General features: G+C 62.6%; 95 protein-coding genes (1 of these 95 running past the window's edge). 38 read left to right on the forward strand and 57 right to left on the reverse strand.

The window, feature by feature from the left end; all coding sequences use genetic code 11:
• Nucleotides 1–226: 226 nt before the first annotated feature.
• The gene (locus P3T20_RS32515; protein ID WP_074268434.1) at nucleotides 227–2,374 is read left to right on the forward strand and encodes a tetratricopeptide repeat protein; all 2,148 of its coding nucleotides are present in this window, start codon (nucleotides 227–229) and stop codon (nucleotides 2,372–2,374) included.
• A gap of 17 nt (nucleotides 2,375–2,391) precedes the next feature.
• Here P3T20_RS32515 and P3T20_RS32520 read toward each other — a convergent pair whose 3' ends face one another.
• The 9 genes from P3T20_RS32520 to P3T20_RS32560 all read right to left on the reverse strand — a co-directional run bounded on the left by P3T20_RS32520 (nucleotide 2,392) and on the right by P3T20_RS32560 (nucleotide 17,202).
• Nucleotides 2,392–4,125, reverse strand: coding sequence for a hydantoinase B/oxoprolinase family protein (locus P3T20_RS32520; protein WP_429288969.1), 1,734 nt, complete (start codon nucleotides 4,123–4,125; stop codon nucleotides 2,392–2,394).
• Entirely contained in the window at nucleotides 4,125–6,269 is a 2,145-nt protein-coding gene (locus P3T20_RS32525; RefSeq protein WP_429288970.1) for a hydantoinase/oxoprolinase family protein, read from the reverse strand. Before P3T20_RS32525 ends, P3T20_RS32520 begins: the two co-directional genes overlap by 1 nt.
• Nucleotides 6,270–6,350: 81 nt before the next feature.
• Nucleotides 6,351–7,586: a branched-chain amino acid ABC transporter substrate-binding protein gene (locus P3T20_RS32530; RefSeq protein WP_429288971.1), complete on the reverse strand. Its 1,236-nt coding sequence runs from the start codon at nucleotides 7,584–7,586 to the stop codon at nucleotides 6,351–6,353.
• A 128-nt stretch (nucleotides 7,587–7,714) separates the two neighbouring features.
• Entirely contained in the window at nucleotides 7,715–9,955 is a 2,241-nt protein-coding gene (locus P3T20_RS32535; protein ID WP_429289114.1) for a TOMM precursor leader peptide-binding protein, read from the reverse strand.
• Nucleotides 9,956–10,049: 94 nt separating this feature from the next.
• Entirely contained in the window at nucleotides 10,050–10,403 is a 354-nt protein-coding gene (locus P3T20_RS32540; RefSeq protein ID WP_074268436.1) for a BMA_0021/BMA_0022 family TOMM bacteriocin, read from the reverse strand.
• 17 nt (nucleotides 10,404–10,420) lie between these two features.
• Nucleotides 10,421–10,780 carry a BMA_0021/BMA_0022 family TOMM bacteriocin gene (locus tag P3T20_RS32545; protein WP_429288972.1) on the reverse strand — a complete coding sequence of 120 codons (360 nt, stop codon included), beginning with the start codon at nucleotides 10,778–10,780 and terminating at the stop codon, nucleotides 10,421–10,423.
• Nucleotides 10,773–14,876 carry a TOMM system kinase/cyclase fusion protein gene (locus P3T20_RS32550; RefSeq protein WP_429288973.1) on the reverse strand — a complete coding sequence of 1,368 codons (4,104 nt, stop codon included), beginning with the start codon at nucleotides 14,874–14,876 and terminating at the stop codon, nucleotides 10,773–10,775. Before P3T20_RS32550 ends, P3T20_RS32545 begins: the two co-directional genes overlap by 8 nt.
• Before the next feature lie 7 nt (nucleotides 14,877–14,883).
• Nucleotides 14,884–15,894 (reverse strand): FHA domain-containing protein, encoded by a 1,011-nt coding sequence (locus P3T20_RS32555; protein ID WP_074268439.1) that lies wholly within the window; start codon nucleotides 15,892–15,894, stop codon nucleotides 14,884–14,886.
• Between the two features lie 585 nt (nucleotides 15,895–16,479).
• The gene (locus tag P3T20_RS32560) at nucleotides 16,480–17,202 is read right to left on the reverse strand and encodes a GntR family transcriptional regulator (RefSeq protein WP_429288974.1); all 723 of its coding nucleotides are present in this window, start codon (nucleotides 17,200–17,202) and stop codon (nucleotides 16,480–16,482) included.
• A gap of 223 nt (nucleotides 17,203–17,425) precedes the next feature.
• Here P3T20_RS32560 and P3T20_RS32565 point away from each other — a divergent pair, with 223 nt between their 5' ends.
• Genes P3T20_RS32565 through P3T20_RS32575 form a run of 3 tightly spaced genes read left to right on the forward strand, consistent with a single transcriptional unit; the run spans nucleotide 17,426 to nucleotide 20,923 of the window.
• Complete coding sequence (locus P3T20_RS32565; protein ID WP_429288975.1) at nucleotides 17,426–18,844, forward strand: MFS transporter; 1,419 nt, start codon at nucleotides 17,426–17,428, stop codon at nucleotides 18,842–18,844.
• Entirely contained in the window at nucleotides 18,841–20,184 is a 1,344-nt protein-coding gene (locus P3T20_RS32570) for an MmgE/PrpD family protein (protein ID WP_429288976.1), read from the forward strand. The genes P3T20_RS32565 and P3T20_RS32570 overlap by 4 nt, the downstream gene beginning before the upstream one ends.
• Nucleotides 20,185–20,188: 4 nt before the next feature.
• Complete coding sequence (locus tag P3T20_RS32575) at nucleotides 20,189–20,923, forward strand: MmgE/PrpD family protein (RefSeq protein ID WP_429288977.1); 735 nt, start codon at nucleotides 20,189–20,191, stop codon at nucleotides 20,921–20,923.
• A gap of 106 nt (nucleotides 20,924–21,029) precedes the next feature.
• Here the strand turns inward: P3T20_RS32575 and P3T20_RS32580 are convergent, their stop codons facing one another.
• The 3 genes from P3T20_RS32580 to P3T20_RS32590 form a co-directional block, all read right to left on the reverse strand.
• The gene (locus P3T20_RS32580; RefSeq protein WP_429288978.1) at nucleotides 21,030–22,724 is read right to left on the reverse strand and encodes a carboxylesterase/lipase family protein; all 1,695 of its coding nucleotides are present in this window, start codon (nucleotides 22,722–22,724) and stop codon (nucleotides 21,030–21,032) included.
• Nucleotides 22,725–22,873: 149 nt separating this feature from the next.
• The gene (locus tag P3T20_RS32585; protein WP_429288979.1) at nucleotides 22,874–23,473 is read right to left on the reverse strand and encodes an NUDIX hydrolase; all 600 of its coding nucleotides are present in this window, start codon (nucleotides 23,471–23,473) and stop codon (nucleotides 22,874–22,876) included.
• Between the two features lie 105 nt (nucleotides 23,474–23,578).
• Nucleotides 23,579–24,088: an Lrp/AsnC family transcriptional regulator gene (locus P3T20_RS32590; RefSeq protein ID WP_429288980.1), complete on the reverse strand. Its 510-nt coding sequence runs from the start codon at nucleotides 24,086–24,088 to the stop codon at nucleotides 23,579–23,581.
• 159 nt (nucleotides 24,089–24,247) lie between these two features.
• Here P3T20_RS32590 and P3T20_RS32595 point away from each other — a divergent pair, with 159 nt between their 5' ends.
• The 3 genes from P3T20_RS32595 to P3T20_RS32605 all read left to right on the forward strand — a co-directional run bounded on the left by P3T20_RS32595 (nucleotide 24,248) and on the right by P3T20_RS32605 (nucleotide 27,417).
• The gene (locus P3T20_RS32595; protein WP_429288981.1) at nucleotides 24,248–25,264 is read left to right on the forward strand and encodes a 1-aminocyclopropane-1-carboxylate deaminase; all 1,017 of its coding nucleotides are present in this window, start codon (nucleotides 24,248–24,250) and stop codon (nucleotides 25,262–25,264) included.
• A gap of 113 nt (nucleotides 25,265–25,377) precedes the next feature.
• Nucleotides 25,378–25,845, forward strand: a complete 468-nt coding sequence (locus P3T20_RS32600) for a 1-aminocyclopropane-1-carboxylate deaminase (protein WP_429288982.1) — start codon at nucleotides 25,378–25,380, stop codon at nucleotides 25,843–25,845.
• A 369-nt stretch (nucleotides 25,846–26,214) separates the two neighbouring features.
• Nucleotides 26,215–27,417, forward strand: coding sequence for an EAL and HDOD domain-containing protein (locus P3T20_RS32605; protein WP_074269443.1), 1,203 nt, complete (start codon nucleotides 26,215–26,217; stop codon nucleotides 27,415–27,417).
• Nucleotides 27,418–27,470: 53 nt separating this feature from the next.
• On the opposite strand, the gene P3T20_RS32610 is transcribed toward P3T20_RS32605, so the two are convergent.
• The gene (locus tag P3T20_RS32610; RefSeq protein ID WP_429288983.1) at nucleotides 27,471–28,976 is read right to left on the reverse strand and encodes an MFS transporter; all 1,506 of its coding nucleotides are present in this window, start codon (nucleotides 28,974–28,976) and stop codon (nucleotides 27,471–27,473) included.
• A 258-nt stretch (nucleotides 28,977–29,234) separates the two neighbouring features.
• Between P3T20_RS32610 and P3T20_RS32615 the strand changes: the two genes are divergently transcribed.
• The gene (locus P3T20_RS32615; RefSeq protein WP_074268448.1) at nucleotides 29,235–29,834 is read left to right on the forward strand and encodes a nitroreductase family protein; all 600 of its coding nucleotides are present in this window, start codon (nucleotides 29,235–29,237) and stop codon (nucleotides 29,832–29,834) included.
• Between the two features lie 104 nt (nucleotides 29,835–29,938).
• Here P3T20_RS32615 and P3T20_RS32620 read toward each other — a convergent pair whose 3' ends face one another.
• The 4 genes from P3T20_RS32620 to P3T20_RS32635 form a co-directional block, all read right to left on the reverse strand.
• Nucleotides 29,939–31,309, reverse strand: coding sequence for an LLM class flavin-dependent oxidoreductase (locus P3T20_RS32620; protein ID WP_429288984.1), 1,371 nt, complete (start codon nucleotides 31,307–31,309; stop codon nucleotides 29,939–29,941).
• Nucleotides 31,309–32,577: an SfnB family sulfur acquisition oxidoreductase gene (locus P3T20_RS32625; protein WP_429288985.1), complete on the reverse strand. Its 1,269-nt coding sequence runs from the start codon at nucleotides 32,575–32,577 to the stop codon at nucleotides 31,309–31,311. The genes P3T20_RS32620 and P3T20_RS32625 overlap by 1 nt, the downstream gene beginning before the upstream one ends.
• Before the next feature lie 2 nt (nucleotides 32,578–32,579).
• The gene (locus tag P3T20_RS32630; RefSeq protein ID WP_429288986.1) at nucleotides 32,580–33,833 is read right to left on the reverse strand and encodes an SfnB family sulfur acquisition oxidoreductase; all 1,254 of its coding nucleotides are present in this window, start codon (nucleotides 33,831–33,833) and stop codon (nucleotides 32,580–32,582) included.
• Between the two features lie 229 nt (nucleotides 33,834–34,062).
• A complete protein-coding gene (locus P3T20_RS32635) occupies nucleotides 34,063–35,019 on the reverse strand; it encodes a sulfonate ABC transporter substrate-binding protein (RefSeq protein WP_429288987.1) in 957 nt (318 codons plus the stop codon).
• 300 nt (nucleotides 35,020–35,319) lie between these two features.
• Here P3T20_RS32635 and P3T20_RS32640 point away from each other — a divergent pair, with 300 nt between their 5' ends.
• The 8 genes from P3T20_RS32640 to P3T20_RS32675 all read left to right on the forward strand — a co-directional run bounded on the left by P3T20_RS32640 (nucleotide 35,320) and on the right by P3T20_RS32675 (nucleotide 45,609).
• Nucleotides 35,320–36,144 (forward strand): MetQ/NlpA family lipoprotein, encoded by an 825-nt coding sequence (locus P3T20_RS32640; protein WP_074268453.1) that lies wholly within the window; start codon nucleotides 35,320–35,322, stop codon nucleotides 36,142–36,144.
• A 366-nt stretch (nucleotides 36,145–36,510) separates the two neighbouring features.
• Nucleotides 36,511–38,187 (forward strand): methyl-accepting chemotaxis protein, encoded by a 1,677-nt coding sequence (locus P3T20_RS32645; protein ID WP_429288988.1) that lies wholly within the window; start codon nucleotides 36,511–36,513, stop codon nucleotides 38,185–38,187.
• Between the two features lie 32 nt (nucleotides 38,188–38,219).
• On the forward strand, nucleotides 38,220–38,732 hold the full coding sequence (locus P3T20_RS32650) for a chemotaxis protein CheW (protein ID WP_429288989.1): 513 nt from the start codon (nucleotides 38,220–38,222) through the stop codon (nucleotides 38,730–38,732).
• A gap of 50 nt (nucleotides 38,733–38,782) precedes the next feature.
• Nucleotides 38,783–40,261 (forward strand): CheR family methyltransferase, encoded by a 1,479-nt coding sequence (locus P3T20_RS32655; RefSeq protein ID WP_429288990.1) that lies wholly within the window; start codon nucleotides 38,783–38,785, stop codon nucleotides 40,259–40,261.
• A complete protein-coding gene (locus tag P3T20_RS32660; protein WP_429288991.1) occupies nucleotides 40,242–40,979 on the forward strand; it encodes a chemotaxis protein CheW in 738 nt (245 codons plus the stop codon). The genes P3T20_RS32655 and P3T20_RS32660 overlap by 20 nt, the downstream gene beginning before the upstream one ends.
• Nucleotides 40,976–43,432: a hybrid sensor histidine kinase/response regulator gene (locus P3T20_RS32665; protein ID WP_074268458.1), complete on the forward strand. Its 2,457-nt coding sequence runs from the start codon at nucleotides 40,976–40,978 to the stop codon at nucleotides 43,430–43,432. Before P3T20_RS32660 ends, P3T20_RS32665 begins: the two co-directional genes overlap by 4 nt.
• Nucleotides 43,429–44,433, forward strand: a complete 1,005-nt coding sequence (locus P3T20_RS32670; protein WP_074268459.1) for a chemotaxis response regulator protein-glutamate methylesterase — start codon at nucleotides 43,429–43,431, stop codon at nucleotides 44,431–44,433. The genes P3T20_RS32665 and P3T20_RS32670 overlap by 4 nt, the downstream gene beginning before the upstream one ends.
• 87 nt (nucleotides 44,434–44,520) lie before the next feature.
• Nucleotides 44,521–45,609: a diguanylate cyclase domain-containing protein gene (locus tag P3T20_RS32675; RefSeq protein WP_074269444.1), complete on the forward strand. Its 1,089-nt coding sequence runs from the start codon at nucleotides 44,521–44,523 to the stop codon at nucleotides 45,607–45,609.
• Between the two features lie 37 nt (nucleotides 45,610–45,646).
• Here P3T20_RS32675 and P3T20_RS32680 read toward each other — a convergent pair whose 3' ends face one another.
• Complete coding sequence (locus tag P3T20_RS32680; RefSeq protein WP_074269445.1) at nucleotides 45,647–45,961, reverse strand: antibiotic biosynthesis monooxygenase family protein; 315 nt, start codon at nucleotides 45,959–45,961, stop codon at nucleotides 45,647–45,649.
• A gap of 184 nt (nucleotides 45,962–46,145) precedes the next feature.
• Nucleotides 46,146–46,424, reverse strand: a complete 279-nt coding sequence (locus P3T20_RS32685) for an HU family DNA-binding protein (RefSeq protein ID WP_074268460.1) — start codon at nucleotides 46,422–46,424, stop codon at nucleotides 46,146–46,148.
• A 467-nt stretch (nucleotides 46,425–46,891) separates the two neighbouring features.
• Between P3T20_RS32685 and P3T20_RS32690 the strand changes: the two genes are divergently transcribed.
• Nucleotides 46,892–49,258 carry a DNA polymerase II gene (locus P3T20_RS32690; RefSeq protein ID WP_429288992.1) on the forward strand — a complete coding sequence of 789 codons (2,367 nt, stop codon included), beginning with the start codon at nucleotides 46,892–46,894 and terminating at the stop codon, nucleotides 49,256–49,258.
• 54 nt (nucleotides 49,259–49,312) lie between these two features.
• On the opposite strand, the gene P3T20_RS32695 is transcribed toward P3T20_RS32690, so the two are convergent.
• The 9 genes from P3T20_RS32695 to P3T20_RS32735 all read right to left on the reverse strand — a co-directional run bounded on the left by P3T20_RS32695 (nucleotide 49,313) and on the right by P3T20_RS32735 (nucleotide 58,984).
• A complete protein-coding gene (locus tag P3T20_RS32695; protein WP_429288993.1) occupies nucleotides 49,313–49,966 on the reverse strand; it encodes an HAD family hydrolase in 654 nt (217 codons plus the stop codon).
• A 24-nt stretch (nucleotides 49,967–49,990) separates the two neighbouring features.
• Nucleotides 49,991–51,523 (reverse strand): sodium:solute symporter family protein, encoded by a 1,533-nt coding sequence (locus tag P3T20_RS32700; protein ID WP_429288994.1) that lies wholly within the window; start codon nucleotides 51,521–51,523, stop codon nucleotides 49,991–49,993.
• Complete coding sequence (locus P3T20_RS32705) at nucleotides 51,516–51,776, reverse strand: hypothetical protein (protein ID WP_074268464.1); 261 nt, start codon at nucleotides 51,774–51,776, stop codon at nucleotides 51,516–51,518. Before P3T20_RS32705 ends, P3T20_RS32700 begins: the two co-directional genes overlap by 8 nt.
• Nucleotides 51,777–52,051: 275 nt before the next feature.
• Nucleotides 52,052–52,987, reverse strand: coding sequence for a phosphotransferase (locus tag P3T20_RS32710; protein WP_429288995.1), 936 nt, complete (start codon nucleotides 52,985–52,987; stop codon nucleotides 52,052–52,054).
• Nucleotides 52,984–53,940 (reverse strand): phosphotransferase, encoded by a 957-nt coding sequence (locus P3T20_RS32715; RefSeq protein WP_429288996.1) that lies wholly within the window; start codon nucleotides 53,938–53,940, stop codon nucleotides 52,984–52,986. Before P3T20_RS32715 ends, P3T20_RS32710 begins: the two co-directional genes overlap by 4 nt.
• A gap of 9 nt (nucleotides 53,941–53,949) precedes the next feature.
• Nucleotides 53,950–55,230, reverse strand: coding sequence for a Zn-dependent hydrolase (locus tag P3T20_RS32720; RefSeq protein WP_429288997.1), 1,281 nt, complete (start codon nucleotides 55,228–55,230; stop codon nucleotides 53,950–53,952).
• Entirely contained in the window at nucleotides 55,208–55,966 is a 759-nt protein-coding gene (locus tag P3T20_RS32725) for a DeoR/GlpR family DNA-binding transcription regulator (protein WP_074268468.1), read from the reverse strand. Before P3T20_RS32725 ends, P3T20_RS32720 begins: the two co-directional genes overlap by 23 nt.
• An 89-nt stretch (nucleotides 55,967–56,055) precedes the next feature.
• Nucleotides 56,056–57,489: an amidase gene (locus P3T20_RS32730; RefSeq protein ID WP_429288998.1), complete on the reverse strand. Its 1,434-nt coding sequence runs from the start codon at nucleotides 57,487–57,489 to the stop codon at nucleotides 56,056–56,058.
• 253 nt (nucleotides 57,490–57,742) lie between these two features.
• Nucleotides 57,743–58,984, reverse strand: a complete 1,242-nt coding sequence (locus P3T20_RS32735) for an ammonium transporter (protein ID WP_429288999.1) — start codon at nucleotides 58,982–58,984, stop codon at nucleotides 57,743–57,745.
• A 357-nt stretch (nucleotides 58,985–59,341) separates the two neighbouring features.
• Here P3T20_RS32735 and P3T20_RS32740 point away from each other — a divergent pair, with 357 nt between their 5' ends.
• Complete coding sequence (locus P3T20_RS32740; RefSeq protein ID WP_429289000.1) at nucleotides 59,342–59,911, forward strand: DUF4865 family protein; 570 nt, start codon at nucleotides 59,342–59,344, stop codon at nucleotides 59,909–59,911.
• Here P3T20_RS32740 and P3T20_RS32745 read toward each other — a convergent pair.
• The gene (locus P3T20_RS32745; RefSeq protein ID WP_429289001.1) at nucleotides 59,892–60,476 is read right to left on the reverse strand and encodes a TetR/AcrR family transcriptional regulator; all 585 of its coding nucleotides are present in this window, start codon (nucleotides 60,474–60,476) and stop codon (nucleotides 59,892–59,894) included. The two genes, P3T20_RS32740 and P3T20_RS32745, sit on opposite strands and share 20 nt — an antisense overlap.
• 114 nt (nucleotides 60,477–60,590) lie before the next feature.
• Here P3T20_RS32745 and P3T20_RS32750 point away from each other — a divergent pair, with 114 nt between their 5' ends.
• Both P3T20_RS32750 and P3T20_RS32755 read left to right on the forward strand, forming a co-directional pair.
• Nucleotides 60,591–61,127, forward strand: a complete 537-nt coding sequence (locus P3T20_RS32750) for a tautomerase family protein (protein WP_429289002.1) — start codon at nucleotides 60,591–60,593, stop codon at nucleotides 61,125–61,127.
• 87 nt (nucleotides 61,128–61,214) lie between these two features.
• The gene (locus P3T20_RS32755) at nucleotides 61,215–61,475 is read left to right on the forward strand and encodes a heme-binding protein (protein WP_429289003.1); all 261 of its coding nucleotides are present in this window, start codon (nucleotides 61,215–61,217) and stop codon (nucleotides 61,473–61,475) included.
• Nucleotides 61,476–61,485: 10 nt separating this feature from the next.
• On the opposite strand, the gene P3T20_RS32760 is transcribed toward P3T20_RS32755, so the two are convergent.
• Complete coding sequence (locus P3T20_RS32760) at nucleotides 61,486–62,280, reverse strand: hypothetical protein (RefSeq protein ID WP_429289004.1); 795 nt, start codon at nucleotides 62,278–62,280, stop codon at nucleotides 61,486–61,488.
• A 150-nt stretch (nucleotides 62,281–62,430) separates the two neighbouring features.
• On the opposite strand from P3T20_RS32760, the gene P3T20_RS32765 reads away from it, so the two are divergent.
• The gene (locus P3T20_RS32765) at nucleotides 62,431–65,034 is read left to right on the forward strand and encodes an alpha/beta hydrolase family protein (RefSeq protein ID WP_429289005.1); all 2,604 of its coding nucleotides are present in this window, start codon (nucleotides 62,431–62,433) and stop codon (nucleotides 65,032–65,034) included.
• A gap of 92 nt (nucleotides 65,035–65,126) precedes the next feature.
• On the opposite strand, the gene P3T20_RS32770 is transcribed toward P3T20_RS32765, so the two are convergent.
• Genes P3T20_RS32770 through P3T20_RS32780 form a run of 3 tightly spaced genes read right to left on the reverse strand, consistent with a single transcriptional unit; the run spans nucleotide 65,127 to nucleotide 69,854 of the window.
• Nucleotides 65,127–66,086, reverse strand: a complete 960-nt coding sequence (locus tag P3T20_RS32770; protein WP_429289006.1) for a dimethyl sulfoxide reductase anchor subunit family protein — start codon at nucleotides 66,084–66,086, stop codon at nucleotides 65,127–65,129.
• Nucleotides 66,083–66,919 (reverse strand): 4Fe-4S dicluster domain-containing protein, encoded by an 837-nt coding sequence (locus tag P3T20_RS32775; protein WP_429289007.1) that lies wholly within the window; start codon nucleotides 66,917–66,919, stop codon nucleotides 66,083–66,085. The genes P3T20_RS32770 and P3T20_RS32775 overlap by 4 nt, the downstream gene beginning before the upstream one ends.
• Nucleotides 66,920–66,932: 13 nt before the next feature.
• The gene (locus tag P3T20_RS32780) at nucleotides 66,933–69,854 is read right to left on the reverse strand and encodes a molybdopterin oxidoreductase family protein (RefSeq protein WP_429289008.1); all 2,922 of its coding nucleotides are present in this window, start codon (nucleotides 69,852–69,854) and stop codon (nucleotides 66,933–66,935) included.
• A 215-nt stretch (nucleotides 69,855–70,069) separates the two neighbouring features.
• Between P3T20_RS32780 and P3T20_RS32785 the strand changes: the two genes are divergently transcribed.
• Both P3T20_RS32785 and P3T20_RS32790 read left to right on the forward strand, forming a co-directional pair.
• Nucleotides 70,070–70,987, forward strand: coding sequence for an NAD(P)-dependent oxidoreductase (locus tag P3T20_RS32785; RefSeq protein ID WP_429289009.1), 918 nt, complete (start codon nucleotides 70,070–70,072; stop codon nucleotides 70,985–70,987).
• Between the two features lie 158 nt (nucleotides 70,988–71,145).
• Nucleotides 71,146–72,444, forward strand: coding sequence for a tetratricopeptide repeat protein (locus P3T20_RS32790; protein WP_429289010.1), 1,299 nt, complete (start codon nucleotides 71,146–71,148; stop codon nucleotides 72,442–72,444).
• A 37-nt stretch (nucleotides 72,445–72,481) separates the two neighbouring features.
• On the opposite strand, the gene P3T20_RS32795 is transcribed toward P3T20_RS32790, so the two are convergent.
• Nucleotides 72,482–72,928: a hypothetical protein gene (locus tag P3T20_RS32795; protein WP_074268482.1), complete on the reverse strand. Its 447-nt coding sequence runs from the start codon at nucleotides 72,926–72,928 to the stop codon at nucleotides 72,482–72,484.
• Between the two features lie 286 nt (nucleotides 72,929–73,214).
• Between P3T20_RS32795 and P3T20_RS32800 the strand changes: the two genes are divergently transcribed.
• The 3 genes from P3T20_RS32800 to P3T20_RS32810 all read left to right on the forward strand — a co-directional run bounded on the left by P3T20_RS32800 (nucleotide 73,215) and on the right by P3T20_RS32810 (nucleotide 75,905).
• Nucleotides 73,215–73,748 carry a DUF6622 family protein gene (locus tag P3T20_RS32800; RefSeq protein WP_429289115.1) on the forward strand — a complete coding sequence of 178 codons (534 nt, stop codon included), beginning with the start codon at nucleotides 73,215–73,217 and terminating at the stop codon, nucleotides 73,746–73,748.
• A 148-nt stretch (nucleotides 73,749–73,896) separates the two neighbouring features.
• A complete protein-coding gene (locus tag P3T20_RS32805; protein ID WP_429289011.1) occupies nucleotides 73,897–74,997 on the forward strand; it encodes a sensor histidine kinase in 1,101 nt (366 codons plus the stop codon).
• Between the two features lie 41 nt (nucleotides 74,998–75,038).
• Nucleotides 75,039–75,905, forward strand: coding sequence for a LytR/AlgR family response regulator transcription factor (locus P3T20_RS32810; protein ID WP_429289012.1), 867 nt, complete (start codon nucleotides 75,039–75,041; stop codon nucleotides 75,903–75,905).
• 69 nt (nucleotides 75,906–75,974) lie between these two features.
• Here the strand turns inward: P3T20_RS32810 and P3T20_RS32815 are convergent, their stop codons facing one another.
• The 7 genes from P3T20_RS32815 to katE form a co-directional block, all read right to left on the reverse strand.
• A complete protein-coding gene (locus tag P3T20_RS32815; protein ID WP_074268484.1) occupies nucleotides 75,975–77,003 on the reverse strand; it encodes a sulfonate ABC transporter substrate-binding protein in 1,029 nt (342 codons plus the stop codon).
• Between the two features lie 175 nt (nucleotides 77,004–77,178).
• Nucleotides 77,179–77,715, reverse strand: coding sequence for a carboxymuconolactone decarboxylase family protein (locus P3T20_RS32820; RefSeq protein WP_429289013.1), 537 nt, complete (start codon nucleotides 77,713–77,715; stop codon nucleotides 77,179–77,181).
• A gap of 154 nt (nucleotides 77,716–77,869) precedes the next feature.
• Nucleotides 77,870–78,997 carry a hybrid sensor histidine kinase/response regulator gene (locus P3T20_RS32825; protein WP_429289014.1) on the reverse strand — a complete coding sequence of 376 codons (1,128 nt, stop codon included), beginning with the start codon at nucleotides 78,995–78,997 and terminating at the stop codon, nucleotides 77,870–77,872.
• Nucleotides 78,998–79,006: 9 nt separating this feature from the next.
• Complete coding sequence (locus P3T20_RS32830) at nucleotides 79,007–79,639, reverse strand: chemotaxis protein CheB (RefSeq protein WP_429289015.1); 633 nt, start codon at nucleotides 79,637–79,639, stop codon at nucleotides 79,007–79,009.
• 48 nt (nucleotides 79,640–79,687) lie between these two features.
• Nucleotides 79,688–80,542 carry a CheR family methyltransferase gene (locus tag P3T20_RS32835; protein WP_074269450.1) on the reverse strand — a complete coding sequence of 285 codons (855 nt, stop codon included), beginning with the start codon at nucleotides 80,540–80,542 and terminating at the stop codon, nucleotides 79,688–79,690.
• Nucleotides 80,543–80,559: 17 nt separating this feature from the next.
• A complete protein-coding gene (locus P3T20_RS32840) occupies nucleotides 80,560–84,144 on the reverse strand; it encodes a response regulator (RefSeq protein WP_429289016.1) in 3,585 nt (1,194 codons plus the stop codon).
• 371 nt (nucleotides 84,145–84,515) lie between these two features.
• Nucleotides 84,516–86,630 (reverse strand): catalase HPII, encoded by a 2,115-nt coding sequence (katE, locus tag P3T20_RS32845; RefSeq protein WP_429289017.1) that lies wholly within the window; start codon nucleotides 86,628–86,630, stop codon nucleotides 84,516–84,518.
• Between the two features lie 276 nt (nucleotides 86,631–86,906).
• Here katE and P3T20_RS32850 point away from each other — a divergent pair, with 276 nt between their 5' ends.
• Nucleotides 86,907–87,293, forward strand: a complete 387-nt coding sequence (locus tag P3T20_RS32850) for a hypothetical protein (protein WP_429289018.1) — start codon at nucleotides 86,907–86,909, stop codon at nucleotides 87,291–87,293.
• 26 nt (nucleotides 87,294–87,319) lie between these two features.
• Complete coding sequence (locus P3T20_RS32855) at nucleotides 87,320–87,520, forward strand: hypothetical protein (protein ID WP_429289019.1); 201 nt, start codon at nucleotides 87,320–87,322, stop codon at nucleotides 87,518–87,520.
• Nucleotides 87,521–87,547: 27 nt separating this feature from the next.
• Here P3T20_RS32855 and P3T20_RS32860 read toward each other — a convergent pair whose 3' ends face one another.
• The gene (locus P3T20_RS32860) at nucleotides 87,548–87,817 is read right to left on the reverse strand and encodes a hypothetical protein (RefSeq protein ID WP_074268489.1); all 270 of its coding nucleotides are present in this window, start codon (nucleotides 87,815–87,817) and stop codon (nucleotides 87,548–87,550) included.
• 490 nt (nucleotides 87,818–88,307) lie between these two features.
• Nucleotides 88,308–88,508 carry a CsbD family protein gene (locus P3T20_RS32865; protein ID WP_074269454.1) on the reverse strand — a complete coding sequence of 67 codons (201 nt, stop codon included), beginning with the start codon at nucleotides 88,506–88,508 and terminating at the stop codon, nucleotides 88,308–88,310.
• A gap of 908 nt (nucleotides 88,509–89,416) precedes the next feature.
• Here P3T20_RS32865 and P3T20_RS32870 point away from each other — a divergent pair.
• On the forward strand, nucleotides 89,417–89,899 hold the full coding sequence (locus P3T20_RS32870; protein ID WP_429289020.1) for a hypothetical protein: 483 nt from the start codon (nucleotides 89,417–89,419) through the stop codon (nucleotides 89,897–89,899).
• 109 nt (nucleotides 89,900–90,008) lie between these two features.
• Here P3T20_RS32870 and P3T20_RS32875 read toward each other — a convergent pair whose 3' ends face one another.
• Both P3T20_RS32875 and P3T20_RS32880 read right to left on the reverse strand, forming a co-directional pair.
• A complete protein-coding gene (locus P3T20_RS32875) occupies nucleotides 90,009–90,812 on the reverse strand; it encodes a MipA/OmpV family protein (protein WP_074269455.1) in 804 nt (267 codons plus the stop codon).
• 375 nt (nucleotides 90,813–91,187) lie between these two features.
• Nucleotides 91,188–92,078 carry a LysR family transcriptional regulator gene (locus P3T20_RS32880; RefSeq protein WP_429289021.1) on the reverse strand — a complete coding sequence of 297 codons (891 nt, stop codon included), beginning with the start codon at nucleotides 92,076–92,078 and terminating at the stop codon, nucleotides 91,188–91,190.
• Nucleotides 92,079–92,262: 184 nt separating this feature from the next.
• Between P3T20_RS32880 and P3T20_RS32885 the strand changes: the two genes are divergently transcribed.
• Complete coding sequence (locus P3T20_RS32885; protein ID WP_429289022.1) at nucleotides 92,263–92,988, forward strand: pirin family protein; 726 nt, start codon at nucleotides 92,263–92,265, stop codon at nucleotides 92,986–92,988.
• A gap of 217 nt (nucleotides 92,989–93,205) precedes the next feature.
• Entirely contained in the window at nucleotides 93,206–93,385 is a 180-nt protein-coding gene (locus P3T20_RS32890) for a hypothetical protein (protein WP_367946975.1), read from the forward strand.
• Between the two features lie 48 nt (nucleotides 93,386–93,433).
• On the opposite strand, the gene motB is transcribed toward P3T20_RS32890, so the two are convergent.
• From motB to ahpC, 5 genes are all read right to left on the reverse strand, one after another.
• Nucleotides 93,434–94,411, reverse strand: a complete 978-nt coding sequence (motB, locus tag P3T20_RS32895) for a flagellar motor protein MotB (RefSeq protein ID WP_429289023.1) — start codon at nucleotides 94,409–94,411, stop codon at nucleotides 93,434–93,436.
• Between the two features lie 21 nt (nucleotides 94,412–94,432).
• Nucleotides 94,433–95,302, reverse strand: a complete 870-nt coding sequence (gene motA / locus P3T20_RS32900) for a flagellar motor stator protein MotA (protein ID WP_074268495.1) — start codon at nucleotides 95,300–95,302, stop codon at nucleotides 94,433–94,435.
• Nucleotides 95,303–95,701: 399 nt separating this feature from the next.
• A complete protein-coding gene (locus P3T20_RS32905) occupies nucleotides 95,702–96,868 on the reverse strand; it encodes an alkane 1-monooxygenase (RefSeq protein WP_429289024.1) in 1,167 nt (388 codons plus the stop codon).
• Between the two features lie 370 nt (nucleotides 96,869–97,238).
• Nucleotides 97,239–98,834 carry an alkyl hydroperoxide reductase subunit F gene (gene ahpF, locus P3T20_RS32910; protein WP_429289025.1) on the reverse strand — a complete coding sequence of 532 codons (1,596 nt, stop codon included), beginning with the start codon at nucleotides 98,832–98,834 and terminating at the stop codon, nucleotides 97,239–97,241.
• 171 nt (nucleotides 98,835–99,005) lie between these two features.
• Nucleotides 99,006–99,569 (reverse strand): alkyl hydroperoxide reductase subunit C, encoded by a 564-nt coding sequence (gene ahpC, locus P3T20_RS32915; protein WP_074268498.1) that lies wholly within the window; start codon nucleotides 99,567–99,569, stop codon nucleotides 99,006–99,008.
• A 204-nt stretch (nucleotides 99,570–99,773) separates the two neighbouring features.
• Between ahpC and P3T20_RS32920 the strand changes: the two genes are divergently transcribed.
• From P3T20_RS32920 to leuA, 3 genes are all read left to right on the forward strand, one after another.
• Entirely contained in the window at nucleotides 99,774–101,204 is a 1,431-nt protein-coding gene (locus P3T20_RS32920; protein ID WP_429289026.1) for an MFS transporter, read from the forward strand.
• A gap of 186 nt (nucleotides 101,205–101,390) precedes the next feature.
• On the forward strand, nucleotides 101,391–102,008 hold the full coding sequence (locus P3T20_RS32925; RefSeq protein WP_429289027.1) for a cation diffusion facilitator family transporter: 618 nt from the start codon (nucleotides 101,391–101,393) through the stop codon (nucleotides 102,006–102,008).
• 296 nt (nucleotides 102,009–102,304) lie between these two features.
• Nucleotides 102,305–104,041: a 2-isopropylmalate synthase gene (gene leuA, locus P3T20_RS32930; RefSeq protein WP_429289028.1), complete on the forward strand. Its 1,737-nt coding sequence runs from the start codon at nucleotides 102,305–102,307 to the stop codon at nucleotides 104,039–104,041.
• A gap of 36 nt (nucleotides 104,042–104,077) precedes the next feature.
• Here leuA and P3T20_RS32935 read toward each other — a convergent pair whose 3' ends face one another.
• The 3 genes from P3T20_RS32935 to P3T20_RS32945 all read right to left on the reverse strand — a co-directional run bounded on the left by P3T20_RS32935 (nucleotide 104,078) and on the right by P3T20_RS32945 (nucleotide 107,520).
• On the reverse strand, nucleotides 104,078–105,067 hold the full coding sequence (locus P3T20_RS32935) for a 2OG-Fe(II) oxygenase (protein ID WP_429289029.1): 990 nt from the start codon (nucleotides 105,065–105,067) through the stop codon (nucleotides 104,078–104,080).
• A gap of 174 nt (nucleotides 105,068–105,241) precedes the next feature.
• On the reverse strand, nucleotides 105,242–105,721 hold the full coding sequence (locus P3T20_RS32940) for a nuclear transport factor 2 family protein (RefSeq protein ID WP_429289030.1): 480 nt from the start codon (nucleotides 105,719–105,721) through the stop codon (nucleotides 105,242–105,244).
• Between the two features lie 173 nt (nucleotides 105,722–105,894).
• A complete protein-coding gene (locus tag P3T20_RS32945) occupies nucleotides 105,895–107,520 on the reverse strand; it encodes an MFS transporter (RefSeq protein WP_429289031.1) in 1,626 nt (541 codons plus the stop codon).
• A 255-nt stretch (nucleotides 107,521–107,775) separates the two neighbouring features.
• On the opposite strand from P3T20_RS32945, the gene P3T20_RS32950 reads away from it, so the two are divergent.
• Both P3T20_RS32950 and P3T20_RS32955 read left to right on the forward strand, forming a co-directional pair.
• Nucleotides 107,776–108,369 carry a hypothetical protein gene (locus P3T20_RS32950; RefSeq protein ID WP_429289032.1) on the forward strand — a complete coding sequence of 198 codons (594 nt, stop codon included), beginning with the start codon at nucleotides 107,776–107,778 and terminating at the stop codon, nucleotides 108,367–108,369.
• A gap of 145 nt (nucleotides 108,370–108,514) precedes the next feature.
• Nucleotides 108,515–109,870: a DUF2325 domain-containing protein gene (locus tag P3T20_RS32955; protein ID WP_429289033.1), complete on the forward strand. Its 1,356-nt coding sequence runs from the start codon at nucleotides 108,515–108,517 to the stop codon at nucleotides 109,868–109,870.
• A 63-nt stretch (nucleotides 109,871–109,933) separates the two neighbouring features.
• On the opposite strand, the gene P3T20_RS32960 is transcribed toward P3T20_RS32955, so the two are convergent.
• The 3 genes from P3T20_RS32960 to P3T20_RS32970 all read right to left on the reverse strand — a co-directional run bounded on the left by P3T20_RS32960 (nucleotide 109,934) and on the right by P3T20_RS32970 (nucleotide 111,618).
• Nucleotides 109,934–110,257, reverse strand: coding sequence for a winged helix-turn-helix domain-containing protein (locus tag P3T20_RS32960; protein WP_074269460.1), 324 nt, complete (start codon nucleotides 110,255–110,257; stop codon nucleotides 109,934–109,936).
• A 261-nt stretch (nucleotides 110,258–110,518) separates the two neighbouring features.
• Nucleotides 110,519–111,103 carry a nitrogen fixation protein NifQ gene (locus P3T20_RS32965; protein ID WP_254369100.1) on the reverse strand — a complete coding sequence of 195 codons (585 nt, stop codon included), beginning with the start codon at nucleotides 111,101–111,103 and terminating at the stop codon, nucleotides 110,519–110,521.
• Between the two features lie 20 nt (nucleotides 111,104–111,123).
• Nucleotides 111,124–111,618: a molybdopterin-dependent oxidoreductase gene (locus tag P3T20_RS32970; RefSeq protein ID WP_143787694.1), complete on the reverse strand. Its 495-nt coding sequence runs from the start codon at nucleotides 111,616–111,618 to the stop codon at nucleotides 111,124–111,126.
• A 259-nt stretch (nucleotides 111,619–111,877) separates the two neighbouring features.
• Here P3T20_RS32970 and P3T20_RS32975 point away from each other — a divergent pair, with 259 nt between their 5' ends.
• Nucleotides 111,878–112,753, forward strand: coding sequence for an extracellular solute-binding protein (locus tag P3T20_RS32975; RefSeq protein ID WP_074268504.1), 876 nt, complete (start codon nucleotides 111,878–111,880; stop codon nucleotides 112,751–112,753).
• A 7-nt stretch (nucleotides 112,754–112,760) separates the two neighbouring features.
• On the forward strand, nucleotides 112,761–114,581 hold the full coding sequence (locus P3T20_RS32980) for an ATP-binding cassette domain-containing protein (RefSeq protein WP_074268505.1): 1,821 nt from the start codon (nucleotides 112,761–112,763) through the stop codon (nucleotides 114,579–114,581).
• Nucleotides 114,582–114,683: 102 nt separating this feature from the next.
• Here P3T20_RS32980 and P3T20_RS32985 read toward each other — a convergent pair whose 3' ends face one another.
• Nucleotides 114,684–115,343 carry the 3' portion of a YncE family protein gene (locus P3T20_RS32985; RefSeq protein ID WP_429289034.1) on the reverse strand. 528 nt of this gene lie beyond the right edge of the window, so only the last 660 of its 1,188 coding nucleotides appear in the window; its start codon lies beyond the right edge, outside the window — the gene reads right to left on this strand; the stop codon is at nucleotides 114,684–114,686.

The raw sequence follows: 115,343 nt of genomic DNA on the forward strand, positions 1-115,343 counted from the left end.
CTCAAAAGCCCTCTAACATAGATATTTCTGAACCTTAAAACCGGACATTTCTAAAAAGTCCCAACCCCGACATCTGAAAGAAGCCTCGACATTGTCTGTAGCAGCAATATGAGAATGTCGTGTTTCAGCCAAATAGAAATGCCCGGTCCCGCCACCGGGCCATCGTGAATTGACTCTCGACGAGAATACTATCGCGAAGGTGTTTCCAGACTCGTAGAATTGCGCGATGTGCCCCGAAAACCCCACCAACGAAAAACGGCCAGCCCCGGTTGCCCCAAAGCTCGAGGCCGACGAGCCAACAACCGCCCAATTACTCGCAGACGCCGTCCAGGCCCATCGGCGAAACAATCTCACTGCAGCCCAAGCCTTATACGAAGCTGTGCTGCGCACACAACCCCAGCACCCCGACGCACTTCATTTGCTCGGCGTCACCGCATACCAGTCCCAGAGACCTGATCTCGCCGTAGACCTGATCCGACAAGCACTAGATGTCTACGAGGAAAACGCCGCAGCCCATGTCAATCTCGGGCTCGCCTTGCAATCGCTTGATCAAAACGAAGAGGCACGTGCAAGCTTTGAACGAGCCACAACGATCGATCCCAGCAACGTCGGTGCCTGGCTGGGCCTGGGCAACGTTTTAACCCGACTTGCCCGGAATGATCCGGCAAGACGCAACGACGCAATAGCGAGCTTCGAACGCGTCATTGCACTTCAACCGGATCACACCTTCGCCCTGCATCAATTGGGTGTCCTGCACCTGGAGCGCGGTGACGTCGAGGACGCCTTACGCAGCTTCGACGCAGCATTGCAAGTCAAGCCCGACCTGGCAGAAGCATGGAACAACCGCGGCAACGCCCTCGTGACGCTCGGCCGTCGCGAGGAAGCCATCGCAAGTTTTAACCAGACCCTCGCGATCCAGCCCGATCTGCACTTCGCTCTTCAAAACCGCGGCATCTTACGCGCATACCTCGGCGACGCGCACGGCGCGCTGCAAGATTTTGACGCTGCGTTGGACCAACAAAATATGACCGCACAGGGATACTGCGGTCGCGGCTCCGCCCTGCTGCAACTTCAGCGCTTCACCGACGCACTGAGCAGTTTCCAGCAAGCGTTATCTGATGAACCAGAGAACGTCGAGGCGCGTCTCGGACAAGCGCGTTCCCTGAGCTCCCTGAAGCGCTATTCAGAGGCGCTGGAAGTGCTCGAATGCGCCGTGCTGATTGCACCGAGGAATAGCGAGGTGCTGACCGATCGAGCCTTTGTACTGCTCCATCAGCAGCGGTATGACGAAGCGCTGACCGCCGCGAACCACGCCCTTTCCCTCTACCCTGCTCAGGTCGAAGCCCTGAATATCCGGGGCATGGCCTTGCAGGCACTGGGAAAACCCGAAGCAGCAATGTCAAGCTACGAGCACGCGCTATCAATCGATCCCGACCACGCCGAGGCAAGTTTCAACGCAAGTCTGCTGCATCTGCAAAGAGGCGAATACCTGAAGGGATGGGCAGGATTCGAATCGCGCTGGCGCTGTGCCCGACCCAACGTCCGCCGGCATGCCGACGTTCCAGTATGGTCAGGCTTAGAAAACATCACGGCCAAGCGCCTGCTGATCTGGGCCGACGAAGGCTTCGGGGACACCATCCAGTTTTGCCGCTACGCATCTGCACTGAGAGCGCGCGGCGTTGACATCGTGCTTGAGGTTCAACCCCCGCTAAAGGCGTTAGTCACTGAAAATTTTCGCAACATTCAGGTCATTGCCAGAGGTGAGACGCCTCCCGCCTGCGACTTCGCGATCGCCTTGCTTAGCCTTCCTGACGCATTGAAGATAGAGTCCTCGTTGATCCCGTACGTCTCCGGATACCTCCGTGCGGATCCGCAAGCCACTGAGACGTGGCGCCGTCGACTACAACCTGCTCGAGCGCATACCACTTGTCTCGGCATCGCGGTGTCGGGAAATCCGGAGCATGGTAACGACCGCAACCGTTCCGCATCTCTCGCGTCCTTCACCCCGCTTCTCGCCAAGGCAGACGTATTCGTCATTCAAAAGGGTCTGCACGCGCAGGACGCAGCGTACCTCGCGAGCACGCCATCATTTCAATACCTCGGTGACGAGATCAACGACTTCTCCGACCTTGCGGCCATCATCGCGAACCTCGACCTCGTAATCAGCGTCGACACGGCGACGGCTCATCTCGCCGCGGCCATGGGCAAGCCGACGTGGCTGCTATTGCCGGTCAATTGCGACTGGCGATGGCAACTTGAGCGTGATGACAGTCCGTGGTACCCATCGGTTCGTCTGTTCCGTCAACGCACGATCGGAGACTGGCCGGATGTTATCAAGCGCGTGTGCGCAGCGCTAAGTGACATGACTGCCTAAGGCACAGTTCATTGGCATCACTCATCAAAAGCCCCCGGATACTGAACCTTGGCCAAATCCTCACTCAGATACCCCGCAGCAACATCCGCCCTGACCTGAGCCACATTACGCTGCTCGGCAGAACCATATCCACCGCCACCAGGCAGCGAAAGCACCAGACGCCGCTCAGGCGGAATAGCCTGGTTGCCCTTGGAGCGCAAATATGTCCCGTCGTCCAGCGCAACAATGCCCGCTGCGCCGTCCCCTCCCCCTTCGCGCCCCCTCGCCGGATTCAGGACGCGGTCGAACATGGCATTAAGGCTGAAACGATAGCCGTCCTGCGCGCTGATCTCGATGCATTGCCCCAGACCCCCGCGCCATTTGCCCGCGCCTCCAGAATCGGGGCGCAATTCCTTGCGCCAGATGACGACCGGCCCCACGCTTTCGGTGACCTCGACGGACATCGTCTGAACGCCGCTCGGAAACGCGGTTGCACTGAGTCCGTCGCTATGAGGCCGCGCGCCGGTGCCGCCGCTGTTAAATGTCAGCATCTGATGACGGTTCGCAAGCGTATCTTCACGCGTGCCTTCGAACGCCATCTGCAGGTTCCAGAGCGCGCTCGCACCCTCGGCAGGCACAATATCCGCACAAAGGGGTTGCAGCGCGCCCAGCACCACGTCCGGAAGCAGGTGTCCGAGAACATGGCGTACTGCTACCGCGCACGGGCGCGGTGCGTTGAGAATGCAGCCATCTGGCGCGGTCACGACGAAAGGACGCAGCGACGCCCAGTTGTTCGGAATGGTTGGCGCAATCGCGCACTTCAACGCATAGCAGGCGTAAGCCTTCGTATACGTCAGCGGCACGTTGATGCCGTATGCACTTGGGCCAGACGTACCGGTGAAATCGGCATACATCGTATCGCCCTGCGCATGAACCTTTACGGCAAGGTCGATCTCATGATCGTACCCGTCGACGGTCATCCGGTAGCTGTGTTCGCCTCTCGGCAACGCTGCGATCTTCTCGCGTGTCGCACGCTCGCTGTGCTCGAAAATGAATGACGCCAGGTTCTCTAACGTGTCGAGACCGAACTCGTCCATCATCTGCATGAGGCGTCGGCGACCGGTGTCGTTACAGACTGCAAGCGAATGGAAGTCCCCAATGACCTGGTCCTGCTCGCGCACGTTGCTGCGCAGGATTGCAATGAGATCCTCGTTCAATTCTCCGCGCCGATACAGCTTCATCGGCGGCAAACAGATCCCCTCTTCGTACACCTCTCTTGCATCCGGGCCGAAGCCACGTCCGCCGATATCGACAACGTGTGCCGTGGAAGCGAAAAAACCGATCAACCGAGGCGCCACTCCCGCGTCGTGCGGTTGTGCACTCTCGCGAAACACAGGTGTAACTGCCGTGATGTCGTGCAGATGTCCCGTACCCAACCACGGATCGTTTGTCACGAGAACGTCGCCAGGAAAGAGCTGCTCCGGACCAAAGCGCTCAATGAAATGACCAACCGCCTCAGCCATTGAATTCACGTGTCCGGGCGTTCCCGTCACCGCCTGCGCGATCATCCTCCCCTGCCCGTCAAAAACGCCGGCGGAAAGATCACCTGCTTCCCGCACACTCGTACAGAACGCTGTACGGATCAGCGTCACCGCCTGTTCTTCGACCACCGAAATAAGGCGATTCCACATGATCTGCTCGCGGACCTTGAAGTCCGTGGCGGATTCCTGCGGCGCGGCTGCCGCAGTCTGCTCTGTCTCGTGATGATCCATCACGCCACTCCTTCGTTTCGGTCAACCAGCAGGCAACCGTCGTGCTGCAGGATAACGCTGAAGCGCGGCGGCACCAGCGTCGAGGTTTCCCGCTCGGCGATGATCGCGGGACCCGCAAGGCGCTCTCCAACCCGCAGACTTTCTCGATCGTAGATCGCACAGTCATGAAATCGACCGCTTTGCGCATCGAATACCAGGCGCCGTTCAACAGGTTGACTCTCACGCGAGAGGCCCGACGGGTTACCCTTGGCGATATTCATGCGCTCCGGTTCCGCTACATCCGTACGCAGTTGCAGTGCCCAACTGACGACCTCTGCATCCAGTCCTGCAACCGTGTGACCGAACAAGGTAAGGTAGGCCTTCTCGAAGGACTCGCGCAGCGCCGGAACGTCCTCACCAACGAAGCGTTCCACAGACACATCGACAGGAATCTCCCATCCCTGCCCTGCGTAACGCATATAAGCTCGCAGTGTTCGATGAGCAGGGCCCTCGTAGCCCGTCTCGCGCACGAACGCAGTGACTTCTGCCGCCATGTCCTCGATCAGTGCATTGACCGCATCCGCGTCGAATCTGTCGAGTCGCATAACATTGCTGCGCAGCGATTCGTAGCCGAAAGGAGCACGCAGAAATCCGATCGCCGATCCGACGCCCGCACCCGGTGGCACTAAAAACTGCCGGATTCCGAGCTTTTCGCAGATGCGGCCGGCGTGCAAAGGAGCGGCACCGCCATAAGCGATCATCGTATAGGTATCGAGTTCGCAGCCGTTTTCGACTGCATGAACGCGGGCCGCATTAGCCATATTTTCGTCGACCACTTCGGCAACAGCGAATGCTGCATCTACGATGCGGTTTTCCGGAGTATGGCTGCTTGCCTCCTCACCAGCGGTGTCTGCCGTTAAATGGTGTGACATCCTTACGATATGGTCGTCGACCGCGACTCGCGCCGCATCGGCAAACAGTCGCATGCTGCCGCCAGCAAAGCGCGCTGGATCGAGCTTGCCCAATAGAAGATCCGCGTCGGTCACAGTCGGCCGCTCGCCTCCGCGGCCGTAACAGGCGGCCCCTGGCTCTGACCCGGCACTTTCCGGACCGACACGCACCTGGCGTAACTCATCCACATGAGCGATTGAACCGCCCCCAGCCCCGATCTCGACCATTTCGATGACGGGGATTGAAATCGGCATTCCGCTGCCTTTCTTGAAACGATACGTCCGTGCCACTTCGAAGGTGCGAGCTGTCTTTGGACGTTGCTGCTCGATGAGACAGATCTTCGCGGTCGTACCGCCCATATCGAACGACAGCACTCGACCCAGGCCAAAGCGGGCAGCGACGTGGCTTGCATAGATCGCTCCGCCCGCCGGCCCTGATTCCAGCAGTCGCACCGGCAACGCGGCAGCGCTCCGCAGCGACATGAGTCCGCCGCCGGAGTGAATCATGTAGATGGGGCAGTCGACCCCGGCCTCACGCAGTGACCCAGCCAGCCGGTTCAGATAGGATGACATCAGGGGCAGCACAAACGCGTTCGCACAGACCGTGTTGAAGCGCTCGTACTCGCGGATTTGCGGTGACACCTCGCACGAAAGCGATACCGCAAGCGACGGCATGGCCTCGAGCAGGCGCTCGCGAACTCGCCGTTCGTGGGCCGGATTGATGTAGCTATGCATCAGTCCTACCGCCACGCTCTCATAGCCCGCGTGGCGAATGTGCCCGATGATTCCGTCCAGTTGTTTCTCATCGAGCGGCACAAGCTCTGCTCCGCTAGCACTCATACGTCCACGCAGCGTGAGTCGATCCTGACGCGGCACCAGGGGTTTGGGCAGCGTAATGCCCAGATCGTACTGGTCGAAGCGGCTTTCGGTCCGCATCTCGATCACGTCGCGGAAACCGTCGCTAGTGATGAATGCCGTGTACGCCCCCCGCCGCTCGATCAACGCGTTGGTGGCGAGCGTCGTGCCGTGGACAATCGCCTGAACCTGGTTCATGGCGATACCGGCCTGCGCCGTAGCGCGCCGCATGGCTTCGACAATCGCCCGTTCGGGCTGAGCGTAATCGGTCAAAACCTTGGCCGAATACAGCGTTGTGCCGCACTCAAGCGCGACATCGGTGAAAGTGCCGCCGATGTCCACACCGGCACGTATCGTCACGGATCCTTCATTCGCAGTCACTGCGCTTCGAGAAGACATCTGATCTTTCCCGGGGGTTGTCATATCGTCGGGTCGGATGTGTTATTTGGCGCTAACCGTAGCTACGGCGCCCCATGAATTCGTGCCTGCTTTGTAGAGGGTGACTTTCGCATCGTTGAGGTCGCCATTCTTGTCGAACGAAATCGGACCCAGGATGCCATCGAAAGAAAGTTTGCTGATCGCGAGCCCAAACACTGCCGGGTCGATCGAATTCGCCTGTTTCATTCCGTTGACGACGACCAGCGTTGCGTTATACGCATAGCCTGCGAAGCCGATCGGGTCCGTTCCGTACTTGTCGTGAAACTTCTTCAGGAAAGCGCGGCCACTATCGAGCTGGGCCAATGGCGCGCCTTGTTCAATCCCGATCATTCCTTGGGCCGCGTCCCCCGTCAGTTGCAGGAAGTGTTGATTGGCAAAGGTGGGACCTGCCATCAGTTGTCCGTCGAATGCGAGCTGGCGGGCCTGCTTGACGAACAACGAGCCCTGATTGCTTAGACCTCCAAAGAAGACAAGATCTGCGCGATCGCTTTTGATTGAAGTCAGAATGGCCCGGAAGTCGACTGCGGTATCCGTCGTGTACTCGTGTGTCACTATGGTGCCGCCCGCAGCCCGCACACCCTTTTCGAATTCGTCCGCGATGCCCTGGCCAAAGGTGGTGCGATCATCGACGACAGCAATCCGTTTGGCCTTCAAGGTTTCCACGGCGTAATGGGCTGCGCTCTCCGCGACCGTGAAATCGGTACCGTATGGCCGGTACAGCAAATCGAAGCCCTGATGGGTAATGGTCGGATTCGAGGAGCACGGAACGATCAGGGGGATACCCGCGCGCTTGTAGACCGGAATGGCGGCAAGCGTGTTGCCGGAATTGAAGTGCCCGATGACTGCGGCCACTTTTTCATCCGCCAGGTGTTGCGCCGCCTGCACCGCAATTCGCGGATCCGACTGGTCGTCCTGCACCTGGAGTTCGAATTTCACCGGCTTTCCAGCGATGACGACTTGCCCGGCATTGACTTCGTCAAGGGCCAACTGAACACCCATCTGCATGTCTTTGCCGAAGTTGGCGGAGTTGCCGGAAAGGGGCGCGGCAAAACCGATCTCGACTGTCGTTGCCTGGGCATGGGCGGCACCACTGAAGATTCCTGCCGCGAGGGTTACTGCGACCGGTACCACGCCGAGGCGGCCAAACGTGCACTGCGCGCCCACCGCACCTGCTTCGATAGCGGTGAACAAGCCATCTAGACAGCGTGTTAGCAATCCCGGATACAGTGACAGTCGCATGTTTTCTCCGTTATGAAGCGGGTTCAATACGAGAAAATTCTTGCACAACAAAAACGTCGAAAAATATCAGGTAGTGCCTATTTATGACGAACTGGCGGAGCGATGCGCGCGCCTTGATCGAATCCGGCTCAAAGAAACAGCAACGCCTGATTCAATTCCTCTTCGCTATGGGCGCGACCGAGCCAGCCTAGCTTAACCGGTACCGAATAAAGCCGCATAGCGCCAAAACGCGGCCAGAAATGGCACAAGCCCGGCACGATGACCTGGACCACGGGCAGTCCGAGATCGGGCCGGGTCTTGTCCACGACGAGCACCTGCATGCCTGCCGCATAGAGCCTGCTCACGCACTGCTCGATGGCATCCTTCAGTTCACGCGCGTCGATTGACGCGTGCACGGTTGCATCGACGGATGTCTGGTCAGTGGCAGGATACAGAAACTGCTTCGAGGACAGTTTTGCCGCGTCCCATGGAGGCGGTGCATCGGCTGTCGCGTCGAGCAGCTGATTGACCTCGGTCAGCGCCCTCTGCAAAGCGATACGACTGTCGAGATGGCAGCCGAAGCCGATCGAAAAGCGTCCCGTCGCGGGGTTTTCGGCCAACGCGACGATAACGGGGATGCCGAGATCGTGCGTGATGTCGAGCGCCCACAGACGCCAGCCCATTGACTCATATTCACGCAAGAGCGCATCGAAATAAGGATCACGAAAGTTCGCGATATCCACAGCGGGCCGTTGCACCTGGTTGTACCACCAGATTGCCGTCGCATCGCGCTCGACCAGTTCAAGCAAGCCCTGCAAGATGGCTTCCTCAAGGCACGAGCCCGCCGCGCTACCGTTCGGATTATGGACGCAGAACGTCAGACCTTCGGCCGAGTCCGGCGTGTCGGCGAAACAGTACGAGAGCGGCACCCAATGGCGCATTCCCGTGTTCAATGACCATGCGGGCGTCCAGTCGATGACGTCGTCGCCGGAAAAGCGCTGCGGCACCTGCTTGCGCACATCTTCGGTCAGGGCATTGATGGCATCGCGGCGCGCGAACTGGCTTTCGCTGAATTGCTGAAGTTCGTTGACAGCAACCGGAGCGCTCCCACCGTGAGCGTCGCCGCGTTGCAATTCCAGCATGCTGGCCCGCACCGTCATTTCATCGCCTTGATACACGCCGCTAAAGCGCTCTATGGCTTCGCAAAGCGCGCTGACCCTGGCGTGCTCGTCGGTGCGGCCTTTGCCGGAACAGACGCGGTCGAAGCGGTTCGTGCGCGGAATGCCGGGTGGACAAACCAGATAGCCAGCCACATAGACATGGCGAAGGCCCGCATGCCGGCCCGGCATCGGATGCAGGTAGGCAATCGCACCGCTGACCGGCGAGACGAGATGGCCGTAGCGCTTGAGGACGCCCTGCGGTTCGATGCTTCTAAAGCCGCCCTCCCGTGAGGCGAGCACGTCTGCCCCCTTGAGGATCGGCGCGCGCGTGGCCTGTTCCTGCATCCAGTGAGGATTGCCGCAATGAGGACACTGCGGGCGCCGCACCACACGATGTGACGCCGTGCCCGACGTGTCGATGCGATACGAAAGAATATGCCGGCGAGCGTGCTCGCGCCGCGCTTCGCTCACCGCGATCTGTTGGATCAGCGCTGCAGCGAAAGCGCTGACCGCGGCGACGCTGGCAAGCGTATGCGCCGGCGCAAGACTCAACGCCACATCGCCGTGATGACGCGCGAGTAAGGTCTGCACAGGCTGGTTAAGCGAGGTCCAGTAACGCAGGCACGCAATGCAAGGCGCGTCCGGCGCATTGTCTTCGGGGCCCAGCAGCGGCCCGATGAGCGGTTGTATGCCGTAGGGCATCGCGACGAGCACCGAGCCGCCTCGTGCCAACACGCGTTCGGTTACCTCGGCGAGTTCGCGCCGCGCATATGAATCGACGAGTGCGATCACGAAAGGCGCCTCGCGGTCCACCTCGATACCGCACGCCGCGAGAGCCCGCTCCTGGGGTGCCGGGTCGACACCAAATGCTTCGACCGCGACGCGCAGTTGCGCGAGTTGCTCGCAAGCGCGGTCGCCGTCAAGCCCGGCGCGTTCGAAGAAACCTCGTGCGGCATCGAGCTCGTCGGGCGCGTCGCTTCGAAGATAGGCCTGGTGCTCAAGATGATCGAGCGCCGCCAGAATTTGCCAATCCGAGAAACGCGTGGAGAGTGTCGCGATCGTTTGAGCAATCGTCATGCTCTCACGCAAACACGCGGCAATGCTCACATAGACCGCACCACGCAGAACCGAGCGCCGGGTCTCGTCAACGATGAAAAGCGTATCGGGCCCCGCGTCGAGTACCGACAAATGCGCCTTGAAGCGCAGCACGCGGGAAAAGTCATCGAGCATGGACACAGGGCGAACGAGGGCGGCAGGTATATCACCGCCGGCATGCGGTGGAATATCGACGCGCCGCATTCGCACGCAGCACGTCAGTCCAATCTCAGCAACAGGTGAATAGGTAGCACGGCCCTGCATCGTTGTAGGCTGCCAGCGCAATCGATTCCTCGTCCGACAGCTTCGGACGCACCGGCACACCGAACGTCATCGCGTTAGCTGGCAAAGACCAGCTCTGCTTCGCCGCGTCCCATCCCGAACCGGCTGGGGCTTCGCTGATCTTCAGGTTGATGATCCACGGGCACAGATAGTCGAAGTAACGAGCCAGCGCATCGTTAGGATTCTTCAACAAGGCGTCTTTAAAAGCTGCGTCCTTCCATGAAAGTGCGATTGCGCGCAGATACACGTCCTGGAACTCCAGCATCGATTCCTGAGTAGGAACCGCGTTATTCATTCCCATGATCGGTCTTCCCCGGTTTATTGTTTAGCGTCTTCAATGACGCTGATATGTTTTGCGTTATAAGCGGCAAGCGCGATGACGTGTTGCTCCGGGTCGGCCGGCGCGGGCGGCAGCACGAGTTCCAGCACATTGTTCTCGAGCGTGGTCCAGCCGCCGTTGGTCGCCGGTGTCCACTCCGAGGTGTCGAGCTGCGCCTTCAGCGCGAGGCTGAACGGATAGCGGTAGCCAAAGCGGTCGGCCAGCGCCTTTTGCGGGTCGTCTACCAGCTTGACCCGAAAGGCGTCGTCGTGCCATGCGACGGCAATCGCCTGAACGATGACGGCGCGATATTCGAGAAACTGCTGGTAGGTTGGAAAACTGCTTTCGAGGTTACTCACTGACGCTCTCCATGGGTGGGTGTGGCCTGATCGGTAACTGTTCTGGGAACGTTTTCGACTGCAGGCGCTCCAGCATGTCTTGCGCTCTCGCAGCGGTGCGCGTCATACCGGCCTTGCGTGCGATAGCAAGCGCCTGGCGACACGTTTCTCCCGCGGCCTCACCCGGTTCACGCGAGCCCGCGTTGAACAGATAAGTCGCCTTCTTAAGCAGCAGCTCGGCCTCGTAGTAGCGTTCGTTCATTGTTTCGCACAGTGCGAGGCATGCATCGATTTCACGCAGCGCCGATTGCCAGTCGCCGCGGGCCGCATCCATCTCCGGGATCAATGAGGCGTAGTAGGTCAGGCCGAGCAGGCATCCCGAGCGGCGCAATGCCTCGATGTGCCCCACAACGGCGTCGCGGTCCCCCTCGGACCACGCGTGGATGGCGGCGGCATAGCGCTCGACCGCGTTCAGTCCGTAAGTGCGCGACAGGCTCAGGATGAGCGCCGACGTGTCACGCGCGCCTTCGCGATCGCCGCTGCATTGCTGCATCCGCGCGCAATACATCAGCGTGACGCCGATCGTCGGCAGATGGTCCACACAGGTCGCCGAATGCACGGCGGTGCGCCCCATCTCCAGCGCGGCATCCGGACCCTCGTCCATGTGCCACATGAGGCTCGCCAGCGAAGCCATTGTCCATGCCCGCGTATCGAGACCGAACAGGCGCCGGTGTCCCGCGTCGCGAGCCACGATGTGGCCCGACAGTGCCGCATCGAACGCCGAGCGCGCCTCGGCATAGTGACCATCGATCCATAGACTCATGCCGTGCATCGCATCGGCGGCCACACGGATCGACGGATCGTTTTCGCTCACGGACAGTTCGATCAGCTGCGCGGCGATGCGCTGCACGGCCGCGCGGTCGCTGGCAACATGGTAGTAAGTCGCAAGCGTCCACAATGCACTCGCGGCAAGCTGTGGATCCTCGAGGCCGCCGACCTCGTCCAGCAGACGCTCGGTATGTCCCTTCACTTGCGGATCGGCCCAGCCAAAGCGTGCCATCATCGCGTGCACGAGCGAGAGATCGGCACGTGCCGCGTCGTGTGCACGCCCGGCGTAATCGCATTGGGTCAGCCATTCGCGCACCGTTTGTGCATACCGGATCGCATCGTCGTGCAAGGCGCGTTCGAGCGCACGCTGTGCGGCGCGAATGCCGTGCGGCACGGCTTCTTCGAAGGCCCGTGCATGCACGAAATGCTGCGCTATGTTGACGTCCTGCATGCCATTGCCGCGTTCTGGCCGCTTGCCAAGCGCCCGTGCCACGCGAGAATGATTGTCGCGCCGCAGCGCCGCCGGCATCGATTCGTAGGCTGCATCGCGAATCAGCGCATGCCGGAACGCATACGAGATGCCGCCGAGCCGGTGCTGCGCATAGATGATGCGCGCCTCGAGCAGTCGTTTCAGGTCGTCGTTGAGGACGTCGGCCGCGTGCGGCGAAACGTCGGCGAGCAATTGCGCATCGACTTCGAGGCCGATCGTGGCCGCCAGCTGCGCGGTGTCGCGCGCGCCGTCGATACGATCGAACGCGAGTTCGAGCATGTCGCGCAAACTGGCCGGCAACGGCTGATGATCCGGTGCGCCGATATCGGCCTGCGCCACGCCAGCATCCGGCATCGCACCGCTGATCACGAATTCGCGCGCAATTTCCTCGACGAACAGCGGAATGCCGGCCGTGCGCTGCGTGATCGAGTCGAGCGTGGCAGCATCGAAATCGGCCTTGCCCAGCAGCGTCGCGATCAGCTCACGTGTGTCGTTGCGCGACAGGCGTCGCAGCATCAGACGCTCGGTGCTGGTGCGCCACCGGTCGAGCACTTCGGGACGCGACGTCATCACGACGAGAACCGAGCGGCATACCGGCGAGAGACGCAGTGACTCGAGGAAGTCGAAGCTCATGCGATCGAGCCACTGCACGTCTTCGATGACGAACAGCACGGGTCCGCCCTGTCCTGACGAAGCGATCAGTTGGCGCAGGACATCGAAAAGCGCTTGCTGCTGCCGCGCAGTCGACCAGCGCAGGTTGGCTGGCCCCGCTGCAATCCCAAGCCACGCAGAGAGCGTGGCGCGCGCTGCGGCATGATCGCAGGCAAGCGGGGCGATCAGGCGGTCGAGTACGGCGAGCGCGCTAGCCGGGTCGCCTTCGAGATCGAGCTGCCAATGCGCCGCCACGAAGCGCAGGATCGGAAACAGTGCGTGATTCATGCGCTCCGGCAGGCATGCGCCGTAGGCAACCGTCTCGCCTGAGTTGCGTACCGTTTCGCACAGCTCATAGACGAGTCGCGATTTGCCGATGCCCGGATCACCAACGACCAGTCTCGCAAGACGCGGTGCGCCCTCGCCGGCTTGTGCCTCGGATGCAGCGGAGGCTACCACGCCGCGCCAGGCTTGCAGCAACGCTTCGCGCTCGCGCTCGCGGCCAATCAGCGGCGTCGCCGCGTTGCGGTCGAGCGAATCGAACGGCGCATGCTCGTGGCGTTCGCCAAGCAACGCATAGACGTTGCGCGACGGATGACCAGCACGCGCAAAATGCAAGCCGGTGGGCGCGTAGTCGGCATACCGGTCGAGCGACTCGCGTGCTTCTTCGCTAAGCAGAATCTGGCCCGGCGCGGCAAGCCGCAGCAGCTTCGCAGCTGTAGCCGCCGTAGCGCCCTCGCCCATGAGTGGCACACGGATGGCAATAGGGCCGACATGCAACGCCGCCGCTATCTCCACGCGCCAGCCGTTCGGCGTTTGCGTGTCGTCGAGGTTCGCGCGGCCCGACTGCCGCGCCATTTCGAGCGCAGCACGCGCGGCGCGCCGTGCCGGCCGATCGATCCCGACCTGAGCGCCGAAGTAAAACAGCAACGTATCGCCGAGCTTGCCGCATGCTTCGCCGCCGTACCCGACTGCGATGTCCGTACAGCGCGTCAGCCATTGTTGCTGGTTCGCCTCGAGCGCTTCCAGCGAGGCGGGATCGGCCGTCAGCGGCGTGCTGTCTTCAACGATGCCCACACTGCAGCACAGCGCCGTCACCTGCCGGGATGCGCTTGCGCCATCCGGCGCCTTCGTCGAAAGCGTGGCAACTTTCGCCTCGGCAGTTCGGGACTTGCGTGATCCGCGCGGGTAATTGAATTCGCCGACGAGCGCCTGGAAATGCAGTGCGCGGAACTGTTCCGCGAGCTCATCCGCGGAGCCGGCACGCACCTGCGGATTCTTGTTCAACGCCAGCCGCAATACCGTGCCGAGCGGGTGCGAGGCAATCGCCGGCGGCAACGCTACATCGACGGGACTGAGTTGCTGGTAGAGGATCTCGGCAATGCTCGCGCCCTGCATGACAGGCTGCCCCGTCAAACATTCGATGACGACGAGGCCCCACGCGTACAGGTCGGTCTTGAGTGTCGGCGCTTCCTTGCGCAGTTGCTCGGGCGCGCAATACTGCGGCGAACCGAGGACCTCGGTCGCCTGCGTCAGCGTATACGCATCCGGCAACGTAGCGTCGGAAATGAGCGCGCCGATGCCGAAGTCGAGGATCTTCGCATGCAGTACGTCACCGGTCGCCGTCACCATGACGTTTTGCGGCTTCAGGTCGCGATGCACGATACCCTGCTTGTGGGCGGCCGCCAGGCCTTCGAGCACCTGCGTCATCAGGAGTCCTGTCGTGACCGCAGAGAGCGCGCCTTCATCCTCGATCATCTCGCGCAGCGTCTTGCCCGGCACGAATTCGAACACGGCGAACAACTGGCCGTCAGGCGTCTCGCCCTTGTCGAGCAACGCCACCACGTGCGGATGTTCAAGCGTCTCGCACAGCCGCGTTTCCTGCCCGAAGCGGGCGCGTGAACGTTCGCGTTGCACCGCCGTGCGCGCAACGTCTTCGTGCATCAGCTTGATCGCAACCGTTTGCCCGGTATCGACCCGGGTTGCCCGATAGACTGCGCCGCTACCGCCTTCGCCAAGCCGCGCGCCGAGCCGGTAGCGATGCGCGCCATGCAGTTCGACCGCCGGTGCAGATGATGTCTGAGGTGAATGCGCAGCCTCAGTGGGCGCGCGCGAATCGGTAGATGACGTCACAGATCTGGAGGGCATTGCGCAATCAGTTCGACAGGGCGTGCCGCGTCAGGTCCGCAGTCATGGTGCGCGTGGCGTCGCCATTGACGGGATCGCCCGGCACCCACAGACATTCCGGCTGCTCTCCTCGCATGACCCGGAATGCGATGTTGCCAAAACGCACACTACCGCGCCGGCGCTCGATGAGCTCGACCTTCCCCTCACCCGGAAGTGCCGCAAACTGGGCACGGGCACGATGGATCTGCACGTTGACGTGGGCTACGTCGAGCCCAAGCATGCGCGACAGTTCGGGCATTTCAACCCAGCCTTGCGAGCCACTGTCGTAGCCCGCCTGCGCGTCGGCAAAACGGATCCGTGCGAGGGTCGTGAGACAGTAATGATGGGCGCGCTCGCCGAGGTCGACCGCCCCGCCGCGCGTGTGCAATACAGCGCGCACGTGTTCTTCGTTCAGGCTGACCGCAAACTCGATCCGTGCCGGCGGTGCCGCGAGCGCGGGCGGCGCGGCCAGCGTGAGCGTCTGGTCATTGCGCGCCATTTCCAGGCGCCAGCTCAGCTTGCCCGCCGTAATGATGTCGCCGTGATGAAGCACGCGCAGCGAGCCAGCGTCGTCGCACAGCCATTCGCCGGTCGTGGAGCGCATCACACTGATGGCGGGCGTGTTGTCGCCTGGCAGCACCTGGGCGAATTCGAGCAGAATGGGACGAGCGGGCGGACGAACGGGCCACAGCGTATCGACTGGGTCCGCGAGATCCGCGACCTCCCAGGTGCCGTCAACCGCTTTACCGAAGCGAATCAGATCGCCTTCGCGCAGAGGCGCATGCTCGCCATGGCGCAGCAATGTACCCGACAGCAACGTGCCGTTGCTGCTTTGATCAAGCAGGTTCCATTGCCCGCCGTTGAAGTGGACCATCGCATGCACGCGGGAAACGTAGGCGTCTTGAATGACGGTGTCGCAACGCTCGGCATCTCGGCCGAACACGTGATTAACCTTCAACAGACATGATTCCCCGGACACGTTGTTCTTTAGCGTCGCCATCACATCGAACCGTGGTTTTCGCCTGATTGCGCGAAGCAGTGATCAAACCGGCGATTGATCACTTGCCCTGAACAATGACTGGAAATGCATTTTAATAATGCGTAGTGCCGTAGACAACTTAATCTTACGGCCGCGTTTCCCCGTAATTTTCTGGTGAAAATCGCGAGTCTGTCATTCTAGAGACTTTTTGTGTCGCTCGTCCGGCAAAGGCTCCAGCCAAGCCTCTGCCGCTTCGCAATCCCGGAAGCGATGTTGCCCGAGTTTGATGCGTCACGCAAGCAATCGAAAATCGACTGCGCGAAAAACAACCAATAGGCTTTCAATGTATCGAGCGTATGCGAGGCCGTTAGAAAGACACGAATTGAAAGGAAAATTAAAGGGAAGAGTGAGACCAGGCGGAGGTGCCTGTTATCACCTGTAATTGATGAGGCGAGCCAGACACCGCATCCTTCGAGCACTCGCAGCGACGGCAAGCGGCAGGGAAGGCGCGACGAATCCTTCCGGCTGGCCGAGCAGTCATCGCCGTTCCCTCGTTGCGAGCCCCCTCCTCTTTCCTCGCCCCAATTGTTAATACGCTGACTAACGTCACGACGCGCTGTCGTTATCGTCACGAGCCGGCGAAGCGCCGTCCTGCCATGCGGCTTCGATCGCACGCAACGCACCCAGTACGATAGACCGGTTCAACGCCGCGGCAAGCGTGCCGTCGCGCTCCGCATAGGCCTCGCAAAGTCGCTGGTGATCCTCGCAGGAGCGTTGCAGCCGGCCCGGCAGCGAGGTACTCAGATGCCGCAGCCGGTTGGTGCGCATGCGTAGCGAATCCAGAACTTCCTTGAAGATCGCGTTGCCGCACACCCGCAGTTCCTCATCGCGAAACGCCACGTTGCCCCAGAAATAGCCGTCCACGTCATGCCGCGCCGCTGCGTCGGCGAGGCGTCGATGCGCGGCCCACAGCGCCTCGATATCCGCGTCGCTCGCATGTTCGACGATCGCAAACGACACCTGCGCATACAGCACGGCGCGCAACTGATACAGCTCGCGCACGTCCTTCAGACTGACCGCCGACACCCGCGGCCGGCGCCGCGGCGACCAGTCGACGAGGCCTTCGCGGCTCAGCACGAACAGCGCCTCGCGCACGGGCGTGCGGCTCACCTTGAAACGCTTCGCGAGGTCGACCGAGTTCAGGTCGTCGCCGGGCTGCAGCCGCCCTTCGATGATGCCGCGCGCCACCCAGTCCACGATGCCGGCAACCGGCGAGCTGTCGTTCGTATCGTTCGGTTCTTCTACGTTCTTGTCGAGAAACTCGTCCATTGCCATTCCGTTGCTGTCGTTGGCTGGGAGCGAGGCAGCGTGACTGCTCCGATCCGGTCGCGCATTTTAGCAGGCACCCCTGGCGGGCCCGGAAACATCCCAGTGGACTCCATCAAAGTGTCGACACTAGATCATAAAATTGTTGATTTCAACAAACAAGAACGAATACACTGAGCAAAGTGTCGACACTAAGCCGGCCAAGTTCAGAGACGAAGGAGACGTGATGTATATGGAGAAAGGGGTCGCAGACCCCGTGCACACGCAAGCTGGCGTATCGGCGCGGCTGGACCGCTTGCCGCCCACGCGATATTTCCTCGGCCTCGTCGCACGTATCGCGATGGGAGGCTGGTTCGAGTTCTACGAATTGTTTATGGCCGCTTATCTGGCGTTGGGCCTCATCCATAGCGGCATGTATCGGGCGACCACCGAGAGCCTCTTCGACGTGAACGGCTTCGCGAGTTTTCTCGGCTCGTTCTTCGGCGGGATGTTCATCGGCACGGTCGCGCTCGGCGGTTTCAGCGACCGCTTTGGGCGCCGCTCGGTGTTCACGTTTGCGATGTTCGCGTACTCGATCGCGACCCTCGTGGCGGCGTTCCAGAACGATCCGCTCGCGATGGATTTCTGGCGCTTCTGGGCCGGAGTAGGAATTGGCGTGCAACTGATTACTGTCGACACTTATATCTCGGAGCTGACGCCGTATCGAACCCGCGGCAAGTACATGGCGTTCAGCATCCTCATAATCCTGACGTCCGTGCCGACCGTCGCCGTGCTGTCGTGGCTGGTGGTACCGCATCACGTGTTGGGCCTCGATGGCTGGCGCTGGGTGATGATCGTCGGCTCCGCGGGTGGCGTGCTGATCTGGTTCGTGCGGCGCGGGCTGCCGGAGTCGCCGCGCTGGCTGGAGAGCAAGGGACGCACCGCCGAGGCGGACGCAATCGTCACGGAGATGGAGCGCAACGTGGTTGCCCAGACGCGCCGGCCGCTGCCGGCACCCGCATTGCACGCGGCGGATCCGGAAGCGCAGCAGGAAGGCCGCGGGTCGTTCGGCGAAATGTGGAAGCGCCCGTACCTCTCGCGCACAGTGATGCTGTCGGTTTTCAATTTCTGCCAGACCTTCGGCGTCTACGGCTTCGGCTCGTGGGTGCCGGTCCTGCTCTATTCGAAGGGCATCACGCTCACGCATTCGCTGCTGTACACGATGGTCATCGCATGCGCGACGCCGCTCGGCGCCGTCGGCGCAATCGCGTGCGCGGAGCGCTTCCAGCGCAAGTGGCAGCTGGTCGGCTGCGCGCTGGTGGTGGCCGTCTTCGGCGTGCTGTTCGGGTTCGTGCGCGAGCCCGCGCTGATCCTCGTGTGCGGCAGTGCCGTCACGATCGCGAACAACTGGCTGATCGGCATTTTCCACACCTATCAGGCAGAGCTTTATCCCACACGTATACGGGCCCGCGCCGTCGGTTTCGTGTTCAGCTGGAGCCGCTTCAGTTCGATCTTCGTCGGCTTCTGGGTAGCCGCACTGCTGAAGCACTTCGGCGTGCCGGCCGTATTCGCATTGATTTCTTCGGCCATGTTTGTCATCGTCGTTATGGTCGGGGCCTTCGGGCCGCGTACCAACGGCATTCGTCTTGAGGAGTTGTCCCAATGAAGCATATTGCCGCCGCCTTTGCGCACGGCCTGCACGCGCTCGCGCAGCGACCCCTGCCGCCCGCGGTTGCGGAGGAAGCGAAGCGCTCTCTTGTCAACGTGATCGGCACATCGATCGGCGCTTCGATGCATCCCGGCGTCGAAGCGATTCTCGCGGCCGCGCAGGAACTCGGCGCCGCGCCCGAAGCGCCGGTGCCGGGCCGCAGCGAGCGCGTCGACCTCCACTTCAGTGCGCTGGCAACGGGTTTTGCCGGCCACCTCGACGACTTCGACGATACGCACCTCGCGACCGTGATTCACCCGGCCGCTTCAGTGCTAGCGGTGCTGACCGCGCTGGCGCCATCGACGCGCCCGAGCGGCGCACAGGCCCTCACCGCGTTCGCACTCGGCTGCGAGGCGCAGTTGCGCGTCGGCGTATCGATCTCGCCAGAGCACTATGATCGCGGCTGGCATATCACCGGTACCTGCGGTGTGATCGGCTGCGCCTTGACGGCTGGGCTGCTGCTTGGGCTCGACGCGGATGCTCTGGCGCGTGCGGTATCGATCGCCGCGTCGATGTTCGTCGGCCAACGCGAAGCGTTCGGCACGATGACCAAACCGTATCACCCGGGCAAGGCAGCAGCGAACGGGATCGCGGCCGCGCGGCTCGCGCTCTATGGCCAGCAGGCTGCCGACGACGTGTTCGAAGCGGAAGGCGGCTATTCGCACTCGATGTCGACACGCGCCGACTTCGAGCAGATGAACGGCCAGCTGGGCGAGCGCTGGGAACTGCTGTTCAACACCTACAAGCCGTATCCGTGCGGGATCGTGGCGCATCCGGCGATCGACGCGGGGCTCGAACTCAGCAAGCAGATCGACGACGCCACCGCAATCGAAACGATCGAGGTACGCTGCCATCCGCTGGTGCCGGAACTGATGGGCAATCCGCAGCCGAAGGATGGCCTGCAGGCTCGCTTTAGCGCGATTCACGGCGTGGCCGCGGCACTGTGCGACCGGCGTGTCGGTCTCGCACAGTATGAGGATGCGCGCGTCGTGCAGCCCGATGTGGTCGCCTTGCGCGCGAAAACCAGGCTCGTGCCGGATACGAAGGTCAATCGCGACGAGGTGTTTATCGAAGCGCGTCTGGCCGGTGGCCGTGTGGCCGCTCACCACGTCGAGCATGCGCGCGGCAGTCTCGCGAGACCGCTGACGCAGGACGAACTGATGGACAAGGTGCGGCTGCTCATCGAGCCGGTGCTGGGCGCTGGCGTGACCGGGCGCATCGCCGCCGCGGTTCAGGATCTCGAGGCCGCTGCCAATCTCGACGCGCTGTTCGCGCTGTGCGTCCCGAACAAGGATTGAAATCATGCATGAAACCGCTACACACTCCCCTGTCTCCGACGCACTCGTCGGTTTCGCGACGGCTTCACTGACGAACGCGGCAGCGCCGGCACTAGCCGCTGCGCAGCGCGCGCTCGAACAAGCCCGCGCCGCCACGCGTGGCGCGCTCGCCAGCGAAGCGCAGATCGCCGCGCTACAAGGCTCGCAACCGTCGCCTCAGGACGCACGCACGCGGGCCTGGGCCTATGGCGCCGCGCTCGCGCGTGTTTCGGCGCCGAGTGTCGCGACGCCGGTACTGGCCGCGGTGCTCGCGTTCGGCGAACGCGGTGGCGCGTCAGACGATGTGCTCGCCACGGCTGCTGCCATTGGCGTCGAAGCGGCGCAGCGCGTGCTGACCGCGCTCGACGACGACGCGTATCGCGCACGCTGGAACGTGGCTTCGTCGATTGGTGTGCTCGGCGCCACGCTCGCGATAACGCGTCTGCTGGCGCTCGACGCCGTTTGCACGCGCAACGCGCTTGGCGTTGCCGCAACCCAGGCAGCCGGGCTAGCCCGCAATGCGAACGGGGCCATGGAAGCGCTCGAAACGGGCAAGGCCGCTGCCGATGCGATCGAGGCGGCTCTGTTGGCGAAGCACGGCTTTACCTCCGCGCTGGCGTCGATCGACGGCCGACGCGGACTGGCCGCGCTGATGGCCTACCGGTTCGATGCAGCTGCAATCATCGACGAGCTGGGCACGCGTTGGATCAGCGCAACCTGAGCAATCACGTAGTGTGTTGCTTGGTTAGCCTGAGGAGCGTCCGGCATGACCGGGCGCTCCTCAGGCGAGCTCGTTCTTTCATCGTGTCACCCGTGCAGCACCGCCCTCACCCACGCACGACACAATTGCGGTCGATGTTGTACTCGTAGGGCGGCAAGCCGTCCAACGCGCTTCGCGCCGTGCCGCCCGGATTACGTTCGACGTGGCTCTGCAGGTCGAGCATCATCGTCGCGCGGCCGGTCGCATCGTACCTCGGCCAGTTCGGCAACGCAGGCGTGTTCGGATCGCCCGTGTGCGCAAACGCGGTCCACGCACCCATCACGTCGTGTGACAGCCGTTCCAGCTGAGGACCGCTACCCACGAGGCCCTTTGCGGCCTTGATCGTGCCGAACACGAACGGCACCTCAATGGTGTGCGGCGAATGCAGCACACCGCCCATCACCGGCGTCTTCCAGTCGAACACATAATCGAAGACGGGCGCCTGCGCCGACTGCAGCTCGGCGATTCGCGTGGTATTGCGGCGAAACACGTAGTCCGTGCTGACTGCTGCCAGCACGTCTGTCGCTGACGCGGATCCATTCGCGCCACGATACGCGTCGATGACGCGCGCGACGCCCGCAGCGTCGATGCGCAGCAGCAGTCCAAGCCGCCGCTCGACAGTCGGCCAGTCGATGGCGAAGTTGTGAGGATCGGCGGCCATGTACAACGTCATTTCAGTGGCTGCGTTGCCGATCAGCAGCGGCACCGACGCGGACTGCGGCGGCGCATCGGGATCGAATGGATGGCGCGTAAAGGTGCGGGTGTCGAGCACCGGCCGGAACGGATCGCTAACCGCGCGCATCGCGGCGAGCAGCGTGTCCACCGGCAGCGCCTGCAGCGCGGCAGGGTCCGGGCTCGCGAGACCGAGATGCGCACATAGTGCCTGCGTTTGCCGCGCCGCCTCTTCCTGCGTGTCGAGGTGCAAGCCGCCGGAGCAGCTTTCAATAACCGCCTTGTGGAACAGCCCGTGCGCGGCCGGTAGATCCATCAATGTCCCGACCTTCGACGCGCCGCCGGACTGCCCGAAAATCGTCACGTTGTCAGGATCGCCGCCGAATGCAGCAATGTTCTCGCGTACCCAGCGCAATGCCGTAACGAGATCCAGGATGCCGGCATTGCCTGCATCGGCAAAGCGCTCGTCTGCATCGCCGAGATAGAGGTAGCCGAACAGGTTCAGACGATGATTGACGGTGACGACCACCACGTCGCCGCGCTGCGCGAGACGCGTGCCGTCGAAGCCCGGTGCGGTGCCGGCGCAACCCCACCAGCCGCCGCCGTGCAGCCAGACCATCACCGGCCGTTTGGCCTGCGCGCGTCCGGCAGACGGAGCAAACACGTTCAGGTGCAGGCAGTCTTCGCTGACCGGCTCGATCGTTGCGTACCACGCGCTGAGGGCATCGAGCTTGTCCACGTGCTGCGGCGCGGATGGGCCGAATGTGGTCGCGTCGCGCACACCGCTCCACGGCTGCAGCGGCTGCGGTGGCAAAAACCGGTTGGCGCCGCCAGTGCTCGCTGCGTAGTGAACCTGTTTGAATACGTCGACGCCATCGACGTGCAGGCCACGCAGACGTCCCGCCGCCGTTTCGACAACCGGCGCCGAGGCTGTCGCTGCCCGCGCCGCGGACATGAACAGCGCAGGCGCGACACTGCCGCCCGCCGCCAGCGCGAGACCCTTCAGGATAGTGCGCCGATCGGGACTGCCCGGCGCTTCGGCCGGGTCGACAGATGCCGGTTCCCGGCGGTCATGGCTGCCTGTTTCCATCTCGCGGCTGTCTCCTGGTTCGCGGTCTTTTCAGGCGGCGATTTGTCTCAGTGTCGACAAATCAGCCGTTTCGAACCAGATTCTAGCGGCGCTTATCAGGAAATATCAATTAAGTGTATACACCACACCCAGACGCCCAGCCTGCAAGTTCAGTCGAACTCCATGCCGCCATTGGCCCGAAGCTCGGCGAGTCTTCTGATCTGTTCCGGCAAGACGCGTCCCTCCGACAACGGCGGCAGTGCGTCGACCGGAAAGAACTCGACGGCATCGGTTTCCACTCCGGAGATGTCACCCGAAGAGACAATCTTCCCGAGAAACACGAGCTTCCAGATGTGAAAAACAGATGGCGGATGCTTATGCTTCAAGATATCCCACACCGCCAGCAATCGCTCGATGGTGACCGTATAGCCACTCTCCTCCCAGACTTCGCGCATGGCGTTCTCGGCCGGCGAGGCGCCGATGTCGGCCCAGCCGCCAGGCAGCGACCAGAGGCCGTCAGAAGCTTCACGCACCAGCAGCACGCGACCGGCATCGTCGAACACCGCACAGCGAACGTCGAGCTTCGGATTGGCATAGCCTTCTTCCCGGCTGAAAAGCTGCGCGACCTCTTCCGTGCTGATGTCGGCCACCTCTGCAAGCTGCGCCTGCGCAATGCCCAGCAATTCCTGATAACGCTCCCTGTCGAAGGCGCCATCCGTGTAATGCAGGCCCGTCTGGGCGATTGCCAATAAGCGGCGAGCCTGGGTCAAGCGTCGTTGCATGGATTCAGCAGGTGCATTCATGAGAGCGTTCCGTATCTGCGCGATGGATGAAATGCAAAACCTCACTGTAATTCAAACTCCCGCCACTCAGCGTTACACAGGCACGCTCGTCGTCGAAAGGATCTCCTTGAGTACAACGAACGACCGGATCTGCCGCACGCCCGGAAGATAGAGCAATTGCTCGGCATGCAGCCGGTTGAAACTGTCGCTGTCTTTCGTGCGCACCAGCATGAAGTAATCGAATTCGCCGGTCACGACGTGGCACTCCATACAGCCCGACACTTTCTGCGCCGCTTTCTCGAAGTCGGAAAACGACTCCGGTGTCGAGCGGTCCAGCACCACGCCGATCATCACGAGCATGCCGGCATCGAGCGCCTTCGCGTCGAGCAATGCCACCACCCCGCGGATCAGCCCCATCTCTTTGAGCCGCTCGACCCGTCGCAGGCAAGCCGGTGCACTCAGATTCACTTTGGCCGCCAGCGCCACGTTCGAGACCGACGCGTCGCGCTGCAACTGACGCAGGATGGCCCGGTCGACGCGATCGATCTCCGGGCTTGACTGGCGGCCCGGCGGCGCAGGGTCACGAAATTTTCTTGCGGGCATAACGGTTCACGAGAAGTAAATGTAGGTAAAAAATACCATCAACCTATTTAAACCCACAAATCATCAATTTATTCGCAACCCTGTTTCTTGCGAACTTTTCTACTATAGGCCTCATTGCAGCATCGGCTGCCGCGACCCTCTTTATCACCGGAGACTTGCATGAATCTGAAGAAATTCCCCCGCCATTCCCTCACCTTCGGCCCTACGCCGATCCAGGCACTGCCGCGTCTGAGCCAGCACCTGGGCGGCAAAGTCGAGCTTTACGCGAAGCGTGAAGACTGCAACAGCGGCCTGGCGTTTGGCGGCAACAAGACCCGCAAGCTCGAGTACCTGATTCCCGAAGCGCTGGCGCAAGGCTGCGACACGCTCGTTTCGATCGGCGGCATCCAGTCCAATCAGACTCGCCAGGTCGCCGCGGTCGCAGCCCATCTGGGTCTGAAATGCGTGCTCGTACAGGAGAACTGGGTCAACTACTCGGACGCGGTGTATGACCGCGTCGGCAACATCCAGATGTCGCGCATCATGGGCGCGGACGTGCGTCTCGTCGCCGACGGTTTCGATATCGGCTTTCGCAAGAGCTGGGAAGACGCACTGGAAAGCGTGCGCGAGGCAGGCGGCAAGCCCTACGCGATTCCGGCCGGCTGCTCGGACCATCCGCTGGGCGGTCTGGGATTCGTGGGCTTTGCCGAAGAAGTCCGGCAGCAGGAAGCCGAACTGGGCTTCAAGTTCGACTACATCGTCGTGTGCTCGGTGACGGGCAGCACGCAGGCGGGCATGGTGGTCGGTTTTGCCGCCGACGGCCGCGCCGATCGCGTGATCGGCATCGATGCATCAGCCAAGCCCGCGCAAACGCGCGACCAGATCTTCCGGATTGCGAAGCAAACTGCCGAGAAGGTCGAACTGGGCCGCGACATTGTCGCCAGGGATATCGTTCTCGATGAACGCTACGGCGGCCCCGAATACGGACTGCCGAACGAAGGGACGATGGAGGCAATTCGCCTGTGCGCCAGGCTCGAAGGCATGTTGACCGATCCGGTCTACGAAGGCAAATCGATGCAAGGCATGATCGACAAGGTTCGGCTGGGCGAATTCCCGGCCGGATCAAAAGTGCTCTACGCACACCTGGGCGGCGTGCCGGCGCTGAACGGTTATAGCTTCCTGTTCCGCAACGGTTAAAGGCAGCGCCGCGGTAACGAGCGGTCTCCCGGCACGGCAAGCGTGTTTGGGTGACCGCTGTGGTTCTGCAGATTCTCGTGCTCTCGTCGTGACATGCCTCAACGGGGAACGTTATGCAATCCAGTGGTGAATCACGCGCTGCGCGTTGGCGTCGCGCACCATCCCGGCTCACGCAAGTCTGCATCGTCACCGATAACACCGTCGCCGAGACCTTCGAACAGGCCTTGGCCGCGCGTCTGGAAAGTTCGCCACAAGTGGCTTTACTGCGCCTCCTCGACCCTGCGGCCACCCATGGCGAATGGCTCGTGTCACGCGAGCATGGCGCGATCCGGCCGCAGAAGCACGGATGCGCAAATGGAATTGAACAGGCCCTCGATCCTCTCCCACGGGACAGCAGGCTGTTGCTGTGCTCGCAGGATATGGCCGCGCTGGAATGGCTCGGCGGCGTCATTGGCCAACGGGTTTTCTTCGCCCACTATCGCCCCAGCGCAAATCACGAACTGCAGCTCGGCACCATGATCGGCACGGTGGAAGAAGCGCTACGCGCTTCATTGTCCGAGAAGTGGGGAGACAGTTACTGATCGGGTTCCGCATAAATAAAATTACCGGAAACTTTCAGAACCGCATCACAACCGCCAACGAAAATCAGACTTGTGGCGCACTAATATGAGAATTGCTGGCATTCATCGGCCATAAAGCGGTAGCATTTGGCGGGTCAAATGCGGCGTTGGTGTGTGTCGCCAGCATGACAACGGGGTTCATTCGTCCATCCTGTCCATAGCCTGAACAGGCGGTCTCCTCGCGGAAGACTGCCTGCGGGTCCATTTTGTCGAATGCGAAAAGACGCGGAAACCCAAAACGCAACATCCAGGCCAAAGGGTCAAGCACGTGAACACCGGGAGCATCAAATGGCGTTCCCAGTCGGCGAAGAATATGACCAAGGTAGCCCAATGAAAGCTGAAGTAGTTGTCGCTCGTCAGCCGATCCTCGACCGGCAGGGCCTTGTCGTCGCGCAGGAATTGTTGTTCCGGGAAGCGGGAGACGATATCGCGCGGATTCAGGACGGATACTCGGCGACCGCTGCCGTGGTCGAGCGTACGCTGGGCGTGTTGGGTATCGAGTATGTACTCGGCCATGACGACGGTTTCCTGAACTGTACCGGCGACTTCCTGTTTTTTGGCGCGGTCGATGTATTGCCGCCGTCGCGCTTCGTGCTCGAAATCCTTGAAGGTACGGGACTGACCGACGAACTGGCCGCGCGATGCGACGAGTTGCGCCTCGCCGGGTTTCGTATCGCACTCGACGATGTCCGCTCGCTCACGCCTGACATCGAACGATTCCTGCCGCACGTCGATATCGTCAAGCTCGAGTGGCCGTACCTCGCGCCGGAGGAAGCCGCCTACGCCATCGAGCGATGCAAGCGCGCCGGAAAGCGGGTGCTGGCCGAAAAGGTCGAAGAGCGAAGCGACCACGCAGCGGCCTTGCAGGCCGGCTGTGATCTGTTTCAGGGTTATTACTTTGCCAGGCCGCAACTGTTGACGGCCAGCAGAACGCCCTCGAGATTCGCCGCGGTATTCCGCGTGCTGCAGTTGCTGAGAGAAGAAGCGGACGGCGCGCATCTCGAGGACGCACTCAAGCATGCCCCTGCTCTGGTCATCCAGTTGCTGCGCCTTGCCAACAATGCGGCCAGACGCCGCTGGAGCCACGCTCCCATCACGTCCATCGGACAGGCTGTTGCCGTTGTCGGCAGTAAGCAGCTGATGTTGTGGTGCTGCCTGCTGCTGTATGGAAATCCGGCGGACTTGCGCTTCGGCCATAGCCCGCTTGCCCAGCTTGTACAGCATCGGGCTAATTTCATGGAGCGCGCAGCAGGCGAACTGACTCCTGAAGACGGCGACTTCCATGAGGCCGCGTGGCTTTGCGGACTTCTTTCGCTCGCCTACATATCGTGCGAGGTCACGCCAGAACGGTTTTTTACCGATATCTCCATCGACATCGTCATCGAGGAAGCCATCGTCGAGCATGCGGGCGTGCTGGGCACGCTGCTCACGATTGCCGAGCATCTCGAGCAAGGACAGTTCGATGCGGCCTTCAGGCAAGGCCGCACGCTTGGCGCAGAGTTCGCCGGCAAGATACCCAGTCTTGCTCTGTGACGACGCACGGCCAGCGTGCTATACGCCGGCCGGTTCTCAACTTGACGCATTGGTTAAGCCGCAACGGCCGCCTCGCGCTCCACTGTCCCTGCCTCAACGTAATCCTCAGCATCGACGTCATAGCCCGACGGCTCCCAGCGGATCGCCAGCAGCACGAGCAACGACGTCAGCGGCGCGACTGCAATCACCCAGAACACCTTCGTGCCGAGCGCTGCGGCGAGAACCGGGAACAGAAACAGCGAAATCGTCGATGCGGAGCGCACCAGCGTCTGATTGAAGCCCACCCCGATGCCGCGCAACGAAGTCGGATAGCTCAGCGACGCATACGTCATCGAATGCGAACCCGGGCCGAAGCCTTGCCCAAACAGATAGCCGCCGAGCAACAGGATCGCCAGCACGACGAGCGCACCGCTGCTGGGCTTGCCGATCAGCGCAAGGCCGATCAACGACGCGAACTGCAGCGAATGCCCTAGCACCGTCATCTTCCATGCGCCCACGGTCGGCGCGGTACGCACCCCAAGCAATCCGCCGACAAATGCAAACGCCAGATTCAGCGTCAACGCAGCGACGATCGTCGTCAGCGGGCCTTGATGAAAGAAGCTGGCGATGATCACCGGCAAGCCGAAGATGATCGCGTTATAGCCGAACGAAGAAGCGGCGCCGATCGTCGCGGCGAGAATCGTGCGTCTACGGTAGGTGCTGTTGAACAGCACACCGTAATTGCGCCACGACGCCGCGCGCGGCGCCTTGACCGGTACCTGGCTGCGTTCCACCACGGCGTCGACGCCATACGAGCGCTTGAGAATGCGCGCGGCCTCCTCGAGATCACCCTGGTTCGCCGCCCACACGGGCGACTCGCTGATGTAGCGGCTGCGCACCAGAATGATGACGATGGCGGGCACTGCGCCGAAGGCGAGCGTCAGGCGCCACAGCCAGCCCAACTGATGCTCGGGGAGAATCGCATACAGGCCGAGAATCAGCAGATAGCAGGTGCTGGTGGCCGCATACCACGCAGGGCACCACGCGGCCACGCTGGCGGCCTTGTTGCCTTTGCCCGCCACACGCGAAAACTCCGCGAGAAACGCCATCGCCACCGGCAGATCGAGGCCGACACCGAAGCCCATCAGAAAGCGCGCTCCGCCGAGCACCCACGCATTCGGCGCAAGACCGGCGGCAATCGCCGCGACCACGAAGAACAGCATGTCGGCCATGAAGACACGGTAACGTCCAATACGGTCGGTCAGATACCCGCCGAACAGCGCGCCGAGAATGGCGCCAAACGTGATCGCAGATGAAACGAAGCCTACCTGTACCGGCGAAAGTGAAAACTGCCGCGCGATGTCCTTGATGCCGTAAGCGAGCGAGGTCAGATCGTAGGCATCCAGAAAGACCCCGCCGAGTGCGATCGCAATCACGATGCGCGCGTTGCTGCCTTTCGCAGCGCCCGCGTTGACGATGCGCGAGACGTCTTGCGCGGAACGGATGACGGCGGTGCGGGAAACGCTTCCCGCCTGCACGGAGGTGTCGACAGGTGTCGAAGGAACGGCAACGGTGGACATGAGATCGGATTTCGCACGAGTAGCTAAGCGCCCCATGGTAGCCATGCGGCCTGCATCGGCAAAACGACGAATTTACATAAGCAAATCTGCGCCCCTCTGGTTTGCATCGTCTCGCGCAGAATCGGGTATAAATGCTCTATGCGCCTCGTCGAGCCTTCAAGGCGTGGAGTTTGCAGCCCCCAGCTCTGGCTGGAATCGTCCGCGCGGCAGCAGCGCGCGCGGTCACCGGCCAGCCCTCGTTTCTTTCTGGATCAAGACATGAGCACATCGAACGCGGCCCGTTCGGCCGAACATCCGATCGACATTCAGTTCCTCGACCGCTGGTCGCCTCGCGCCTTCACGGAGGAAACCATTCCCGAGTCCACCCTGCTGACCTTCTTCGAAGCAGCGCGCTGGGCACCCTCCTCCTATAACTCGCAACCTTGGCGGTTTGCATATGCACGGCGTGGCACCGAGCATTGGACGCGCTTTCTCGAGTACCTGAACGACTTCAACCGGAGCTGGGCCCAACGTGCGGCGGCCATCGTGATCGTTCTGTCGAAGGATAACTTCACGCCGCCCGGCGCGACCGCCGAAGTACCCGCCGTCACCCACTCGTTCGATACAGGCTCGGCGTGGGCCTATTTCGCGCTGCAGGCGAGTCTTGCCGGGTGGCATACCCACGGCATGGCGGGTATCGAGCGTGACAAGATCCGTCAGGGACTGGCAGTTCCGGACGGATATTCGATTGAAGCCGCGGTTGCAGTAGGAAGGCTGGGCGATAAAAGTCTTTTGCCGGAGCAGCTTCAGGCGCGCGAAGTACCGAGCCCGCGCAAACCTGTGGCCGAATTCGCTGGCGAGGGACGCTTTGTTCCCTGAGGTTGTTGGAAAGGTTTAAGGAGAAGTTCTTCTTCAATGAGGCCGGCGCGGAAGGTCCGTGCCGGCTCCTGCTTCCTGCCGCTGTCGCTCAAGCGGCAACGGTATTAAACGGCCTCGGTTGCCCGACGCCGGAAACTGGCTGCGGCGTGCCGCTCCGGCAACTGGTCGCCCTCACCGAACAGTTTGTGCCGTAGCGCACCGTCCTCATACGAGGTCTTGTACAGCCCTCGGTTTTGCAGTTCCGGCACCACCAGATCGATGAAGTCCTCATAACTCTCCGGCACGACCGTGCGGCTCAGATTGAAACCGTCCACGCCAGTCTCTTCAACCCACGCCTGCAATTCATCCGCAACCTGCGAGGCGGTGCCGACGATGGCCGGATAGCGGCCGCCCATCTCGAACATGTCCAGCAGTTTGCGGCGCGTCCAGCCGTGCTGTTTAGCCGTGCGCGTCGCCGATTCGATGGCGTTGGTCGGGGCATAATCCACCGGCTCGTCGAGATCGTATTGCGCGTAGTCGATGCCCGTGCTGGCTGCGAAATGCGCGAGGCCTGCTTCACGGCTCGCATACCGTAGATAGTCCGCGTGTTTTTCGCGCGCTTCGCTTTCGGTGGCGCCCGTCACAACCGCCGCGCCGACGAATACCTTGACGTCGTCCGGTTTCCGCCCGGCCTGAACCAGTTGCCCGCGCAACGTTCGTACCGTCTCACGTCCCACCGTCCGGTTTGGCGGCGAGATGAACACGCACTCGGCGTGCCGCGCCGCAAAGCGCTGGCCGCGCCCGGAGCTGCCCGCCTGGAACAGTACCGGCGTGCGCTGCGGCGACGGCTCGGCGAGGTGATAACCCTCGACGTTGTAATAACGCCCTGCGTGCTTCACCTGATGCACCTTGGCCGGATCCGCATAGACACGGCCTGCCTTGTCGCGCAACACGGCCCCCTGCTCCCAGCTGCCTTCCCACAGCTTGTAGAGAATCTCGAGGTACTCGTCCGCGCGCTCGTAGCGTTCGTCGTGTGGCAGTTGTTCGGTGAGGCCCATTGCACGCGCCGCGCTGTCGAGGTAACCGGTCACGATGTTCCAGCCAATGCGGCCTTGCGTCAGATGATCGAGCGTCGAGAAGCGCCGTGCGAGCAGATACGGCTGCTCGTAGGTGAGATTGACCGTCACGCCGAAGCCGAGGTGCTCGGTCACGGCGGCCATCGCCGAAACCAGCAGCGTGGGATCGTTGACCGGCAACTGGATCGACTCGCGCAACGTCACATCCACGTTGTGCTGATAGACGTCGTAGACGCCCACGATGTCGGCGAGAAACAGGCCGTCGAACAGGCCGCGCTCTAGCGTGCGAGCGAGATCGGTCCAGTAAGGCAGCAGGCGGTAATCGATGGAGCGATCCCGTGGATGCGTCCACAAGCCATGATTGATATGGCCGACGCAGTTCATGTTGAACGCGTTGAGCAGAATCTGTTTCTTCGCCATCACAAGGCTCCGTGCCGCGGCGGCAGCTTGTCGTTGAGATAGAAGTTACCCACCGCATGATACTTCCAGCGCACCGGATCATGCAGCGTATGAGTGCGCGCATTGCGCCAGAAGCGGTCGAGGCCCAGGCCATCGAGCGTCGCAGCGGTGCCGGCCAGTTCGAACAGGCGCGAGCCGGCGTCGAGCGACACCGTGGTGGTCAGCGCCCGCGCTTCCGCTACCGCGACCGACGCTTCAGCCACCGAGCGATCCGTCGCTTTGGCCTGGGCAGCGTCGACGAAACGGCCCGCGCGTCGCAGCAACGCTTCGGCTGCACGCAAACGCGCCGCGAGATCGCCGAACTGCGCGATGGTCAGCGGATCGTCGGCCGCGCGCTCGACCTTCGCGTCGATCCATGGTCGCGAACGTTCGCGCACGAACTGCAAGGCAGCCTCGAAAGCGCCGCGTGCCTGGCCCAGATCGATCGCGGCATGCATGATCTGCGCGACGGGGCCGATCGTCGTAGCGTGTTCGAACGAAACCTGAAACGGCACGACCCATTCGGGCTCGACTCGCACATGTTCGAACTGCACCGAGCCGCTGCCGGTGACGCGCTGACCGAAACCGTCCCAGTCGTCGGTCACGGTGACGCCAGGCGTGTCGCGCGGCACAAACGCCAGGTAGGTGACGTCGCGGCCCTCGTCGTCTGCCACGACCAGTGTGGGGATCCAGTGTGCGTAAAGGGCGCCAGTGCAATAGAACTTGCGGCCATCGACGTGCCAGCCTTCGGCTGCGCGCGTCAGCCGGGTGCGTCGCTTGAAGTCCTTATGGCCGATCTCGGCGAGCGCATTACCGAAACGCTCGCCGGCCAGCACGCGCTCATAAAAAAAGCGCTGCTGCTCGACACTGCCGCCCACGCGCAGCACTTCCAGCGCGTAAAAATGGTTTTGCGGAATCTGGCCGAGCGAGCCATCCGCCGCGGCGATGATCGCCGTGACTTCGGCAAGCGTACCGTTGCGCACGCCAGCGCCGCCGTATTCGCGCGGCACCGTGATACCCCACAGGCCGCTCGCGACGAAGGCGTCGAGCTCGGCCCACGGCAGCCGTCGCTCACGGTCGCGTAGCGCGGCATCCGGTGCGAACTGTGCCGCAAGGCGATGCGCCACCTGTAGCGCCTCGTCATCGCTAGCGATCAGATCAGGTGTGCCCGGCGCATGCGCATGTAACTCACGAGGCAATGGGTCTGGCGCAACACCGTCGCGCAGGTCTACGGAAAGGTCGATGCTCATGTTCAGTTCCACGAATGACGCGCAGGCAGCACGTGATTCAGGTGATAGTTGCCAAGCAGATGCAGCTTCCAGCGCACTGGATCGTGCAGCGTATGCGTGCGGGCGTTGCGCCAATGGCGGTCGAGGTTGTGCGCGGCACGCGTGGAAGCGGAACCGGCCAGTTCGAACAGCTTCTCGCTCGCTTCGAGCGCAATGCGGGTGGTCAGTATCTTGGCTTCGGCCACTGCCACAGATGCACGTGCGCTAGCTTCGGCATCGATCGTATGAGCCGCGGCAATCGCATCGAGCGTGCGCCCCGCCTCCTGCAGTACCTCATGGGCCGCGTGCAGGTCGATCTGCAGACGGCCGACATCCGCGATGATGTAGGGGTCATCGGTTGCGTGCTCGACGCCGGAGTCGACCCACGGACGTGCGCGTTCGCGCACGAAGCTCAGCGTATCTTCGACTGCGGCCTGTGCGATGCCCTGATCGATCGCTGCCTGAATCAGCTGTGACGTCGGCCCGAACAGGCCGGGACGTTCGGCAAGTTGCCAGATCGGCAACACGTCCTGTGGATCGACCGGTACCTGCTCGAATGTCACCGTCCCACTTGCCGTCGTGCGTTGACCGAACGAACGCCAGTCGTCGACGACAGTAAGACCTGGAGCATCGCGCGGTACCCAGACCTGCACGGCGCGGCCATCATCGTCGGTCGCGCGTGCGGGAACTCGGTGTGCGAATAGCGCCCCCGTCGAATAGAAGCGCTGGCCGTCGAGGCGCAGGCCGCCGGGCGTGCGGGTAAGCCGCGTCGTACCTTGCAGAATGGTTTTAACGCTAGCCGAGCGCCGTTCAGGGCCAGCGTTGCCCAGGCGCTGACCCGCGAGGACCTCGCCGTAAAGGCGGGCTTTCTGATCCGGTGTGCCGATCTCGCGCAACACGCCGAGCACACCGAAATGATTTTGCGGAATCTGCCCCAGGGCCGGGTCGGCCGCGCACAGGATCACAAAGACTTCGGCGAGCGTTGCGTACGAGACGTCAGCGCCGCCGTATTCGCGCGGCACGGTAATGCCGCCGAGACCGCTTTCCGACCATAGATCGAGTTCGGCCCATGGCAGCAGACGTTTGCGGTCGCGCTCGGCAGCGCCTGTGGCGAACTGCGCTGCGAGCGCGTGCGCGGCGGCGAGTGCTCCTGCATCGTCGGCAATGCGCTGCACGCGGGCCGGGTCGGGACGCCGCGGCAACGGCGCCGCGGCAGAGGAAGCTTCGAGAGTGGACATGATGTTTCGTACCGACAGGTTGATACCCGTCCGCCCTTTGCACTCCAAGCCTTTGTCCGGCGAAGCGCACCGCCTGCGTGACGCTTGTGGCGGACAGGTCGAATCGTCTATTGGACCAGCGGGGACGCGCCGCGCCTACTATCGAATTGGAACTTGCTTATGACGATTTCCGATTTTCCAGGCGAGCCCCGACGCCAGCCGAGGCTCACGCGCCGACATGCTCACGCGCTCACGCAAGCGTGGCGTCCTTCGTCACAATCTTCTTGGGAATCAGCTTCAGTTCATAGAACGTATCGGCGATGCGCTGCTGTTCCGCGAGCACTTCGGCATCGACCGGTTTGTAGACGTGAGCGTAGTGCTGCAGGCCGGTCTGGATGATCGACGCGTCGAGCCCCTGAATGGGAGCAAGCTCGGCAGCCGCCGCAGCGGTGTTCTGCCTCACCCACTGCCCTTCCTTGCCGAGTTCTTCCATGACGATCGCGATCACGTTCTGACGCTTCTGCGCAAATTCACGCTGGCTCAGAAAGAACTGATGATGGCTCGCCACGCCCTGTGCATCGGCAAGCAGGCGTGCGTTGCTCTGCGCTTCGGCAGCGGCGAGAAACGGATCCCAGACCGCCCAGGCGTCTACCGAGCCCTGCTCGAGAGCGGCGCGCGCATCGGCAGGCGCCAGATAGATCGGCTGGATGTCGCCGAAGTCGAGACCGTTCTTGCGCAGCAGCGCGACGATAAACCAGTGAACGTCCGAACCCCGGTTGAACGCCACCTTCTTGCCCTTCAGATTGGCAACGGTCTTGATGGGAGAGTTCTTCGCAACGACGACGCCTTCAGCATGAGGTGTCGCGACCTCGTACGCCGTGTAGACGAAGTCCGCGCCGGCAGCCTGCGCAAAGACCGGCGGCGCCTCACCGACATAGCCGAAATCGATCGCCCCGACATTCAGACCCTCCAGCAACTGCGGCCCGGCAGTAAATTCATTCCACGTGACCTTGATGCCGAGCGGCGTCAGCCGCTTTTCAAGCGCGCCGTGTGCTTTTAACAGCACCAGCGTGCTTGCGGCCTTCTGATAGCCGATGCGGAACTGATCGGCTTTGAACGTGGCCCACGCAGGCAGTGCCGTGCCCGCAAGCGTTGCGCCGAGTGCAGCAAGGAAGGTCCGGCGACCCCGGAGTGTCGAATGGTTCATTGTCGTGCGTCCATGATTGACGGATCGCGTCGGCTTCACTTGTAGCCAACGTCGTGAGTAGCGTGTTGGGGTACACCAGACGGAGCGCCCCGTTTCCAATGGAGCACGGAATCTTACGCGTCAACGGCAATGCGTCGAAACGATCTTTCGCGTTAAGCAAATATCCAATCGTGGATAGAACCGCTTCGCGCTTTTTATATATGCCTCGGCAGAGTTAGCAACGAACGGAAAAGTATTTGCCAGCAAGCTGACCTCTTGCATAGGATTCGGCCATCATCAACTCCATCACCACCGTGTCTCATGAATAAAAGAAACCTGCTTAAAACCGCGCTGGCCACTGTCGTGTTCGGCCTGGGCGTCGCCACTTCGCAACTTTCATTCGCGGCGCCGCAAACGCTGCGCGTGGGCATCATGTCCGGCGAAGACGAGGACGTGTGGCGCGTCGTTGCCGCAAACGCCGCCAGGCAGGGGTTGGTGATCAAGGTCACGACGTTCTCCGATTACACGCAACCCAATGAGGCGCTCTCGGAGCACGACCTCGACGCCAACTCGTTCCAGCACAAGCCTTATCTCGACGCGCAGATCAAGGCGCGCGGCTATCAGATCGTGCCGGTGGGCTTCACCTATGTGCAGCCTATTGGTCTGTATTCGCGCAAGGTCAAATCGGTTGCCGATCTTCCGGATGGCGCGACCATCGGCGTGCCGAACGATCCGAGTAACGAAGGACGTTCGCTGCTGTTGCTGCAGGCCCAGCATCTGATCACCCTGCGTGCCGATGTCGGCCTGCTGCCGACCGCCCGCGATATCGCGGACAATCCGAAGCACATCCACATCAAGGAACTCGATGCAGGTATCGTGGGGCGCGCCATCGGCGATCTCGACGCCGCCGTGATCAACACGGACTGGGCCGTCAAGGCGGGCATCAAGATTCCGCAGGAACGGATCGCCCAGGAACAGGTGACCGGCAATCCGTATCGCAACTTCCTCGCCGTCAATGCGAAGGACGCGAACGCGCCGTGGGTCCACGCGCTCGTCCAGAGTTATCAGCAGCCGAACGTGGCCGCTGAAATTCTCAGCGTTTACCACGGTGCGACGCTGCCGGCATGGAATGAGGCAAGCCACTAGGCACACCCTACAACCACACGGTCACGCACGAGTTTGGGCGTGGCCGTGTGGCCCCGCCGTTTTCCGTTGCTTCTGCTGCTGTAGAGACCTGTAGAGACTGTTTGTTGCCCCTCCTTCATGTCATGATCACCGCACCATCGCGCGCGGCATCGATCTGACCAAAACCGCACGACGCCGCCCGGCGTCCGGCCTGAACTCCGCAAAATGCGGCTCCCCATAGCCGAATCTGGCACAATTTACCCTCACTAATCGCCCGATCGACTTCGCGGCCGCAGGTGTAGCGTCATATCCTGGGCCGAATCGGGCAAAAAATGCATGTCTGGGCTCGCGCCCACGGACCAATCGTCAGAGAGAGAGACATAGAAAATGGCCACTGTCACGCCACGTGCGAGCAACACGAACCTGCCGGGCATGCTCAGCAGCGGCCGGTTTACCCTGGGCACACGCATCGTGCTCTGCTTCGGCTTGCTTTTTCTGCTGATGCTGGTGATGGCCGTCATTTCATACACCCGGTTGCGTTCGATCGACGAAGAAGCCGTCAGCCTGCGCCGCGACTCGGTGCCCGGCCTCTACCTCGCCACCGCTCTGCGGGCGACGGCCAACCAGAGCTATGCGACGCTGGAACGCGCGATCTTCGTCGATCCGGACGCGCAAGGCATGACGCGCGATCTCGACAGCCTGCCCGACGCGCTGCGTGCCTTCGACAAGGTTTCCGCCGAGTACCAGAGCACGGTGTTCCGCGACGACGACCGCGAACGTTTCAACACCTTCAAGGCCGCCTATGATCAGTATCTGGCGCTCTTCAACCAGGCGGCGAGTGCAGCTCGCACCTCGAAACCTGCGGCCCAGGCGCAATTCGTCCAGATGACACCCGTGTGGGACCACCTGATCGTCGCGGCGAACACGCTGGTTGCGGAAAACCACGGCCAAGCCGATGACTCTGCCCAGTTGATCCGCACCTCGGTGAGCGGCACCGAAGTTACGCTAGCCACCGCCCTCGGCGTCGTGCTGCTGGTTGCGCTCGTCACCGGTTACTGGCTCTTCAAGGCGGTCACGGTGCCGATGGCGCGGCTGGTGGACGTCCTCGACGTGATGCGCACCGGCAATCTGGCGCAACGGCTGAACCTGCGCCGCAGCGATGAATTCGGCACGCTGGAAAACGGCTTCAACCGCATGGCCGAGGAATTGACGAGTCTGGTTTCGCAGGCGCAGAAGTCGTCGCTGCAGGTCACTACTTCCGTGACGGAAATCGCCGCCACGTCGAAGGAACAGCAGGCCACTGCCAGCGAAACGGCCGCCACCACCACCGAGATCGGCGCCACGTCCCGCGAGATTTTCGCGACCTCGCGCGACCTGTTGCGCACGATGAACGAAGTGGCCGGTGTGGCCGAGCAGTCGGCGACGCTCGCAGGTGCGAGCCAAAGCGGCCTCACGCGCATGGAAGACACCATGCGCAGCGTGATGGAAGCCGCCGGTTCGGTGAATGCCAAGCTGGCCATCCTCAATGAGAAAGCGGTCAATATCAATCAGGTGGTCGCGACCATCACCAAGGTGGCCGACCAGACCAACCTGCTGTCGCTGAACGCAGCGATCGAAGCTGAAAAAGCCGGTGAATACGGCCGCGGGTTCGCGGTGGTGGCGACCGAAATCCGCCGTCTCGCAGACCAGACCGCGGTGGCGACCTACGACATCGAACAAACGGTCAAGGAAATCCAGTCGGCCGTTTCGGCCGGCGTGATGGGCATGGACAAGTTCTCCGAGGAAGTGCGCCGCGGCATGCGCGACGTGCAGCAGGTGGGCGGCCAGCTCTCGCAGATCATCAACGAGGTGCAGACGCTCGCGCCGCGCTTCCAGATGGTCAACGAGGGAATGCAGACCCAGGCCACCAGCGCCGAGCAGATCAACCAGGCGTTGTCGCAACTTTCCGAGGCGGCGCAGCAGACGGCGGAATCGCTGCGCCAGTCGTCGCAGGCGATCGACGACCTGACGCTGGTCGCCAATCAGCTGCGCACCGGCGTGTCGCGCTTCAAGATCGACGCGTAACGCCGGCTACCCGCTAATCACAGGCCCTCGCGATGCTTTTCCTCCTGTTCGATCTGGACGGCGACCGCTACGCGCTCGATGCGGCTGGGATCGTCGAAGTGCTGGCGCTCGCGCCCACCAAGTCGATCCCTGGCGCCCCCGCATGGGTAGCCGGCATGTTCGAGCGGCAGGGCGCGGCGGTGCCGGTAATCGACGTGTCGCAACTCGCACTCGGCCGCCCCGCGCAGCAACTGCGCTCTACCCGGCTGGTGCTGGTTCACTACAACGCTGGGGACGGCGTCGAAGCGTCCACGCGTGAGGACAGCGGCGAACCGGTGAATCTGCTTGGCCTGATCGTCGAGCGCGCCACGCAGACGCGACGCATCGCACGCGAGCAGTTTGCCGAAAGCGGTATCGCCACGCCGCATGCACGCTGGCTCGGCCCGGTCGCAAACGACGGCGTGGGTCTCGTGCAATGGGTCGAGGTACAGCAAATGCTTACCGACGAAGTGAAGGCGTTGCTGTTTCCGCAAGCCGAAGCAGTGCAACCGGCCGCCGGATCCTGACCTACGTGACGAGCGAGCCGCATGACGCGCACAATAACCTGAACCACCCCATGAATTCCAACGACCCCTGCTTCGAAACCTGGCTCTCCCAGGAGACCGGGATCGACGCGTCCTCGCTTGGCATCAATGCCCTCGAGCGCGCGGTACAGGACCGGGTGCGTCTCACGCAGTCCACCGCCCCCGTCACCGGCGTCAGTGAAGACGCCGTAGACGGTTATTGGCGACTGCTAAACGATTCGCCCGAAGAACGCCTCGCGCTAATCGAAGCGCTGGTGGTCCCCGAGACCTGGTTCTTTCGCGACCGTGAAGCGTTTGTCGCGCTGGCACGGCTCGTCAATGAAAAGCTGGCACGCGATCCGGCCCGTGTGGCGCGCGTGCTTAGCGTGCCCTGCTCGAGCGGCGAAGAACCGTATTCGGTGGCAATGGCCCTGTTCGATGCCGGGATCGGCCCGGAGCGTTTTACCATCGACGCGTTCGACATCAGCGCGCGCGCCATTTCGCTCGCGCAAAAAGCCGTCTATGGACGCAATTCCTTTCGCGGCGGCGAGTTCGAGTTTCGTGACCGCCATTTCAGCCCGGTCGACGGGGGATGGGTGCTGAACGAACGCATCCAGCAAGCGGTGCGTTTTACCCAGGCGAACCTGTTCGATCCGTCGCACAACACCGGCACGCGCTACGATTTCATTTTCTGCCGCAACGTGCTGATCTATTTCCACCGCGATGCGCAGGATCGCGCGATCCATCTGCTCGACGCGCGACTGGCCGACGGAGGGACGATCTTCGTCGGACCCGCGGAAACCGGCTTGATGATGCGTCATACGCTGAGCTCGGCGCGCATTCCGCTGGCGTTCGCGTTTCAGCGCACACCGGTCGAAGAACCGCGTGCGCCGGCGTTCACCTTACCCGGTATGGCAGCGGCGGCGCCTCAAGCTGCGCCGTGGGCTTTCGGCGCTACACACGGTGCTGCCGCGCCCTCCTTTGCGGCGCGTCCGCAGCCGGCCGTTCCGGCGCCGCGCACAGCGACCACGGCGATGCTTGCAAATGTGAGTACCCAATCTCCGGCAAACGTAACCCGACATGTGCACGGACACGGACCTGCCCGCGCACATGCGAAACCTGGCGCTTCCGCGGTTCCGGACGAGTCGCTCGCCGAAGCAGGCCGCCTCGCCGACGCCGGTGAATTCGACAAGGCGGAGCACGTGGCACAGGCCTTCGTCAACGTGCACGGTACGGACGCAGAGGCGTTCTATCTTCTCGGCCTGATCGCCGACGCACGGGGGCGCACCGCCGACGCGAGCGACTATTACCGTAAGACGCTCTATCTCGAGCCCGCCCACTACGAAGCGCTCACGCACCTCGCCGCGCTGCTCGATATGTCGGGAGACAGCGCCGGCGCGCAGCAACTGATGCGACGTGCCCAGCGCGCCGCGGCCAAAGCGCACCCGATGACCACCGCGACAAGCGCCACGAAAGCAACGGATGACCCTTTGAACCTACCGCGAGGCAAGCATGGCTCACGGCGCCATTGAGACCACGGGCGTGGTCGCGTTGATCGACGATTGCTGGAATCGTATCGGCACGCGCGGCGATGGCACATGCCCGAAACTGGCCGAGCATTCGCGCTGTCTGAACTGCCCGGTGTTCGAGCAGGCCGCCGCACGGCTGCTCGACCGGCCGCTCGACGAAGCGGATCTGGCGCCTGCGGCGGCAACTTCGAGACCGCACGCACGGCCTCATGACGGCCCGTCGCAGGCATCGCATGCGACCGATACGGGCGCCGCGGCGGCGGCCACGCAATCCGCGCTGGTATTTCGCATTGCCGACGAGTGGCTCGGCCTACCGACGGCCGCGCTTCGCCAGGTCGACGACATCCGCCCGATCCATTCCCTGCCGCATCGGCGCAACCGCGTCGTCCTTGGGCTCGTCAATATTCGCGGCGCGCTGACCGTGGCCGCTTCGCTCGGTGAACTGCTGCATCTCGATCGCGCGTCAAGCGGCAAATACACGTCGCGTAACAGTTATGCGCGCATGCTGGTCGCCGCGCATCGCGGGGAGCCGGTGGCTTTTCCGGTGGATGAAGTCGAGGGCGTGGTGCGCTTCGCGGCCAGTTCGCTGCTGCCCGTACCAACGACGCTCGCCCACGCCAGCGCCTCGCACTCGCGTGGCGTGCTCGCCTGGAACGAGCGCACGATCGGCCTGCTCGACACCGACCGCGTATTCGAGTCACTCGCCCGGAGTCTGCGATGAGTCACGACGACGATCTGGGCCGCCGGTCATTGCTCGACCTGTTCCGCGAAGAAGCGCAGACGCAAACGCGCGTGCTGTCCGGCGGCCTGCTTGCGCTCGAACACACACCGGACGATGCCTCGCAACTCGAGGCGTGCATGCGCGCGGCACACTCGCTGAAGGGCGCGGCGCGCATCGTCGGCCTGCAGGATGGAGTGGATATTGCGCATGTGATGGAGGAATGCTTCGTGGCCGCGCAGCGCGGCACGCTGGTTTTGTCGGGCGCGCATATCGACGAACTGCTCCGCGGAGCCGACCTGTTGCTGCGCGCCGGCAACGACGATCCGGCGGCCGCGTTGACGCGAGCGGAAGTGGACGCATTCGTGACCCGGCTCACCGCGTACGATGCGACTGAGGCTACGGCAACGAACGAGGCGCACCGTACGCACGCAGACATCGCGGCGGGCTCGCCGTGGGGCGACACCTATGCCGCTCCCGAGGAACCGGACGAAGACGCGACGATGCGCGCTGCACTCGCTATCCTCGGCGTCGAGGTTGCCAAACTGCCAGTCAGCCTTTCCGACGACGCAGCGCCGGCCGTGCAAAATCTTGCCGCCGAAGCGCCTGCGGCAGAGCCTTCCTTCGCACCGACACCCGAGCCCGCACCGTTGCGTCCGTCCAGCCCCGACGTCCCACGCGACACCCCGCTAAACGTCCACGGCCCACGCGACCCCGAGCGCATGCTGCGGGTGCGCAGCGATAATCTCGACCGGTTGCTGAGCCTGTCCGGCGAATCCCTCGTGGAATCGCGCTGGCTGAAGCCGTTCGCGGAGTCGCTGCTGCGCGTCAAACGCACCCACCGCGATGCAGCGCGCGCGCTCGACACCTGTTTCGAATCGTTAGCAGAACGTCTCGATCCGCAAGCGCTGGCAGCGCTCGACGCCGTGCGGCAAACCCTCGGCACAATGCAGCATCTGCTGGCGACGCGCATCGACGAACTCGACCGGTTCGATCGCCGCAGCTCGCACCTCGCGCAGCAGCTATACGACGAGGCGCTGCAATGCCGCATGCGGCCATTCGGCGACGCGACCCACGCCTATCCGCGCATCGTGCGCGATCTCGCCCGTTCGCTCGGCAAACGGGTACGCTTTTCGATCGTGGGCGAATCGACGCAGATCGATCGCGACATCCTCGACATGCTCGACGCGCCGCTCGGCCATCTGCTGCGCAACGCACTCGACCACGGCGTCGAAACGCCCGAACAACGCCTCGCAGATGGCAAGCCGGCTGAAGCAACGTTGACCCTGGAAGCCCGCCATAGCGCGGGCAAGCTGCTCATCAGCGTGAGCGACGACGGCGCGGGTGTCGACCTCGACGCGGTGCGCGCGGCCGTCGTCAAGCGGCAGTTGGCCGACCCGGAAACGGCCGCACGCCTGTCGGATCACGAGTTGCTCGACTTCCTGCTGCTGCCGGGTTTTTCGATGCGCACCGAGGTGACCGATGTTTCCGGACGCGGCGTCGGTCTCGATGCCGTGCACGAAATGGTCAAGGCCGTGCGCGGCACGGTGCGCATCGCGACCGAACCCGGCCGCGGCACGCGCTTCGTTCTGCAGTTGCCGCTCACGCTCTCGGTAATCCGCAGCCTGCTCGCGGAGGTCGGCGGCGAAGCCTATGCGTTCCCGCTCGCACACGTGCGCCGTACGCTGGAGCTGGCCCGTGGCGACATCAATATGCTCGAAGGACAACAGCATTTCGCCTTCGACGGCCGGCCCGTCGGGCTCGTCACCGCGCACCAGTTGCTTGACACCGAGGCCCCCGCCGAAGTGCGCGCCAATGTGCCGGTGGTGGTGATCGGCGACGATCGCGGCACCTATGGCGTGGCGGTGGACCGTTTCCTCGGCGAGCGCATGCTGGTGGTTCAGCCGCTCGACAGCCGCCTCGGCAAGGTCAAGGACATCGCGGCCGGTGCGCTGATGGAAAACGGCGAAGCGGTGCTGATCGTCGACGTCGACGACCTGCTGCGCTCGGTCGACAAACTCGTGCGCGGCGGGCAGCTCGACAAGGTGCAGCGCGCCCAGGGCGTCGCCGCACGCACCCGCAAACATGTGCTGGTGGTCGAAGACTCGCTGACAGTGCGCGAACTGGAGCGCAAACTGCTGGAAAAGCGCGGGTATACGGTGACGGTGGCAGTGGATGGCATGGACGGCTGGAACGCGCTGCGCAGCACCCATTTCGATCTGGTCGTGACCGACATCGACATGCCGCGCATGGACGGCATCGAACTCGTCACGCTGATCAAGCGCGACACGCTGCTAAAAACGGTGCCCGTGATGATTGTGTCGTACAAGGATCGCGACGAAGATCGCCGCCGGGGGCTCGATGCCGGCGCAGACTACTATCTGGCAAAGGGCAGCTTTCACGATGAAGCATTGCTCGACGCGGTGCACGACCTGATCGGAGAAGCGCACACATGAACATCGGCATCGTCAACGACCTGCCGCTTGCGGTCGAAGCCATGCGCCGCGCGATCGCGTTGCGGCCGGAGCATCGCGTGCTCTGGGTCGCCACCGACGGCGCCCAGGCCGTCGACTTCTGCGTCGCCCAGCCGCCCGATGTGGTCCTGATGGACCTGATCATGCCGAAGTTCGACGGCGTCGAGGCGACCCGCCGCATCATGGCCCAGGCGCCCTGCCCGATCCTCGTCGTGACGAGCAGCGTTGGGGCGAACGCATGGCGCGTCTACGAAGCGATGGGTGCCGGCGCACTCGATGCAGTCGACACACCGACGCTCGCCGATCACCACCTCGCCGATGCGTCGCAGCCGTTGCTCGCGAAGATCGACCAGATTGGCCGCCTGCTCGAGAAGCCGGTGGTGACGCCCACGCCACGGGCCGCCGCAGCCGCCTCGCGCGGCGCGGCCCCGTTGATCGCGATTGGCGCTTCCGCCGGCGGCCCGGGCGCGCTCGCCGCGGTACTCGGCAAGCTGCCGGCCAATTTCGGCGGCTCCATTGTGATCGTGCAACACGTCGACAAGGCATTTGCCGAAGGCATGGCCCAATGGCTCGACAGCCAGACAGAACTGCCGGTGCGTGTAGCCGTGAGCGGCGATCGTCCCAGGCCCGGCGAGGTCTTGCTGGCCGCGACCAACGACCACCTGCATATCGCGCGCAGCGGCTCGCTCGATTACATCAGTGAGCCGGCCAGCACGCCCTATCGCCCTTCCGTCGATGTGTTTTTTCACAGCGTGGTCGAGCACTGGTATGGCAACGCGATCGGCGTGCTACTGACGGGCATGGGCCGCGACGGCGCAATCGGCCTGAAGGCGATGCGCGCGAAGGGCTACCTCACGATCGCGCAGGACGAAGCGACCAGCGCGGTCTACGGCATGCCGAAAGCCGCGGCCGCGCTCGATGCGGCGAAGCGGATCTTGCCGCTAGGCAGCATTGCAGGAGAACTGATGGCAAGCATTAAATGATGATGGGGATTTGCGAAGCGTATTGGCATGAATGGCAACACACCCGTGACGCGAGCTTGCGACACGGGTACGAACACGGGTATCAACATGGCAAATAATCAGTCTGGCTCGCCTGACCAGCAAGCCGCAGCAGCCTCCGCAACCGACGGCGCCGATGCGACGCTCGAAGCGGCACGCAGGACGCTGCAAACACCGCCTGCGGCGGAACAGCCGGTGATGGTGCTGCTGGTCGACGATCAGGCGATCGTCGCCGAGGCGATCCGGCAGGCGCTCGCGGGCGAGGACGGTATCGACTTCCATTACTGCGCGCGCGCCGATGAGGCCATGAAGGCCGCCGTCAACACGCGGCCGACGGTGATCCTGCAGGATCTCGTGATGCCCGGCATTGACGGCCTGACGCTCGTCAAAGCCTATCGCGCGACGCCCGCTATCCGTGATGTGCCGATCATCGTGCTGTCGACCAAGGAAGAGCCGGTCATCAAAAGCGCAGCCTTCGCGGCAGGGGCGAACGACTATCTCGTCAAGCTGCCGGACCGGATCGAACTGGTCGCGCGCATCCGTTATCACTCGCGCTCGCATATCAATCTGCTGCAGCGCGACGAGGCATATCGCGCGCTGCGCGAATCGCAGCAGCAACTGCTCGAAGCCAACCTCGAGTTGCGGCGGCTCACGCATTCCGACGGCCTGACCGGCTTGTCGAACCGCCGTTACCTCGACGAGTATCTCAGCGCCGAATGGCGCCGCGGCGCACGTGACCAGAGCGAAATGTCGTTCCTGATGATCGACGTCGACAACTTCAAGCTCTACAACGACACGTATGGCCACGTGGCAGGCGACGAAGTGCTCAAGCAGATTGCCGCAACTGTGGAAGCCTGCCTCGGCCGTCCTGGCGACCTGGCCGCGCGCTTCGGCGGCGAAGAGTTTGCGGTGGTGCTGCCGGGGACGCCGCTCGGAGGCATACGCACCCTCGCGGAAAAGATTCGCAGCCAGGTGGAGGCGTTACAGGTGCCACACGCGAATTCGTCGACGGGGCAATATGTGACGATCAGTATCGGCGGGGCATCCGTTGTTCCAAGCGCAGAGTCGCCGATGACTTCATTGATCGAGGCAGCGGATCTGGCCTTGTACAAGGCGAAGCGCGACGGCAAGAATCTGGTGGTGCTGACGGGGGATTGATACGGTGGTGGGCAACGGCCTCACCACCTTCGGCGTGTTACTTCACCGTCTGGATGACTTCGAAGCCTTCGAATTCAGGGTGCCCGAGATACAACGAACGGGTTTCCCCTCCTGCGTTGCGGTGCGCCGCGCGGAATGCATCCGAACTGGTCCAGCCTTCGAATGCCGCATGATCGGCCCAGACCGTGTGGCTGGAATACAGCACATGGTCCTCTTTCCGCGGCCCTCGCAGCAGATGAAATTCGATGAAGCCCGGCACGTCTTTCAGATGCGTGTCCCGGCTCGTCCAAAGCGTTTCGAACGCGCTCTCTGAACCGAGAGCGACTTTGAAACGGTTCATCGCGATGTACATGATGGATTCCCTCGGATCGGACGCGGTTTCGTAGCCCATTGCACGCATGCGTGGACAACAAGCCGTAAGAAGCGGACCCAGAAACGGGCTCGCCGCGCCAGCTGACCAGCGTGCCGTGAGCCCGCAAGCGCCGCGCAGCGCCTCCCCTGTGGGGGTGGCTAGCTGCGCGGGATCGACGGAGCGATCAGGAGGCGTTAACCGCGTCCTTGAATGCCTTGCCGGCGACGAACTTGACCGTCTTGGCTGCGGCGATCTGGATTTCCGCGCCGGTTGACGGATTACGGCCGACGCGCGCTGCGCGCGAACCGGTCGAGAAGGCTCCGAAGCCGATCAGCTGAACGGTTTCGCCCTTGGACACTGCGCTCGTCACCGCTTCGATGATCGCATCGATCGACTTGCCGGTGGCCGTTTTGCTTTCGCCCGTCGCAGCCGCAACTGCGTCAATCAGTTCCTGCTTGTTCATTGAACATCCCTTTCTGTATTGATAGAACCAGCGCCTTCAAACAGCGCCAGACCCGCCACCCTACCTCATCCAGGCGCTTCTGCGCAAACCCCCGGACCCTTGATTGCCCGGCCGCACGCGCCTTCAGCAGGTTACGACAGGCCGGCGGCCGGCTCAGTTCCCAGCTTCCGGAAGCCCTGTTCAGGGGCATCTGGACACCTTGGAGGCGGCCGGGGTGCGCTGCCAGGCCACCTTGCATCACGTCGTGAAAGCGCGTCACACCGGGATTTTCGGCGTTGTTTAGTGGGTTTTCGCCGAAGTTCCGCGCTGCACAGCCTTACCCCGTCTTACACCAACAAGCCGCCAGCCGGGCCGCCGTGAGGCGTCCGGCGAGGTTTCGCACCGTCCCGAAGACGCAGCCCCGGTCAAATTGCCAAGTAAAATAGTCGAATAAACAGTTTTATAACGGGTTCATAAAAGGTTGCAGTGTGGTTCAACAACAGCAGGGTTTCCTTCTGACCCGACATTGGCGCGACACGCCGGCTGGCACAGAAGTCGACTTCTGGCTGGCGACCGCGAGCGGTCCGCACCACTTGCGCCTGCCGCCCCAGACGTCGGTGGCGTTCATTCCGGCCGAGCAGCGCGAGCTCGCCGAACGGGTATTACGCAACGAACGCCAGTTCGAACTCCGCCCCCTCGCCCTGAAAGATTTTCATCAGCGTCCGGTTCTTGGGTTGTACTGCCGTCAATATCGCCAGTTGCTCAAGCTCGAAAAGCAGTTGAAGGAGTATGGCGTCGACGTCTACGAGGCGGACATCCGTCCGCACGAACGCTATCTGATGGAGCGCTTTATCACGGCGCCGGTCTGGTTCGGCGGCGAGCCGGATGGCGAAGGCCGCTGGCTCAACGGGGAGATGAAGCCGGACACCGCTTATCGTCCGGCGTTGAAGCTGGTCTCGCTCGATATCGAAACCACCGCGCACGGCGAGTTGTATTCCATTGCGCTGGAAGGCTGCGGGCAACGTCAGGTGTATATGCTGGGCCCAGCCAATGGCGATGCCAGCGGGCTCGACTTCGATCTCGAGTATTGCGAGAGCCGTGCGCGGTTGCTGGAGAAACTCAACGAATGGACCGAACGGCACGATCCCGATGGGATCATCGGCTGGAATCTGGTGCAGTTCGATCTGCGGGTCCTGCAGGAGCATTCGCAGCGTTATGCCGTACCGCTGCGCCTCGGGCGTGGCGGCGACGTGATGGAGTGGCGTGAACACGGCGGCAAACAGAACCATTTCTTTGCCGCGGCGGCCGGGCGTTTGATCATCGACGGCATCGAAGCGTTGCGCTCCGCGACCTGGAGCTTTCCAAGCTTCAGCCTCGAATATGTGGCGCAGGAGCTGCTGGGCGAAGGCAAGGCTATCGACAATCCGTATCAACGCATGGCGGAAATCGATCGCCGCTTCGCCGAAGACAAGCCAGCGCTCGCACGCTACAACCTGAAGGACTGCGAACTCGTCACGCGGATCTTCGCCAAAACCGAGCTGCTGACGTTCCTGCTGGAACGGGCCACGGTGACCGGGCTGGCCGCGGACCGCAGCGGCGGATCGGTGGCCGCCTTCACGCACCTGTATATGCCGCTGATGCACCGTCAGGGCTATGTGGCGCCCAACCTCGGCGAGATTACCGAGGAAGCCAGCCCCGGTGGCTTCGTGATGGATTCGCAGCCCGGTCTTTACGACTCCGTGCTGGTGCTCGACTATAAAAGCCTCTATCCCTCGATCATCCGCACGTTTCTGATCGATCCCGTGGGGCTCGTAGAGGGAATGAACAACCCCGATGAAAGCGCGTCCATCGTAGGCTTTCGCGGTGCGCGTTTCTCACGCAGCAAGCACAGTCTGCCCGCTATCGTGAGTCAGATCTCGCTAGGGCGCGAAGCCGCAAAACGGCAAAAGAACAAACCGCTGTCGCAGGCGCTAAAGATCATCATGAATGCGTTTGCCGGCGTGCTGGGATCGAGCGGCTGCCGCTTTTTCGATCCACGGCTCGTGTCGTCCATTACGATGCGCGGCCACGAGATCATGCATCGCACTCGCGAGCTGATCGAAGCGAGAGGCTACCAGGTCATCTATGGCGACACCGATTCCACCTTCGTGTGGCTAAAGCGGGCGCGCTCCGAGGAACAGGCGGCGCAAATCGGCCGCTCGCTCGTCAAATACGTGAACGAATTCTGGCGCGAGCACCTGCAGCAGACGTTCGGTCTTGAGAGCTCGCTTGAATTGCAGTTCGAGACGCACTACCAGCGCTTTCTGATGCCGACCATCCGCGGCGCCGAACAAGGTAGTAAAAAGCGCTATGCGGGACTCGTCGCCAAACCGGACGGCAGCGAGGAAATGGTCTTCAGGGGACTCGAGACCGTGCGCACCGACTGGACTCCGCTCGCCCAGCAATTCCAGCGGCAGCTCTATCTGCGCATCTTCAAGCGGCAGCCGTATCAGGACTTTGTGCGTGACTACGTCGAACGCACCGTGACTGGAGAGTTCGACGAGTTGCTCGTGTATCGCCGGCGACTGCGCCGCAATCTCGAGGAGTATCGACGAAATGTGCCGCCGCATGCGCGCGCTGCGCGGATGGCCGACGAGTTCAACCAGCGGCAAGGACGGCCTCTGCAGTATCAGAACGGCGGCTGGATCACGTATGTGATGACGGTGGCGGGTCCCGAACCGCTGGAGACCCAGCGTTCCGCGATCGACTACGACCACTATCTGACGCGCCAGCTACAACCGGTAGCCGACGCGATTCTGCCGTTTATGAACGACGATTTTGCTACCTTGATGACAGGGCAGAAAGAGTTGTTTTAACAGGAGTGGCAGATGAGACCCGCCACGTTTGATCGGGATGCGACGGCGTACCTCTCACCGCCACGCCAGAATCGGCCACGCCGCTTGCCCTGCGTAAGTCCGCAACGCGGCGTCGGGATTCACCGCGTGTGGCCTCGTCACCTTCTGCAGCAGCGGCAAGTCGTTGCGCGAGTCGGAGTAGAAACTCGCACCGTCGAGGTTTTCGTGGCCGGCGCTCAACCACTCGTCAAGTCGAATGACCTTGCCCTCGCGATACGTCAGCGTGCCACGCGTACCGCCCGTGTACGTTCCGTTGTCCGCCGCCAGTTCGATCGCAAGCACCTCGGCGATCCCCAACCGCGCCGCGATCGGACGCACAAGGTGGTCACCGGAGGCGGAGATCACCAGCAGCCTGTCGCCCTGCATGCGGTGCCCGTCGACAGTGCGGCGCGCATCGCCATAAATGCGCGGCTCGATGACTTCGTCGACGAATGCCTCGACGAGCAACGCCACTGCGCTGACCGTACGCCCTTTGAGCGGAGCGAGGCTAAAAGCCATGTAATCTTCCATGGCCAGTTTGCCCTCGCTATAGGCGCTCATCAGCGCATCGTTTTCACGCATGAATGAAGCCCGGTCCACCCAGCCGAGCGAGCACATCCGCTCGCTCCACAGGCTCGCGCAGTCACCGTTGATCAGCGTCTCGTCAAGATCGAAAATCGCCAAAGCCATCGAATTGCCTTTGAGTGAATGGATTCAGGTCGTCAGGGATGTCGCAGCAGGAATCGAGACCTTGCCCGTTTCCACCGAGTCGAACAGCGCCTGGATTCGCGCCGCTTCGGCAGCAGACGGTTTCAGCGCCAGCGCAAAGCCGACGAAAACCGCGAAGTTCGCGATCAGGCCGACAATGCCGCTTGTCAGCGAACCGAGCCAGGGCACATCGTCCGGATAGATCGCGGTTAGCACGATTGCAATCGCGATGCCTACCAGCATGCCGGCAATCGCCCCTTGCTTGTTGCCGCGCCGGGAGAATATGCCGAAGAACAATGGTACGGCGAGCTGAATGATGCCCTGATAGGAAATCTGCGCCAGCAGTTGCAGGCGGCTGTAGTCGAACGTCAGATAGGCGAGCACCGCCGCCGCGACGATGAACACGATCATGCCGGCCTTTGCCAGCACCGTCAGTTGACGGTCGCTGCGCGGCCTCGTCCAAGTTGCCAGGTCGTTCGCGAACTGGGTGCCGCATACCTGCACGCAGCCGTCCACGTGGCCGATACTCGCCGCCAGCACAATCACGATCGAAATCGCCAGCATCCACGGACCGCCCACGTCGAAGAGCGCCAGGAACCAGCCGTGCTGCGGATCCGCTGCCACCTTGGGGTCGCCGCTCGCGGCAGCCGCGAAGAGCATCAGGATGCAATAGAACCCGCCCACCAGCAGCATTGTCAGCAACGTGCCCTTCTTGACTGCGCGCACACCGCTTGCCGTATAGATGCGCTGGAAACTCATCGGCCAGCACATCGAGCCGATCACGCCCGTGAAAATCAGGCTAAACATGTACCACGGCCCATAAGTCGAGTGCGTACCGCCTGGAATGATCAACATTTTGGGCGGCAACTGCGACAGGTGGGAGTACGAAGTTTGCGCACCGGACAGCAGGACCAGACAGAGCGCCGCACACAGCACATAGGCAATCATGCCCTGAAACATGTCGGTCATGATGAGCCCGCGCATGCCCATGCTCACGGTCCAGTACTGGCGAATCAGAACGATGACCACGCCGGCAATCAGGCAGCTCGTCACCGTCCACTGTCCGAAACTCGCGAACTGGAACAGCGTTGCCAGCGCCTGGATGCCCATGACGACCCATGGGAACACCGAGATGATGCCGATCAGCGAAGCAATGCGCTTCACTGCTGGGCTGTTATAGCGCATCCCAAGCAGATCGGGCTGCGTGGTCAGATTAAAGCGCTTGCCCCAGGTCCAGGCGCGATTGGCCATCAGGTACATTGCGGTCACGCCCAGGGTGGCGTACACCATGCCATAGAAACCCAGCACGCCACCCACTGAAAGCGCGAAGAACGCCGTAAACGTCGAGCCCGGCCACCACGAGTTCGTATAGCTCATCGCGATGAACCAGGGGCCATAGGACCGGCCGCCGACCGCATAGTCCGAGAAACTGGTGCTTTTGCGATTGGTGGCATAAAGCACTGCGATCATCAGGACGAGAAAGACCCCGATCATCCCGAAGGTAATGTAGAGATCACTACCGCCGCTAAACTTAACCATTTGGATTTCCCTCCTCGGGAAGTTCACCGTTGACGCTCTCAACAATGTAGAGCGCCCACACACCCAGTCCGGCGAGAACAGCGTTGCTCACCCAGTAAAAGATCGGCAACGGAATCCCTGCGACGAGCGCAGCGCTGCCGCTGACGCTCAGGTAGAACGGCGGGAATAACGCCATCGCCAGCAAGAGCAGGAAATACGCGCCGAACACGATCCTTCGTGTCGACCGGGGGTCTACTTTGATAGCGTCTTTCATCGATTCCACCTCCGCACAAGTGACAGATTGACAAGGTGACTGCTGGCATACGGAGGGCGGAGCGTTGCGGCTCTTACTGGTGCACTCGCACCGCCTTAGTGATTCGTATACCTAACAATTCATGAGATTGGTGCATCCGTAAATCCAGGCTGACTTGAGTGAACAACTGAACTGCCAAAACTGGTGCAACTTCGCAGGTACTATCGATTTCCAGGCTTCATCCGGGTGCTTCGCTTTCTTCGGCGCGTTGCGAGCGGACGGGTCGCCCTGGCTGGTTACGCCTGTCGCAACCAGAGTTCCCAGCGGGAGTCATGCATGATCGCGCGGGCCCGCATGTGTTTCCAGACACCATATTTGTAGAAGTCGAAGTCGATTTGCGACACCGCACGCTGGACCATGGCCCACGTGGACCACTTGAGATCCGCCAACGCCTTGTTGACCGCGATCCGCGCCAAAGTCTGCGGCGTCACGCGTCCGAAATACTCCTCGATCAGGGCCGACTCCATGTCCGGTGTGAAAAACATCTCGCCGAACCACAGCGCCAGCTCGTAATGGGGATCGTTGTTCGACGCATACTCGAAGTCGACGAGCCGGACCGCTCGCTGATCGTTCAACATGAAATTGCCGGCGAGCGTGTCGTTCATGCAGGGCTTCAGATCGATTCCTGAGCTTTGCAGCGCCGTGCGTGCGCGCTCGAACTGCCGGCACAGCCAGACATGGTCGGGCGGCGTGGGCGCGCTCAAGGCGGCAACCTGCCGCTGGTGTTCATCGATCATGTCGAACACTGTCTTGGTTTGAATCAATGGCGGCTGGTCGTTGAACGCCTTGAGCGCACGCAGCGCGTTATGGCGTACGTCGTGCTCGAGAAAATCGCGGTTCGACGAGGCTTTCCATCCTTCCATGAACTCGAATACCTCAACGCCCAGTCCCTCCAGAAAGGCGAACACCGGCGCACCGTAACCCGTATTGGCGGCCTTGAGACTGGCATCGTGAGCGGTGCGCCGATCGACGAACATCTCGGTGCCCTGCCCCGGCACCTTGACGAAATAGGCCGTCGACGCCCCTTCCACCTCGACCCGCCAATTGGCATTTGAAATGCCGCCGCCCACCGGCGCATAGCCGACCGTCAGGCTGCGCCACGCAGGAATAGCCTTGAGCGCCGCCTCGATCTGGTGTTCCCCGGCGGTTGTAGCCTGTCCTAACCGCTTCATGATGCGACTCCATGAAGTTGCCGCAACCAGGCTTCGAACCGTGCGTCCTGCACGCTTTGCCGGCAACGCAGCAGTGTCCATTGTCCGAGCTTGGTGAACTCCACCTGACGCTCCGAGGTGGCGCCAGACCAGCTTGCCGATAGCGTGCAGAGCCAGTCGTCGACCAGTGCGTACAGGCGGCAGCGCGCATAATCGGCCTCCTCGCAGCGGCCCGCCCAAGCCGCGATGCCCGCGCGCCACTCATCTTCGAACTGGAACAGGTCGTTGAGCGTCGTCGCCACGTCGTACCACGGGTCGAAGCACCCGCCGCGGTCGAAGTCGATCAGGCTCAGTTGTCCCTGCGGTCCGATCATGACATTGCTGGCAATGCCATCGCCGTGAATCGGCACGTGTCGCGTTTCCCCGGATTGCAAGGCCGCGCAGGCGAGATCGACACACTCATCGAGCCACGCGGCATCTGCAGGCAGCGAGACCCCGTCACGCTCGCACAACGACCGCAGCCGCTGAATGTCCTCGCGCGGCGAGCGTAAAAAATCAGGCACGGGTCCTCGATGGACCTTGCGCTTGAGCGCCCACAGCGCTTGCAGGCGATCCGGGGCGGTCAGATCATCGACGCGCGCCCATTTCCACCCGGGGCGAGGCAGCGCGTCGAACAACAGGACGCCACGCTGCGCATCGACGAGCCGCACACCCGGCGCTGCGCCTGCTTCGGCCGCACAGCCGCTGGCCCGCCCGCTGCGCGTGACGTCGATCAGCGGACTCATGTCGTCGTAGAGCACTTTCGCGTAGTAGCGCTGATCCCCGGTGCTGACAGTAAAGCCCGCCCACTCCGTTGCCAGCCGCATGGGCGAAGCAATCGCAGCGGTGCCCGCTTCAAGCGTAAGCGTGCCTGAGAAACCAGCCGCGTGCAGAGCCTCGAGTAGTCGCCGCGATTCGGCAGTGTGCGTGTCCACAGCGGTTCCTTAGCGTCGGACGGGTGGTTGGGTGCAGATGCGATACAGCAGCGCGGTCAACACACGCAAGCCGTTTCGCAGATCCTGCTCGGCAGTAAATTCAGCTTCGTTGTGCGATACCCCGTTGCTGCTCGGCACAAAGATCAGGCAGGTGGGATAAACGTGACTCATGCTGATCGCGTCGTGTCCCGCCACCGTCACGCTGTTGCCCACGGGCAGGTCCAACTGGGCCGCGGTGTCGTGGGCGAGGTCCGATAATTCACGGTCGAGCGTCAGTGGCGAGCGCAGCCGTTTCTCCTCGACATCGACACGAGTACCCGTCAGTTTCGCGATGTGCTCGAGCGTGAGCTGAAACTGCTCCGCCGTTTCCTGCAGGCGTTCGACCGACTGCGAGCGAAACTCGATCAGCAGTGTGGCCCGTGACGCGACGACATTCGGCGAGTTCGGATACACATCGAGCCGTCCGACTGAACTGTGCATGGCCAATCCATGCGGTTCGGCTGCGGCGCGCACCGCTACGACCGCGTGTGCCGCGGCCAGCAGCGCGTCGCGCCGCTGCGCCATGGGAGTCGGACCCGTATGGTTCTGTTCGCCGTCGAAACGCACCCGCCATTTGAGCGCGGCCCAGGTCTCGCGCACCACGCCGATCGCAAGCTTGCTGCTCTCGAGCCCCGAGCCCTGTTCGACGTGCGTTTCCACATACGCCGCGACACGGATGTCAGGCACCCAGTCGCCGCGATAGCCGATCTTCTCGAGAGCCGCCTGCAACGAAATGCCTCGTTCGTCCCGGCAGGCGAGCGCCTGCCCGAGCGGCATCGCCCCCGTGTAGACGCTGCTGCCGGTCAGACTGGGCTGGAATCGTGCGCCCTCCTCGTTGGTCCAGTTGACCACGCATAAATTGCAGGCGGGCCGTTCGCCGCGCCGGCGGATCTGCCGCGCGAGACTCGCGATCGCCACCGCTGCGGCCAGCACGCCATAGACGCCGTCGAAGCGGCCCGCGCTGGGCTGACTGTCGAGGTGCGAACCGCACAGCACATACGGCGCGTGTTCGTCGAAGGTCAATAGTCCGAAGATATTGCCAACCGCATCAACCCGCACGTCGAAGCCGCGCTCCTTCAGCCAGTTGCAGAAGAGGTCGCGCACGCGGCCGTCCTCTTCCGATGCCGCAAGCCGATGCAGACCGCCACCGGCCGTCGCGCCGATCAACGAGCTTTCCTCGAACAGGGCGGCGAACCCAGCCAGATCCGCCTCGTCCGGAAGCAGCAACTCAGGGGTGGAGAACGTCGACATCGTCGTGCTCCATGCGGGTTGCGAACTCGTCGGATAAAGGGCGATTCGTCACGAGTGTGCTGATCGCGCTGAAGGGCAAAGTATTGATGAAGGTGCGGTGGCCGAACTTGCCGTCATCCGCGAGAATCACGCTGCGCACGCAATGCTTCACAAGCGCTCTGCGCAGCAGTGCCTCCGATTCTTCGTAGTCCATCAGACCCAGTTCGAGATCGATACCACCTATGCCCATGAATGCAATGTCGTAGTGAAACTGGCGGGCAAATTCAAGCGTGTGCGGGCCGATCAGAGCATTGTCGTTCCGGCGCACATCGCCGGGCGTCACCAGCACCTGGTTGTCGCTCTGGTGCGTCAGAAGCTGGGCGATATCGAGTGAGTTGGTCACCACCTTCAGGTTCGCAAACGACGTCAACCGTTGCGCGAGCGCCAGCGTGGTCGTGCCGGTATCCAGAAACACGGCCATGCCCTCCTGGACGATCTGCATGGCACAACCGGCAAGCGCTACCTTGGCCTGCGTCTTGATGCGATTGCGTACCTGCAGCGGCTGTTCCTCATTGAGCCGCGGCAGAATGGCGCCGCCATGCACGCGGCGCAGTTTCCCCTGACCTTCGAGAAACTTGAAATCACGGCGAATCGTCTCCTCAGATACTCCGAAGGACGTGGCCAGATCAATCGATTTAACGCGCTGCTGCTGACTGAGAAGCCGCACGATTTCATCGAGCCTTGGCTGGTTGAGCATAGTGCAAAGTTTCCGTGGCACCCGATGTGCCGAAAAAGGGTTTGAGTCCAGGCCTACGTCGCGACGCCTCATGCGGCGTGCGCGACGCTTCAGCCCGCGAGCATTGCGGGCAGTCGTTGGTCCCATGGCGCGATCGCCTCGAAAGCGGCGCAGAACTGCAACACGTCCGCATCCGCGAAGCGTGGCCCGACAACCTGCAAACCAATCGGCAGCCCACTCTTGCTCCAGCCACATGGCAGGTTAGCAGCGGGGTTGCCCGAGAGGTTGAATGGATAAGTAAACGGCGTCCAACGGGCCCAGGGAACAGGGCTGCTATCCGTCGCGGGATATTGAGGCGGTGCGGTGCTGTCGGCGTCGAACGGGAGAATCGGCACCGTCGGCGTAATCAGCAGATCGTACTGTTCGAACAACGTGTGGACCTGACTCGCGAATGCCGCACGTTGCTGCATCGCCGCGAGATAGGTCGCCAGACTGAAGTCTTTCGCACGCTCGATGAGTGCGGCAAAGCCCGGGTCCAGCCGGTCCATCTGCTGTCCCAGCGATTTTCCATAGGCAATGCCGCGTCCGCCTGCCCACAGCGCTTCGAAGACAGGCAGCGGGTCTTGCCAGGGCAACACTTTCTCTTCCACCGCGACGGGCAGTTGCCCGGCGATCAGGCGCACTGCATCGCCCACCGCCTTTGCCACCTGCGTATCGACGGGCGTGCCGAATAGCGTTGGACACCAGGCGAGCCGCAACGGCCGCAGCGGTTCGTCGCAGCGTGCGTAGAACGATTCGGCTGGCGCTGGCAATGCCTGATGATCGAGCGGGTCCGGACCAGAGAGGATATCGAATAACAGCGCGCTGTCGCGCACCGTGCGGGTAATCGGACCCGCGTGGCTCAGCATTTCGGTGGCCGACCACGGCCAGGTGGGAATGCGTCCGAGCGTACCCTTCAATGCGAACACGCCGCAAAAGGAGCCTGGAATTCGCACCGAACCGCCGCCATCCGAGCCTAGCGTTGCCGGAACCATCCGGGCAGCGACAGCGATCGCCGAGCCGGAACTCGAACCGCCGCTGGTCAGCGCAGGATTCCATGGATTGCGTCCATTGCCGAATACGCGCGAAATGCTTGAGCCCGTCCAGCCGAACTCGGTGGTCGCGGTCTTGCCGACCATGATGGCGCCGGCCGCCTTGAGTCTTGCGATGATCGGCGCATCCTGTTGCGGTACCTGGTCAAGCGCGGTGAGCGAACCGCGCGTGGTGCGCAGCCCCTGCGTCGAAAACAGATCCTTGATGCCGAACGGAATGCCGTGCAGCGGACCGCGGAACCGCCCGGCCGCGGCTTCCTCGGCGAGCGTTTCCGCGTAGTCGCGCGCCGCTTCGGTGTAGACGTCGCCAAAGGCGTGCAATGTGGAATTGTGGGTTTTAATGGCTGCGAGGCTTGCCTCCAGCAGTTCGACGGGCGTCAGGGCGCCTGATCTGATCTGCCTGGCGGCGTCAACCACGCACGGCATGGCGGTCACTTCCGTATCGTCCGACATTAAAACCCCTGGCAGCCAAGTGTTGCAGCGATGGCGCCATTTCCACAAATCAAAAACCGGGTGTCAAGATAAAAATGTTGGAAATGTTGGAAATGTTGACTTATGCGGGATGGCTGGAAGGGGTGGAATGGCCGGTGAGCGTTACGCGAAGCGCTGCGGTGAAGTAAAGACAAAAGCGCCGGTAGCGGCCCAATCAGGCCAGATCTACCGGCGCAACTTGCGAGCCTGAGGTAATCAGGCGAGTCGGTGCCGCTCACGCATCCAGATACGCCACCTCGCCGTGCAATGCGGTATCGAGGCCCCGCTGCTCCGCAGCCGCGTCGAGCTTGACCGCCGTCACGCGATCGATCAGCCACAGCATCGCCCACGTGAACACAAAGGCCCACACGCCGGAGACGATCACCGCGACGCACTGCTTGACGAAGAACGCTCCGCCGCCGAGCAACAGACCATCCGCGCCATTGGGATTCCATGCCTTCGACGCAAACACGCCGAGCAGCACCGTACCGATCAACCCTCCCACGCCGTGCACACCCCATACGTCGAGCGCATCGTCGAGACCGAGGCGGTTTTTGAGCGCAACCGCGTAATAGCAGATCAGGCCAGCCGCAATCCCGATCACCGCGGCCGTGCTCGGCGATACATAGCCCGCTGCGGGTGTGATGGTCGCGAGGCCCGCTACTGAGCCGGTCAACAGGCCGACAAACTTGGGTTGCCGCGCATTGAGCCATTCGATCAGCAGCCACGTGACAGCCGCAAACGATGCTGCAATATCGGTGTTCAGAAAGGACGAAGCCGTGATCGCATCGACACGCAACTCGGAGCCGGCGTTAAAGCCGTACCAGCCGAACCACAGCAGACCCGTGCCCAGTGCGATCAGCGGCACGTTATGCGGCTTGTGCGACATCACATGGCGGCGTCCCACGTACAGCACCGAAGCTAGCGCGGCAAACCCGGCCGTGTTGTGCACCACGATCCCACCGGCATAGTCGAGCACGCCCCACTTCGCAAACAGTCCTTCCGGACTCCAGACCATGTGCACGAACGGGAAGTAAACCAGCACGAGCCAGCCCGTGAGGAACAGAAAATACGCCTTGAAGGTCACGCGATTCGTAAAGGCGCCGGTGATCAGCGCCGGCGTGATGATGGCGAACATCATCTGATACGCGATGTGAACGACGAGCGGAATGCCCGCATCGTTGCCCGTGTACATCGTCTGCAACGTCACACCATGCAGGAATGCATAGTAAGTCGGGTCGCCGATGATGCCGTGCCACGTCGGCCCGAAGCACATCGAGTAACCGAATGCGAACCAGAGGACCGTCGTCCATGCAAGCGAAATGAAACTTTGCATCATGATCGACAGCACGTTCTTGCGTTCGACCAGACCGCCGTAGAAGAACGCGAGGCCAGGCGTCATGAGCATGACGAGGCTCGCGCACAGCAGCATGAAGGCCGTATTGCCGACGTTGATCGGCAGGGATGCGGGAAGCACAGCTTGTCTCCTTGAATGTCGTCGTGCGAAATGAGCGGGCAAACCTGGGCGGCCGCGTGCCGCAGCCCTTTCATCTCGCGTTTTAGCGGCTGTCGAAAAATAGTCCTCGCCCGGCGGCGGCGCAATACGCGCGAGCGCTATTGCCGGATTCAGCAGGTCGATATGAGCACGCCGGCAGGCGGCTGCGTGAAGATGGACGGGGGGTAAACCACAGTGTCGAATCTGGCGCACAAACGGAAAACACGCACGCAGCTACGTGATTTCCTTTCGTCATGACAGCTATCTCGCTGCCGGTCTTCACTGCAAGCCCATGCCGGTGCAAACTGGGCACCGTTCCATCACTTTAGGGAGAGCAGCATGTTCGCGATGCAGTATTCACACCGCTTGCCCGCCGACTACGACACGCAGATCATCCGCGAGCGCGCGGCCACGCGCGGCCCGCTTTGGGACGACACAGAAGGCTTGATCTGCAAGGCGTTCGCGCTGCAGGAACGCAACCGCAATGGCGCGACGGGCAACGTCTACGCCTCCGTATACCTTTGGTCGGACCCGGACGCGGCCGTCCGTTTTCTGATGGGTGAGCGTTTCCAGGCGGTCATCGATGCGTTCGGCCGTCCGCAGATCGAGACGTGGTTGCCGCTGGACGCGCGGCGCGGCAGCGCGCAGCAGGCGCTATCGATCTACCGCGAGGAACGGGTGCTGAGTGCAGCGACGGATCGCAAGGCGTTGCACGCCGCGGAGATCGAACTCAATCGGGAGATCGCGGCCCGTCCCGATACGGTCGCAGTGTGGTCGGCATTCGATCTGGATGCCTGGCGCCTGATCCGCTTCACTGTCTCGTCGGCGCCGGCCGATGCGGCCCGCAACGGCGACGTCTACGATGTGCTGCACCTTGCCCAGCCGGGAATCAGCCGCCTCCCGCGATGACGTCGACCGCCCGCTGAACAGCGGCGGCAATCTGTTCGCTGGTTGCCTCGGTGGGCACCGCACGGGCCAGCGTGACGCCTCCGGCCAGCAGCGACAGTAGCACCCAGGCACGCGCCTCACGCTCGGCATCCGTGCCTTCCGGCAAACCCGCGGCGACCGCTTTCATCACCCCTTGCAGTTCGGTTTCGTAGGCGGCGCGCGACGCTGGGTCGGCCCGCTCGATTTCCACGGACAGGCTCGGCAGCGTGCAGGCGTCTCCCAGATCGCAGGTCCGCTTGTATCCCATGTAAAACGCAGCAAACGTTCGAAGCCAGCCCTTGCCGTGCTCGGCGCGCAAGCCTTCCACCGCCTGCCGCAGTTCGCGCAACCCCTCTGCCACCGCCGCGCCGAAGGCTTCCGCCTTGGAGCGGAAATGGCCATAGAACGCGCCGTGGGTCACCCCCGCTTCGCGCGCCAGGCCGTCCACGCCGACCCCACCGTAGCCTTGCTTGCGAAACCCGCGTCCAACCGCCTCGACTATCCGGGCACGGCTTTCTTCCTTGTGCCCTCGGGCATAGCGCGCCATCCAGTTCTCCTTTTACATGACGATCGTCACATAATTCTTGATTAAATTACGATCCCAATATAATTTACTGGGGAAGCGCTGGCAACCGCCGGCGTGTTCTTCGAGGAGACTCATATGCCTTTGCTACGCATTACCCACCAACGCGGCGCGTTCACCACTGCGCAGAAAGCCCAGCTTGCCGAGGAACTCACTGCCGCCATCCTCGTGGCGGAAGTCGGCGCAGATACGCCCGCCGGCCGTGCGGTCGCCTATGTGCTGTTCGACGAGGTCGACGCGCGGACCTCGTGGTACGTCGGCGGCAAGCCCGATCTCGATCCGCCCAAAGGCGGCCGCTTTCTCTTCGACGTGGTGTATCCGCTCGGCGCTGCCCGGCAAGTGGACAAAACCGCCTTGCATGGACAGATCAACGCCATCGTTGCCCGCACTCTTGATGTCGACGGCACGTTTCCGCAGCGCGGCGGCGACTGGGTGCTGATCCATGAAGTGCCGGACGGCAACTGGGGGGCGAGCGGGCAGACGATCGGCATTCGAGAGATCAACGAGGTCGCGGGCGGGACGCCGGAGCGCGCCGAATACTTCGAGCCGTTCCTGGCCGCGCAGAGACGCATGCACGAAGCGCACGGCTATCCGGAGCAGGCTCAGCGTCCCTGACCGCCCGGAACGCAAATGGCCGTTACCACATAGGCCGGTCCCACCATTCAAAGGTGCTTGTCAGTTCTCTAATTAGGATTACAGATCATGCGACTTTCGAGTGGACGACCAGACGCAGACCGAGGTGCTCTTCGGCAGGTTGACGCAAGGCGGCGTCATCACCACGCCAACGTAGGCGCCGGATCGACCGAGCTCCTGTTCGTCCCGGGGAGTGTGTTGATCAAAAGCGGCAACGAGGTGCTCGGCGCAATCGGCGTGAGCGGGTCACCGCTCAGCACCGACGACGAACGTTGCGCCGCGGCGGGCTCTGCGCAAATACAGACTGCGCTGTCGGGCGCATCGCAGTAGCGGTACCTGCCTACTCCGCCGCCATGGCTTCCGGTGCCTTGGCGGGCACCCGGCTTGCGCGTGTCAAACGCCGGGTGCCCCATTGCACGCACATCGCAAGCAAGGCCCCTTCAGCAAACGTAAGCAACGGCGCCTGATGCGGCAGCATCCACACTAGGAACAGGCAGAACGCAGCGAAAGCGAAGCGTCCCAACACCATCCCGCGCAGCAACGAAACGACAAAATCCGCGCCATGAGCGCGCTGCGACGATACCGACAGCACGATCCCCAGCAATGGAAACACCGCGAGCAGGCCGCTCCATGTGGGGCCGACGCGCGCCGACACAGACGTCACCAGTAGCGTGAGCGCCATCCCCGCCAGCATGCGACTCATGAGATCGGTGCGCGTCAGCGGCGCGCCGGCTGCAACGGCGGCGCTGCGCGGCAGAAACGACTGTCCGAACAGCGTGGCCGCCAGCGCAACGCCGAGCGCCCACATTGGCGAGGCGGGCAAATACGAGAGAGCAGAAGCCGCCGCCAGCCAGGTGAGGAGCCCCGCCGCTAACGCCCACGGCCAGGCACGCGAGCGGCAGGTCCATGCATAGGCAAAATTGAACGCTTCGGAAGCGAGGATGGCCGACAGCGAGAGCGTGGCCGCATGCGCGCCGAATAACGGCCCGTGTGCAAGAACCAGCAGAAAGAGGATCGGGCCTGCTACGACCGGCAGTCCTGCCAGCCAACCCGCGATGGATGGCCCCCACCACTTGCCCGACATCGAGACGATTAACAGAAAAGCGGGGACCAGCGTGAGCTTGAGTGCAAGCATGACGGCATCGGACGGGTATAAAGCCGGATCTTACCAAACGCTTCCGCCAGGGCGCGCGCACGCGGGCCACATTCTCGGCCGCTGGGCATGCAATACTGCGCGTTCCCGTTTCATCGAACGACATCACCCCCGAAACCTGTTACGCAGACGATGCCCTATCCTTCCGTGATTTTCCGTCTCGCCACGGCCGCGCTGGTCGTGGCGGTTAGTGCCCAAAGCGCATTAGCGCAGCAGACCCCAGCAGCAACGATACCGGCCGCGGCGCAGCCCGCCGTCTCCGGCTACAGCCAGCCTTCCAAAGCGATCCTCGACGTGATGCTGGCGCCGTCTCTGCCCATTCCGGTCGTGGCGCCGAGTACCGACCGGGCGCTGCTGGTTACCTATCAGGAATATCCGTCCATCGCGCGGGTGGCGACGCCGTACCTGCGTCTCGCAGGCGTGCGAGTCGAACCCGCGAACCGCAGCCGGCACGACACGCCGGGCGGCTACGGCATTCCGGCGTGCGCGACGCACTTCGACCTGGTTCAGTTCGCGGACAGCGTCGCGCGACCGGTCGCGTTGCCGGCAGGCGTCTGCGCGACCCGTCCGCACTGGAGCGTCGACGGCAAGCGCTTCGCGTTCGAAAACGTGACGGCGCATTCAGTCGATCTGTGGGTCGGCGACGGTGTCACGGGCGCGGTTCACCGCATTCCCGGCGTCCAGCTCAACCCGATGTTCGGCGACGAACTGAACTGGATGCCTGACCAGACAACCCTGCTTGTGAAGCTGGTGCCTGCGCACAGCGGGCCGGCGCCCACCGCCGCCGAAGCAGCGGAGAGCCCGAGCATCCAGGAATCCGACGGCCGGCGCGGCCAAAGCAGCACTTACGAGGCGCGCGACACGCTGAACAGCGCCAGCGACGAAGCGCAGTTCGACTACTACGCAACCTCACAGCTTGCGCTCGTCGACGCCGGCACGGGCAAGGTCACGCCGCTTGGCGCGCCCGCGCTGTATGACGGCCTCGCGCCCGCGCCGGACGGACGTCATCTGCTGGTGACGACGATCCGGCGGCCCTATTCGTACGTGACGACCGCCGAACGCTTTCCGCACGATTACACGGTATGGGACATTTCGAATCGCGCGCATATCGCGACGCGTCTGATCACGTCGCGGCCTCTGGCGGACCGCGTTCCGGTTGCCGGTGTGCCGCTCGGGCCGCGCAGTTTTTCGTGGCGTCCGACCGAACCGGCCACGCTGATCTGGGCCGAAGCGCTCGACGGTGGCGACTGGAACGTCGACGTGCCGGAGCGCGACAAGGTGATGATGCTCAAGGCACCGTTCGACGCGGCGCCGCGTGAAGTGACGCGGCTGCATCAACGCTATGCCGGCGTTGCGTGGACCTCGCAGCCGGATCTCGAACTGCTCTCCGAGTACGACCACAACCGCCATTGGCAACGGACCTTCATGGTCGACGTCGACGCACCCCAGGTGACGCAACATCTGCTGTGGGACATGTCGAGCGACGAGCTATACGCCGATCCCGGCACGCCGGTGACCAAACCACTGCCGAACGGCTTCCGGGTGGTCCGGGTTGAGAACGGCGCAATCTTCCTCGACGGCGACGGCGCGTCGCCGGGCGGCAACCGGCCGTTCCTCGATCGGCTCGATCTCACGACGCTCAAGACCGAGCGTCTGTTCCGCAGTGACAAGGCAGCGCTCGAGCGGTTCGTCGCGTTCACCGGCGACGGTACCCAGTCGTTCCTGACGTGGCATCAGACGCCGAACGATCCGCCGAATCTGTTTGTCCGTACTCTCGGGGCCCAGGTCGGCGATGCGCCGGAGAGCGAAGCGCGCTATGCATCGAGCTCGACCGCGCTCACGCACCTCGTCGATCCGACACCGGTCGTGCGCCAGATCAAGAAGCGTCTCGTCAGATATAAGCGTGCGGACGGGCTCGACCTGTCGTTCACGCTGTATACGCCGCCCGGCTATCAGGAGGGCACTCGCGTGCCGGCGATCCTGTACGCCTATCCGCTCGACTACGCCGACGCGGCAACGGCGGGCCAGGTCAGCGGCTCCGAACAGACCTTCACGCGGCTGAGGGACTACCGGTTGATGCTGCTCGCCGGCTACGCGATCATCGACAACGTGTCGTTCCCCGTCATCGGCGACCCGAAGCGCGCCTACGACACCTACAACGAGCAGCTCGTCGCCGACGCCAAGGCTGCCGTCGATGAAGCGGTACGGCTGGGTGTGGTCGATCCGGACCGCATCGGCGTCACCGGCCACAGTCACGGTGCGCTGATGACCGCCAATCTGCTCGCGCATTCCGATCTGTTCCGCGCAGGCGTGGCGACGAGCGGTTCGTACAACAAGACGCTGACGCCGTTCGGCTTCCAGAACGAGCGACGCTCGGTATGGCAGGCGCAGGATGTCTATCTGAAGGTGTCGCCGTTCTTCTACGCAGACAAGCTGAAGACGCCGCTCCTGATCGTGCATGGCGAGGACGATGCCAATCCGGGCACGACGCCGTTGCAAGCGACGCTGCTGTATGAGGCGCTGCGCGGCAACGGCGGCACGACACGGCTCGTGATGCTGCCGCACGAGCCACACTGGTACACGGCGCTGGAATCGAACGAGCAGCTCGCGTATGAGATGCAGCGCTGGTTCGATCGCTACGTGAAGAATGCGCCGCCGCGTGCGGTTGCAGCACAGTCTGCCGCTCCGGCAGCGGATGCTTCGGGTGCGAAGGCGGGTGCAGCGCACGCTGAGTGAGGTAGGTTTTTGCCGTCTGCCTGCGATCAAGATCGCAAGCAGACGGTGGAAGACGACGCGGGTTTATTGGAAACCAACGCCTCCCGATACATTCAGGAAGCCTGACGATAATAAAGATTCTGCGGATGCCGTGCTTCCGCGAAGAAGAACCAGCGCTCTGCGACTAGCCCCGCATACTGCACCACGCACGCCGCACACAGTAGCCAGAGCGAATCCGCGATCGACGACACACTGCCGCCCAACGCGATTAGCACCACAGGCACCGCAAACGCCCCCAGCAGGAAGGTCCATTTGATACGTCGCAGCGTCTGCGGCGTTTTCCCGTGAAAGAACTCGCGCAGATTAAACGCACCTGCCGTGAAGCCGCGCGACTTCTGTACGAGTGTCGGCGACTTGATGCCGGTCGCGCTTTGCACCGTTGATTTGGGTCGCAAGCGCGCATTGCGCATCAGTGCGGCGATGCGACTCGCACAGCCTGCTAGCGTCAGCACAGCCGCACATACTGCGAGTCCACCGACCAGTGACGGCGCGAGCCAAGCAGCGCTGGCCGTAGCGAATGTAAAGCCCGACGCGCAGCCAAGCAGTACGAAGTTGACCATCGTCAGCGGCGTGGCCCATTCCTGCAGGAAACGCAGGCACGCGTAAATCATCGACGTGCACACGAACAGCACGGCGCTGGCGAGCACCCCGAGTGCACCGACTTCCAGCGACCACGGAGAGCCAAGCCAATGCGCAACACCGTAGGCAAATGCGCATGCAAGAAACACCGGCAGCGCCAGACACTCGCGTGAAAGCCATGAAGTACGCCACATCGCGATAGCGCGCCATGCGCGCTCAGGATGACCGAGGTGGAAGAACGAAGCCAGCAATCCCAAGGCGCCAAGCACGACCACCAGCGCTGCACCGAGTACGAAGAACGTCTGGGGCGGCACATCAGCGGCTGCGATCATCCCAAGCCGCGCGGCCACTTCTACCCCGAACAGCGCAATCAGCAGACCTTGTCCGGCGCCGCTCAGCGTGGTCAGAAAGACCACTGAAAATGCGGGCTTCATGCGCCTCTCCCAAGACTCAGAATGTTGAATACGCGGTCCAGCATGCCGGCGACAGGGCCGCGGCGTTCAGTGTGGAGTTGTCCCTGGAGAAGAGGCGCGACGTCCTCAGCGGAGCTGGCGCGCGCCGCAGCGGAAGAAATAGCAGGTGCGGCGGGAGCAGTAGACGCCTCCGCCACCTCCCCTGACTTGCACGAACACGACTCACCCCCACACCCCGTCGTCTTCTGACGCGGCAAATAATGGTTCGCAGGCTTCGTCTCCCACTCCGGCATCAGCTGATACCCACCGCGCTCGCGAATCGCCCGCGACACGACCGACTCCGGATCGTGAATATCGCCAAACAGCCGTGCCGAAGTGGGACACGCCAGCACACAGGCCGGCTTGCGATCCCGCTCCGGCAGCGCCTCGTTATGGATACGATCCGCGCACAACGTGCACTTGGTCATCTCCTTGCGCTCTTCATCGAGCTCGCGCGCGCCGTAAGGACACGCCCACGCGCAATATTTGCAGCCGATGCATTTGTCGAAGTCCACCAGCACGAGCCCGTCTTCCTTGCGCTTATAGCTCGCGCCGGTCGGACAGACTGGCACGCACGGCGGATCCTCGCAATGCAGACACGATTTCGGAAAATGGATCGTATCGGTGAGCGGAAACTCACCGGCTTCATAGGTCTGCACACGGTTGAAGAACGTGCCGGACGGATCGGCATCGTACGGGCGAAAGTCCGCCAGACTGCCGGCCTCCCCGGACGTGTTCCATTCCTTGCAGCTCGTCACGCACGCGTGACATCCCACGCAGACGTTCAGATCGATTACGAGCGCCATCTGGGTCATTGGATGCTCCTCGTCACTTTTGCTTGCTGGCGCCGCGCAGACGCGCAGCAAACTCGCCGCGGCCGGCGAAGTACGTTTGCACCAGACGATGCAACACGCCTGTGGATCCGGGCAGCTTCTCCATCGGCGCGAATTGCGGCAACGTGTGGTCCGCATCGGCCTCGGCCGGATACACGCGCACTCGCACGTCGTACCAGGCGGCCTGCCCCGTGATCGGATCCGAGTTCGACATGCGCGCATCGCCTGACGTCGCGCCGGGCAACTCGTCGGTGATCAGGTGGTTGAGCAGGAAGCCGCGCTGCGATTCGTTGGCATCGGGCCCAAGGTTCCACGCCCCCGCTGCCTTGCCGATAGCGTTCCAGGTCCACACCGTACCCGGCTCCACTGCCTCGCTATAGCGCGCCATGCAACGTACCTTGCCCCACGGCGATTCCACATAGATCCAGCCGCCGTCTTCGATGCCGTTGCCGCGCGCCATCAACGGATTCATGAACAGATAGTTCTCGCCATGAATCTGCCGCAACCAGGCGTTCTGGGAATCCCACGAGTGATACATGGCCATCGGACGCTGGGTGACAGCAGCCAGCGGAAACTGTGCACGATCGGTGGCGGCGAGTTCGAGCGGTTCGTACCAGAACGGCAGCGGATCGAAATAGCGCTCGACACGCGCGCGCAGATGATCGGGCGGCTGACGTCCCGCTCTCTTGCCCTGCGCGGCGAGGCGGAATTTTTGCATTACATCGGAGTACAACTGAATGAGGATAGGCGTGTCGAACTTGCGAAAGCCCTTCTCTACCGACCACTTCAGATACGGTCCGTTGACGCCGCGCATGTATTGCAGCGTCTCGGGCAGCGTGTAGTGATACACGCAGTTGTGGCTTGCGTACTGCTCCCACTGATTCGGATTCGGCTCGCCCACCAGCGCCTTGTCGCCGTCCTTGCCGCGCCAGCCGATCAGGAAGCCCACGCCCGAATCCGGCGAGGTCTGGAAGTTGACGACGAAGTCCGGGTAGTCGCGAAACTTGCGCGTGCCCTCCTTCGTCGTGAACGCGGGCAGCTTCAGACGGCTCCCCAGTTCGATCAGTACTTCCTGGAACGGCTTGCATTCACCGGTTGGCGGCACCACCGGCACGCGCACCGAATCGACCGGACCGTCGAACTCGGAGATCGGCCGGTCGAGCATGGACATTGCGTCGTGGCGCTCCAGATAGGTGGTGTCGGGCAGGATCAGATCGGCGAACGCGGTCATCTCGGACTGGAACGCGTCGCACACCACCAGGAACGGGATCTTGTATTCGCCGTCGTCGCGTTTGTCGACCAGCATCTTGCGGACTTCGACCGTGTTCATCGACGAGTTCCACGCCATGTTGGCCATGAAAATCAGCAGCGTGTCGATCGGGTAAGGATCGCCGCGCCATGCGTTGGTGATCACGCTATGCATCAGGCCGTGCACGGCGAGCGGGTATTCCCATGAGAACGCCTTGTCGATGCGCACGGGTTCGCCGGCCTGATCGATGAACAGGTCCTCGGGCGCTGCCGGCCAGCCGAGCGGACCATTGGCGAGCGGCGTATTCGGCTGTACGGCGTCCGGGCTGTTGGGCGGCTTGGCGGACGGCGGCACCGCGCGCGGATACGGCGACTTGTGACGAAAACCGCCGGGCCGGTCGATCGTCCCCAGCAGGGACATCAGCACCGCCAGCGCACGGATCGACTGAAAGCCGTTTGAATGCGCCGCGAGACCACGCATTGCGTGAAAGGCGATCGGATTGCCCGTTATGGTGTCATGCGTCTCGCCCCAGGCGTCGGTCCACTGGATCGGCAACGTGATCTTGTGATCGCGCGCGGTCCGCGCCATTTCTCGTGCAAGGCGGCGGATGACGCCGGCGGGAATGCCGGTGATCTCCGCAGCCCACTCCGGCGTGCTGTCCGCCACGCGCTCGCGCAGCAAGGCGAACGACGGCGTAACCGGCGTGCCGTCTTCGAGCGTGTAATTGCCGTCAATCGCCGGCTCGGAGCCCGGCGTGTGATGTTGCACCGCGCGTTGCGTCTTCAGATCCCACCAGAGATGGTTTTGCGGGAACAGCGGATTAGCCTCGGGCAGATTCGGATCGCGCACAAAGAGACCAAACGCATCGCCGTCGGCATTCATGTCGAGCAGCTCGGCCGCGTTGGTATAACGCGTGACGAACTCGCGATCGTACGAATCCGTGGCCAACAGTTCGTGGATCAGCGCCATGAACAGAGCGCCGTCCGTGCCGGGACGGATCGGCACCCACTCATCGGCAATCGCCGCGTAGCCGGTACGGATCGGATTGATGGCGATAAAGCGGCCACCGGCACGCTTGAACTTCGACAGCGCGATTTTCAGTGGATTCGAGTGATGGTCCTCGGCCGTGCCGATCATGAAAAACAGCTTCGCGCTGTCGAGGTCCGGGCCGCCGAACTCCCAGAACGAGCCGCCGATCGTGTAGATCATCCCGGCCGCCATATTGGCCGAGCAGAAGCCGCCGTGCGCCGCGTAGTTCGGCGTGCCGAACTGCCTGGCGAACAGGCCCGTAAGCGCCTGCATCTGGTCGCGGCCGGTAAAAAGCGCGAACTTCTTCGGATCAGTGGCGCGCAGATGGGCGAGGCGCTTTTCGAGCACGGCGAACGCCACCTCCCACGAGACCGGCTCGAACTGCGCGCTGCCGCGCTCGGCGCCCGCCTTGCGCATCAACGGCTGGGTCAGACGCGCAGGGGAATACTGCTTCATGATCCCCGACGAACCTTTCGCGCAGATCACCCCCTGGTTGAGCGGATGCTCAGGGTTGCCGTCGATATAGCGCACTTCGCCGTCGCGCAGATGCACGCGGATGCCGCAACGGCAAGCACACATGTAGCACGTCGTGGTTTTGACTTCGAGTGTTTCGTTTTGCGTGCGTGCGTGGTGTTCCATCGATACCTCCGGGGACTACGTCAGCCTACCCGTGCATCGTAAGACCGTTGGATATAAAAGAAAAATCGCTATTTAATATCCAATGTATCGTGCGCTCCGATAGTTTCCGGGCGTCCCGCAGGCCGCGAGAACGCCGCTGCAGCGCGCCGGCATCGCTGCGATAATGGCTTTCCCAACCCACCCCCAACCCAGCCCCCACTTGAAGGAGCCGCGCAGTGAGTGATTCCGCCGCCTCGTCTTCCAGCGACGCCAAGCGTCGCGTCGCATTTCTCGGCCTCGGCGTCATGGGATATCCCATGGCCGGCCATCTGGCGAAAGCCGGACTCGATGTCACGGTCTATAACCGTACCTTTGCCAAAGCGGAGCAATGGGTCGCCGAACACGGCGGCCGCGCGGCCCGCACGCCGCGCGAAGCCGCCGACGGCGCCGACCTGGTGATGGCGTGCGTCGGCAACGACGACGACATGCGCAGTGTCACGCTCGGCGATGACGGCGCGTTTGCCGGCATGAAGCGCGGCACGACTTTCGTCGACCATACGACCGCTTCGGCGAATGTGGCGCGGGAGTTATCCGCCGTCGCCACGAAACAGGGCCTGCAGTTTATCGATGCGCCCGTGTCGGGCGGCCAGGCCGGTGCCCAGAAAGGCACGCTGACCATCATGTGCGGTGGCGAGAAGGCCGCGTTCGAGCCGGCTGCCGTCACGCTCAAGCATTACGGTGCAGCGGTGACGCTGATCGGTCCCGTCGGCGCAGGTCAACTGGCGAAAATGGTCAATCAGATCTGCATTGCCGGCCTGGTGCAAGGTTTGTCCGAGGCAATCAATTTCGGCGAGTGCTCCGGTCTCGACATGCCACTCGTGCTGGAAGTTATCGGCAAGGGTGCGGCAGCAAGCTGGCAGATGGACAACCGCGGCAAGACGATGATCGAAGGCAAGTTCGACTACGGCTTTGCGGTGGACTGGATGCGCAAGGATCTCGGCTTCTGCCTCGATGAGGCGAAACGCAACGGCGCCGCGTTGCCGGTCACGGCATTGGTCGACCAGTTCTACGGCGACGTGCAGGGTCTCGGCGGCAACCGTTTCGATACCTCGAGTCTGATCTGGCGCCTGCGGCAGCTCAAGCGGGCTGACTAAGATAGCGTAATGCGGCTTGACGGCCGCGTCAGTTGCATCATGGGCTTCTCTTGCGCCACCATAACGGCTGGCGCAAGTGGCCAGCGCGCTGGGCAACACATTGAGCGGGCCATCTGAGAGACCATGCTCGTCAGGATCGGGCGCAACCCACCTCGCTTATGAACCAGCCTGCGCATGAGGCTCCCAAGGTCGGCAACCAGCTTGTCGAGGCCGCGCTCGACGCCCAGCAGCAAGGCGACTTCGCAGGCGCCGAGCGTCTCTACCGCCAGGCGCTCGAAGCCGACCGCCATAACGGTAGCGCCCACAACAACCTGGCGAACCTCCTCCGCACATCCGGACGCTTCACTGACGCAGTGGATCACTACCGGCACGCACTCGAAGCGATGCCGGATAGCGCGCCGATCCGCTCGAATCTGGCCGACACGCTGGAAACCCTGCAACGCTACGACGAAGCCGAGGCCGAACATCGCCGCGCGCTCGAACTGCAGCCCGATTACGCCGAAGCTCGCTACAACTATGCGCTTCTGCTGCTCGCCGCCGGCCGATATGCCGAAGGCTGGCCGTACTACGAAGCACGCTCAGAGGTCTTCCACGAGCACGGCGAATTGCCGTTTCCGCGCTGGCATGGCGAAGACCTGCAAGGCAAGACGTTGTTGCTGTTGCCCGAGCAAGGCTACGGGGACACCATCCAGTTCGTGCGCTACGCAAGCCTGCTGAAGGCGCGCGGGCTGGCGAAGCTTTCGGTGATCTGCAAGCCGGCGCTTGCGCCGCTGCTAGGCACGGTGCAGGGCATCGATGCGCTGGTTACCGACCCCCAAGGTCTGCACACGCACGACTACTGGGATTCGCTGCTGAGCCTGCCCTGCCGCTTCGGCACGACGCTCGAGTCGATCCCTGCCCGGATTCCGTATGTCGGCGTCTTTGCCAACCGTCTCGAGTCGTGGCGTCAGCGTCTGCCGAACGACGGCGTCCGCATCGGACTCGTGTGGAAGGGCAACCCCGAGCATGAGAACGATGCGAACCGCTCCGTACCTCACTTCTCTGCGTTACAGCCGCTGTGGTCGGTGCCCGGCGTGCGCTTTGTCAGCCTGCAGGTGGGCGGCGCGGAGACCGAGGCGCGGGAATGCGCGGCACATCAGCCGGCCCTGTGTCTCGGCGACGAGATTCGCGATTTCAGCGATACCGCCGCCATCATCGGACAACTCAATCTGGTGATCTGCGTCGATACCGCCGTCGCCCATCTGGCGGGCGCGCTCGGCGTCGCGTGCTGGGTGATGCTGCCGCACCGGGGCATCGACTGGCGCTGGCAGCGGGCAGGTATGCGCTCGCCGTGGTATCCCAAGGACCTGTATCTGTTCCGTCAAGGCGAAGCGGGGTGGCGAGGCGTAATCGGCGACGTGCGCAACGCGCTGGCCGACATCCTGCGCGACGCGCCAGAACCGGACGCGGGCCGCTAACGCCATCCGGGAACGGAACCCGTTTCGGCCCACCGCTTCAGTTCGTCTTGCACAGCACGGCTGTCATGATCAGCGGCATGACTTCATGCACCACCGCGTCGCTGCCGGCATCCTGCAGGTGGGTTTTGACAGACTCGCTGGACCCGAAGACGACTACCCCATACAGCGAGCCGGCCATCGCCTGGCCGCTGCCCTTGTGAAACAGCTCGTCGTTCTGATCGTAGCCGAGTACCGCGTAGACACGGAAACCGAACGCCGTCAGCTGGCTGCCGCGAGTCGGACGGAACGCGTTGACGGAGTTGGCTTCCACGTGCATCGGTTGCGCTTCGATGAACTGGTCGCTTTGCAGCGAAGTAATGAAGGCGTGCGCGTTCGAGCTGCAGTCCAGCTGCGCATCGAGCTCGTGCGCGGCCGAGGGGATCGCATAGAGTACTGCGCCAGCCGCAGCCAGCACCCCAAGCGCGTTGGGAAAGCACATTCTCATGGTGATGCAACCCCTATCCTGGCAGTATGCGGCGTGGGGAGCCAGTTCCCAACGTAGGGCCTTTGCTCCGCTCCTTCTGTACGGCACCCATCAATGCAGATTACGTAGGCTTTCAACGGCGCATCACGGCGCGCTGTCCTTGCCTGTTTGTACGCCTGGCCGGTTCGCCCCTCCAGCCGCTCGCGCCGCAACTGGAGCATTTCGCGCCGTCGTTGGTCATTTTGTCGCAAACCGTTCGAACGTGGCGGCTAGCTGACCGAACATCCGTGTCATCGAATCCCTCGATATAGACACGGAGTCCGCCGCCATGTTCACTACCATCGTTCTAGAGACGCCTCACTGGGTCTGGGGCGTGCTTGCCGCCCTGATCGTCATGGGTTTCAAGCAGACCGTCCCGCGCCGCCGGTCGCTGCGCAGCGCCACCGCCTTGCCGCTGGTAATGGTGCTTCTGTCGCTCTATGGTGTTGCGTCAGCTTTTTCCAGCCAGCCGCTGGCGTTGCTGGCCTGGGCCACCGGGGTCGCCGCCACTCTGGCACTTTCACAGGGCTTGCGGGTGTGGAACGGGATTCGCTGGCTGGAGTCGGAGCGCAGCGTGCTGATGCCCGGCAGCTGGCTGCCGCTCGGACTGTTGCTGGGGCTGTTCCTGTTCAAGTATTCGGTTGGCTTCACGCTCGCGACCGACCATGCCCTTGCCGCCGACGCCGGTGTCGCCGGCTTCGTGGGCCTCGTGTATGGCGCGTTTAGCGGCGTCTTCCTCGCCCGCGCGCTCGAGGTCTGGCGCGCAGTTCGCCAGGCGTTGCCGCGCGACACGGTCTATTGAAGCATCCACCCACGCAATCGTCGACGCACGGACGATCTGGCGCACCCACGGACCAGCTACAATCCGCTGCTCGTGGCACCGCGCCAACGCGCGGGCCTCCAACCTGCTCGCCCTCTCGCGCGACGAGCAACTGAACCCGGACCGCCGCATGCCCACGTATCGTGTCGTTTTCGGATGGCTTTGGCGTGAGCTGAGAATCACCCTTCTCGTCTCGCTGGCGGCCACATTCCTGTTCGGCCCGTTTTCGGACAGCGCGTTTGTCCCGGATCTGATCTACACCTTCACCGTCGCGCTATGCATTCAGGCGTTGATTGAAGCGGGCCGCTATGGTTTGTCGGCCAGCTTCATGCGTCGCGGCGCCGCGCGCCCGACCGGGGTGTCGCCCGAGAGCGCCGCCGCCCAGCGCCCCTGGCCGGGGTGGGGGCTGATGGTGCCGTGGATCGCAATGTCCGCCGTCGTGGGCTATCTCGGCGGCCACACGCTCGGCGATCTGTTGACCGGCACGCATCACGCGCCGCTTGGCTTCCTGCGGAATTTTCAGTCGCTGCTGCCGTCACTTTTGCCGACGTTTGCGCTTGCGATCGGTTGTACCTACTTTTTCTATGCGCGTGGCCGGCTTGCCGCCACCGAAGCGCAAGCAGAAGCCGCGCGGCGCACTGCCGTCGAAAATCAGCTCAGACTGCTGGTGTCGCAACTCGAACCGCATATGCTGTTCAATACGCTGGCCAACCTGCGCGTGCTGATCGGCCAGGACCCGCAACGGGCGCAGGCCATGCTCGATCATCTGAACGGTTTTCTGCGCGCCACGCTCGATGCCTCGCGCTCGGATTCGCACGCGCTCTCCGCCGAGTTTGCGCGAATCGGCGATTACCTCGAGCTGATGCAGGTTCGCATGGGGCCGCGTCTCACGGGGAAGCTCGATCTGCCCGACGAGTTGAGCAGCCTGCCCGTGCCGCCGCTGCTGCTGCAACCGCTGGTCGAAAACGCGATCAAGCATGGGCTCGAGCCGAGCGTGGCCGGCGGCCGGATCGAAGTTGCGGCACGGCGCGACGGCCAGGAGTTGTTGCTGAGCGTGCGCGATACCGGCGTGGGTCTCGGCGCGGTGCCCGCGCATGGCAGCCGCTTCGGCATGCAACAGGTGCGCGAAAGGCTCGCCGCGCTGTACGGCAGCGCGGCCTCCCTTGAACTGACCACGCCCGATGACGGCCTCGGCGGCGCGCTTGCAGTCGTGCGCATTCCGGTCACCTGAGCAGCGCGAACGGCCTGAGCTGACTGCGCGCCAACCTATCCATGTCCACTTCAACCATGATGAACGCCACCGCCCTGATCGCCGAAGACGAACCTTTGCTGGCCGCCAACCTGCAAACCGAGCTAGCCCGCTTGTGGCCCGAACTGCGTGTCGTCGCGAGTGTCGGCGACGGTGCATCTGCGCTTCAGCAGGGTCTCGCGTTGCAGCCCGACCTGTTGTTCCTCGATATCCGCATGCCGGGGATGAGCGGGCTGGATGCCGCGCAGGCACTGGCCGAGGATTGGCCCGATACGGGCCGTCCACTGCCGCTGCTGGTGTTCGTCACGGCGTACGATGAATATGCGCTGCGCGCCTTCGAACGCGCGGCGCTCGACTATGTCCTGAAGCCGGTGCAGACCGAGCGGCTGGCGAAGACCTGCGCGCGCCTGCAGGCAGCGTTGCAGGCGCGTGAGCAACCGCAGGCCGCGCAAGCGGGGCTCGCGCCGATGATCGATCAGTTGCGTGCGTTGTTCGGTGCCGCGGGGCAAGAGTTGCCGGGCGCGTCGGCTGCATCCGGGCTGGCAGCCGCGGCCACGGTTAGCGCACCGTTGCGCATGATCCAGGCAAGCGCCGGCAACACGATCACGATGGTCCCAGTGGGCGAGGTGCTGTACTTCGAGGCAGCGGACAAATACGTCCGGGTCATCACGGCCGAGCGAGAGCACCTGATTCGCACCTCGCTGCGCGAACTGCTGCAGCAACTGGATTCGCAGCAATTCTGGCAGATCCATCGCGGCACGGTAGTGCGTGCCGATGCGATTGCCAGCGCTTCGCGCGACGAGTCGGGCAAGCTCACGCTCAGCCTGCGCGACCATGCGGCGAAGCTAAGTGTGAGCCGACTCTACGCCGACCAGTTCAAGGGTATGTAGTCGAGCGGCGGATGCCCGCCGCAGACGTTCATATTCGTTTGCAGCGAGACAACGTCGCCTCGCTGCCATTCACCCAACCGTATTCCAGCGCGCATCCGCGACCGTCAGTTTCTTTGGAATCAGCTTGAGATCGGTGAACGTATCGGCAATCTGCTGCTGATACGCGAGCGTCGCATCGGTGATCGGTTGCACGCCGTAACCGGCGCGTCCCAGCGCGACTTCGAGTGTGGCCGCGTCGAGACCCACCAGCGGCGACAACTGCGCCGCCACGGCAGGGATGTTATTGCGGCCCCACTCGTCGACCTGATTGAGTTCGTCGAGCAGCGCATGCAATACCTGGGGCTGCGCCTGGGCGAACTTGCGGGTGGCGACGTAATACTGGGTGTTGCGCACAATCCCGTCTCCGTTGGTCAGGACACGTGCGTTTGCCTGACGTTCGATAGCCGCGAGATAGGGATCCCAGATCACCCACGCGTCGACGCTGCGCTGGACAAATGCCGCACGCGCATCGGCGGGCGTCAGATAGACCGGCTGGATGTCGGTGTACGCCAGACCGGCGCGTTGCAACGCCTTGACCAGCAGAAAGTGAACATTCGAGCCACGATTCAGCGCGACCTTTTTGCCACGCAGATCGGCCACCGTGCGGATCGGCGAATCCTGTTGCACTACCAATGCTTCGCCTTTGGGCGCAGGCGGTTCGTTGGCGATATAGACAAAGTCCACGCCTGCAGCCTGCGCAAAAATGGGCGGCGTTTCGCCGACCGTGCCGACGTCCACCGCGCCCGCATTCAATCCTTCGAGCAGTTGCGGCCCGGCGGGAAATTCAAGCCATTGCACGCTCACGCCTTGCGGTGCGAGCTTCTTTTCGAGCGTGCCGCGCGCCTTCAGGACGACGAAGTTGCCGTATTTCTGGAAGCCGATGCGCAGCGTCTTCGAGTTGCCCTCGGCCAGCGCGGCCTGACTCGACAGCAACACGCCTGCGCCACCGGCAAGAACGGCACCCGTCCCGGCTGCCAGCGCCGCGGCAGCTTTCAGAAGCGAGCGGCGGCTCGAATCGACCGGCTGCGGGTTGCGGATAGAGTGTCCTGATGAAGCCATATGCGTCCTCTGGTGGTTCGTAGCGGCTCGTCCGGCCGCAAATGCGGCGGCGCCATCGCCGCGGCGCTCCCTAGGATAAGGACGCGCCACCACGCAGCGAACCAATCATTACGCATATGCAAAGCATGGCGGGTGGGAAAGGCGGCAGGCGGCACATGCCGCCTGCCGTCCTGCTTTACGGCGCTGCCGGGAAATCCAGCGTCGTGTCGTTCACCCGGTTCACGAGGTTGGTGAAGGTGATGGACGTGATGGCGAGAATCACTTCGACCACCTGCTGTTCGCTGTAGCCGGCCGCGCGCACTGCATCGAGCTCATCTGCGGGAACCGTACCGTGCGTAGTTACGAGCGTCCGTACGAAGCGCACCAGCGCATCGCGCTTCGCGTCGCCGGTTTCGGCGCCTGCACGCACCTGCTTCATGGTGTCCTGCGACAGGCCGGCGAACTTGCCCATCAGCGTGTGAGCGGCGAGACAGTAATCACAGCCGGCCACTTCGCTGACAGCGAGCTTGATCACTTCGATATCGGACTTCGCTAGGCTGCTGCTCGCCAGCACGGCTTCCACACCGAGAATCGCGCCAAGCGCGGCGGCGCTGTGCGTGCCGATAGTCGCGTAAGAGTTAGGCACCTTGCCGGCGGCCTTCTTGATCTTCGCGAACACTTCAGCGGTGGCGCCAGTCGCTTCTTGAGGGTTGATGGTAGAAAGACGGGACATGATCGACTCCTTGAGGTCTGGGTTTATCTGCTAGCCATGTCGTATGGCATGGAAGTCAGTGTAGCCAGTCTCAGCGAGTTAATTAATGCCACAATCTAGCAATTTTATGCTCAAACGTCTCATCGAATCAGAGAGTTGCTTCGATGGTCCGGGTCTAATGCCCGCTCAACGATCCCCGCCCACGCGTGGTCGTGCGCGGCAGTTCGATGGAAAACACCGTTCCGCGCGCCTCATCCGACTTCATGCTGACCTCGCCGCCGTGCATCTGGACGATCTCCCGCACGATGTGCAGGCCAAGGCCCAGGCCTTCGCGCGGCCGCCCGCCGACGCCGCTCGAACCGAACGCCTTGAACAGATGCGGCACGACGTCCGCTGGTATCACGCCGCCGTTCGTGACGCTCAGCTTAATCGTCTCATCGTTGCTGGCGTCGACCTTGACGATAATGCTGCAGCCGGGCTCACCGTGATGCAGCGCGTTGTTGATCAGGTTGGAGATGGCTTGCCACATCAGATCGGTATCCCAACGGCCGGCCGAATTCCCCTCGCTCAGGAAAAAGATCCGGTCGGCGCCCTTGTGCGTGGCGAATTCGTCGATCACCGACTTGCACAGCGCCGCTAGCTCGGTCGAACGCGGTTGCAGTTGCAGCCGCCCGCCTTGCAGGCGTGCCAGGTTGAGCAGCTGATCCACCATGCGCGCCATGCGCAGCGAACTGCTCTTGATGCGCGTGGCGGTAGTGGTCACCTGCTCGCTCCCTCCCACGCGCATCAGATACTCCGCCGAAGCCAGCACCGCGCCGAGCGGCGTGCGCAGATCGTGGCCGAGCACCGCCATCAGCATTTCGTTGGCTTCGAGCATCTGACGCGTCGTCACCAGTTGCGCGGCGAGCTGACGCTTCTGCTGTTCGAGCTGCACGAATACATCCACCTTCGATTGCAGGATGCGCGGGTCGAACGGCTTGTAGAGAAAGTCCACGGCGCCGGCTTCGTAGCCGCGAAACGTGCGCGAGGCGTCCTGCGCGGTTGCCGTCAGAAAGATGATCGGCACATGCGAGGTACGCGGGCTGCCGCGCATGAGCGCGGCCAGCTCGAAGCCGTTCATGCCCGGCATGTTGACGTCGAGAATGGCCAGCGCCACTTCGTGTTTGAGCAGCAGGTCCAGTGCCGCCGTGCCGGAATCGGCCACCAGCAGGTTGATCTCCGGCCGGGTCAGCGACGCCTGAAGCGCCATGATGTTATGCGCGATGTCGTCGACGATCAGAATGTTGACAGTGGGATTCGTCATGGCATCGGGTCAGGATTCACGTTCAATAAAAGCGGGCAGCCGCGCAAGGCGACGCGCCATTGTAGAGGGAGTCAAAATTTCGTCTGCAACGCCGCGCTCGATCGCCGCGCGCGGCATTTCCGGTGATGAAGCCGTATCTGGCGCCTGAACCCAGGCGGCACCGCCTAACGCGCGCACCGTTGCGAGGCCGCGCACGCCGTCTTCGTTGGCGCCCGAGAGCAGCAGCGCAAGCAGCCGCTCGCGATACACCCAGGCGGCCGATTCGAACATCACGTCGATCGACGGCCGCGAGAAACGCACGGCCGCCTCCGTGGACAGCGCCACCGTGCGGTCGTCTTCAACCAGCATGTGATAGCCGGGCGGCGCCACGTAGACGCGGCTCGCGAGAATGCGCTCGCCCGCGTCGGGTTCGAGCACCGGCAGCGTACTGCGATGGCTGAAGGTCTGCACGAGGTAACTGAGCGGATCGGCGGGAAGATGGACGACCACCATCACGGAAGCGGAGAAGTCGCCCGGCAGCGCGGCCAGCAGGCCGTTCAGGACGTCGATGCCGCCCGCCGAGGCGCCGATCGCCACCATCTCGAACGCGCGCGCGGGCGCCGAAGCGGCCTGGCGTTTCGCGGTAGGAGGTTGTGCGCGCATAGGCAGTCGCATCAGGATCGGCTGAACGATGTTGGCATGGCGGCGGCGTTAGCGCTTCTGGTAGATACGCTCACGCTGACAAAACTCGTCAAACGCTTCGTGCTGGCTCGAGAAACGCAGGCTTTCCTTGCTACCCAGACCAAGGAAGCCGCGCCGCACGAGGGCGCGCTGAAACAATCCGAGCGCGCGGTCCTGCAGCGCGCGGTCAAAATAGATCATAACGTTGCGGCACGATACCAGATGTGCCTCAAGGAACACTTCGTCGGTCGACAGGCTGTGATCGGCGAACACCACCCGGTCTTTCAGGGCGCCGGCAAAGCGCGCGCCGCCGTAGGCCGCGTGGTAGTAGTCGGACAGCGAATGCTTGCCGCCCGCGGCCAGGTAGTTCTGCGTAAAGCCGGCGATCCGGTCGAGCGCGTAGATGCCCGATTCGGCGCGCGCCAGCGCGTCGGGGTTGATGTCGGTCGCGTAGAAGAGCGTGCGCTCGGTCAATCCCTCTTCGTCGAACAGGATCTTCAGCGACCACAGTTCCTCGCCGGTGCTGCAGCCGGCCACCCATACCTTGACGGAAGGATAGGTCCGCAGGACCGGCATCACGTGCTGACGCAGCGCCATGAAATACGCCGGATCGCGAAACATGTCGCTCACCTGCACCGTCAGGTACTGGAACAGGCGCGCGAACTCGGCGCCGTTGCGCATGATGCGGTCCTGCAACTGCGAGAGCGTGGTGAGACCGAACTCGTCCAGCGCCTGGGTCAGCCGGCGGCGCAGCGACGACATCGCGTAATGGCGAAAGTCGTGCTGGTACTTCAGATAGATCGCCTCCAGCAGCAGCCGCAGTTCGATATCGAAATCGCTGATGCGCGGCGGCCGGATCTCTGGCGCGGACGGGTTGCTTTTCATCGCACGGTTCTCTGCCACTAGCGTTGCCGCAGCCAGACGCGGCAGAGCGCGACCAGCTTGTCGACATCGATCGGCTTCGAGATGTAGTCGTCCGCCCCCGCTTCCAGGCAGCGCACCCGGTCGTTCGCCATCGCCTTGGCAGTCAGCGCGATGATCGGCAGATGGGCGAAGCGCGGATTGCGGCGAATCTCCGCCATCGCGGTCAGGCCGTCCATCTCCGGCATCATGATGTCCATCAGCACCAGATCGACTTCCGCCTCCCGGTCCAGCAATTCAAGCGCTTCACGGCCGTTGCGCGCAATCTGCAGCCGCGCGCCGAGAGGTTCGATTACGTGCGACAGCGCGAAGATATTGCGTACGTCGTCTTCGGCGAGCAGGATGCTGCGGCCTTCGAACGCGTTGTCGCGTTGCCGCACGGTGCGCAGCATGCGCTGCTGCTCCGGCGCGAGCGACGACTCCACGCTATGCAGGAACAGCGTGACTTCATCCAGCAGACGCTCCGGCGACTTCGCCCCCTTGATGATGATCGACTTCGAATAGCGGCGCAGGCGGTGCTCATCCTCGCTCGACAGCATCCGGCCGGTGTAGACGATCACCGGCAGCGCCAGATAGGCGGTGTCGAGCGCGAGCCGTTCCAGCAGGTCGTAACCAGTGCCGTCCGGGAGCGCGAGATCGGTCACCACGCAGTCGAAACTGCCGGCCGCCAGTTCGTCGAACGCGGCGGCGAGCGTCGCCACCGCCACGATCTCCGTATTGGCGCTTTGCAGCAACGCGCGGATGCTTTCGCGCATGGGCGTGTCGTCTTCGATCACCAGCACGCGTTTGAGGCGCTGCTGCAGACGCGCCTCGAGGCGGCGGATCGCCGCTTCCAGGGTCGAGCGTGCAGTCGGCTTTAGCGTATAGCCGATCGCGCCCAGATGCAGCGCCTTGTCTGCGTGATCGGTGGCGGAGACAATGTGGATCGGAATGTGGCGCGTGAGCGGGTCGTTCTTCAGCCACTCAAGCACCGTCAGGCCCGACCGGTCCGGCAGTCCGACGTCGAGCAGCACGGCAGCCGGCCGCATGTCGCGCACGAGGGCGACGCCGCTGGTGGCATCTGTGGCGTGCACGAAGTCGAAGTCGAGCTCGTGCGTCAGATCGCGCAGAATCTCGGCGAACGCCGGATCGTCCTCGATCGCGAGAATCACCCGGCCGCCACGTGCCCGCTGATGCCGGTCGTCGTCGATCGGCGCGCGGCTGATTTCCTCGGCGCCATTCAGCGCCGCGCCGGCTTCGGCAAACGCGGCGGGTCGATGCGTGTTCGAGGCGATAGCGCCGTTCGTGCTTGAGGCGCTAACGGCGGGGGGCGAAACAGTTGATGGGGACGACGAGCTGTGAGCCGTCTTCGGCACCGCGGTAGGGGCGACTTGCCGCGACGGCTCGTCGTGTTGTAGTTCGGTATTCGCGGACACCGCGCCGCTCGCATCCACCGGCAGCCACAGTGTAAACACACTGCCCTTGCCCAGTTCGCTCGTCACCGAAATGCGGCCGCCCAGCAGCCGCGAGAATTCGCGTGAAATCGACAGACCGAGGCCGCTGCCGCCGTAGTGCCGGCTGGTGGAACCGTCGGCCTGCTGGAAGGCTTCGAAAATCAGTTCGAGCTTGTCCGGGGCGATACCGATTCCGGAATCGCGCACATCGAAACGCAGCATGCCACTCTCGGCCAGCGTCACGCCAAGGGAGACCTCGCCGAGTTCGGTGAACTTCACTGCATTCGACAGAAGGTTGCGCAATACCTGCACCGCGCGTTGGCTATCCGTGACGATCATCTCCGGTACGTCTTGCGCGCGCTCGAAGCTGAGCTTCAGATGCTTGGCGGAAGCCATCGGCGTGAAAGTCTCGCGCAGCGCCTGCAGGGTGGCGTCGAGCGAAACCGTTTCGAGTTCGATGCTGATCTGCCCAGCCTCCACCTTCGACAGATCGAGAATGTCGTTGATCAGCACCAGCAGATCGCTATTGGACGCGTGAATGGTCTCCGCATAGCGCACCTGCTCTTCGGTCAGATTGCCAGTGCGGTTCTGCTGCAGCAGCTTGGCAAGGATCAGCGAACTGTTCAGCGGCGTGCGCAGTTCGTGCGACATATTGGCGAGAAACTCTGACTTGTATCGGCTCGACTGTTCCAGTCGTGCCGCGTTGGCCGAGAGCTCGTCTTGCGCGCGGATCAGATCGGCCTTTTGTCTCTCGAGCCGCTGTGCGTATTCCTCGAGCTGCACATTGGTCTGTTCGAGCTCGGCCTGCTGGTTTTCGAGCCGCGCCTGCGACTCCACCAGCGCCCGGCCGCGCTCCTCGAGCCCTTCGTTCGAGACGCGCAACTCTTCCTGCTGAACCTGCAATTCTTCATTCAGTTGCTGCGTTTCGATCAGCACGTCCTGCAGACGCTCGCGGTATAGCGCCGCCTCGAGAAAATCGCCCATGCCGCCCGCGATCAGTTGCAGCAGTTCGTGATCGCGCTCGACCAGCGCCCGGACGAAACCGAGTTCGACCACGCCGTTGACGACGCCGTCGTTCTCGATAGGTAGCACGATCAGGTTTTTCGGCGGACTCATGCCGAGGCCGGAGACAACCTTCACATAATCGTCGGGGACGTCCTGCAGAAAAATGGTGCGGCGCTCGAGGGCGGCCTGGCCAATCAGGCTTTCGCCGCTTTGAAAATGCTGGGTGGCTTGTTCATTTTCGGACGTATAGCCATAAGAAGCGGCTCGGCGCAGCGCGCCGGTATCCTTTTCGCGCACATAGAGCGCGGCCACCGCCGCCCCGAGATACTGGCCGAGAAACTCGAGCATCGCGCGGCCGACGAGCGATGGCGTGACCTGCCCCACCACCTTCTCCGCCAGCAGCCGCTGACCCGAGCGCAACCAGACCTGCTGCTGCAATACCTCGGTCTGCAGGTCCTGCTCCTTGAGGACGCCGTCGTAGGTGGCGGAGAGTGCCAGCAATTCACGCCGCCCCATCCAGGCCAGCAGGCCGCTGACCAACAGACTGAAGAACAGGAAGGCGCTGACCAGCGTGGTCGTGACACTTCGCGCCGCTGCAGCGCGCTCCTGTCGCAAGCGCAACTCGACGTTGAGAAATTCGGCGAACTCGCTGCGCGTTTCGTCGAACTCCATCTTGCCTCGGCCGCTCACGAGCTCCGGCTGGAAGTTCACGTTCTTGCGCCGCAGATCGATCACCTGTTGCGCGTAACGATCCCATTGAGCCTGCACGGCCTCGATCTGCTTGAGTCGATCGACCTGCGGAGGATTGTCGGAGACCATTTCCTCCAACGATTTGATCTCCGCACGAAAGCGCGCCTGACCCACCTCGTACGGCGCGAGAAAGTTCTCGTCGCCGGTAATCAGAAAGCCGCGCATCGCAGATTCGCGATCGACCGCGAGACGCAGCATCTCATTGGCGTCGCCGATTACCCGCTCCGAGTGTTCAGCCCAGTTCATGGTATTGACGAGGTATGCGATCAGCGCGACGAACAGCGCCGCGGTCAGAAGACCGACGCCTAGTGGCAAGGCGATGTTACGACGGATGATGCGGCGAAATCGATCTTGATCGACAGCAGTGAAGGCGGGCATTTTTTCTATGTTTCGTCTGGTCAGCTTGCTCGGCTCGGCAATTTCGACTGATGTACCGCCACCACAAGATACGTTGCGGCTGTCATGCTGCCAAAACGGTAGCCGGACGCAACGCAAGGCCTTGGGAAGCGCGCGGTTTGCCTTCTCACCGCGCGGCGGCCTCGTATCATACAGCGACAGTAGGGTTTCGATCCATGCGGCCTGCCTGTGCGCGGCAAGCCGCGTGTTGGCGGTTCGGTCGGGCAGGCGTGAGCAGCAAGCGGCGTGCCCGACCACGGCATGCGTCGCTCGCTGTCGCCATCAGCGGAGGCAAGGACGGTGCTTCCGTTCGCACCTCTGCCTCCGCTCCCGCTTGCGCTGGCCTCGCCTCCTCACGCCGGCACCGACTCCGCCATCGCTGCGCGCGACCAGACCCGATGCTGTTCTGCCGCGGCAACGAATGCCTTCAGCACCTGCGCGAGCTGTTTGTCGTCGCCGGTCGCCACGCCGTCGGCATTCTCCGGCAAGTGCGCCGCCGACAACACGTCACGCCCCGCGCCCAACGCTGCAATCGCCTTGAGATGCTTGAATGCTTCGAGTACGAAATGCCGTGCGTCGCCCGATTGCGCGAGCGCTTTCGCACCCGCCTCGCCGCCTGCGACGACGATCGCGTCGAACATGATCGACGGCATGCCGGCAATCGTCGCATCGGGTTGCAGGCCACCGATAGCGGCAAGAGTCGGCGCTATCAATAGCGGCGTGGCGCCTTCGTCGCGCAGGGCCTGCTGGAGTTTGCCAAGCGCGGCGGTGTCTGAACCGGGTGCTGCCAGCAAGGCAATCTTGCGCGTCTTGATGCCCGGTTTTACACGGTTGAGCAGGCTCAATGCCGGTGAGGTCTCCGGTTCCGACGCAACCGGCGCCTTGCCCTTTTTCGGCGCAGGCAGGCCCAGGCCAGTCGCCACCTTGGCTGCCAGGTCCGCGTCGAAGTTGGCGAGGATCTGGTTCACCACGCGCTCGCGAATCTCCGGCTTCGTGACCTTGCCGAGTTCGAACTGGTAAGCCGCCGCAATGTGTTCTTTCTCGACCTCGGACATGCTGCGGTAGAACAGCGCGGCCTGCGAGAAGTGATCGGCAAACGACTCGCTGCGCACGCGAATCTTCGCGCCGTCGATGCGCTCGTGATAGCTCTCGAAGCCACCGTCCGCTGCGGCAGGATCGGTTTCCTTCGGCCAGCCGCCGTTCAGCGAGTTCGGCTCGTACGAAGCCTGACCGACATTGATCGCCTGACGGTGCATCGCGTCACGCTGGTTGTTCTGGAACGGGCATACGGGACGGTTGATCGGAATCTCGTGGAAATTCGGTCCGCCCAGTCGGCTGATCTGCGTATCCGTGTACGAAAAGAGTCGCCCTTGCAGCAGCGGATCGTTGCTGAAGTCGATGCCCGGCACGACATGGCCCGGATGGAATGCCACCTGTTCAGTCTCGGCGAAGAAATTGTCGGGGTTGCGGTTCAGCGTCATCTTGCCGATGATTTTCACGGGCACCTGCTCTTCGGGAATCAGCTTGGTCGGATCGAGCAGATCGAAGCCGAAGCTGTTTTCATCCTTCTCTTCGACGATCTGCACGCCGAGTTCGAATTCCGGGAAATTGCCTTGTTCGATGGCTTCCCACAGATCGCGCCGGTGAAAATCAGGATCCTTGCCGGCGAGTTTTTGCGCCTCGTCCCACAGCAGCGAGTACGAGCCGAGCACCGGACGCCAGTGAAACTTGATAAAGCGCGATTTACCCGCCGCATTGACGAAGCGGAACGTGTGAATGCCGAAGCCTTCCATGGTGCGCAGGCTGCGTGGAATCGCGCGGTCCGACATGGTCCACAACACCATGTGGGCGGACTCGGGCACTAGCGACACGAAGTCCCAGAAGGTATCGTGCGCCGATCCGCCGGTTGGCATTTCGTTCGGCGCTTCCGGTTTGACCGCGTGGACGAAGTCCGGAAACTTGATGGCGTCCTGGATGAAGAACACCGGCATGTTGTTGCCCACCAGGTCGTAATTGCCTTCCTGTGTGTAGAACTTGACGGCGAAGCCGCGCACGTCGCGCACGGTATCGGCAGAGCCGCGCGGTCCCTGCACGGTCGAAAAACGCACATATACCGGCGTCTGCACCGATGGGTCCTGCAGGAACGCAGCCTTGGTGTACTCGCTCATCGACTCGTACACCTGAAACACACCGTGCGCGGCCGAACCGCGCGCATGCACGATCCGTTCGGGAATCCGCTCGTGATCGAAGTGCGTGATCTTTTCACGCATGATGAAATCTTCGAGCAGCGACGGACCGCGCGGACCGGCGCGCAAGGTGTTCTGGTTGTCGGCGATTTTCACGCCCTGATTGGTTCTGAGCGCCTCGCCATCGGGGCGCAGGCGAAACTGTTCGAGATCCTGTGTCTTGGGATCGGCGCCCGTGGTCGTGCGGCCGGCGGGCTGCCGGTTGTTCGATTTACCTGCCATGGGGAAACTCCTTGCGTACGGCGCGACCGAGCGAAACGTCGGCTTGGCGCGGACCTTCGGTTCAGCAAGGGGTGTTCCCAACGGCGCGTGCGGAGCGGCGTTTTTGTCGATTCGGGAAACGCCTGGATCGCCCCCGATTGCACAAATCACTGTATGAATGTACAGTGTCTTCTCTTACCTTTCCGGGCCGTCGGCATCCGTAGCGCGTGATTCCGGCGTCTGATCATCGGGCAATGCCCGGTCTGCTAAAACGTGCGGCAAATAGATGGAGAAGACATGCTGCGATCTCTGAGCGCGGGAGTTGTGCTGCTTGTAGCCGCCACAACTGTGGCGGCAGCTGCGCCATCAACTGCCGCAGCAGGCGCGCATTACGTGGAAGTCTGGAATCCGCCGGAAGCGCGCATCGCTTCGCCGGTAACAGCGGCCAAATCCAGGGTAAAGCCGGGCAAAACCGCGCTGCTGGCGCGGAGCATGGGCAAAGCTGCTGCGCCACACCGCATCGCGGATCGACTGTCCAAGGCTTCGACTACAAGGCGTCTGGGCATCGACGCCGCAAAGAAAACCACCAGTCCGCGCTTTATCGACATTCCGCGCATCTTGACACCCGAAGGCAACGTGCTGCAGGTGAGCACCGGTCGCATGGCTGTTTCCGTGGTGCGATGACGCTGGCTATCCACGCGCGGCAAAAGATGGAACCTGAAACCTACAAGGGCTATGCGATCTGGGGCCATGCCATCGTCCAGGACGGCGGGTACGCGTCCAGCGGCACGATCACGCACGGCACAAAGCTGATCGAAGGATCAGGGATTCTGGGCAATTTCGAAACGGACGAAGAAGCACGCCTCGCGGGACTCGACTGGGCTCGAGCGTGGGTCGACAGTCACGGATAGCGAACGCGAGGGCTGCGACTGTTTAACCTAGGGTTGGATGAGCGCAAAACTGTCGCGCCCTGAGTACCCCATGAAGTTGTCGATCAGCAGCAACAGGTCTGCCTCATCAGGCCTCGTGCCCCACCGGCTATGTCCGGAAATCGACGCAATCGCAAACCATGAATGCGGCGGAAACCATTCGGCATGCACAGTGCGCTCTCCGATGATGCGCAGACGCCCGGTATCGCAAAGATACTCGGCGCGAACCGTTTCCCCTGACACCACCTTGCTGGCAGTAATCGGCGCAGGCTCAAACATGGCGTCCTCCCGTTTGTGGATCCCTGTTGTTCAAATCGTGTGAATAGCTTTTTGGGTTCCCCCAAGCGGTTCAATTCCGCGTGGTGCTGGTCCGGGCCGAACCATGCCCGCAACGGCAGCGCGCGCGTCAGCCGTCAGGTGTTATAAGGCAAGTTTTGTGCCGATTCGATCAACTGACCGTCTGACGGTCTTTTGCCCAAACGTCAGTTTTTTGGCCTGCATGCTTGTGTGGCGAGCCGCCCGTCTTGTGTGCCAAAGCGGGCAAATCGGCACTGCTTCGGTGCGCACCGCAGCGGTACTTTAAAGGGAACCATTATTAGTACGGTATCCGAATCAATTGTCGGACGAGGCGGGGCTGCGATAGCGTCGAACAGACGTTTGATTGGACACTGATGCGAGCGACAGAGGGCGGCCACGTCACGACGCGGCCGCCCTCAGTGGTGAAATACGGCTACGCCCCGTTCAACCCTGCACGGGGCTTACACCGCGATCAGTGGGTGCGCTTTGCGGGGTGTTTCGCCGCATCCTTGGCTTCTTCCCGCGCATCGCCCATGTCCTTGCGGGCCTGACCCATGCCCTGCTGGATATCGCCCTTCATTTCGCGGCCGACGTTCCCAGTGGCTTTCCCTGCCACTTCGTTGACCTTGCCCTTGGCCTTTTCAGCAACGCCCTTCACCTGGTCCTTGTTCATGACGTCCTCCAAAAGTGCGACTTGTGTCGCGACGTTCATAACGCCGCAAGCAGTGTTCCTGCTATCGGAGGATTTTCGGCTGCTTTCCTGGCGTGTAACGCTTCGCTTCAACCCTGGGTGCGATTCCTCTGCCGCGCCGGAATTGCAGGCTTTTTGACTCGACCAGACGCCCCGGTTGCCCGCAATTCAATGAAATGCGCCGCCAATTCCCCTCGTTTCGCCGGATCGCATTTACTGCATCGCCTTTACACTGTTTTCCATGGGCACGACGAATCACTGAGTCCATACGCGGTCTTCCCCCCGCGTTGTTTTGACCGTACCTGTAGAGCAGCACGTAGAGCAGTTCGTAGAGCAGTCCGGCAGGTTGCAGTAGAAACGGCAGTTGCTTGTACGCAGTACGTAGTCGTAGCACGCTCCAGCATCAGGCAGTACGCTCCAGCATCACGTTGTCCGTAGCAACGCAGTCGCAGTCCGCAGCACGCAGTTGCAATACCGGTAGCAGGTAGTAGCGCATCGACGAAGCGCTCTCGCATCAGATGCAATGAAAGCAACAGGGGTTTGCAGCAAAAGAAGGTAAAGGACCGAAGGACCGCGTCTCAAGCAGTTTGAAGTGCAACAGCGTTGTTTTGATGGGAACCACGTCGGCAAGCATCCACGCGCCTGTGCGACTCTTCCATCCTGTCCGGCCCTGTCCCCCGTGGGACAGGGCTTTTTTTTCGGCCGCGGCCGCGTCACACCTTGACACAACTGCCCCGGTCAAGCGTCTCAAAATTTAAGGCTATCTTAATTGTTGCTTGCGATGATGCTGACACGACGCACCTACAAGGATGCGAATTGTCCCGCCGGTACGCCGTCTGCAAGAAGCTTCTCTGGCGAACCGAGCGTTACAGAACGAGGTTAAAACCGTCATGCCGAACAAATCGCAAAGCCGCAAACGCAACCAGCCTGCCATGTCGCCGCTGCTGCGCGCCCTCACGTTTAGCCGGGCCGCGCACGAGCCGGTCACGCAGGCGATGCTCCTGCAGTGTTATACCGCCCTCGATGCGTTCAAACGCGGTCACGGCTCACGGGATCTGTTTATGACTCTCGGCCGGCATTTTCTGGTGTCCGAAGAGCTTTGCCGTCTGGGACTCGAGCCGCAAGGTCTCGAGTACATTGAGAGCGCACACGGCGCGATGGTGCAGCTCGACGCCGCAGAGCATCAGCAAGGCGGTTGGGCATTGGGCGAGGACGAGTATCTGCGCGTGTGCGCGGCGCTGTCGATTCTCGATGCGCAACTGTCCGCCGCTTCGCTCGAAACGATTGCACGCGCCGAAGCCCGCATGGTGGAAGGTCTGATGAGAGCGGGCCGGAAAGAAGCGGTCGCCGAAGCGCCGACCACCGTCTGCTAGGACCGCGGCCGGAGTTGGGTTGCGCCGGGTGCGTTGTAGCAACCGGTTCGCGAGCGACTGCAGGCCGCGCGAGGGCTCAAGCCGGAGCCCGCGCGCGCAACAAGCTCGCTCAGAACTGGTAATTGATCGACAGATCCAGCACCCCGTTCGACGAGCGCTGAGTGACAGGACTATGCGCCGCGCTGCCGACCAGTTGCTCCAGCGCAAAGTCGCACGCCGCAAACCAGTGCTTCTGGAAGAACCAGATCGCACTGACGCCGAAACCCGCCGACTTCAGACCCGCACTCGCGTGATAGTACGAGTACTGGGATTCGGCGGCCTGCTGCTGGTCGATGCCGAACCAGGCGTTCATGTATTTGGAATCGGCGAAGGTCAGACTCGGCCCTGCAAACCAGAAGAACGTCTTCGAACTGCCGGGCAGCGGCATATAAGCGCCGACGTCGCCGATCCAGCCATTCGAACCGCCGAAGCTGCGGCGGATATCGGCGCGCAGCACCATCGGGAAACTCTTCGATATGACGTAGTCGCCGGCCAGTTTCAGTTCCGGGGCGGGGTTGATGTTGCCGAGACCGTGCAGATGCTCGTCGTCGTCCTGACCGCGCCGTCCCAGGTCATAGGCAACCGCAAGGCTGATCCGCCAGTTCTGGCCTTGTGCCACATTGGCGCCGAAGCCTTCGCCGGTCGAAGCAAAATACAGATCGCTATAGCGGATGTCGATGCTCGGGCCGCCCTCGAAGTGATATCGATCGGCGCCGTCATAGCGCGGCTGGAAGGCGCCGGCGATACCGACCGCCGCTTGCCACGTGGGAATTTCCGGTTCCATCAATTTTTCCAGCGGCACCCCCGCCGAATATTGCCATTCCTGCAGAGGCGCCGGCGTTTGAGCTTTGGCTGGCGTCGCGATCACGCTCATGCCGGCGACAGTGGCAGCAACCAGCCATGGCGTTGCGGCCGCTTTTTTGTTGGAACGGCTCCGGGCCGCCCGCGTTATATGTCCGTTCGACACCCATCCTCCGATCGCGCTGGTCGCGAATGAATTGACTGGCCGCTTTCCAGATCCCGCGAGGCTGTATCGATTGCCACGCAGCCATGCCTGGGCATGTAATTCTTTCAGCGGCTGGTACATATGAGTTGGCCGATGGCGGCATTTGATGTCGCCGCTGGCCGAACTTGCCGGCTGCGACGACTTCTGGCCCCATCCTGCCAATATCTGCAAGGCTCGACGAGTGCAATATCCGGGCCTGATCGAAACGTCGAGCGGTCGAGCCCGTCGATTTGCGTCGCTCCCTCAGTGAGTCAAAGTCTTCGCCAGTTGCTCGCGCAGAAATGCGGTGAATGACTGGATCGTAATCGAGCTTTGCCGATGCTGCGGATAGACTGCAAAAAGCGCGGTTGCACGCGGCAGAAACGGCTCCAGTACGGGGACGAGCTGACCGGCCTTAAGCGCGGCGGAGACGATGAAATCCGGCAGGCGCGCAATGCCGAGCCCCGCGAGCGCCGCATCGCGGATCAATTCACCGTTGTTGGCACGCAGCGGTCCGTGCACCTCCACGGCCTTGTGTGCGCCGTCCAGCACGAACTCCCAGCTCGCTGGGCCGCCGTGTCCATACAGAAGACAGGCATGCCGCTCGAGCTCGGCCGGCGCGGCGGGCGTACCGCGCCGGCGCAGGTACTGCGGGCTGCAGCAGACCACCATCCGGACTTCCGCGAGCTTTTGCGCGATCAGCGTCGAATCGGCCAGCGTGCCGATGCGGATTGCCATGTCGAACCCCTCGCCCACCACGTCGACGGTGCGATCGCTCAACTCCATGTCGAAGCGCACGTCTGAATGTTTCTTCAGGAACATCGCTACCAGCGGCGACAGATGGACCATGCCGAACGACATCGGCGCACTCACCCGCAGCAGCCCATGAGGTGACGCCCGCCGCAGCGACATGGCCTGCTCGGCTTCTTGCACCTCACCGAGAATGCGTTTGGCCCGCTCGTAGAACTCCTGGCCGAGTTCGGTGACGGCAAGCTTGCGCGTGTTGCGGATCAGGAGCCGCACGCCGAGTGCCTCTTCGAGCGCCATGACGCGGCGACTGACGAACTGCTTCGACAGCGACAGCCGGTTGGCTGCGGTAGTGAAGTTGTGCGCGTCAACCGTGGCGACGAAAATCCGCATGTCATCGAGTTGCATTGGCTCGCTCCTGGGTGTTGATCATGGTCGCCCGTCCGTGGTGTCGCCCGCCGCCTCATTGTCAACCATTGCGAGACAGTGTTTCTGATTACGTCACGATTATAAGCACATTGATTGACGTAAACTGCTCTGCATGGATCACGGACGACACCCCTCTCCGGATCGCACATCAAGGAGAAAGAACATGCTCGACATTAGACACGCCAATCAACGCGGCCGCGCGGAGCACGGCTGGCTTAGTTCGCGTCATACGTTTTCCTTTGCCAACTATCACGACCCGAAGCAGAACGGCTTTTCGGATCTGCTGGTGATCAACGACGACCGCGTCGCGCCGTCGAAAGGCTTCGGCACGCATCCGCACCGCGACATGGAAATCTTCTCGTACGTGCTGGAAGGTGCGCTGGAACATAAGGACACGATGGGCACCGGCTCGGTGATCGTTCCCGGCGACATCCAGTTGATGAGCGCGGGCACGGGCGTCGCCCATAGCGAGTACAACCACTCGCGGAGCGACTCTGTGCACTTCCTGCAGATCTGGATTGCACCGGCGCTCAAGGGCACGCCGCCGCGTTATCAGCAGAGCCGTTTCGGCGACGCGGAAAAGCGCGGTGCGCTGCGCCTCGTGATCTCGCCCGATGGTGCGAACGAGTCGCTGGTGGTGCAGCAGGACACGCGCGTTTATGCCGGACTGTTCGACGGCGACGAGAGCGCCCGGCTGGAACTGGCGGCTGACCGGTATGCGTATGTCCACGTGGCGCGCGGCAGCGTCGACGTGAACGGTCAGACGCTCGGTGAAGGCGACGGTGCGCGGGTCCGCAATGAACAGGTTCTGACGTTCTCACAGGGTCACGACGCCGAAGTACTGGTGTTCGATCTGCGTAACATCGAGATGTCGGAACTCTGGTCCTGAGCGCTGCGCGGCGAACGCACGAATTGCATCCGTTATTACCTGCTGTTCCCGTCATGGCGGCATATTTGACTGAACTACGATGGTTCTGTGGCTTCCATGAAGCTACGTCCAGTACGTGGGCCTGATCGTGTCAATATGCCGCCGCCTGACGGGAAGAGTTGATCGATACGGGGATGCAGTCTGCACGCCGCTTGATAAAGGATCGGCCGTGGATATCATGAAAATTGCCAGAGCAGCGGGTTTGCAGATTCTGCTAGATGCTCGGATTGGCCGTGAAACCTATCACAGCGTGAGTGGATCGCTGCTTTCGTTGCAGCGCTTCGCAGAGGCGGTTTGCGCCGCTCAGGCGGATGAGTTTGCGCAGCAGCAGGAAGCGTCGGCAGCACACGAAGCATAAACAGCCAGGGTGGCGATCTCGCATCGCCGCCCTGGGTTTTAGACGCATTTACGGGGCGCTGACCTTGCCGGTTTGCTCCTTCGTCAGCGCTGCGGGCAACACCCCGCTCGCGGCCGCTGCTTCGTCGACCGTGGTACGGCCACCGTCGCGGAAAAACGCCTGCACCGCAGCGTTGTTCAACACGAGAATGCTGATGCGGCGGTTGGTCGGTTCGTCGGCGACGTTTCTGTCCAACGGCAACACGTCAGCCAGTCCGCGCACCTGCAACAGTTTGTCCTCCCTTAAGCCCCCTGCTACCAGCGCGCGCCTTGCGGCGTTGGCGCGGTCGCTGGAAAGCTCCCAGTTCGAATAGCCGGCGGTGCCGCCCGAGTAAGGCACGGCATCTGTATGGCCGGCAATCGACACGCGATTGTCCACGTCGTTGAGCGACGCGCCGATCTGCTGCAGAATCGTCAGCGCGTAGTCCTCCAGTTTCGAACTACCCGAGGCGAACATCGGCCGCTTCAGCGAATCGACGATCTCGATGCGCAAACCTTCGTCGGTGATCGACAGACGAATCTGCTCCTTGTAGGCGCGCAACGATGGCGTCTGTTCGATCAACGCACCGATTTTCGCCTTGAGCTGCGCGAGCCGCTGCGCATCCATCTGCATGGCGGGCGGGCTGACCGTAGGCGGGGCGGGCTGGACCTGACTCTTGTGCGCCACGCCTGGCCGGCTGTCCGAGGCGTCGCGTCCGCCGCCTTGCACCACGCTCGGCCGCGCCGCACCGGTGCCTTCCTTGCCGCCCAGCAAGGTGGAAAGCGGCGTGTTGAAGTAATCCTCGATGCCCTCTTTGTCGTACTGCGAGGTCGAGCCCAGCAGCCACATCAGCAGAAAAAACGCCATCATGGCCGTCACGAAGTCGGCATAGGCGATCTTCCAAGCACCGCCGTGATGGGCCTCGTGTGCCGCACCCTTGCGCAGACGCCGCACCACGATGGGCGCCGACGCTTCCCCCGCGCTACCGCCCGACCGGTTCTCAGCCATGACTCGTCTCCCTCATCCTGGTCAGGCCGCCTTGGGCATTTTGGTGGCGCGCACCGCGTCTTCGAGCTCCTTGAAGCTCGGCCGGTCCGCGGTAAACAGCACCTTGCGGCCGAACTCCACCGCAACGGGCGGCGCGTAGCCGCTCATCGAGGCGAGCAACACAGCCTTGACACACTGAAACGGTTTGGCGGCGGCGCGACCCTTGGCATTGAGCAGGTCGGCGAGCGGCCCGATGAATCCGTACGCGAGCAGAATGCCAAGGAAAGTGCCCACCAGCGCACCGGCGATCATCTCCCCAAGCACCGCGGGTGCGGCTCCCACCGAGCCCATCGTATGCACCACGCCCATCACCGCGGCGACAATGCCGAACGCCGGCAAGCCGTCGGCCATCTTCTGGATCGCATTGGCCGCGACGGAGGCCTCCGCGTGATGCGTCTCCAGTTCCTCGTCCATCAGGTCCTGCATTTCGAGCGCGTTCACGTTACCGCTCGACATCATGCGCAGATAGTCGACGATAAAGTCGAGCAGATGATGGTCCTGCAGAACATGCGAATACTTCTGGAACAGCGCACTTTGTTCGGGCGCCTCGACATCCGCCTCGAGGGACATCATGCCTTCCTTGCGTGCCTTCTGGAGCAGTTCAAACAGCAGCGCGATCAGTTCGAGATATTTCTCTTTCGTATAACCGCCGCCCTTGAAGCAGGTAGGCAAACTCTTGAGCGTCTTTCTCAGCGTCGTGACCGGATTGCTGACGACAAACGCCCCTATCGCCGCACCGAAAATACACAGGAGTTCGAATGGTTGAACCAGGGCAGGAAGATGTCCTCCTACGCCGATAAAACTACCGATCACCGACCCCAACACCAATACCCATCCGATCGCAACAAACATGGCCTCTCCGTTTCAAACGCGGATTTAAACTGCTGCACTTCCACGCCGGACCAGTTCGTTCAGCGTAGCGGTGCCCCTCTCGATAATCCGCACCGGAGCAGGCGCGCGTGGCTGCGCCTCTCCGGAGAGATTCTATGTTCTTGATTGGTGCAAACCTGATTGACCTGCGCCGAGTGCATGTAACGGCGCATTTCCGGTTTGCTTGAACCCAGGCTTTCCCCGCGCAGGAGAAATGTTCCACCCGGTTAATAGCTCTGTTTTCGGCAGCGCAGCGAATTTCTTAAGCGATAAATTTATCGATCGCGCCCAGGCCTTGTGCGGCTTTGGTTTCTTTTTTTAATCGGTAAATATGGCCTTTATGGCGCAAACGTTTGGTGTTCGCGAATGGCGAATCAAACATCAACTCGTAACCGCTCCGGAAAATTCTGCCAGCACGCGTTCGCGTATTGCGGGCTTGATATTGGAGTGCTCCATATTGCCGCGATAATGCGCGACCACACGCGGATTCATCACGCGGAACCACAGCGGCGGCACATAAGCCACCATGATCATCGTTGCGTAACCGGACGGTAATTGCGGTGCGCCTTCGAAGTGACGCAGTGCCTGAAACGAGCGCGTCGGATTGGCATGATGATCCGCATGGCGTTGCAATTGGTAAAGAAACAGGTTGGTGACGACGCGATTGCTGTTCCATGAATGCTCAGGGCGGCAGCGTTCGTATTTGCCGTTCGGCAACTGCTTGCGGCCTAATCCGTAGTGCTCGAGATAATTGACCACTTCGAGCAGCGAGGCGCCGTATATCGCCTGGATCAGCAGGAACGGAATCACGACCTTGCCGAATAGAACAATCATCGCGCCCCATAGCACTGCGGTCATCGCCCATGCATGCAATACCTCGTTGCGCCAGCTCCACGACGAATGATCGCTGCGCGTGAGCCGCTCTTTTTCGAGCCGCCACGCCGATGCGATGCTGCCGAACACCGTGCGCGGCAGGAACGCCCAGAAGGACTCGCCATAGCGTGCGCTGGCGGGATCGGGCGGCGTCGCCACCCGCACGTGATGGCCGCGGTTGTGTTCGACGAAGAAGTGTCCATAGGCGACCGGCGCCAGCGTGACCTTCGCCAGCCAGCGCTCGAAGTGGTCGGTCTTGTGACCGAGTTCGTGAGCAGTATTGATCGATGCGCCGGTCGCCGAACCGAGCGAGAGCGCAAACCCCAGGTAGTCGTACCAGGCGAGCGCATGGGTTCCGACGATCCACACTGCGCCGAAGAACGAGACGTATTCGATGAAGGTCGCGAGGTAAACGATGCGCCGGTAATAGCGCTCGCGCTCGAGCACGGGCGCCACTTCCTCAGGCGGATTGCTGGGGTCGTCGCCGATCGCGTAGTCGAGCACCGGGATAATGCCGAACACAAAGATCGGACCAAACCACCAGAAGATATGCCAGCCCGTGAGCAGCGCAAGAGTGGCCGCGTGCAGCGGCAACGTGATGGTCAGCGCACCGAGCAGCCAAAGGTAGCGCTTGCCGTCGACCCAACGCGCGGGCGCCGTTTGCGAAGAGGCCATCTCTGTCTCCTTTTATGTTGCCCTTCGTCCTTAAGACCACTCGCACGCGTTGAAATGCGCACGGTTGGCTGCCGCGAAAGGTCTGCTCCGATTCACAGATTTATATGGTGAGACGAGCCACTTCGCCAAGAATTGAATCCAGGCGGCGAGCTCCAAACAAAGCAGCGCGGGCCGCGCCCGTGAGGGCCTGCGTCAAGCGTGTGAATGAAACGGGTGTATAGATGCGCCGATGGAGTTCAAGCGCCACCGGCTTCGATGCGGGAACCGAAAACAATGAAGCCCGCACAAAGGCGGGCTTCATTGCAAGGCAACAACTGGCAGCAGGCTTTCGTCAGTCCAATCAGGACCGCCTGCCGCTCACGAGGAAAACTTAGGCCTCCGCAAGCGCCGCAGCTTCCTCGACTTCCACTTCGTCATCCGCGCTATTGCGAATCAGGTGATCGAAGGCGGAGAGCGATGCTTTCGCGCCCTCGCCCACGGCGATGACGATCTGCTTGAACGGCACCGTCGTCACATCGCCGGCCGCGAACACGCCCGGCACCGATGTCGCGCCGCGCGCATCGACGACGATCTCGCCGTGCTTCGACAGTTCGACCGTGCCCTTCAACCATTCGGTATTCGGCACGAGACCGATCTGCACGAACACGCCTTCCAGTTCGACCTGCTTCGTTTCACCCGAGCGCAAATCCTTGTAGACGAGCCCGTTGACCTTCTTGCCGTCGCCGGTGATCTCGGTGGTCTGCGCCTGCGTCACGATCGTCACGTTAGCGAGGCTGCGCAGCTTGCGTTGCAGCACTTCATCAGCCCGCAGTTGCGCGCCGAATTCGATCAGCGTGACTTCGCGCACGAGGCCGGCCAGATCGATTGCCGCTTCCACGCCCGAGTTGCCGCCACCGATCACCGCGACGCGCTTGCCTTTGAACAGCGGGCCATCGCAGTGCGGGCAGTAAGCCACGCCATGATTGCGATATTCGCGCTCGCCCGGCACGTTGATTTCGCGCCAGCGCGCACCGGTGGCGAGCACGATCGTCTTCGCCTTCAGCACCGCGCCGCTCGCCAGACGTACCTCATTGATGCGGCCCGGAACCAGTGCTTCAGCACGCTGCACGTCCATGATGTCCACTTCATAGCTCTTCACGTGCTGTTCGAGCGCCGTGGCAAACTTCGGTCCTTCGGTCTCCTGAACGGAGACGAAATTTTCGATCGCGAGCGTGTCGAGCACCTGGCCGCCGAAGCGTTCCGCAACCACGCCCGTCTTGATGCCCTTGCGTGCCGAGTAAATCGCTGCCGCAGCGCCCGCGGGGCCGCCACCGACGATCAGTACATCGAACACCGGCTTCTTCGCCAGTTCCTTGGCCGCACGCGCACCTGCGCCGGTATCGAGTTTGGCGAGAATTTCCTTTACGCCGCTACGGCCCTGGCCGAACACTTCGCCGTTCAGGAACATCGTCGGCACGGCCATGATCTGGCGCGCTTCCACTTCGTTCGGGAATACCCCGCCGTCAATCGCCACGTGGCGGATGCGCGGGTTGATCAGCGCCATCACGTTCAGCGCCTGCACGACTTCCGGGCAGTTCTGGCAGGTCAGCGAGAAATACGTTTCAAACTGATAGTCGCCGTCGAGCTCGCGGATCTGTTCGATCACCGCGTCGTCGAGCTTGACCGGGTGGCCGCCCACCTGCAGCAGCGCCAGCACCAGCGACGTAAATTCATGTCCCATCGGGATGCCGGCAAAGCGGATGCCCGTGTCCTTGCCCGGCTCGCCGATCGAGAACGAAGGCTTGCGCTCCGCGTCGCCGCGCCGCTCGATCACGCTGACGCGCGCCGACAGCGTCGCGATGTCGTTCAGCAGTGCGAGCAGTTCCTGCGATTTGGCGCTGTCGTCGAGCGAGGCCACGATCTCGATCGGCCGGCTGACCTTTTCCAGGTACGATTTCAACTGAGTCTTGAGATTGGCATCCAGCATGGCTATTCGAATTCCGTGACGAGGGTTGGGCTCCGGGCGCCACCCACATTGCGTGGCGAGGAGCCGTGCGGGCCGTATGCACATGAAGCTGCATTGCGCGTGATACCGTCCGCACGGAGAAACGCCAGCGAGTGGCGTGTACTGCGATGAAGCCGAGCTAAGCGGGAGCGCTTAGATCTTGCCGACCAGGTCGAGCGACGGGGTCAGCGTTTCAGCGCCCGGCGTCCACTTGGCGGGGCACACTTCACCCGGATGCGCTGCGATGTATTGCGCAGCCTGCACCTTGCGTAGCAGTTCGCCGGCATCACGGCCAATGCCGTTGTCGTGGATTTCGCACAGCTTGATCTCGCCTTCCGGGTTGATCACGAAGGTGCCGCGCAGCGCCAGGCCTTCTTCTTCGATCAGCACGTCGAAGTTGCGCGAGATGGCCAGTGTCGGATCGGCGATCATCGGATACTTGATCTTCTGGATCGTGTCCGACGTGTCGTGCCATGCCTTGTGGGTGAAGTGCGTATCGGTCGACACGCTGTAGATCTCGACGCCGAGCTTCTGGAATTCGGCATAACGATCGGCCAGGTCGCCCAGTTCGGTCGGGCAAACAAACGTGAAGTCAGCCGGGTAGAACACGACGACCGACCACTTGCCCTTCAGGGTTTCGTCGGTAACGGTCTGGAAGTCGCCATTGTGGTAAGCGGTTGCCTTGAAAGGTTTGATCTGGCTGTTGATGATCGGCATCTGATGCGTCCTCTTTTGGTACGTGGTTGAGAAAGTGATGACAGTATGTCTGGATCCACTTAATAGAAAAAGTTGATTGTTTAAATCGTCATCATTGGATTTGACTATTTCTCCTTCTGGGAGAAATCCCGACTCCGGATGCCGGCTTTGGCCGTCTTCGGCAATACTTCTACTTTTCTACTTTTTCCTCGCAAACGGACCGCGATGACCGACACCCAGAAACGCCCCGGCTTCATCGGCTGGTTGCCCTATATCGTCGCGGCGACCTTCTTCATGGAGTATCTGGACACCACGGTGATCGCCACCGCCCTGCCGCAGATGGCGCGTTCGTTCGGCGTGGGTCCGAACAGCCTCAGCCTCGGCATGACGGCCTACATGCTGGCGCTGGCGATTTTCATCCCGGTAAGCGGCTGGGTTGCCGATCGGTGCGGGTCGCGCACGGTCTTCTTTAGCGCGATCGGCGTGTTTACGGTCGCGTCGGTGTTGTGCGGGATGTCGCAAAACGTGACGGAATTCACCGCCGCGCGTCTGTTGCAAGGGATGGGCGGCGCGATGATGGTCCCGGTCGGCCGGCTGATCGTGGTGCGCAGCACCGAGAAAAGCCGCCTGATGCAGGCCATCTCGACCATTACGTGGCCGGCGATCGTCGCGCCGGTGGTCGGGCCGCCGATCGGCGGCTTCATCACCACCTATGCGAACTGGCGCTGGATCTTTCTGCTGAACGTGCCGTTCGGCATCGCGGTGATGGCGGCAGTGGTCGCACTGGTGCCCAACCTGAAAGGCAGCGAGCGCCGCCCGCTCGATGTCGTCGGCCTGCTGCTGAGCGGCGCCACCCTTACTTCGATCCTGTACGGCGCCGAACTCGCCAGCCAGCCCGGCGAAAATCCGTGGATAGCAGGCGCCCTCGTGGCAGCGGGTCTGGTGATCGGGTTCGTGGCATTCCGGCATGCACAGCGCCATCCGCATCCGCTGATCGACGTCTCGACGCTCAGGATTCCCACTTTCTCGGTGACGGTGATAACCGGTTCGTTCACACGTATCGGCATCGGCGCGGTGCCGTATCTGATGCCGCTGCTGTTCCAGATCGGCTTCGGTCTGTCCGCGTTCAAGTCGGGGCTATTGCTGCTGGCGAGCGCGCTCGGCAACCTGGGTATGAAGGCGTTGACCACGCGCATCCTGCAGCGCTATGGCTTCCGGATGGTGTCGATCGTCGACGTCGCCGCAGCAGGCGTCTTCATTATCGCCTGCGGCCTGCTGACGCCACAGGCACCGCTCGCCTGGGTACTGATCGTGATATTCGGATATGGCGTGGCGCGCTCGATGCAGTTCACGACGCTCGCCACCCTCGCCTACGCAGACGTCGCCCAGCCGCAGATGAGCGCGGCGAGCACGCTGTGGAGCGCGGCGGCGCAAATGACCATCGGGCTGGGCATTGCCTTCGGCGCGGTGGCGTTGCGCGGTGCCGCCGTGTTCAACGGCGAGACCTCAGGGCATGTCTTTACGCTCGATGACTTCCGCATCGCCTTTCTCTGCGCCGGATTGGTGACGCTCGCGTCGGTGTGGGGTTACTGGCAGCTGGAACACAACGCGGGGCAGAGCGTCGGCGGAGGCTCGCGGCGCCAGGACGCTTCCTGAGCGCGATCAATAGCGTGGACGGGAGCCAGGCAGAAGCCTGTCACCGCGCCCGACCTGTCACATCCCCGCAACGTTGGACGGTTAGTTTGCTTGCACTACTCGAAATCACTCGAAACCGTCCTCCCAATGACATCGCCGTCAGAGCGTCCCCGACAGTCGCGCGGCAGTTCCTTCAAGGCCGCTTACATGAGTGCGGTGTTGAATGCCGTGCTGATGGCCATGCAGATTGTCATTGGCCTGTTCGCGCATTCCGACGGCCTGGTGGCTGACGGTATCCATACGCTCAGCGATCTCGCCGCCGACGGCGTCGTCATCGCCGTGCTGTTTCTCGGCGCGGCTGCGGCCTCCGGCCAACGCGCTTCGAGCAGCGACGGCGGCTTCCATGCGTCGCTTGCGACGCTTGTCATCGGCGTGCTGCTGATCGGCACCGCCGGCGAGATGCTATGGCATAGCATCGGACCCGCCACGATTCTCACTGTCAGCACCAGCGTGCGTGCGAGCGCGCTGGTGGTCGCGGTCTTCGTCATGTTCGCCAAGGAAACGCTGTTCCGCTATATGCGGTCAGTAGCTCAACGAACACATTCTGGCGTTCTGCTTGCCAGTGCCTGGCACGCCAGACTCGACGCGGTATCGGCGCTGGTTGCCGTGATGGGCATTCTCGGCAGCATGGCCGGCCTGCCGATGCTCGATCACGTCGCGGCCGGTGTGATCGGCCTGATGATCCTGCGCATGGGTTACAACAACTGCTGGTCGGCGCTGAAGGACCTGGCCGCCCGGCCACTCGGCAACACTGCCGGCCAATGACAGCGACAGAGGCAAGCGCCGATGCCTCGCAAGCAGGCACACGAGCAAACGCCGCTTGACTGGCCCTGCCGTTTGTGATCCTATTACGCCCATGTTCGCCGCACAGACCCTGCTATCCCTCCTACTACTAGCCCGCTCTACCGGGCTAGGTCTGCTGCTACGCGCTTCCCGCATCTAACGCATCTGAAGCGCAGTTAATTCCCAAGTTTTGCTGACCTTGCCCCGGTTGCCCAACCGGCGGCCGTGCTTCGTTCCGTTCCTTTGCGTCTCCCGTTTTTCGAACCCACGAGCCCATCATGCTGAAAAATCCTGCTACCAAGTACCGCCCGTTCACCCCCGTCAACTTGCCGGATCGCACCTGGCCGTCGCGCACCATCACGCACCCGCCGATCTGGATGAGCACCGACCTGCGCGACGGCAATCAGGCACTGTTCGAGCCGATGAACGCGCAACGCAAGATGCGCATGTTCAAGACGCTGGTGCAGATTGGCTTCAAGGAAATCGAAGTGGCGTTTCCGTCGGCGTCCGAAACCGACTTCAATTTCGTACGCGAACTGATCGAGGGCGGCCACATTCCGGATGACGTCACGATCGAAGTGTTGACCCAGGCGCGCGACGACCTGATCGAGCGCACCTTCGAATCGCTGCGCGGCGTGCCGCGTGCGATCGTGCATCTGTATAACGCCACCGCGCCGGAATTCCGCAAGATCGTGTTCGGGCTCGACCGTAACGGTGTCAAGCAACTGGCCGTGAACGCGGCGCGCACCATGAAGCGTCTCGTGGATGCCACCCCGGAGACGGCTTTCACGCTGCAGTACAGCCCGGAAACCTTCACCGCCACCGAACTCGATTTCGCCAAGGAAGTGTGCGATGCCGTGTTCGATGTCTGGCAGCCGACGCCCGAGCGCAAAGCCATCGTCAACCTGCCGGCCACGGTGGAAGTCGGCACGCCGAATTTCTACGCGGACCAGATCGAGTGGATGCACCGCAATCTGGCGCGGCGTGACTCGCTGCTGCTTTCGGTTCACCCGCACAACGATCGCGGCACCGCAGTCGCCGCGGCTGAACTGGCCGTCATGGCCGGCGCCGACCGCGTCGAAGGTTGTCTCTTCGGTAATGGTGAACGCACCGGCAACGTCGACCTCGTGACGCTGGCGATCAATCTTTACACCCAGGGCGTCGACCCGGGACTCGATTTCTCGCACATCAACGAAGTCGCGCGCACCGCCGAGGAATGCACGCAATTGCCGGTGCATCCGCGTCACCCGTATGTCGGCGATCTGGTGTTCACCGCCTTCTCGGGATCGCACCAGGATGCGATCAAGAAAGGCTTCGCCGTGCAGAAGGATGACGCGCTGTGGGAAATGCCTTATCTGCCGATCGACCCGCGCGATCTGGGCCGCACTTACGATTCGATCATTCGGGTCAACAGCCAGTCCGGTAAAGGCGGCATTGCTTATCTGCTCGAACAGACACATGGCGTTGTGTTGCCGCGGCGTCTGCAGGTCGACTTCAGCTCGGCCGTCCAGCAACTCACCGACGATAGCGGCCAGGAAGTCACCGCACAGCAGATCTGGGAAGTGTTCCAGGATGAGTACGTGCGCGGTGAGACGCCGCTGCGTTACATCGGCCATGCGCTGTCAGAAGAAGGCGGGCGCGAGCGCATCAAGCTGACGGTGGAGATAGCCGGTAAGCGCACCGTGCTGGCAGGCGAAGGCAACGGCCCGCTCGACGCGTTGATGCATGCGCTGCGCACCCCTGTGCGGATCCAGCACTACGAAGAACGTGCGCTTACTCAGGGCGCGGACGCGAAGGCAATCGCGATTGCCGAAATGGCCGGTGCGCAGGTAGTGGGCAGCGCGTTCGGCGTGGGCATCGATGCGAATCTGATTACCGCTTCGATCCGCGCCGTAATCAGCGGCATCAATCGTGCGTATGCCCGTTCGGATGCTGATGCGCAAGCGCATTTCTTCGATGCAGTGCTGCGCGAAGTGGCGGACGACGAGCGCAGCAAGGCTCTGCAGGCGGGGTAAAGCAACGGGGGACGGGAAAGCGGGAAAGCGAGTCCCCTAAGCGTACTCGCGCTCCCGCATCCACTTCGTCATGATCCATTTGTCGCCGCCCAACACGGGCGCGCCGCCATGCAAGGTCAGCGGATCGAGTTGCCGCAAGCCGTTCAGATAACGGAAGTACACCGCCCCACCCTGCCTGCCGGTAACCGATAAACCTGCCTCAGGGAAAATGGTCTCGCCACCATCCGGCACGTCGTTGAGATAAACGATTAGCGTCGCCACACGCTGGCCGCCGCGTGCGGTATGCACCGCGCTGCCCGGTTGATCGGGCGGAAAATAGTCGAAATGCGGACGGTATTCGCCGCTGGTGTTGTAATGCAGAATCTGCAGTCCCTCGCCGTTCTCCACCGGCCAGTTCATCAGGCTGGAAATCCGCTGGTCGAGACGCTCGATGAGCGCGTCCTCGCCGCGTTGAAACCAGATACCCTCGCTGGTGCGATTGCGGATCACGTCTTCTTGCCCGGTGTCCGGATTGACCGTGGTCGAGCGTTTGAGACGATGCCGCGAACGCTCCATCATCTCGGTGCACTCTTCAGGCGAAAGCACGTCGGCAAAGACGACCACTTGGGGCCGCTCGCAACGCATCACCACTTTCACATCGCGATCGTACGCGCGGATCAGATTGCCGCTTGCCACGGGTAATGCGTCGTACTGGTACGTGCCTTGTACCGCTTTGACGAGGCTCGCTTCGGTGCCTGCGGTTGCCACGATGCCGCCCGGCGTTCTTGCCTGATCAGCGGAGCCGAAGCCACTCGGGCCGTTTGCTGCGTCCGATCCGCTTGCCACGCCCACGGCGCCCGCGGCATTAGCCGTTGCGGTGACCACACCGCCAACATTTGCGGAGCTCACCGCGCGCTGCACCGCACTGCTAGCGGAGAACTGATCGAAACCCGCCCCCATCATGGCTGCGACCATGGAATCCACGGTACAGCCACGCTTCGCATTGGTGGCCAGCCAATCTTCCCAGGCCGCATCCACGACAGGCATAAGTACTCGTCCCTTGGTATTGTTTGTTCGGGTTTATTCGGCGCGCGGGTGGGCGGCGAATTTCCGCTCACACGCACGCTCGCTCTCAACGAGATACTGCATCAACCCGCCAATCTCACGCAAGTAGGCCAGGTGGACAGGCCATTCGGATCAGGGTCAACGTCGTGCCCGGACTCAGCCGCGCTTGTTCCGATAAGCATCGAGGCCTTTCTTCGCCTGCGCCCGTATTGCTCCTTGCACGAAGGGCGTCCAGCCGAGCAAGGCGCCCTTGAGTCCCAATGCCTGCCGCGACCAGCGCCAAAGGTCGAAGCTGTCGCGATGCTCGACGATGCGCCCGTCCCGAAACACGAATTGCGCCTGAATCCGGTTCTCCACCTTGCGGCCAGTCTGACTGAAAATATAACGCGCCACCCAGTGCGCACGACCGGTACGCTCGTCCGCGGTGACGGCGTCGAACGTCAGGGAAAAATCCTGGGCCCGCGCGACCAGCATGCGCCACATATCGCGCGCCTGCTCGCCGCGCAACTCGCCGAACACGGGGTCGCTGAAGACCACGTCATCGGCGTAGCATGCGCCCATCGCTTCGGCATCTTGCTTCTGAAAAGCTTCATAGAAGCGCCCGATCAACTCGCTGTTGGTATTGGGATGACTCATCGTTGGTATTGTTCCCGTAGCAAAGCGGATGGTGCCATCGACCTTCTCCTTATGGCCGGCCTGTCTCAATGTCACGCGCGAACGAACCGCTGCGTTCGTGTCATATTGTGCCATTCAAACCGCCGCCGTCTCCGGCTCCGGGTCTGGGTCATTGCCCTGGGTGAGACGAGCGGCTAGCTGCCAGCCTGGACGTTATGGCCTCGAACCCGACCCGCCGCCGCGCGGCTTGCTCGACCCGCCAGCAAGTACACCGCCAGCGAGATCCCCGCCGCAACCGCAGCAGCAAGATAGAGCGATGATGCAAAACCGCTGGCAAAGCTGGCATGAGCAGCAGCCGCGAGCGGCGCGCTCATCGCCGGCGGCAGGTGTGCGCTCGCCCCAGCCGCATCACCGGCCAATACACGCGACAGAAAGCCCGCGTCGAGTGCGCTTCGGAGCGCGGGAGTCAACTCAGGCCGCGCATAAAACGCGGACTGGGTGCGCGCAGCCAGCACTGCACCGAGCACGCCGACCGACGTCACGATAGCGGTAAAGCGCGTGGTCGTACTGATACCTGATGCCATGCCGGTACGGTTCGGCGGAACGCACGCCATGATGGCCTTTTGCGTGTCGCCGTTAAGAACGCCCGCGCCGAGGCCCGTCACCACCATGCCGATCGCCACCAGGCCATAACGCGCCTCGCCTGCAACCAGAGCAGTCAGAAGATTGCCCGCGCCGATCAAAAGCAAGCCCGTGCTGAGCATCGCCATAGCCGAGAGACGCCGGGACAACACCGCGCCGACATACGGCCCCACCACCATGGCAAGCGCAAACGGCAGCATGCCCACGCCCGCCGCGATGGCCGGTAGCCCAAAGGCGTTCTGCAGATAAAGCGGCAGAAAGGTCATCATGACCTGCGCGCACGCCGCATAGCCAAACATGGCGAGAACCGCGGCCACGAAGCGCGACTGACGGAACAGCGCAAGGTCCACCATCGCATGTCGACGCACGCGCTGCAGTTGAACGAAGGCCACAAACAGCAGCGCCGCCGCCGATAGTTTCACGCCGGTCGAGCCGCTCGTCCAACCCGCCGACGGTGCCGCGATCAGGGCCCAGATAGCCACCGCCAACCCGACGCCAAACAACAGGCTGCCCGCTACATCGATAGGTCCGGCTTCGGGGTTGCGCGAGTCCTGGATCGCACGCCACGCACACACAATCAGCACCGTGCAGACCGGCAGATTCAGCAGAAAGATCCAGCGCCAGCCGAGCCATTGCGTAATGACGCCGCCCACCAGCGGCGCCACGGTCGTCGCCAATCCCATGCAGGTGCCCCACACCGCCCAGGCACGCACGCGCTCGGGACCCTCATGAAACGTATTGGCGATCACGGCGAGCGCCGCAGTCACCAGCATCGCCGCGCCCACGCCCTTCACGGCGCGGGCAATATTCAGCAGCAATGCCGACGGCGCGAGGCCGCAGCCCAGCGACGCCAGAAAGAACACGGCGAGCCCAAGCAGCAGCATGCGTTTGCGGCCGAACCGGTCGGCCAGGCCGCCCGCCGGAAGCAGGCACGCCGCGAAGGCGACCATATAGGCGCTGACGACCCATTCCACATCGGCAAAGCTTGCGTGAAACGAGCGGGCAATGGACGGTAACGAGACCGCGACCACATTGGTATCGAGCACGATCAGCGCGCAGATTGCGGAGGTTGTGGCAAGCACAAAGCCTGCGTTGCGGGGGATGCCCGCCGGCGCAGGCGAGACCGGCTCATTGGTTGTTTGAGGACGCAGCGCGTCGCGAGTCTGGGACATAGGCATAGGTGGGTCGATAGGTAAATCGATAGCTGGACTAACGCCAAACGGACCCCATCCTAGCCGTGCTGCTATTTCCTGTCATTGCCACAGACCGACAGAATAATTAATTCAATCGATAATACAGACGACAACGCGGTCTGCGTCACATCCACTGTATCGCCAAGGTCGCGAGGCATCTTTGCTGCTCGCGGATGGTCGAGGAACTGGATATCGTCGCGACATTCGTTATATCCTATGGAATACAGCGGTAGGTAACGAATGGCGCGCGTGCTCTGTGGTTCCCAAACTCAACACCCCCGCCAACCCGCTGCACCACAAACCGTAACCGGCAACCTGGAGCCAAGATTGGTGCGCAGTCGATCCACCCTGTCCGAATCGCCGGAACATCCCGGCCGGACCGCGAAGAGCTTTTCAACCACGATCACGGCGTTGAAATCCGCCACCGATCGCGGGCGCGCCGAGTTGATCCGCGATGTCGTCGATGCCTTCAGGCGTCTCTATGGCAGCGTATTGCGCTTCGTACAGATGTTCGCCGACGGCCAGGACAGTTTTCCTGCGGCCGGCAACTCGGGCTCACACTCGTTTAGCCAGCTTCTCGCCATCCTCGGCGAGCAAGGCAAGACGAGCAATTTTGGCCGCCTCGAAGAACTCAGAGCCGCGATCGAGGAAGCCCGTTCGGCTGAGCAACTGCGCGACGCGATTTTCTCCGACGCCCAAAGCAACGACCACGCCGCGCTGCGCAAAGTCGCCGCTGCGCTCGAGCGCCTCGATGCGACCTTCGTCGGCCTGTGCGTCGAACATGTGCTGGAGCAGCACGCCCGGGCGTCTTTAGTCGTGTCGTCGGCAGGCTGATAGGGTGCCCTGCAGCCGACCCGTCAAACGCCCACCGTTATATTCGATGGTATATTTCGCTAGAGAAACTGAAGGTGGCGGACTCGACATTACCCGGTGAACTTCGCCGGCGAGCCCTGAAACCGGAACCGGATTCGAGGTCATCATGCAAGCTCCCCCGTTTCGCCTCGCCCGAACCGCCGACGCAAACCGTGCCGACGACGGCGCCGGCGCTCGCCTGCGCGTGGCCGACGCCTGCTGCGCGCCGCCATCACCTGGGCAGCTCGCCAGCTCGAAGCGGCGCACGAAGCTGACCGAACTGGACCCGCATCTGCATTGCTCCGTGATCGGCACCTGCCTCACGACGCACGAATTGCGCAAGCTGGTACCCAAGTTCACCGATCTCGACCGTCAGCACGCGAGCGACCTTGAGATTCACCATGCTGCGGTCGAACTCGCGATTGCGGGCGGCGCAGGCAGCAAGGCGCTCCACAAGGCGCTCGACGAACGCTATGCCGGCGCACTCCGGCGCTTCGATCAGGCGCGCGACGAAGAGGCATTGCTCGCGCTCTGGAACGAGTCGCTCAAGAACGGCGACATTCCGCCCGCCTACTGGGCGCTGATGACCCATCCGTACGCAACGATGCCGGTGCGCCAGGCGGCTTTCGGCGAACTGCACATGTTGTCGCATCTGGTTGGCGCGGCCAATCGTGCGGATATTCGCCGGCTGGTGGCGCTCGAAGAGGAAAACGCCGCGCTTCGCGACAAGGTGGAACGGCAACAGAACCGCCTGCACGAGATCAGCACGCAGCGGGACGCAACCGTCGCGCAGCTAAGCGAACAGGTTGTCAAACTAAGCGCGCAGGCACGCCCCCAATTACCCGTCGACACCGCTAGTCTCGCGGAAGAAGTGAAAGCGCTGCAGGAGAAGCTTGCCGAAGCGAACGAGCGTCTCGCGCTGCACACCAGCCGCCGGGAAGCCGCGGAACAGCGCGCGCTGCAGGAACAAGGAACGGCCGAGGCGCTACGCGAGAGCCGCGATCAGGCGCTAGCGTTGCTAAAGGCGGTGCAGTCGGAATGTCACGCGCTCGAGCGGGCCACGCTCGACGCGCTCGATGAACCGGACGCGCGTCGCGCGGGACTTGCCGGCCTACATGGCAAACGCGTGGTGTACGTGGGCGGACGGCCCGGCTCGAATACGGCGCTCAAGGCGCTGGTGAGCTCCGCGGGCGGCGAACTCGTCGTGCACGACGGTGGGGTGGAAGATCGCAAGGGTCTGCTCGCCGCGGCATTGCCGGGTGCCGACCTCGTGGTGTTTCCGGTGGATTGCATCGATCACGATTCGATGAACATGCTCAAGCGCGTGTGCGAGCGTCATCAGGTGGACTACCACCCGCTGCGAACGGCGAGCGTTACCAGTTTTATCGACCTGATTACGCGTCTGCATACCGACCGCGGTGACCTGCAAAGCGCGGCACCGAACTCACGCCCGCCTTCGGCGTTTTGCCTGCGGCATGGCTGAAGAGGGGTTAGCCGGAGCGTGTTAGCCGGCGCCCCAAGGAAGACTCCACGCCACTTCGGCAATTCAAAGTCGCATCAAGCGGATCAGATCGCCGATCTGCGTGGCGCAGGCCTGTTCGGCTTGCGCTTCGACATCGCGATAGAGGCGCACGATGCTCTCGCCGACCTCGGTGAGGACACAACCGCCGCCGCTTTGGCCGCCCTGCTCTGAAACCGTTGCGGGAGACTTCAGCGACCGGTTCAGCTCGTCGATCAGCAGCCATGCGCGCCGGTATGACATATCGAGGCTGCGCGCCGCGGCCGAGATCGAGCCGTGTTCGCGCACCGCTTCAAGCAGTTCGACTTTGCCCGGTCCAAGTGCGACGGTCTCGCCCTTGCGAATGCGCATCCGGAAGCGAACCTCGGGCCGTGCCTTGTTGCGGACCTGGGTGCCGGCCTTGGCGCCGGCTTTGGAGTCAGCCTTGGAGGCCACGCGAGTGCCGGCCCGGCTACCCGCCCTTGTGGCGGCTTTAGCGCCGGGTTTTATACCGGTCGTTTTCGCCGGCATAGAAGGATTTTTAGCAGATTCAGCCATGCGCGAAAGCATACACGAAGCCGATTGCGAAGCGGCATCGGGATAGAGCCGCATCTGTCCAGCCAGAGGATTACCTCAAGACGCGCGAGGAAAGCAAAACCGGTAATCCTCGCAACCGGGACAACCCGGTGCAGGACCGGGCTCCTGTCCAAGCGACAAGGCAAGTTGCTGGGCCAGAAATTTTTTCCAGCGCAGATTCTCCACATTGAGCGCGGCCAGTGACGGGAAATACCGCTCGAGCATCGCCGAGACTTCGTCGCGCCCAGTCAGTCCGAGGTCACGCCATAGATGATCGGGTCGCAAGCATGCGTGCGCGATGATCGTTGCGAGACATTGGGCATCGTCGGGCAGCACGGCTGGGCTCGCGTACTGCAGCATCAATGCGCGCATTGCGGTGGCAAATTCGACATGCTCGTGGGTGTCCACTGCTAATGCGGCGACAGCGACCGCTGCGGCAACGCCGGAGAACCGGCTTAAACCGGTCAGATCGGGCGCGACCGGCGTGAACCGGAAGTGACGGCCAATGAGCCCGCTCCACTGTGCCGGAGAGAGGCCTAGCAGCGCCCACTCCCCACGCACTTCGCGGGCAGCGATCAGTTTGGCGAACAGACGGGCATCGAAAGAACGTGGGTCGATCGCCGCCTCGAGCCATTGATGCATCCGCACAGCTTTCCAAACCATTACAACGGACGCAGCAACTGCACATCAATCCGTTTGAGCCGCTTGACGTGTCGCGGCGCCGCCATGATGTCGGCGCCGGAAAACAGGATCGGCGCACCGTCTTCAGCACTCAGCGGTTCACCGTCGCATTCATACGCGATCAGCGCGCTCTCGCCCACCGGCGTGTTGAACAGTTCATGCCACGAGAAGGTCACGGCGTAACCGTCCTGCGCCGCCGCGACGAACACCATCCGCTTGAAATCGCCGGGCGAATCGTTGCGCAGACAGGCCTGCTTGATAAGCGCGGTCAGACTGACACCCCGATAGCGGCCAACGCGGCGAATATAGCGGTTGGTCGTAAAGCAGCGTAGATCGAAAGGCGCGGCCAGCATGCTGTCGTAGCTTCTGAGTTGCTCGAGCGTCAACGACAACGGCTGCAGCACGTGACCGGTCAGCGCGAAAACGCTGGCAAGCGCCTGTTCCGGAAGCTCTACAGTCAGATTCATCGAGTCCATGCTTGCAGATCCTCCGCAACGAATTGGGCCGCGCAGCCAGGCAAAGATGCAGCGATTCGCCGCACGCCGCGTCAAGTGGTTGAAACACCCGAAGCGCAATATTTTCGCATATATTACGCCGCAGGCCGCCCAGCGCGGCAGTTGGCCCCACGGCATACCGGATATATCGCGCGGTCTATGCTCCGCTAGTGGGGGTTTCAATCCACGGCGCGCCGTCGCGTCGTAATATAGCGATCTTCATAACGCTACGGGAAATGGCATGATTCGCAAGCTGCTTGCATCGTTCACGGTAGTCGCCGGCCTGGCGGCCGCCACCCCCAGCTTCGCCCAGGACAACACCGTCAACGTGCTATACGCAGGTTCGCTGGTCAACCTGATGGAGCGCAGCGTCGGCCCCGCCTTCGAGAAATCCACCGGCCTGCAGTTTCGCGGCTACGCGGCGGGCTCGAACAAGATCGCCAATGAAATCAAGGGCAAGCTGCGCCGCGGTGATGTGTTTATCAGCGCGAGTCCCAAGGTCAATCAGAGCCTGATGGGCGCCGATAACGGCGACCACGTGAGCTGGTACGTCAATTTCGCCGAGTCGCCGCTGATGATCGGCTACAACCCGAAGAGCAAGTTCGCCGCCGACTTCAAGACGAAGCGCTGGGACCAGGTGCTGCAGGAGCCGGGTATCCGCATCGGCCGCACGGATCCGAAGCTCGATCCGAAGGGTGCGTTCACGGTCGAGATGATGACCAAGGCCGCGGATCTGTACCATCAACCGGACCTCGTCGAGAAGACGCTCGGTGCGCCGGACAATCCCGAGCAGGTATTGCCTGAGGAAACGCTCGTCGGCCGGCTGCAATCGGGCCAGCTCGACGCCGGCTTCTTCTACTCGACCGAAACGTCGGATCTGAAGATTCCCGCGTTCCAGCCGGCTCCCGAGTTGAAGGCGAAAGCAGCCTACACGCTGACCATCCTGAACGACGCCCCGAACAGCGCAGGCGCCGTGCGTTTTGTCGACTTCCTGCTGAGCGCCGAAGGCCGCGCGTTGCTGAAGCAGCATGGCGTCGATGTGATCAAACCCGCTGTGACCGGCAATGGCCAGGCTATCCCGCCGTCGGTGCAAGCCGTGATCGACGCGGCGCAATAACGTCGCGATGAAGCGCGTCGCGGCCAAGCCGCTTGTCTGGCTGGCTGCGCTGCTGGCCGTCTATCTTTGCGCACCGTTCGTCGCCAGTGTGCCCCAGCTCGGCGCAGCCGACTGGGCCAGCGTCGACTGGCATGCCACGTGGTCGGCGGTGGCGATTTCCGCGGGGAGCGCCAGCGTCGCCGCGCTCGTGATCCTGATCGGCGGGGTGCCGCTGGGTTACTTTCTCGCCCGCTCGAACTCGCGCAAGGCGGCGGTGCTCGGCTTCATCGTGCAATTGCCGCTCGCGCTGCCGCCGCTCACGAGCGGCGTGCTGCTGCTGTTCCTGCTTGGACCGTATAGCTGGGTCGGCAGTCTGACCGGCGGCGCCTTGACCGATTCGTTTACCGGCATCGTGCTCGCGGAGACTTTCGTCGCTGCGCCGTTCCTGATCATCGCTGCCAAGTCCGCATTTGCTGCCGTCGATCCGGTCTTCGACGACGTCGCCGCGACGCTCGGCCATCACGCCGGCAGCCGCTTTTTCCGCGTCACGCTGCCAGTGGCGTGGCCGGCGATTCGCGCGGGTCTTGCGCTGTCGTGGCTGCGGGCGTTCGGTGAATTCGGCGCCACCGTGATGGTGGCGTATCACCCCTATTCGTTGCCGGTCTATACCTATGTGGTATTCGGCGGCCAGGGGCTGCCGGCCATGATGCCGCTCCTCTTGCCCACCTTGACGATTGCGGTTGTATGCGCCGCGCTGTCGCTGTACAGCAGGCGGCAAAACGGCATCGATCCACGAGCGGAAAGCGGCGACGAAGCCGCGCTTCATCCCGTGACTTCAATGCCGGCTGCCGAAGCCGCTCCGCTTCAACTCGCCTTCGAACTGAAACGCCATCTCGGCACGTTCGATCTCGACATTGCATGGACACCGGTGACCCGGCGCCTTGCCGTCATCGGCCCGTCGGGTTCCGGGAAGTCTCTTGCGCTGCGATTGATAGCGGGACTCGAGCGCAACGAGCGCGGCACGGTGCGCCTCGGCACGGCGGAACTGGACGCGTTGCCGCCAGAGCAGCGCCAGATTGGCTATATGCCGCAGGACTACGGTCTGTTCCCGCATATGACGGTGGCCCAACAACTGGCCTTTCCCGTCGATGCCGACGCCGCCAGCGCCCGCTACTGGCTCGAGCATCTGGGTCTTGCCGCGCTGGTTGGGCGGCTGCCGCATCAACTGTCGTTCGGTCAGCGTCAACGTGTGGCACTCGCAAGGGCCTTGACGCGCCACAGCCAGTTGCTGCTGTTCGACGAACCGTTCGCCGCGCTCGACACGCCGCGCCGCCGGCGTTTGCAACAGTCGCTGCGTGCGTTGCAGCGGGAGATTGCGGCGGTGACGGTCATCGTCACACACGATCCCGACGAGGCTGCGCTGCTTGCCGACGAAGTCCTCGTGATCGAGCAGGGACGTGTGCTACAGGCGGGCGCACTCGATGCGGTCTATGAACAGCCGGCGACGATGCGCGTGGCCGAACTGCTCGGTCTGCACAACGTGGGCGAAGGGATCATGCGCGAAGCGGGTGTGCTCGAAATTGGCGACGGCCTTGCGGTGAAAACGAACGAGCGCTCGATCGAAGCGGGCCGGCGGGTGATGTGGCGCGTGTCGTCGCACGCGCTGGTGGCGACGCCCGACGGTCCCCACATTGGCAACGTGGACGCCATCGAACTGCGCCGCGGCGAGCGCTATATCCGCGTGGAGATTGGCGGGGCGTATTTCAATATCGCTAGCGAAGACACACGGTTGCATCAGGGTACGCAGCACCGCTTTGCGATTGCTGCGGCGGGTGTGTCGGTATGGTGATCTTCTGAGAACTCGTTTGCGACGTGATCAACAGGTGATCACGCCGCAATCATAGCGAGACAGTGTCCTGCCTTAACGTGGCTTAACCTGCCTTAACCTGACTTAGCCAGCCGCAGCCGGGCAGAACAGTTCGCCGTGCTTAGCGACATACGCTCGCGCACCACTGCGATCCGAGGCGTCGAACAGCACCACACCACCGTCCGAGACGACCGCCAGCGTCGCGCCGTCCGGTGTGTAGCGCAACGCTTCCGGATTGTTGCCCGTTGCGTAGCCGCCATTCACCTTGCCGCTATCACGCGCAATAGTCGCCACCGCGCCGTCTTGCGGAAACGACACTGCCAGCGTGCTGCCGTCCGGGCTCAGCGCGAAATGATAAGCCGTCGGCGTGCCGCAAAAATGCAGCGTGTTCGCCGGCTTCAGCGTTTGCGCGTCGTATTCGACAATGCCGTCGCGTGACAGCACCAGCAGATTGCCGCTGTGCGGGTCGATTTGCAGATCGAGCGGGCTGGACGCATCGATGGTGCCGATCAGCTTGCGGTTCACCGTGCTGAATACTTCGACCGTGCCCGCCACGCCGTCGGTCGCGAACAGGCGCTTGCCGTCCGCGGACAGCACCAGACCCACCGGCCGACCGAACGGCTCGTCACGCGCGTCGCCGCCCTTCAGATCGAAGCGGCCGAACGGGCGGCCGTTAGCGGTCTCGAACGCCGAAACCGTATTGGAAACGACATTGAACACATACGCGCGGCGACCATCCGCGGA

This window comes from Paraburkholderia sp. GAS206C (assembly GCF_050435645.1).
Taxonomy (GTDB): domain Bacteria; phylum Pseudomonadota; class Gammaproteobacteria; order Burkholderiales; family Burkholderiaceae; genus Paraburkholderia; species Paraburkholderia phenazinium_B.

Coding starts and splice junctions, on each gene's coding strand:
- P3T20_RS32515 (WP_074268434.1), top strand. CDS start 227: ATGTGCCCCGAAAACCCCACCAACGAAAAACGGCCAGCCCCGGTTGCC.
- P3T20_RS32520 (WP_429288969.1), bottom strand. CDS start 4,125: ATGGATCATCACGAGACAGAGCAGACTGCGGCAGCCGCGCCGCAGGAA.
- P3T20_RS32530 (WP_429288971.1), bottom strand. CDS start 7,586: ATGCGACTGTCACTGTATCCGGGATTGCTAACACGCTGTCTAGATGGC.
- P3T20_RS32535 (WP_429289114.1), bottom strand. CDS start 9,955: ATGCTCGATGACTTTTCCCGCGTGCTGCGCTTCAAGGCGCATTTGTCG.
- P3T20_RS32540 (WP_074268436.1), bottom strand. CDS start 10,403: ATGGGAATGAATAACGCGGTTCCTACTCAGGAATCGATGCTGGAGTTC.
- P3T20_RS32550 (WP_429288973.1), bottom strand. CDS start 14,876: ATGCCCTCCAGATCTGTGACGTCATCTACCGATTCGCGCGCGCCCACT.
- P3T20_RS32555 (WP_074268439.1), bottom strand. CDS start 15,894: ATGGCGACGCTAAAGAACAACGTGTCCGGGGAATCATGTCTGTTGAAG.
- P3T20_RS32560 (WP_429288974.1), bottom strand. CDS start 17,202: ATGGACGAGTTTCTCGACAAGAACGTAGAAGAACCGAACGATACGAAC.
- P3T20_RS32565 (WP_429288975.1), top strand. CDS start 17,426: ATGTATATGGAGAAAGGGGTCGCAGACCCCGTGCACACGCAAGCTGGC.
- P3T20_RS32570 (WP_429288976.1), top strand. CDS start 18,841: ATGAAGCATATTGCCGCCGCCTTTGCGCACGGCCTGCACGCGCTCGCG.
- P3T20_RS32575 (WP_429288977.1), top strand. CDS start 20,189: ATGCATGAAACCGCTACACACTCCCCTGTCTCCGACGCACTCGTCGGT.
- P3T20_RS32580 (WP_429288978.1), bottom strand. CDS start 22,724: ATGGAAACAGGCAGCCATGACCGCCGGGAACCGGCATCTGTCGACCCG.
- P3T20_RS32590 (WP_429288980.1), bottom strand. CDS start 24,088: ATGCCCGCAAGAAAATTTCGTGACCCTGCGCCGCCGGGCCGCCAGTCA.
- P3T20_RS32595 (WP_429288981.1), top strand. CDS start 24,248: ATGAATCTGAAGAAATTCCCCCGCCATTCCCTCACCTTCGGCCCTACG.
- P3T20_RS32600 (WP_429288982.1), top strand. CDS start 25,378: ATGCAATCCAGTGGTGAATCACGCGCTGCGCGTTGGCGTCGCGCACCA.
- P3T20_RS32605 (WP_074269443.1), top strand. CDS start 26,215: ATGAAAGCTGAAGTAGTTGTCGCTCGTCAGCCGATCCTCGACCGGCAG.
- P3T20_RS32610 (WP_429288983.1), bottom strand. CDS start 28,976: ATGTCCACCGTTGCCGTTCCTTCGACACCTGTCGACACCTCCGTGCAG.
- P3T20_RS32615 (WP_074268448.1), top strand. CDS start 29,235: ATGAGCACATCGAACGCGGCCCGTTCGGCCGAACATCCGATCGACATT.
- P3T20_RS32620 (WP_429288984.1), bottom strand. CDS start 31,309: ATGGCGAAGAAACAGATTCTGCTCAACGCGTTCAACATGAACTGCGTC.
- P3T20_RS32625 (WP_429288985.1), bottom strand. CDS start 32,577: ATGAGCATCGACCTTTCCGTAGACCTGCGCGACGGTGTTGCGCCAGAC.
- P3T20_RS32630 (WP_429288986.1), bottom strand. CDS start 33,833: ATGTCCACTCTCGAAGCTTCCTCTGCCGCGGCGCCGTTGCCGCGGCGT.
- P3T20_RS32635 (WP_429288987.1), bottom strand. CDS start 35,019: ATGAACCATTCGACACTCCGGGGTCGCCGGACCTTCCTTGCTGCACTC.
- P3T20_RS32640 (WP_074268453.1), top strand. CDS start 35,320: ATGAATAAAAGAAACCTGCTTAAAACCGCGCTGGCCACTGTCGTGTTC.
- P3T20_RS32645 (WP_429288988.1), top strand. CDS start 36,511: ATGGCCACTGTCACGCCACGTGCGAGCAACACGAACCTGCCGGGCATG.
- P3T20_RS32650 (WP_429288989.1), top strand. CDS start 38,220: ATGCTTTTCCTCCTGTTCGATCTGGACGGCGACCGCTACGCGCTCGAT.
- P3T20_RS32655 (WP_429288990.1), top strand. CDS start 38,783: ATGAATTCCAACGACCCCTGCTTCGAAACCTGGCTCTCCCAGGAGACC.
- P3T20_RS32660 (WP_429288991.1), top strand. CDS start 40,242: ATGGCTCACGGCGCCATTGAGACCACGGGCGTGGTCGCGTTGATCGAC.
- P3T20_RS32665 (WP_074268458.1), top strand. CDS start 40,976: ATGAGTCACGACGACGATCTGGGCCGCCGGTCATTGCTCGACCTGTTC.
- P3T20_RS32670 (WP_074268459.1), top strand. CDS start 43,429: ATGAACATCGGCATCGTCAACGACCTGCCGCTTGCGGTCGAAGCCATG.
- P3T20_RS32675 (WP_074269444.1), top strand. CDS start 44,521: ATGGCAAATAATCAGTCTGGCTCGCCTGACCAGCAAGCCGCAGCAGCC.
- P3T20_RS32680 (WP_074269445.1), bottom strand. CDS start 45,961: ATGTACATCGCGATGAACCGTTTCAAAGTCGCTCTCGGTTCAGAGAGC.
- P3T20_RS32685 (WP_074268460.1), bottom strand. CDS start 46,424: ATGAACAAGCAGGAACTGATTGACGCAGTTGCGGCTGCGACGGGCGAA.
- P3T20_RS32695 (WP_429288993.1), bottom strand. CDS start 49,966: ATGGCTTTGGCGATTTTCGATCTTGACGAGACGCTGATCAACGGTGAC.
- P3T20_RS32700 (WP_429288994.1), bottom strand. CDS start 51,523: ATGGTTAAGTTTAGCGGCGGTAGTGATCTCTACATTACCTTCGGGATG.
- P3T20_RS32705 (WP_074268464.1), bottom strand. CDS start 51,776: ATGAAAGACGCTATCAAAGTAGACCCCCGGTCGACACGAAGGATCGTG.
- P3T20_RS32710 (WP_429288995.1), bottom strand. CDS start 52,987: ATGAAGCGGTTAGGACAGGCTACAACCGCCGGGGAACACCAGATCGAG.
- P3T20_RS32720 (WP_429288997.1), bottom strand. CDS start 55,230: ATGTCGACGTTCTCCACCCCTGAGTTGCTGCTTCCGGACGAGGCGGAT.
- P3T20_RS32725 (WP_074268468.1), bottom strand. CDS start 55,966: ATGCTCAACCAGCCAAGGCTCGATGAAATCGTGCGGCTTCTCAGTCAG.
- P3T20_RS32730 (WP_429288998.1), bottom strand. CDS start 57,489: ATGTCGGACGATACGGAAGTGACCGCCATGCCGTGCGTGGTTGACGCC.
- P3T20_RS32740 (WP_429289000.1), top strand. CDS start 59,342: ATGTTCGCGATGCAGTATTCACACCGCTTGCCCGCCGACTACGACACG.
- P3T20_RS32745 (WP_429289001.1), bottom strand. CDS start 60,476: ATGGCGCGCTATGCCCGAGGGCACAAGGAAGAAAGCCGTGCCCGGATA.
- P3T20_RS32750 (WP_429289002.1), top strand. CDS start 60,591: ATGCCTTTGCTACGCATTACCCACCAACGCGGCGCGTTCACCACTGCG.
- P3T20_RS32755 (WP_429289003.1), top strand. CDS start 61,215: ATGCGACTTTCGAGTGGACGACCAGACGCAGACCGAGGTGCTCTTCGG.
- P3T20_RS32760 (WP_429289004.1), bottom strand. CDS start 62,280: ATGCTTGCACTCAAGCTCACGCTGGTCCCCGCTTTTCTGTTAATCGTC.
- P3T20_RS32765 (WP_429289005.1), top strand. CDS start 62,431: ATGCCCTATCCTTCCGTGATTTTCCGTCTCGCCACGGCCGCGCTGGTC.
- P3T20_RS32770 (WP_429289006.1), bottom strand. CDS start 66,086: ATGAAGCCCGCATTTTCAGTGGTCTTTCTGACCACGCTGAGCGGCGCC.
- P3T20_RS32775 (WP_429289007.1), bottom strand. CDS start 66,919: ATGACCCAGATGGCGCTCGTAATCGATCTGAACGTCTGCGTGGGATGT.
- P3T20_RS32780 (WP_429289008.1), bottom strand. CDS start 69,854: ATGGAACACCACGCACGCACGCAAAACGAAACACTCGAAGTCAAAACC.
- P3T20_RS32790 (WP_429289010.1), top strand. CDS start 71,146: ATGAACCAGCCTGCGCATGAGGCTCCCAAGGTCGGCAACCAGCTTGTC.
- P3T20_RS32795 (WP_074268482.1), bottom strand. CDS start 72,928: ATGAGAATGTGCTTTCCCAACGCGCTTGGGGTGCTGGCTGCGGCTGGC.
- P3T20_RS32805 (WP_429289011.1), top strand. CDS start 73,897: ATGCCCACGTATCGTGTCGTTTTCGGATGGCTTTGGCGTGAGCTGAGA.
- P3T20_RS32810 (WP_429289012.1), top strand. CDS start 75,039: ATGTCCACTTCAACCATGATGAACGCCACCGCCCTGATCGCCGAAGAC.
- P3T20_RS32815 (WP_074268484.1), bottom strand. CDS start 77,003: ATGGCTTCATCAGGACACTCTATCCGCAACCCGCAGCCGGTCGATTCG.
- P3T20_RS32820 (WP_429289013.1), bottom strand. CDS start 77,715: ATGTCCCGTCTTTCTACCATCAACCCTCAAGAAGCGACTGGCGCCACC.
- P3T20_RS32825 (WP_429289014.1), bottom strand. CDS start 78,997: ATGACGAATCCCACTGTCAACATTCTGATCGTCGACGACATCGCGCAT.
- P3T20_RS32830 (WP_429289015.1), bottom strand. CDS start 79,639: ATGCGCGCACAACCTCCTACCGCGAAACGCCAGGCCGCTTCGGCGCCC.
- P3T20_RS32835 (WP_074269450.1), bottom strand. CDS start 80,542: ATGAAAAGCAACCCGTCCGCGCCAGAGATCCGGCCGCCGCGCATCAGC.
- P3T20_RS32840 (WP_429289016.1), bottom strand. CDS start 84,144: ATGCCCGCCTTCACTGCTGTCGATCAAGATCGATTTCGCCGCATCATC.
- katE (WP_429289017.1), bottom strand. CDS start 86,630: ATGGCAGGTAAATCGAACAACCGGCAGCCCGCCGGCCGCACGACCACG.
- P3T20_RS32850 (WP_429289018.1), top strand. CDS start 86,907: ATGCTGCGATCTCTGAGCGCGGGAGTTGTGCTGCTTGTAGCCGCCACA.
- P3T20_RS32855 (WP_429289019.1), top strand. CDS start 87,320: ATGGAACCTGAAACCTACAAGGGCTATGCGATCTGGGGCCATGCCATC.
- P3T20_RS32860 (WP_074268489.1), bottom strand. CDS start 87,817: ATGTTTGAGCCTGCGCCGATTACTGCCAGCAAGGTGGTGTCAGGGGAA.
- P3T20_RS32865 (WP_074269454.1), bottom strand. CDS start 88,508: ATGAACAAGGACCAGGTGAAGGGCGTTGCTGAAAAGGCCAAGGGCAAG.
- P3T20_RS32870 (WP_429289020.1), top strand. CDS start 89,417: ATGCCGAACAAATCGCAAAGCCGCAAACGCAACCAGCCTGCCATGTCG.
- P3T20_RS32875 (WP_074269455.1), bottom strand. CDS start 90,812: ATGAGCGTGATCGCGACGCCAGCCAAAGCTCAAACGCCGGCGCCTCTG.
- P3T20_RS32880 (WP_429289021.1), bottom strand. CDS start 92,078: ATGCAACTCGATGACATGCGGATTTTCGTCGCCACGGTTGACGCGCAC.
- P3T20_RS32885 (WP_429289022.1), top strand. CDS start 92,263: ATGCTCGACATTAGACACGCCAATCAACGCGGCCGCGCGGAGCACGGC.
- P3T20_RS32890 (WP_367946975.1), top strand. CDS start 93,206: ATGAAAATTGCCAGAGCAGCGGGTTTGCAGATTCTGCTAGATGCTCGG.
- motB (WP_429289023.1), bottom strand. CDS start 94,411: ATGGCTGAGAACCGGTCGGGCGGTAGCGCGGGGGAAGCGTCGGCGCCC.
- motA (WP_074268495.1), bottom strand. CDS start 95,302: ATGTTTGTTGCGATCGGATGGGTATTGGTGTTGGGGTCGGTGATCGGT.
- P3T20_RS32905 (WP_429289024.1), bottom strand. CDS start 96,868: ATGGCCTCTTCGCAAACGGCGCCCGCGCGTTGGGTCGACGGCAAGCGC.
- ahpF (WP_429289025.1), bottom strand. CDS start 98,834: ATGCTGGATGCCAATCTCAAGACTCAGTTGAAATCGTACCTGGAAAAG.
- ahpC (WP_074268498.1), bottom strand. CDS start 99,569: ATGCCGATCATCAACAGCCAGATCAAACCTTTCAAGGCAACCGCTTAC.
- P3T20_RS32920 (WP_429289026.1), top strand. CDS start 99,774: ATGACCGACACCCAGAAACGCCCCGGCTTCATCGGCTGGTTGCCCTAT.
- P3T20_RS32925 (WP_429289027.1), top strand. CDS start 101,391: ATGAGTGCGGTGTTGAATGCCGTGCTGATGGCCATGCAGATTGTCATT.
- leuA (WP_429289028.1), top strand. CDS start 102,305: ATGCTGAAAAATCCTGCTACCAAGTACCGCCCGTTCACCCCCGTCAAC.
- P3T20_RS32935 (WP_429289029.1), bottom strand. CDS start 105,067: ATGCCTGTCGTGGATGCGGCCTGGGAAGATTGGCTGGCCACCAATGCG.
- P3T20_RS32940 (WP_429289030.1), bottom strand. CDS start 105,721: ATGAGTCATCCCAATACCAACAGCGAGTTGATCGGGCGCTTCTATGAA.
- P3T20_RS32945 (WP_429289031.1), bottom strand. CDS start 107,520: ATGCCTATGTCCCAGACTCGCGACGCGCTGCGTCCTCAAACAACCAAT.
- P3T20_RS32950 (WP_429289032.1), top strand. CDS start 107,776: ATGGCGCGCGTGCTCTGTGGTTCCCAAACTCAACACCCCCGCCAACCC.
- P3T20_RS32955 (WP_429289033.1), top strand. CDS start 108,515: ATGCAAGCTCCCCCGTTTCGCCTCGCCCGAACCGCCGACGCAAACCGT.
- P3T20_RS32960 (WP_074269460.1), bottom strand. CDS start 110,257: ATGCGCATTCGCAAGGGCGAGACCGTCGCACTTGGACCGGGCAAAGTC.
- P3T20_RS32965 (WP_254369100.1), bottom strand. CDS start 111,103: ATGCATCAATGGCTCGAGGCGGCGATCGACCCACGTTCTTTCGATGCC.
- P3T20_RS32970 (WP_143787694.1), bottom strand. CDS start 111,618: ATGGACTCGATGAATCTGACTGTAGAGCTTCCGGAACAGGCGCTTGCC.
- P3T20_RS32975 (WP_074268504.1), top strand. CDS start 111,878: ATGATTCGCAAGCTGCTTGCATCGTTCACGGTAGTCGCCGGCCTGGCG.
- P3T20_RS32980 (WP_074268505.1), top strand. CDS start 112,761: ATGAAGCGCGTCGCGGCCAAGCCGCTTGTCTGGCTGGCTGCGCTGCTG.